This window comes from Nocardia sp. NPDC060249, from assembly GCF_042728755.1.
In the GTDB taxonomy this organism is placed as follows: Bacteria; Actinomycetota; Actinomycetes; order Mycobacteriales; family Mycobacteriaceae; genus Nocardia.
The window spans coordinates 1-115,343 of record NZ_JBHXAQ010000007.1; the positions used below are offsets into that span (position 1 = coordinate 1).

Here is a 115,343-nt window from a genome sequence, read left to right on the forward strand (position 1 = left end):
CCGGTCAGGCGCCGGTGCGTAGGCGACGAAGGAGCAAGCACCGGTGCCTGACCGGCGGCCCCTCAGGGCCGCGGACACGCGCGCGCCAGCGCGCCAAAAACACAGCGTCAAACCGTCTGGGACTACTCCACCCCAGGTCATCCAGGAGGTCAACGATGACGAACACCCACTCCACCACCGGCGCCCGCGCCCACGCCCGCGCCCAAGCCGCAGCAGCAACCATCACCACCCCCGAGACACCCCCTGACATAGATCCCACAACCATCGTTGCCGCACACCGCATCCCCGCAGGCGGCTACGCGAACATCGTGCTCGGCCGCGGCACTCGAGTGCGCCTCGCAGACCCCTCCGGCACCACCTGCGCCCACCTGTTCCTCCTGCGAACCGAATCCCCCTGGGAGCGGCTGAATGTCGCCGACACCGTGAAAGTCCCGTGGCAGGCTTACCTCAGCGCAGGCCACCCGCTGCTCTCCGACCAAGGCCGGGTCCTGGCCACTGTCCTCACCGACTCCGACGGCCACCACGACACCCTGTGCGGCCCCACCACCGACGGCCGCCACCAGCTCCATCTCGCCGCCGCCAAACAGGGCCTCGAACCTCGCGACGTCGGCCCCTCCATCGCCCTGTTCCGTGGCGCTCGCGTAGCACCGAACGGTGCGATCGAGTCGACCGGCAACGGCGACGCGGGCGCCACCATCGACCTGATCGTCCATCTCCCGGTGACCCTCCTGGTCGCCAACGCCCCGCACCCCCTCGACGACCGCCCCACCGGCGACCTCGACCTTCTCGCCTGGCCCTCCCCCGCGGATCTGGACACCCGCAACGACGACCCCGAATACCGACGGGCCGTGGAGAACACCGAAGCCGCCTGGACGGCCGCACTGAACACGGAGGTTCCGGCATGACCGTCACCCGCACCGTCGTCCTCGACGAAACCGTTCCCGCCCAGGCGCCGTGGTCGGCCATCGTCCGCGCGGGCGATCACCTCGACATCATCGACCTGCACGGCAACCAGGCCGTCGACTGCCTGCTCTATTCCGCCGCCGACCGCACCGACCGCTACAGCGCCCAGGCCACCGTCGCCGCCCAGCGCAATATCTTCCTGACCACCGGCAGCGTCCTGCGCACCGAAGGCGGCACCCCGTTGATGACGGTGGTCGACGACGAGGTCGGCAACCACGACACCATCGCGGGCGCCTGCTCCCAGGAGTCCAACACCCTGCGCTACGGGCACCACACCCGCCACCAGCACGCCTGCGTGGAGAACTTCCTCACCGCCGCCCTCGAATGGGGCTTGGGCAAACGCGACCTGGTCTCCAATATCAACTGGTTCATGAACGTCCCCGTGGAGCCGGACGGCACATTGGGCATCGTCGACGGACTCTCCGCCCCCGGCAAGAAGCTCACCCTGCGCGCCGAGATCGACACCCTGGTCCTCGTCTCCAACTGCCCCCAGATCAACAACCCCTGCAACGGTTTCGACCCGACCCCGGTCCGCATGGTGGTGACCCGATGAGCCTCACCGGCACCCGCGTCGATGACGCCCCATCCGTCACCTCGGACGCGGCGGCCGCGACGATCTCGGGAGTGCAGTCGCCTACCGCAGCGCCTTCTCCTTCGCAGCGGCACATCGAGGTCGTTCGCCCCGGAATGCAGACCACCATCCAGGACTGGCCGGGCCGAATCGGCTACTGGCACATCGGAGTTCCGCCGTCCGGCCCGATGGACGACCTGTCGTTCCGCCTCGGCAACCGAGTGCTCGGCAATCCCGAAGGCGCGGCCGGGCTGGAGTGCACGCTGGGCGGGCCCGCATTGCGGTTCTCGGCTCCCACGTGGGTGTGTGTGACCGGCGCGGTGGCCGATGTCCGGGTGGACGGCGTCCCGGTCGAGCAGTGGCGCACCGTCGAGATCCCGGCGGGCGGCGTGCTCGACGTCGGCGCGATCCGCGGACCCGGCATGCGGACCTACATCCTGCTCTCGGGCGGCATCGAGATCGACGAATTCCTCGGCAGCGCGGCGACATTCACGCTCGGCAAGTTCGGCGGCGGCACCGGTGCCGCCCTTCGCGCCGACGAATCACTCACGCTGGGCGCGCCGTCGGCCTGTCTCGCGCCCGCCATCCCGATGGCCGACCAGCCGGCCTTCGCTCACCGCTGGGAACTCGCGGTCACCGAAGGCCCCCACGGCGCACCGGAGTTCTTCACCCGCCACGACTTCGACACCATTGTCGGCACCGATTACGAAGTCCACTTCAACTCCGATCGCACCGGCGTCCGCCTCATCGGCCCCAAGCCCGAATGGGCCCGCACCGACGGTGGCGAAGCGGGCCTTCACCCGTCGAACATCCACGACAACGCCTACACCATCGGCGCCCTCGACTTCACCGGCGACACCCCGATCCTGCTCGGCCCGGACGGCCCCAGCCTCGGCGGCTTCGTCTGCCCGGTGACCGTAGTCGCCGCCGACCGCTGGAAGCTCGGCCAGCTCACCCCCGGCGACAAGGTTCGCTTCGTGCCCATCCGCTCCGAACACGCCGCTCCCGTGGCAGAACTCGGCGCCCGCCGACGGGCGGCGTTCGGCACCGTCCTCTCAGCGGGCCGCGACGGCGACGACGGCATCCTGCGCCGGACCGAAGTCGACGACGAAACCGGCGTGACCTACCGACGACAGGGCGACGACGGCGTCCTCGTCGAATACGGCACGCTCACTTTGGATCTCGGCCTTCGCGCCCGCGTCCACGCCCTGCACCAGCACCTCATCGCGATCGGCCTGCGCGGTGTCATCGAGCTCACTCCGGGAATCCGTTCCCTCCAGATCAGGGTGGACCCGGCCGTGCTGCCGATTCCCCGGCTCCTCGACCTCCTCGCCGAAGCCGAAGCGCAACTGCCGAATTCCGGCCAACTGGTGGTCCCGAGCCGTACGGTTCACCTCCCGCTGTCCTGGGACGACCCCGCCACGAGGGAAGCGATCACCCGCTACATGCACGGTGTCCGCGCCGATGCCCCGTGGTGCCCGTGGAACATCGAGTTCATCCGCCGCATGAACGGTCTTTCTTCCGTCGATGACGTCTACAAGACCGTTTTCGACGCCGAGTACCTGGTCCTCGGCCTCGGCGACGTCTATCTGGGCGCCCCGGTAGCCACCCCCACCGATCCCCGCCACCGCCTCGTCACCACCAAGTACAACCCGGCCCGCACCTGGACACCCGAGAACGCGGTCGGCATCGGCGGCGCCTACCTCTGCATCTACGGGATGGAAGGCCCCGGCGGTTACCAATTCGTCGGTCGCACCACCCAGGTCTGGAACCACCGCGCCCGTCCCACCGGCACCGCAGGCCCTGGCGTGGATCGCTTCGCCACCGATCCCGAAACCCCCTGGCTTCTACGCTATTTCGACCGCATTCGCTGGCACCCGGTGGAGGCGGCGGAATTGCTCGACCTGCGCGCGGATTTCGCCGCGGGCAAGGTGGACATCACCACCGAGGACGGCGACTTCCGCCTCGCCGACTACCGCAAGTTCCTGGCGGACAACGACGACTCCATCACCGGCTTCCGCGCACTCCAAGCCGAGGCCTTCGCCCAGGAGCGCCAATCCTGGCGCACCGCCGGAGAACTCACCGACTGACGGCAACCGGGTCGCTCAGGCGACGAGAACGGTCTTTCCCGACGCGTGCCCTTGCTCGAACGCCGCGACGGCCTGTGCCGTGTCGGACAGCGGGAACCGTCGCTCGATCACCGGCCGCAAGCCGGCGCCGACAGCCAACCCGGCCAGGTATTCCAGGTCGGCGGCGGCGGGTCGCATGAGCAGAGCCTTCAGAGTCTGCCGCGCGAACAGGTCGGTGAGCGCCACCTGTCCCAGCCATCGGATCGGGCCGAACCAGTTGTTGCCCGGCGCGGCCGCGGAGGAGATGAAGACGCCGTCCGCGGCCAGTACGCGGCGGATCTCCCGCAGCGTGCGGTTGCCCGCCAGGTCGAAGATCACGTCGTAGGGCGCCTGCGCGCGAGTGAAATCGTCGGTGGTGTAGTCGATGACGACGTCCGCGCCGATGTCGCGCACCATCTCGATGTGCCGGGTGCTGCACACGGCCGTCACGTGCGCGCCCAGCACTTTCGCGATCTGCACCGCGAAACTGCCGACCCCACCGGACGCGCCGTTGATCAGCACCCGGTCCCCTGGCCCGACCTTGCCGATGTCGCGCAGGCCCTGCAATGCCGTCATGCCCGAATCAGGTATCGCCGCGGCCTCCTCCATGCTCAACGCGGCGGGAACAACGGCGAACGCACCCGCGTCGGCGCGGACGTACTCCGCGAACGCGCCGCTGGGGACCTCACCGAAGACCCGATCCCCGACCCTGAAATCCGTCACCGAGCCACCGACGCCGACCACTTCGCCCGCCAAGTTCTGCCCGATCATCCGATGCTTGGGCCTGCGCAATCCGAAGCCGAGACGCAGCAGATACGGCGTCCCGGTGAGCAGATGCAGATCGCCACTGCACAGCGACGCCGCCCGCACCCGGACCACCACCTCCCGGTCCCCGGGCGTCGGCCGCGGCACGATCTCGGTCCGCAGCACCTCACCCCCGCCGTACCGGGGGGCAATCCAGGCGGTCATCGAAGCCGTTTCCACATCGGTCATGAGCACTGTCCCTCGTCTCGCACTTACAGCGTAAGCCTCTCCCGTGAGACGCTACGCTTACGCCGTAAGTAGGTCAAGGAAACAGTCAGGAGCCCCCATGCCGCCACGCACCCCACTCACCAGGGAACGAGTCCTGCGTGCGGCCATCGACCTGGCCGACCGGCAGGGCCTGGCCGCCCTGTCGATGCGCAACCTCGCCAAGACCGTCGGCGTGGAAGCGATGTCGCTGTACAACCACGTCGCCAACAAGGACGACCTCTACGACGGCATCATCGACCTGGTGGTCGCGGAGATCTATGTCCCCCGATCGGGCGGCGACTGGCGGGCCGAACTCCGCCACCGCGCCACCTCCGCCCACGAGGTCCTGCTGAACCACCGCTGGGCCACCGGCCTACTCGGCTCCCGCGTCAATGTCGGCCCCGCCATGCTCCGCTACATCGACGCCACCCTCGGCTGCCTGATCACCGCGGGCTTCACCTACGAACAGGCCGACCGAGCCTGGAACGCCCTGGACAGCCACATCTACGGCTTCACCGTCCAGGCCATCAACTTCCCCCTCGACCCCTCCGAATACGCCGCGGCCGCGCAGCGATTCCTACCGCTCATCCCCACCGAGACCCATCCCCACATGCACGCGCTGGCCGCGCTCGTCAGCACCGGAGCTCACTCCGGCGCGGCGGATTTCACCTTCGGCCTCGATCTGCTTCTCGAAGGATTGGCCGACCTGCTCCCCCACTGACAAGGCGGGACAGAACCATGATCATCACGGTTCTGTCCCGCCAGGAGAACAGTGGACGGACGACGGTGCGATCAGATACAGATCTCCACGCTGCCCAGCGGGAAGCACAACGCCACCGATCCGACTTCCGATGCGGTGGGGGTGGCAGCCTGCGGCGCAGGCACGGCAGCCGAGGCCGCGGGAGCGGCGACAGCGCCGAGAGCCAGAACGATGGCGGCCGCCGCGGCTGCCTTACTGATCTTCGCGGACATGGGGGAATCCTTCCCTCGGGTTGATTCGATTGGTTCCAAGCTGCTGATTCCTAGCTGCGCGCTCTTTCAGTGTTCGCTGGGGCGGGGGCAAATTCCAGACAAAAATCCATCACGTCGGACGCAGTGGTGTCGCGGAAGTGTCACTTTCGGGACCGACGGTGACCCCCGCGATGCCCGCGTGCCGCAGCAGCCGACGAATTTCCCGGCGTGACGCCCGGAAATGCCGAGCGTTACCGCCTGGTGACCTTCGCCCACCGCGGTTACCGTCCCGGTATGTGGCCAGAGGCCGTCCACCGATCGAAGTTCGACCGGTCGATGCTGCCGTTGGCATCGGCCTCCCGACCAGCAGTGACGGCAAGCGAAATCGCTTGGTACTGATCGCCGTTGCCAGCGCGCGCCATCCGTGGCGGGCCATTGCCGGCTGGTTCGTCTTCGTCGCGCTGTGCGTCGGAATCGGCGGGAACCCCGCAGCCACCGAGGACTTCTGGATCGTGAGGCGGGCCGCGGTGAGGCGATCGCGAGCGCATCGGGGCCGATCAACCAGGAACCAGGTCCGCGCTCCTGCGTACGGCACCGGGGAACTGACCGTCCGAGTGTGGTGCGACCTCCATGACCGCTTCCGCGACGGCGAGGCAGGCGCCCAGGCGCGGGGGCTGCCGCAAACCTGAATCTCCTTGCAGCAGTAGCCGAACCGCGGCCCAGGGCAGGTTCACGTCGGCGAACGAAGTGTGGAACAACCCCGCCGAGGGTCGTGGGTTCGCCTCGAGCAGCACCGGTTGCCCACCGCGATAGCGCAATTGGATATTCGTCAGATAGGCCAGTTCGAAGTGGCGTACGAGTCGGCGGGCGATGTCGACCAGGGCCGGATCGTCGAGCAGCATGCGAAAGCGCCCCTGCTTGGCTCGCGGAATACCCATCAGCAGTTCGCCGCCCGCGGCGGAGAGGCAGTCGATGCTGATCTCCGGGCCTTCGAGGAACGGCATCACGAGCAGCGGTGGCACCGCTTCGCCCTCCTCCGCCGCCCGGCGCATCGCCCCCGCGACCGCCTCGACCGAGGCCACCGGCCGGGGCGCGACCCGCAGGTTCGCCATGGTCAGCGGACGGTCGTCGAGGATGCGGAAACCGAACGCCGAGTACTCTCCGCTCGGCTTGATGCACAGCGTCTCCCCCGTGAGCGAGAGCTCGTCGACAGCAGCGTAGAACTCGTCGACGTCGGACACCTCGCGCCATGGCGGCACCGGAATTCCCGCGGCACCGGCTATCTCGTAGGTGAGAACCTTGCTGGTCAGCGCCGTCACCGCGGACAGCGGCGAACACATCAGACTGGTACCGACCGCGGCGAAGTCCGCCGTGCGGCCCGCGAGCGCGTCGAGCCGGCGCGGCGGGATGAGCACATCGATCCGGTGCGTTCGGCAGTAGTCGAGCGCGAACTGCGCATACTGCTCGTTGCTGACGTACCGAGGCTCGATCACCGACACATCACACGCCGAGAGAGCTGCCGCGCTCGGATCCACATTGCTGGCATGAATACTGATTGCCACCCCGTCAGGATTCTCCCGCAGCAACCGCATGACCTGCACGGTTGCCGCCCCCGCACTGCTCAGCCAAACCCGAAGCGTAATACCAACCGCTCCCTTCTTGTTCTCGGAGAGAACCGGACCCTATCTCGGTTCTGCTTCGAGCACATTTCGAGCAGAAGGAACCCACGTCACATCCATCCCGCCGAGTCGGACTCCGTTCCGTGGGCACGCCGGAACAGTGAATGAACGGCCGACCTAGCGGGGGAGGAGCGCGCCCGGATCGAAGGTGACTTCATAGGGCGAACGTAGAGTCACCGGATTACCCGCCGACGCACGGTGTGTCTGCTCGTACTCACCATCGGTGCCGAGGGCGTAGGCGAACAGCACCGGCAACTCCTCGTCGGCGAGACAGCCTTTGAACGGGTTGATTTCGAATCGCCAGTACGTCGGAATCCTGGCCTGCGCATACAGAACCGGCTTCACCAATCGGTCCTGCAATGTCGTCGACTTCGACACGACCTCCACGGCGAGCGCGACCTGGCCCACCGGAACCCCGCGTCCATTCCAGTCGATCGATCCGGCGACCACCATCAGATCGGGGATCGGCTCGTCGTCCCCGATGAGTACGCCGACACCGTCCAGGACCAGGTGATCGACGGGAACGCACGCGTCAAGGACCTGGGTCAGCCGTTTGATCAACCACTGATGCTTCGGCTTGGGTGCGGCGTTCGCGACAAGCTGGCCATTCAATACCTCGTAACGCAGTCCGCCATCGGGTAGTTGATCCAGATCAGCAGCGGTCCACTCGGCCGAATGCGGCACCGGCATCGCCACGGAACCCACCTCCTACCTTGCTGAGCTCGTCAGATGAACGCACTGGTAACGCTCAGTTCTAGTTCAGCCATCGTGCTGAACCAGCTCATCACTCGGCCGAACGTGCAACCTACTCAGCGACGATCACCGTGACCTCACTGTCGGCCACGTCGGTCGGGTCGCCCGCGACTACGAACCAGTGAGTGACCTCGCCGTCTGTCAGGTCGTCTTCCACCGAGGCATCGGGGAGCACCGACAGTGCCCCGGCGGTGGACGAGGCCAGGAATTCCTGGACGGCGGCCGGACCGGAGGCGTGGGTGGTGTAGGTGGTGCCTTCGTAGTCGATGCCGTGGTCGTCGCGCAGGCGTTCGGCGAGGGCCACCGCTTCGGACTGGGCGAGGACGGTGGCGTGCTCGCCGGAGACCAGCACGAAGGCCGGATGGTCCTCGGTCAGGGGGCGGACTCGGTCGGCGTAGGAGACGGGATGGGCCGCGGTGGCGGCGATCTCGTCTTCGACGTCGGCCAGGACCAGCCACTGACCCGCCACCCCGGCGACCGGCGTAGCGCTGATGCCGAAAACAGCTCCGGCGGCGGCGATTTCGACGCCGGAGAGTTCACCGGCGAACAGCACCGCGGCGCCTGCCTTGTGCACCGCCCAGGCGGCGAGGACCGAATCCACGCTGCGCGGCAGCGAGATCGCGACCACGTCGCCTGGGCCCGCACCACGCGCGATGAGCACGCGGGCCAGCTGTGAGGACTTGCGATCCAGTGCGCTGTAGGCGATTTCGCTGTCACCGCGCAACAACGCCGGAGCCTGCGGATCGGCTTCGACGACCTCGGCGAGCACCTTGGCCACCGTCTGCGCGCCGACACCGGCAGCGACCGGGGCCGAAACAGCGGCTGTCACACCGGAATCGGCGAGCAGCTGGGCGCGTTCGCCCGCATCGAGGATGTCGATGTCGCCGACCAGGCCGGACGGGTTGTCGAGCAGCTCGTCGAGCACCCGCAGCAGGCGCTGCGACAGCGTGCGGACCTCGTCGGCGGTGAAGGTGCTGGTCAGGTACTTCATCGTGATCTCGATGGTCGACTCGGCCATCACCACCAGCGTGAGCGGGTAGTGGGTCGCGTCGTCGAGGCCGACACCGGTGACCTGCATGCCGTCGATCGAGCTCGCCGCGGTGACGGCGTCCTTGTCCATCGGGTAGGACTCGAACACCACCAGCGTGTCGAACTGCGAGCCCATGCCCGCCACCCGCTGGATGTCGGACAGACCGACGAAGTGGTGGCTGAGCAGCTCGGCCTGCTCGGACTGCACCCGCTGGGTGAGCTTCTCCGCGGTCATCCGATCGTCGATCTGGATGCGCACGGGCAGGGTGTTGATGAACAGGCCGACCATCGACTCGACGCCGGGCAGCTCCGCCGGGCGACCGGAGACGGTCGCGCCGAACACCACGTCGTCGCGGCCGGTGAGGCGGCCGACGACGATGCCCCACGCGGTCTGCAGCATCGTGTTCACGGTGACACCGAGCTCGCCGGCGAACTTGCCGAGCTTCCTGGTGCGGTCGTTGTCGATCTCGACGATGACCTTGCCGAGTTCGTAGCGTTCGTCGGTGCGCGGCGCGGGCGCGAGCTGGGTGGGGCCTTCGACCCCGGCGAGCGCGTCCGCCCACACCTGTAGCGACACTTCCCGATCCCAGCCCGAGAGCCAGGACAGGAAGTTGCGGTAGGACGCCACCCGCGGGAGCGCGGTGAGGTCACCGTGCACCGCGTAGAGCACGAGCAGGTCGCGCATGAGCAGCGGCATGGACCAGCCGTCGACCAGGATGTGGTGCACGGTGATCGCCAGGTGCGAATGCTCCTCGTCGATCTTGTAGAGACCGAAGCGGATCAGCGGCGCGGTGGCCATGTCGAACTGGTTCGCCTGGTCGGCGCGCAGCAGTTGCCGCATCCGCGGCATCCGCTCGTCCTCGGGCAGGTCGGTGAGGTCGACCTCGCGCCACGGCACCTCGAGCTCGGAGAGCACCACCTGTGCCGGCTGACCGGCCGAATCGGTGACGAACGCCGTCCGCAGGTTCGGGTACCGGTCGAGCACGGCCTGGGCCGCGCCGCGCAGACGCTCGGTGTCGAGGGTGCCGGTCAGGTCGAGGACGGCCTGCACGGTGTAGACGTCGACGGTCGCCGAGCTGAGCATGGCGTGGAACATCAGGCCCGCCTGCAGCGGCGAGAGCGGCCACACCTCCGACAGCGCCGGGTAGTCGCGCTCCCACAGCTCCAGATCGGACTGGCCGACCCGGATCAGGGACATGTCGGACGGGGTGAAGCCACCCGCGTCGGCCCGCTGGGCGTGCGTGGCGAGCGCGGTGAGCGCGGCCACGAACAGGTCGGCGAACTCCTGCGCCTGGTCGGCGGTGAGCAGACCCTTCGGGAACGCGATGTTCGCGCCGAGCTGCGGGCCCTCGTCGCCGTCGTTGACGATGGCGTTGATGTCCAGGGTCGCGTTGGCGGGCATGTCGAGGTCCATCTCGGCGTCGAGCTGACCCAGATCCGCCACCGGCACCCAGCCGAGTTCGGCGAGCTCGGCCGGGATCTCACCGGCGGTCGCGCGACCGAGGTAGTTGAAGCTGATCTGGCCGACGCTCGGCAGGTCGGCACCGTCGAGGTACTTCAGCATGCCGAAGCCGATGCCCTTGTCCGGCACCGCGAGCATCTGCTCCTTGACCGACTTGATGACGTCACCGAGCACGGCGCCACCGGCGAACGCGTCGTCGAGGTCGGCACCGCCCAGGTCCAAACGGACCGGGAAGGCAGTGGTGAACCAGCCGACGGTGCGCGACAGATCCGCACCGGCCACGATCTCTTCCTGGCGGCCGTGGCCTTCCAGCTTGATCAGGGCCGCGGTGCCGGATTCGTCACCACGCCACCGGGATACGGCCAGCGCGAGTGCGGTGAGCAGACCGTCGTTGACGCCGCCGTGGTAGAGGCCGGGGATGGCGGTGAGGACCGCGTCGGTGACCTCGGGCGACAGGGTGACCTGTACCCGGTCGACGGTGGCGAAGGTGTCGACCTGCGGGTCGAACGCCCGCGAGCCCAGCTGCGGATCGGCGGTGGCCGAAACCTCGCGCCAGAACGGCAGTTCCGCACGGCGATCCGCCGACTGCTCGACCAGGCTGTGCGCCCAGCGACGCATCGAGGTGCCGTTGACCGGCAGCGTGACCTGCTGGCCCGCCGCGATCTGACCCCAGGCCATGCCGAGGTCCGGGATCAGGATGCGCCAGGAGACGCCGTCGATCACGAAGTGGTGGCCGACGATGAGCAGTACGTCGCGGCGGCGCGGTCCCTCGGCGTTGTCGCCGAAGGCGAACCAGACGAACTGCACCATGGCGGCGTTCGCGGGGTCGAGACGGCCCATGGCCTCGTCGTATTCGACGCTTGCCAGCTTGGACAGCTGATCGTCGGCGATGTCACCGGCGACCTCGACCCGGCGCACGAGCGTGGTCACGTCGACCTCGCCCGGTGCCAGAGCCTCGAAGATCCACCCGTTCGCGGCATCCTTGGCCACCCGCGAACGCAGCACATCGTGGTGGTCGAAGACCGCGCCGATGGTGGCGTGCAGGACATCGGCGGTGATGTTGTCGGGCAGGCGAAGCACCATCGACTGGGAGAACCGGTCGTAGGTGGAACCGCTCGCCAGGATCTGACGCATGATCGGCAGCATCGGGATTTCGCCGACACCGCCGCCCGGCAGTTCCTCGAGCACGATCTGTTCGGCGTCGCTCGCGAGCACGGCGATCTCGGCGAGCCCGGCCACGCTGCGCTTGTCGAACACATCGCGCGGCTTGAAGAGCACGCCGCGGTCCTTGGCGCGCGAGACCAGCTGGATGGACAGGATCGAGTCGCCGCCGAGGGCGAAGAACGAATCGTCCAGGCCCACGGCGTCCACGCCGAGCACCTCGGCGAAGACGGTGGCGATGATCGCCTCGAGGTCGCTGGTCGGCGTGCGGAACTCGCGCGGGGCGAGGACCGGCTCGGGCAGTGCGCGCCGGTCCAGCTTGCCCGCGGGGGTCAGCGGGATCTCGTCGAGGACCATCACGGCGGCGGGCACCATGTGCGCGGGCAGGTGCTGCGCCGCGTACTCGACCAGGGCGGCCGGGTCGACGGTGCCGCGCACGTAGGACACCAGGATGGTGGCGCCCGCGTCGGTCTCGCGGCCGATGGTGGCCGCGAACTCGACGGCGTCGTGCGCGGTGAGGACCGCGTCGATCTCGCCCAGTTCGATGCGGAAACCGCGGATCTTCACCTGGAAGTCGTTGCGGCCCACGTATTCCACGACCGGCTTGCCGTGCACCGTGCGCCAGGCCACGACGTCACCGGTGCGGTAGAGGCGCTCGCCCGCCACGTACGGGCTGGCCACGAAACGCTCGGCGGTGAGGCCGTGGCGCGCGTGGTAGCCGCGGGCCAGCGGGACGCCGCCGAGGTACAGCTCACCGGCCACGCCCTCGGGGACCGGGCGCAGGCGGCTGTCGAGCACGTACACGGTGGCGCCCGCGATCGGGCCACCGATGTTCATGGTGTCGCCCGGCAGCAGCGGATCGGACAGGTTGGTGGCGATGGTCGCCTCGGTCGGGCCGTAGGCGTTGTAGAACCGGTGGTGCGCCGGGTCGGTACCCGCGCTGTGCCAGTTCGCGACCAGGTCGACGGGGGCCTTGTCGCCACCGACGATCAGCGCTTCGAGCCCGGCCAGTGCCGCGGGTTCCATCGACGCCGCGACCAGCGGGGTGAGGAACACATGGGTGAGCCGCTGGCCCGCGATGATGTCGGCCAGCTCCTCGCCGCCGACCACACCGACCGGTGTGATGACGAGCGTGCCCGCCGAGCCGACGGCCAGGAGGAACTCGAGGATCGACGCGTCGAACGACGGTGACGCGAACGCCAGAGTCCGCGCGTTCTCGTCGAGACCGAACTGCGCGACCTGGGCGGCGGCGAAATTGGGCACACCGGCGTGGGTGACGACGACGCCCTTGGGCAGACCCGTCGAACCCGAGGTGTAGATCATGTAGGCCGTGTTGCCGGGGCGGACCGCGCCACGGCGATCGGCCTCGGTGATCGGGGCGTCGGACTGTGCGGCGATCTGCGCCGCGGCGGCGTCGTCGTCGAGGACCAGCCAGTCACCCTGCGTGGGCGCGGGCAGGTGGCCGACCTCGGAGGAAACCGTGATACCCAGCGCCGCACCGGAATCCGACATCATGTGGGCGATGCGCTCGGCCGGGTACTTCGGGTCGACCGGGAGGAAGGCCGCGCCGGTCTTGCTGACGGCCCAGATGGCCAGGGTCGTGTCGAGCGAACGCTGCATGGCGATGGCGACGACCGTTTCCGGTGCCGCACCACGCTCGATCAGCACGCGAGCCAGACGCGAGGACGCCGCGTCGAGCTCGGCGTAGGTCAGCGATGCGATCGACGACGTCGACGCACCTTCGGCCGATGTGAGCGCCCCGACCAGACCGCTGCCCGCCGACTCGCCCGGCGCGACGATGGCCTGACCGGTCGGGTTGGTCGCCACGGCCTGGGCCAGCAGCTCCGGAAGGGTGCTCACCGCAGCGGCGGGACCGCCTGTGCGGGTGAGCAGTTCGGTGCGCTCGGTCTCGTCGAGGAGTTCGAGATCGCCGACCGGGGTGGTGGTGTCGGCGACGACCTCGGCGAGCAGACGCTGGAAGCGCTGCGCGAACTTCTCCACCGTCGACTGGTCGAACAACGCACTGGCGTAGGAGAACTCGGCGTAGGCGCCTGCCTCATCTCCTGCTGCCGCTTCCCGCACGGTGAGCAGCAGGTCGAACTTGGCGGTGTCGACGTCGAAGTCGACGGCCGAGACCGACAGGCCGGGCAGCTCGAAGCCGGCGTCGGGCAGGTTCTCGAACGACAGCGCCACCTGGAACAGCGGGTGCCGCGCCGTGGAGCGCTCGGGGTTGAGCAGTTCCACCAGTCGTTCGAACGGGATGTCGGCGTGGGCGAAGGCGGCCAGGTCGGCGTCCTTGGCCTGGGTCAGCAGCTCCGCGAAGCTGAGCTGTCCGCCGACCTGCGTGCGCAGGGCGAGGGTGTTGACGAACATGCCGATCACATCGTCGAGTTCGGCTTCACCACGGCCCGCGATCGGGGTGCCGATGACGATGTCCTCGGTGCCCGACATGCGTGCCAGGAAGACCGCCAGCGCGGTGTGCACGACCATGAACAGCGTCGCGTTCTGCTCGCGGGCGATGGCGGACAGTCCGGCGTGGATGTCGCCACCGATCGGGAACAGCACCCGGCCACCGGCGAAGGACTGTGTGCTCGGACGCGGCCGATCCAGGGGCAGGTTCAGCTCGTCGGGAACACCGGCGAGTGCGCGCTTCCAGTAGTCGGCCTGCTGGGCGATGAGGCTGGTCTCGTCGGCCTCGGAGCCGAGCACCTCGCGCTGCCAGACGCTGAAGTCGGCGTACTGCACCGGCATCGGCGCCCAGCCCGGGGCCGCACCGGTGGCACGGGCGGCGTAGGCGATCATCACGTCGCGGGTCAGCGGGCCCATGGACCAGCCGTCGGCGCTGATGTGGTGAGCGACGAACACGAGCACGAACTCCTCGTCGCCGACCTGCATCAGGCGAGCGCGCAACGGAACTTCGTCGATCACATCGAAGCCGGTGGTGATCAGCTCGGCGATCTTGTCGCGCACCTGTTCGGGGGCAACGGTTTCCGGCGTCAGGTCCGGCACATTGCCCTCGACCGGCAGGATCACCTGGTGCGGCGTGCCGTCGGTCGACGGGTACACCGTGCGCAGGGTCTCGTGCCGGGCGAGCACATCGGCGACGGCCAGTTGCAGCGCGTCCACGTCCAGCGCGCCCGACAGGCGGACGGCGACGGGGATGTTGTTCACCGAGGAAGCCGTGTCGAACTGGTTCAGGAACCACATGCGCTGCTGCGCGAGCGACAGCGGCACCTGATCCGGGCGCGGCCCGGCGACCAGCGCGCGACGCCCACCGGCGCCCGCACCCTGCTCGACCTTCACCGCGAGTCCGGCCACCGTCGAGGCCTCGAACAGCAGGCGCACGGGCACCCGGCTGTCCAGGGCGGCGCCGAGGCGGGCCGCGACCTGGGTGGCCAGCAGCGAGTTGCCGCCGAGAGCGAAGAAGTCGTCGTCGGCACCGACCCGCTCGGCGCCGAGGACATCGGCGAACACGCCGGCCACGATCTCCTCGATCGGCGTCGACGGCGCGCGGAAGACCTGCGCCTCGAACTCCGGCTCCGGCAGCGCCTTGCGGTCGAGCTTGCCGTTGACATTGAGCGGCAGCGCGTCCAGCACGACGAACGCGGCGGGCACCATGTACGACGGCAAGCCGTCGGCCAGCGTCGACTTGATCTGTGCCACATCGATATCCGAGCCGACCAGGTAGGCGACCAGGCGGTCACCGGTGCGCGGATCGGACTTGGCGATCACCGCGGTCTGGGCGATCTCGGGCAGCGCGAGCAGCGCGGCCTCGATCTCGCCGAGCTCGATGCGGAAGCCGCGGATCTTCACCTGGAAGTCGGTGCGGCCACGGTAGTCGAGTTCGCGGTTGTTCCAGGCCACCAGGTCACCGGTGCGGTACATGCGAGTACCCGGGGTGAACGGGTTGGCCACGAAGCGATCGGCGGTCAGATCCGCGCGACCGTAGTAGCCGCGAGCCAGCTGCGCGCCCGCCAGGTACAGCTCACCGGCGACACCGTCGGGCACCGGGCGCAGACGCGCGTCGAGCACGTAGACCTGGCTGTTCCACTCGGGCGAACCGATGGAGACCGACACCTGGTCGGCGGCGTTCACCCGGTGCGAGGTGATCGAGACCGCGGCCTCGGTCGGGCCGTACAGGTTGAACAGCTCGGTGCGGCTGAACTCGGTGCGGAAACGCTGGGCCAGCGAACCCGGCAGCGCCTCACCGATGGCGAGCACCCGCCACAGCGAATCGGGGATCCCCGAGGCGAGCAGCGCGTCGAGCATCGACGGCACCACGTGCAGGGTGGTGACCCATTCGCGGGCCATCAGCTCGTTGAGGTAGGCCGGGTCGCGATGGCCGTCGGCCGAGGCGATCACCAGGCGGCCACCGCAGACCGCGGCCGACCAGAACTCCCAGACCGAGAGGTCGAAGGTGGCGGCGGTCTTGAGCAGCACCGCGTCGGCGGCGTCCATGCCGAACTCGATCAGCTTCCACTGCAGCTGGTTGGCGATGGCACCGTGCGAGACGGCCACACCCTTCGGGCGGCCGGTGGAGCCGGACGTGAAGATCACGTACGCGGTGTTCTCCGGTCGCAGCGGCTCGGTGCGCTCGGTATCGGAAATCGGTGCGGCACTCAGCGATTCGAGGTCGAGCTCGTCGACGCGGACCACGGGCGCGGCATCGGTGGCGAACTCGGCGGCGGTCAGCACGCAGACCGGTGCCGCCGTCTCGAGGATGTAGTCGGTGCGCTCGGCCGCCTGATCGGGGTCGACCGGCACGTACGCGCCACCGGACTTGGCCACCGCGTACATCGCGACGACCAGGTCGACGGACCGGCGCATCGCCAGCGCGACCCGGGACTCCGGACCCACACCCAGCGAGATCAGGTGCCGGGCGAGGCGGTTCACCTTCGCGTCGAGTTCGGCGTAGGTGAGCTGCGCGCCGTCGTCGGTGACCAGCGCGGTCGACTTCGGATCGGCGGCCACCGACGCGTCGAGCAGCGAGACCAGGGTGGCCTCGGTGTCGACCGGGTAGGTGGTGGCGTTGCGTGCGTCGAGGATCTGGGCGCGTTCGGCCGTGGCCAGCAGTTCGATATCGCCGACCGCGGTGCGCGGGGTGGCGACGATCGCGCCGAGCAGGCGGACGAACCGCTCCACGAAACCTTCGACCGTGGCGTGGTCGAACAGGTCGGTGGCGTAGGTGAACAGACCCGAGATACCTTCGGGCTCACCGGCATCGCTGTAGCGGTCGGTGGCGATCAGGTGCAGATCGAACTGTGACAGCTCGGTGGCGATGTCGAGGCCGGAGACCGTCAGGCCCGGCAGTTCCAGAGTGGCGCGGCTGAGGTTCTGGAACGACAGGCCCACCTGGAACAGCGGATGACGCGCGGTGGAGCGAACCGGGTTGAGCACCTCGACGAGACGCTCGAACGGCACGTCGGCGTTGGCGAACGCCGCGATGTCGTCTTCACGCTGGCGGGCCAGCAGTTCGGTGAACGCCTCGCCGCCGTCGACCCTGGTGCGGAAGACCAGGGTGTTGACGAACATGCCGATCATGTCGTCGAGCGCGGCTTCGCCACGACCGGCCATCGGGGTGCCGATGGCGATGTCGTCGGTGCCCGACAGGCGGGCGAGCAGCACCGCGAGGGCGGTGTGCACGACCATGAACAGCGTCGCGCCCTCGGCACGGGCCAGTTCGACCAGCGCGCGGTGGGTGTCGGCGTCGATCTGGACGTCGACCTTGCTACCGGCGAAGGTCTGCACCGCGGGACGCGGCCGGTCGGCGGGCAGGTCGAGCTGATCGGGCAGGTCCGCCAGCGCCTGCTTCCAGTGCGCGACCTGCTTGGACGCCATCGAGTCGGCGTCGTCCTCGCTGCCGAGCAGGTCACGCTGCCAGATGCTGTAGTCCGCGTACTGCACGGCCAGCGGGGCCCAACCGGGCTCGGAGCCCATGGAGCGGGCCGCGTAGGCGGTCATCAGGTCGCGGGTCAGCGGGGCGACGGAGGAACCGTCACCGGAGATGTGGTGCACGACCAGAGCCAGGACGAACTCGTCGGTGTTCTCGACCCGGAACAGGGCGACCTTGAGCGGGACCTCGACGGTGACGTCGAACATCGTCGACATCAGTTCGGCCACCGCCGATTCCACCTGGTCGGCGGCGACGGTGCGTTCGATCAGGTCCGGCGCGGCCTGCGCGGGCGACAGGATCACCTGGGCCGCACCGGCGGCTGTCTGCGGGTAGATCGTGCGCAGGATCTCGTGGCGGGTCACCAGGTCGGTGACCGCCGCGCGCAGCGCGCGCACGTCGAGGTCGCCGGTCAGGCGAACCGCGACGGGCACGTTGTACGCGGCCGACTGGGTGTCGAAGCGGTTGAGGAACCACATCCGCTGCTGCGCGAGCGAGAGCGGGATGTGCTCGGGGCGCGGACCCGCGGTCAGCGCCTTGCGATCGCCGGTCTCGGCATGCTGCTCGACCCGCTGAGCCAGCGCGGCCACCGTGGACGCCTCGAACAGCAGGCGCACGGGGATCCGGGTGTCGAGCGCCGCGCCGAGGCGGGCGGCGACCTGCGTGGCCAGCAGCGAGTTGCCGCCCCAGGCGAAGAAGTCGTCGTCGAGGCCGAAACGCTTGTCGGCATCGAGGCGAAGGACCTCGGCGAAGGTGGCCGCGACGAGCTGTTCGCTCGGGCTCACCGGCGCGCGGAACACGGCCTTCTCGACCTCGGGCTCCGGGAGAGCCTTGCGGTCGAGCTTGCCGTTGGCGTTCAGCGGCAGCGCGTCGAGCTGCAGGAACACGGTCGGAACCATGTAGGAGGGCAGTTCGGCCGCGAGCGCGGTACGCAGGGCGCGCTTGTCGAGCTCGCCACCGTCGGCGGCGGAGCGAGACCGCGCGGCGTCGGTGGTCGCGGCGTCGGTACCGGCGACGACATAGGCGACCAGGCGGTCGCCGACGACGGGGTCGGTGTGCGCGAGAACGGCGGCGGAGGTGATGCCCGGCTGCCGTAGCAGCGCGGCTTCGATCTCGCCGAGTTCGATGCGGAAGCCACGGATCTTCACCTGGAAGTCAGTGCGGCCCCGGTAGTCCAGCTCGCCGTTGGCATTCCAGGCCACCAGGTCACCGGTGCGGTACATGCGGGCGCCGAGTTCCGGGCGACCGGCGGATGCGGCGAACGGGTCGGCGACGAAGCGGTCGGCGGTCAGATCCGCGCGACCGTAGTAGCCGCGGGCCAGCTGGGCACCGGCCAGGTAGAGCTCACCGGAGACGCCCACCGGCACCGGGCGTAGGCGCGAATCCAGCACGTAGACACGGCTGTTCCACTCCGGTGCGCCGATCGACACCGACACCGTGTCCGCGTCGGTGACCGCGTGGCTGGTGATCGAGACCGCGGCCTCGGTCGGGCCGTACAGGTTGAACAGCGCGGCGGTGTTGGCCGTGCGGAAACGCTGCGCGGTCGCGGCGGGCAGCGCCTCACCGATGGCGAGGACGCGGCGCAACGTACGCGGCAGTGCGGCACCGGATTCGGTGAGCAGCGCGTCGAGCATCGACGGCACCACATGCAGCGTGGTGACGGCGGTGGCCCGCATCAGGTCGTTGAGGTAGGCCGGGTCACGGTGGCCGTCGGCGGTGGCGACCACCAGGCGGGCGCCCGCGACGGCGGCGGTCCAGAATTCCCAGACCGAGAGGTCGAAGGTGGCGGCGGTCTTGAGCAGCACCGCGTCATCGGCGCCGATCCCGAATTCGGCCATCTCCCACAGCAACTGGTTGACGATCGCGCCGTGCGAGACCGCGACGCCCTTGGGCTTGCCGGTCGAGCCGGACGTGAAGATCACGTACGCGGTGTTCGCCGGGACCAGGGTGCGCCCGGTGATCGCGGCATCGCTGACATCGCTGAGGTCGAGGTCGTCGAGCACCACCACTTCGGCTGCCGCGGTACTGAATTCGGCGCTCGCCGTGGTCAGCACGACAGCGGGTGCGGCTGTCTCGAGGATGTAGTCGGTGCGCTCGGCAGGCTGATCCGGGTCGATCGGCACATACGCCGCCCCCGTGCGGGCCACCGCGTACATCGCGATGATCAGCTCGGCGGAACGACGGATGGCCAGTGCCACCCGGTCCTCGGTGCCGATACCGAGCGAGATCAGGTGCCTGGCAAGACGGTTCACTTCCGCGTCGAGCTCGGCATAGGTCAGCTCGATACGACCGGCGGTTTCGATCGCTACCACGCTGCTGCGAGCAGCACCGCCGTCAGCCGCCGGGGCGAGGCCGACTGGGGTGCGGCCCTCGGCATCGTCCACGATCAGCGCGATCGCGTCCGGGGTGGCAGCCACGGTGGCGTCGAGCAGCGACACCAGGGTGGCGTCGGTGTCGACAGCGTGCGCGGTGTCGTTCCACGCGGTGACGATCCGCTCGGATTCCGGCGTGGTGAGCAGATCGATATCGCCGACCGGGAGAGTGGCGTCGGCGGCGACCGCGTCCAGCACCAGCAGGAAACGGTCCGCGAAGCTCTGGACCGTCGCCTCGTCGAACAGGTCGATGGCGTAGCCGAATTCGGTGACCAGCTGGGCCGGCGCGCCGTCGTCGGTGTAGCGGTCGTAGAGGGTGACGTGCAGGTCGGTCTTGGCCAGCTGGGAGTCGTAGTCGACGGCGCTGACGGTGAGGCCGGGCAGTTCGAAGGTGGTGTCGGCCAGGTTCTGGAACGACAGGCCCACCTGGAACAGCGGGTTGCGGGCGGTGGAGCGGACCGGGTTGAGCACCTCGACGAGCCGCTCGAACGGCACGTCGGCGTTCGCGAAGGCTTCCAGGTCGCGGTTGCGCACGTCGGCGAGCAGTTCAGCGAAGGAGGCGCCGGGGTCGACGGCGGTGCGGAACACCAGGGTGTTGACGAACATGCCGATCAGGTCGTCGAGTTCGCGCTCACCACGGCCGGCGATGGGGGTGCCGACGGCGATGTCGTCGGTGCCCGACAGGCGGGCGAGCAGCACCGCGAGCGCGGCGTGCACGACCATGAACAGCGAGGCGTTGTTCGCCCTGGCCAGTTCGTGCAGGGCCGCGTGACGTTCCGGGTCGATCTCGAAGCGGATGGCCTGGCCCTGGAACGACTGCGCGGGCGGGCGCGGCCGGTCGGCGGGCAGTTCGAGCTGGTCGGGCAGCCCGGCGAGCGCTTCGCTCCAGTAGGCGACCTGCTTGGCGGCGAGGGATTCGGGATCGGTCTCGTCGCCGAGGACCTCGCGCTGCCACAGCGCGTAGTCGGCGTACTGCACGGGCAGCGGCGCCCACTGCGGCGCCTCGCCCTGCACGCGGGCCACGTAGGCGGCCATGATGTCGCGGGCCAGCGGGCCCATCGAGGAACCGTCGGCGGAGACGTGGTGCACGGTGAACGCGAGCACGTGGTCGGTCTCGGTGAGTTCGAACAGCGCGACCTTGAGCGGCACCTCGTGGGTGACGTCGAAGGTGGTCATCGCGAATTCGATGACGCTGCCGAGCAGTTCGGCCTCGGTGACGGTGATGTGGTGCACCACGGCGCGGCTCTGCGACACGGGCAGGATCACCTGGTGCGGGCCGTCCGGCGAGCCCGGGTAGGTGGTGCGCAGCATTTCGTGGCGGGCGAACACGTCGCCGATGGCCTGCTCGAGCGCGGGCACGTCGAGGTCGCCGGTGAGGCGCACGGCCAGGGGGATGTTGTCGACCGCGGAGGTGGACGTGTCGAACTGGTTGAGGAACCAGTAGCGCTGCTGGGCGGGCGAGAGCGGGATGACGGCGGGCCGCTCCCCCGCGGTCAGGCGCGGACGGGCCCGGCCGGAGCCCGCGTTGTGCTCGGCGCGGGCGGCCAGTGCGGAGACCGTCGAGGCCTCGAACAGATCGCGGACCGAGAGCTGGGTGTCCAGGGCCGCACCGATGCGGGCGGTGACCTGGGTGGCCAGCAGCGAGTTGCCGCCGAGTTCGAAGAAGTCGTCGTCGGCGCCGACCCGGGTCACGCCGAGCACGTCACCGAAGGTGCCCGCCACGATCTCTTCGATCGGGGTGGACGCCGCGCGGAACACCTTGGCCTCGAACACCGGCGCGGGCAGCGCCTTGCGGTCGAGCTTGCCCGAGGCGTTGAGCGGGAAGGCGTCCAGGATCACGAAGGCGGTGGGGACCATGTAGGCCGGCAGCGCGCCACCGAGGTCGGTACGCACGGCGTCGAGGTCGATGCTCGAACCGGCCGCCGGGATCAGGTAGCCGACCAGCTGGTCGCCGAGACGCTCGTCGGAGCGGACCACGACCACGGACTGGGCGATCGAGGGCAGCGCGGTGAGCGCGGACTCGATCTCGCCGAGTTCGATGCGCAGACCACGCAGCTTCACCTGGAAGTCGGTGCGGCCCAGGTACTCCAGCTCGCCGTCGGCGGTCCAGGCGACGAGGTCGCCGGTGCGGTACATGCGAGCGCCGTGTTCGCCGAACGAATCGGCGACGAAGCGGTCGGCGGTGAGATCGGGACGGTTGACGTAACCGCGCGCCAGCTGGACACCGGCCAGGTAGAGCTCGCCGGGAACGCCGACGGGCGCGGGGTGCAGGCGCGAATCCAGCACGTACACCTGGGTGTTGAAGACCGGCGCACCGATCGGCACCGAGGTGGTGTCGGCATCGGTGACCTCGTGGAAGGTCACGTCGACGGCGGCCTCGGTGGGGCCGTACAGGTTGTGCAGGGCCGCGCCGGTGAGGGCGCGCATCCGCTGGGCGGTCGGCGCGGGCAGCGCCTCACCCGAGGCGAACACCAGTCGCAGGCTGCTCGAGACCTCGGCACCGTCGGCGAGCGCCACGGCAGCGGATTCGGCCAGTTCGGCGACGAAGACCGACATCATCGACGGCACGAAGTGCGCGGTGGTGACGCCTTCGGTGGCAATGATCTCGGCGAGGTAGGCGGGATCGCGGTGACCATCGGGCTTGGCGACAACGAGTCGCGCGCCGATCTGCAAGGGCCAGAAGAACTCCCACACCGACACGTCGAAGGTCGCCGGGGTCTTCTGCAAGACCACATCGGCCTCGGTCAGACCGTAGGCCTGCTGCATCCACACCAAGCGGTTGACGATCGCACCATGGCTGACCGCCACCCCCTTCGGACGACCCGTCGAACCCGACGTGAAGATCACATACGCCGTGTTCTCCGGACGCAACGGCGCGATCCGCTCGGCATCGGTGACCGGCGCATCCGAGTAGCCCGAGAGATCCAGGCGATCGATGTTGAGCGCCGTGGCCGAACCCGCGTCGAATTCGTCACGGACAGTGGTCAGGACACACACCGGCGCCGCGGTCTCGAGCACGTAGTGGGTGCGCTCGGCCGGGTGATCGGGGTCCAGCGGCACGTAGGCGCCACCGGCCACGCTCACCGCGTACATGCCGATCACCAGGTCGAGCGAACGGCGCATGCCGAGCGCGACCATGGTGTCCGGGCCGACGCCCTCGGCGATCAGGTGACGGGCCAGGCGGTTCACCCGCGCGGTGAACTCGCGGTAGGACAGACTCGTCCCCTCGAACGTCACGGCGGTCGCATTCGGGCTGGTCGCGGCCTGTGTCTCGAACATCGACACCAGCGTGGCGGCCCGGTCGACCGGATGCTCGGTGGCGTTCCAGTCGGTGATCACCTGGCGGTATTCGGCCGGGGCCAGCAGGTCGACCTCGCCGATCGCGCGGGCCGGCTTGGCCACGACCGCAGTCAGCATCCGCACCAGGCGCTGCGCGAGGGCGGCGACGGTGCCGGCGTCGAACATGTCGGTGGCGTAGGCGAATTCGGCGGTCATGCCGTCGGCGGAACCGTCGGCACGGTGACGATCAGCCAGGTTCAGGTGCAGATCGAACTTGGCGGTGACCACGTCGAGAGGCACGCCCGCGACCTCGAGGCCGGGCAGTTCGAAGGACGCCTCACCGGTGTTCTGGAAGGACAGCATCACCTGGAACAGCGGGTGGCGGGCCTGCGAACGGGCCGGGTTGAGGATCTCCACGAGCCGCTCGAACGGCAGGTCGGCGTGGCCGAAGGCGGCGAGGTCGTTCTCCCTGGTCCGGTCGAGCAGCTCGGTGAACGGCTGGGCCGGGTCGACGGCGCTGCGCAGGACCAGGGTGTTGACGAACATGCCGATGGCGTCGTCGAGCACCGCTTCACCACGACCGGCGACGGCGGTGCCGATGGCGATGTCGTCGCTACCCGACAGGCGGGCCAGCAGGGCGGCGAACGCGGCGTGCACGACCATGAACAGGCTGGCGCCGTGTTCGCGGGCCAGCGCGTTGAGTCCGGCAGCCAGGGCCGGATCGATCGAGAACTCGTGCACGCCACCGCGATTGGACGCCACAGCGGGACGGGCCCGGTCGGCGGGCAGGTCGAGCTGGTCGGGCAGCCCGGCCAGGTTCTGCGACCAGTAGGCCACCTGCTGGGCGATCATCGAGGCCGAATCCGCTTCGGAGCCCAGTGTTTCGCGCTGCCACAGGGCGAAGTCGGCGTACTGCACGGGCAGTGGCGCCCAGCCAGGTGCTTCACCGCGCGAGCGGGCGGCGTAGGCGATCATCACGTCGCGGGCCAGCGGGCGCACCGACCAGCCGTCACCGGAGATGTGGTGCACGACGAAGACCAGCACGTGGGTGTCGGGATGGGAGCCGTCCATCGAGCCCGCGATACGCAACAGTTCGGCGCGCACCGGGACCTCGGCGGTCACGTCGAATCCGGCGAGCACGAGTTCGCTGATGCGATCGCGGATCTCGTCCTCGCCGACGGTGATCGGGTGCAGCGAGATCGGCATCTGCCCGGCGGGCAGCACGACCTGCACGCCCTGGCCCTCGGCGGTCTCCGGGTAGACGGTGCGCAGCACCTCGTGCCGGTCGACCACATCGGCGACGGCCTGGCGCAGGGCATCGATGTCGAGGTCACCGGTCAGGCGGACCGCGAGCGGGATGTTGTTGACGCCGGTCGCGCTGTCGAAGCGGTTGAGGAACCACATGCGCTGCTGGGCGAGCGAGAGCGGGATCTGGTCCGGGCGCGCACCGGCGACGAGCTCGCGGCGGCTGCCGCTGCCCGCGTGGACCTCGACCTTGGCGGCCAGCGCGGCCACCGAGGGCGCCTCGAACAGGGCGCGCACGGGGACGCGGGTGTCGAGGGCGGCACCGAGGCGGGCGACCACCTGGGTGGCGATGAGCGAGTTGCCGCCCAGGTCGAAGAAGTCGTCGTCGAGGCCGACCGCGCGGTCACCGGTCAGGCCGAGCACCTCGGCGAAGGTGGCGGCCACGATCTCCTCGATCGGCGTCCGCGGCGCACGGAACTCGCGCGCCTCGAACACCGGCTCGGGCAGGGCGCGCCGGTCGAGCTTGCCGTTGGCGCTCAGCGGCATCTCGTCGATGACGACGAACGCGGCCGGAACCATATAGGACGGCAGCTGCGCCGCGAGATGCGCGCGCACAGCGTCGACGTCGACGCTCTCGCCCGCGGTGGGGACGACATAGCCGACGAGCTGGTCACCGGTGCGCGCATCCGAACGCACGACCACCACGGCCTGGGCGACGGTGCTGTGCGCGGTGAGCGCGGCTTCGATCTCGCCGAGTTCGATGCGCAGACCACGCAGCTTCACCTGGAAGTCGGTGCGGCCGAGGTAGGTGATGACGCCGTTCTCGTCGCGGCGGACGAGGTCACCGGTGCGGTACATCCTGGCGCCGCCTGCCGCGAACGGGTCGGCGACGAAGCGGTCGGCGGTGAGGTCCGGTCGGCCGAAGTAGCCGCGGGCCAGCTGCGCGCCCGCCAGGTACAGCTCACCGGAGACACCGGCGGCCACGGGGTGCAGACGGGAATCCAGGACGTAGGCCTGCGCGTTCCAGACCGGCGCACCGATCGGGACGGCGCCGTCGACCTGGTCGGCGACCGGGCCGTGCGTCGCGTGGACGGTGAACTCGGTGGGGCCGTACAGGTTGAACAGCGCCGCGTCGCTCACCTTGCGGAAGGCGACGACCGTGTCGGCGGTGAAGGCCTCGCCGGCGATCAGCAGGGCGCGCAGCGAGGACAGAGCTCCGCCCTCGACAGCGGCCTGATCGATGCTGCCCGCGAACACGGTGAGCATCGACGGCACGAACGAGGTCATCGTGACCCGTTGCGCGGCAATGACATCCGCGAGGTACTGCGGGTCGCGGTGGCCGTCGGGGCTCGCCACGACGATCCGGCCGCCGGTGCTCAGCGGGCCGAACAGCTCCCATACCGACACGTCGAAGGTGGCGGGCGTCTTGAACAGCACCACATCGTCGGCGTCGATGCCGTATTCGCCGGTGATCCAGCGGATCTGGTTGACCACGGCCGAGTGCGGCACGGCCACACCCTTGGGACGGCCGGTCGAGCCGGAGGTGAAGATGACGTAGGCCGGGTGCTGCGGGAGCAGCGGCACGATCCGCTCGGAATCGGTGACCTGAGTCTGCGGGTAATCCGAGAGATCGAGCGAGTCGATGACCAGCGTTATCGGGTCACCCGCCGCCTCGGCGCCGACAGCCGAGCCGACATTGTCCACGGCCGCACTGTCGTCGAGTCCGAACCCGTCGCGGGTGGTGGTGAGGACGGCGACCGGGGCGGCCGTCTCCAGCACATAGGCGATGCGGTCGGCGGGCTGGTCCAGGTCCAGCGGCACATAGCCACCGCCCGCTTCCTGCACCGCGTAGGCCGCGACGACCAGGTCGATGCTGCGGCGCAGGCCGAGCGCGACCAGGGATTCCGGTCCGACGCCCGCTTCGATCAGGCGATGCGCCAAACGGTGCACGCGAGAGGCGAAGTCGGCATAGGTCAGGGTTTCGCCGGTGGCGGGGTCGACCATCGCGACCGCGTCGGGCGTGGCCGCGGCCTGGCGGGCGAACTCGTCCACCAGCGTGCCCGTGTCGGGCAGCTCACGGGTGGTGTCGTTCCACCCGCGCACGGCCAGCGCGGTTTCCGCCGAGTCGAGCAGTGCGAGATCGCCGACGGCGCGGTTCGGCGCCGCCGCGATGCCGGCCAGCAGGCGGGTGAAACGGGCGCCGAAGCGGTCCATCGTCGCCGCGTCGAACAGATCGGTGGCGTAGATCAGCTCGGCGACGATCCCCGATGCGTCGCCCGGCTTCTCGGTGAGCACGACCTGCAGGTCGAACTTGGCCACGTCGATCGGCAGGTCGACACCGCTGACGGTGAGGCCGGGCAGTTCCAGGCTGGTCTGGCCGGTGTTCTGGAAGGCCAGCATGACCTGGAACAGCGGGTGGCGGGCCTGCGAGCGGGCGGGGTTGAGGATCTCGACGAGGCGCTCGAACGGCAGGTCGGCGTGGCCGAAAGCCGCGATATCGCTCGCGCGGACCTCGCCGAGCAGGTCGGTGAAGCTCGCGTCGCCGTCGATCTCGGTGCGCAGCACCAGGGTGTTGACGAACATGCCGATCAGGTCGTCGAGCGCGCGCTCACCACGGCCCGCGATGGGGGTGCCGATGGCGATGTCGTTCTCGCCGGACAGGCGCGAGAGCAGCAGTGCCAGCGCCGCGTGGGTGACCATGAACAGCGTCGCGCCGCGGGTGCGGGCCAGCTCGGTCAGGGCCGCATGGGTTTTCGCGTCGATCTCGAAGGTGTGGGTGGCGCCGCGCCCGCTGGCGAGGGCGGGGCGCGGCCGGTCGGCGGGCAGATCGAGCTGCTCGGGCAGGCCGCGCAGGGTCGAACCCCAGTACGAGATCTGCTGGGCGATCACCGATTTCGTGTCGTCCTCGTCACCGAGTACGGCGCGCTGCCACAGCGCGAAGTCGGCGTATTGGACTTCCAGCGGACGCCAGGCCGGTTCGGCGCCTTCCACGCGGGCGCTGTAGGCGGTCATCACGTCGCGGGTCAGCGGGCCCATGGAGAAGCCGTCGGCCGAGATGTGGTGCACGACCAGGGCGAGCACGTGTTCGGTGGGGCTCACCTCGAACAGGGCCGCGCGGAACGGCACCTGGGCGGTGACGTCGAACGCGGTGAGTACCAGCTCCGAAAGCCGTTGCGGCAGTTCGGCGGCGGTGGTCTCGATCGGCGCGAGGTCGGGGATGACCTTGCCGGTCGGCACGATCACCTGGTAGCCGGCGCCGGAAACCTCCGGATAGTAGCTGCGCAGGGATTCGTGGCGGGCGAGCACGTCGGCCACGGCCACCTGCAGTGCCTGGCGGTCGAGCAGGCCCGACAGCCGGACGGCGGCGGGGATGTTGTCCACCGCCGACTCGGGGTCGAAGCGGTTGAGGAACCACATGCGCTGCTGTGCCAGCGACAGCGGCACCCGCTCGGGGCGCTGCTGCGGCACCAGCGGCGCGCGGCGTTCGGCACCGGAGTGCGTCTCGGCGCGCGCGGCCAGCCCGGCCACGGTGGAGGACTCGAACAGTTCGCGCACGCCGATATCGGTGTCGAGCGCGGCCGACAGGCGGGCGGCGACCTGGGTGGCGGTCAGCGAGTTGCCGCCGAGGGCGAAGAAGTCGTCGTCCAGGCCGACCCGGTCCAGGCCGAGCACACCGGCGAAGGTGGCGGCGACGATCTCCTCGACCGGGGTGGTCGGGGCGCGGAACACCGCGGCCTCGAACACCGGCGCGGGCAGCGCCTTACGGTCGAGCTTGCCGGAGGCGTTGAGCGGGAACTCGTCGAGGACGATGATCACCGCGGGCACCATGTAGGCGGGCAGGTTGTTGCCCAGTTCCTCGCGGGCGTCCTCGATGTCGACGGTGCGGCCGGTCGCGGGGATCACGTAGGCGACCAGCTGATCACCGGTGTGCTGATCGCCGCGGACCACGACCACCGACTGCGCGACCTCGTCGAGGCCGGTCAGCGCGGACTCGATCTCGCCGAGCTCGATGCGCAGACCACGCAGCTTCACCTGGAAGTCGGTGCGGCCCAGGTATTCCAGCTCGCCCTGTTCGGTCCAGGCGACGAGGTCACCGGTGCGGTACATCCGCTCGCCGTCCTCGCCGAACGGGTCGGCGACGAAGCGATCGGAGGTCAGATCCGGGCGGGCGACGTAGCCGCGCGCCAACTGGACACCGGCGAGGTAGAGCTCACCCGCGACACCGACCGGGACGGGGCGCAGGCGCGCGTCGAGGACGTAGACCTGGGTGTTGAAGACCGGGGCGCCGATCGGCACCGTGTCCACGTCGGTGTCAACGACCTCGTGGAAGGTGACGTCGACCGCGGCCTCGGTGGGGCCGTACAGGTTGTGCAGCGCGGCACCGGTCAGCTCACGCAAACGGTGAGCGGGCTTGGGCGGCAGGGCTTCACCGGAGGCGAACACCATCCGCAGCGACTCGCAGCGCGCGGCCGCGGCGTCGGCGACGAACACGGCGAGCATCGACGGCACGAAGTGGGTGACCGTGACGCCCTCGGCGCGGATGATCTCGGCGAGGTACGCCGGATCGCGATGGCCGTCCGGCTTCGCGACAACCAGCTTCGCACCGATCTGCAAGGGCCAGAAGAACTCCCACACCGACACGTCGAACGTGGCAGGCGTCTTCTGCAGAACGACGTCGGCCTCGGTCAGACCGTAAGCCTCCTGCATCCACACCAAACGGTTGACGATCGCACCATGGCTGACCGCCACACCCTTCGGACGACCCGTCGAACCCGACGTGAAGATCACATACGCCGTGTTCTCCGGACGCAACGGCGCGATGCGCTGGGCGTCGGTGACGCGGGTGTCGGCGTAGCCGTCCAGGTCGAGCAGGTCGATGCGGACCTGGGCGGTGTCGATCTCCAGATCGGTGCCCGAGGTGAGCACACACACCGGATCCGCCGTCGCCAGGATGTACTCCGTGCGCTCGGCCGGATGATCGGGGTCCAGCGGCACGTAGGCGCCACCGGCCACGCTCACCGCGTACATGCCGATCACCAGGTCGAGCGAGCGGCGCATGCCCAGTGCCACATAGGTTTCCGGGCCCACACCGCGGTCGATCAGCCAGCGCGACAGACGGTAGACCTGCTGGGCGAACTCGGCGTAGGTAAGACTCGTGCCCTCGAAGGACAGCGCGGTGGCCTGCGGTGTGCGGGCCAGCTGTGCCTCGAACATCGAGACGAGGGTGGCCCGCTGGTCGACCTCGTGCGCGGTGGCGTTCCACTCGCGCACGACGAGTTCGCGTTCGGCGGCATCGAGCAGTTCGATATCGCCCACGGCGACAGCCGGTTCCGTGGTGATCGCGGTGAGCACCCGGAGCAGGCGCTCGGCGATGCGGTGCACGGTGGCCGCGTCGAACAGCTCGCTCAGATAGCCGGCGCGGATGCGCAGCTGGGTGTCGAGCTGGGCGATCAGCGACAGCGGGTAGTGCGTGGCGTCGGCGGCGTCGAGGCCGGTGACGGCCATCCCGTCGATGTCGGCGGCCTGGGCCTTGATGCCCTCGGCGTCGACGGGGTAGGACTCGAAGACCACCAGCGAGTCGAACAGGCCACCGATTCCGGCCGCCGACTGGATCTCGGCCAGGCCGATGTAATGGTGGTCGAGCAGGTCGGCTTGCTCACCCTGGGTGCGGGTGAGCACAGCGCGCACCGATTCGGCGGCGTCGAAGCGCACGCGCACCGGGACGGTGTTGATGAACAGGCCGACCATGGATTCCACGCCGGACAGCTGCGCGGGACGACCCGAGACGGTGGTGCCGAAGAGCACGTCGTCGCGGCCGGTCATCCGGCCGAGCACGATCGACCAGGCCACCTGCAGGACGGTGTTCGGGGTGACGCCGAGATCGGCGGCCAGCGCCACGAGCCGCGCCGTGGTGGGCTCGTCGAGGTCGAACAGGTACTCGTCGGACAGGGCGGCGATCTCGCGGCTCGCGTCGGGGCGGGCCAGCATGGTCGGCTCGGTGACGCCGCGCAGCGCGTGCGACCAGGCCTCGACCGAGACCGAGTGATCCTGGCGGGCAACCCATTCCAGGAAGTGCCGGTAGGAGCGGACGGCGGGCAGCGCGCTCGCGTCGCCGTGCAGGGCGTAGAGGGCGAGCAGGTCGCGCATGACCAGCGGCGTCGACCAGCCGTCCAGCAGGATGTGGTGGTTGGACACCACGAAGCGCCATTCGTGCTCGGCGATCCGGATCAGGGTGAAGCGGATCAGCGGCGGGTTCGCGAGGTCGAAGCGTGCGGTGCGGTCGGCCTCGACGAGGTCGTCGTACTCGCCCGATTCCGTGCGGTCGTGTTCGGTCCAGGCCACCTGGGTGGTGTCGAGGACGACCTGCACGGCATTGCCGTCGTGGTCGGTGACGAACGCGGTGCGCAGGGTTTCGTGGCGGTCGAGCAGCGCCTGGGCGGCGGCGCGCAGACGGGTGGCGTCGACGCGACCGGTGAGCGTGAGGACGGCCTGGGCGGTGTAGACGTCGACCGAGGTGGCGGCGAGGCGGGCGTGGAAGAACAGACCTGCCTGGAGCGCCGCGAGCGGCCACACCTGGGTCAGCTCGGGGTAGCGCTTCTCCCAGGTGTCGATATCGCGCTGGGTGGCGCGCACGAGGGCGAAGTCGGACGGCGTGTGACCGCCCGCGTCGGCCGAATTGGCGTGCCGGGCAACGGCTTCCAGCGCGGTGATCCACAGGTCGGCGAATTCGCGGACCTCGGCTTCGGCGAGCAGGGTGCTCGGGTAGCCGATATTGGCGCTGAGCTTGTCGCCGACGACGATCGCGTTGACGTCGAGGGGCGCCATCGCCGGCATGTCGGCGTCGTAGGCGCCGCCGAGGGCCGCCAGCTCGGGTGCCGGGATCCAGCCGAAGCCGCGCAGGGCGTCGGGGACGTCGCTGTCGGCGACGCGACCGAGGTAGTTGAAGCTGATCTGGCCGGGGAGCTGTGTGGGCAGTTCGACGGCGGTCTCGGCGTTCATGTACCGCAACAGGCCGTAACCGATGCCCTTGTCCGGCACCGCGAGCAGCTGTTCCTTGACCGCCTTGACGGCCTGGCCCAGCGCCGGACCACCGGCGAGCGCGGCGTCGATGTCGATGCCTGCCAGGTCGAGGCGGACCGGGAAGATGGCGGTGAACCAGCCGACGGTGCGCGACAGGTCGGCGCCGGGCGCGACCTCTTCCTCGCGACCGTGGCCTTCCAGACGCACGAGCAGCGCGTCGCCGCTCGGGTCGGCGCGGTGGCCGTTGCCGAGCGCGCCGGGACCGGTACGGGTGGAGCGCCACTTGGCGGCGGCCAGCGCCAGCGCGGTGAGCAGGCCGTCGTTGACGCCACCGTGGAACAGCGCGGGGACAGTGGTGAGCAGGGCCTTGGTGACCTCGGCGGACACCTCGACCGGCAGCTTCTCGACGACACCGGAAACGTCGACCGCCGGGTCCATCGGCCGCTCGGTGAGCAGCGGATCCGGGGTCTCGACCACCGCACGCCAGAAGTCGAGCTCGGCGGCGCGTTCGGTGGTGCGCGCCTCGTCGGCCAGCGCGTGCGCCCAGGCCCGCATGGACGTGGCGGGGGCGACGAGTTCGGGCTGCTGACCCGCGGACAGCTGTCCCCAGGCCGCGACGAAGTCGGGCACGAGGATGCGCCACGAGACGCCGTCGACCACGAGGTGGTGAGCGACAACGATCAGGCGACCTGCGCGACGGGCATTCGACGCACCGGCGCCCTCGACCTTGTCGGCGGCACCGGCGCCGGCGTTCAGGTCCGGCTCGAGCCAGACGAAGCGCACGACGACGCCCTCGGCCGGATCGAGGCGGTCGAGGCTGGCATCCAGTGCGGCGGCGGCGATGTCGACCAGCTCGGCATCGGAGACGGCGGGGTCGAACGTGGTGTGGTCGATGAGCGCGGCGGCGTCGACGGTGCCCGAGGGGGCGGTGTCGACGACCCAGCGGCCGTCGACCTGGTGCAGGCGCGAACGCAGCATGTCGTGGCGGTCGATGACCGCTCCGACGGTGGCGGCGATGCCCGCGCGGTCGATGCCGACCGGCAGTTCCAGCGCCATGGTCTGGTTGAACCGATTGAACGAACCGGGCCGCTCGGCCATGAACCGCACGACCGGGGTGAGCGGCATCTCGCCGACGCCGCCGCCCGGCAGCTCGGCCAGGGTGATCGCGGAAGCCGCCGCGACATCGGCGGTTTCGGCGACCGAGGCCAGGCCGGCGACGGTCCGCTGTTCGAAGACATTGCGCGGGGAGAACAGCACGCCGCGAGCCTTGGCCCGGGAGACGAGCTGGATGGAGACGATCGAGTCGCCGCCGAGGGCGAAGAACGAATCGTCCACGCCCACGCGTTCCACACCGAGCACCTCGGCGAAGACCTCGGCGATGGTCTGCTCGATCGGGTTGCGCGCGGCCCGGAAGGTGACCTCGGTGGCGAACACCGGCTCCGGCAACGCCTTTCGGTCGAGCTTGCCGACCGGGGTGAGCGGCACGTGATCGATCACCATGATCGACGACGGCACCATGTACGCGGGCAGACGATCCTCGACGTGCGCGGTCAGCGCGGCGACATCGATCGAATGACCCGGCGCGGCAACCACATACGCGACCAGCGAGACGGCGCCCGCGGTGCTCTTGTGGCCGACGGTGGTGGCGAAGTCGACGGCCGGGTGCGCGGCGAGGGCGGAGTCGATCTCGCCCAGTTCGATCCGGAAGCCGCGGATCTTGACCTGGAAGTCGGAGCGGCCGACGTACTCGACGGTGCGCTCGGCGGTCCAGCGCACCACGTCGCCGGTGCGGTACATCCGCTCGCCCGGGATGAACGGGTCGGCGACGAACCGGTCGGCGGTGAGGCCGGCGCGGGCGTGGTAGCCACGGGCCAGCTGGATGCCCGACAGATACAGCTCACCCGCGACACCCACCGGAACAGGCTGGAGCTGGGCGTCCAGGATCAGCGAACGCATGCCGCGAGTCGGCCCACCGATGGTGACCAGTTCGCCCGGCACCAGCGCGGCGCTGATGTTGGTCATGATCGTGGTCTCGGTGGGACCGTAACCGTTGTGGAAGGCGCGAGTCGTGCCGTCCGCCAGGGGAACTGCCCACTTCGACACCAGGTCGGCGGGCACCGCTTCGCCACCGGCGACCAGGACGCGCAGCGAGTCGAGACCGCTGGGGTCGAAGGTCGCCAGGGCGGCGGGGGTGATGAAGGCGTGCGTGACCCGCTCGGCGCGGATCAGTTCGGACAACTCGTCGCCGCCGTAGACGCCGGGCGGCACGACGACCAGCGCACCGCCGCGGGCCAGCGCCAGCAGCAGTTCGAGGATCGACGCGTCGAACGAGGGTGAGGCGAAATGCAGTGCGCGCGTGCCGGAATCGAGGGCGTAGCGCTCGGCCTGCTCCTCGCCGAAGTTGGCGAGACCGGCGTGGGTGACAACGACGCCCTTGGGCACGCCGGTGGAGCCGGAGGTGTAGATGACGTAGGCGGGCTGCTCGGGGGTGGTTGCCCGTACGAGCTCGGAGTCTGTGATCGGACCGCCGTCGAAACGAGCCAGGTCGAGCTCATCGAGCACGAGCCAACCTGCCGCAGGAGCATCCGCGGCCGAGCCGCCAGGGCTTGTTTCCGATTCGGCTCCACCCGACGCGCGACCGGCCGCGGCACGCGGTGCGATGTCGGGCAGTCCGCCCAGCACAGAGGCGACAGTGATGCCCAGCGGCGAACCGGAGTCGGTGACCATGTGGGCGATGCGGTCGGCGGGGTAGGTCGGGTCGACCGGGACGAAAGCCGCGCCGGTCTTGGCGACGGCCCACGCTGCCAGCACCGAGTCGGCCGATCGCGGAACGCCGATCGCGACGAGATCCTCGGCGCCGATGCCCTCGGCGATCAGCAAGCGCGCCAAGCGGTTCGAGCGTTCGTCGAGCTCGGCGTAGGAAACACCGGCCCCCTGGAACACGACGGCGGTACCGGTCGGGTTCTGGGCGACAGCGTCGGCCATGAGGTTGCGCAGGGTGCGCGCGGGCACCGGCGGTTCGCCGACCCGGAACACCAGGTCGGCCCGCTCGGCGGCATCGAGCACATCGATCGCGCTGACAGTCACCGACGCATCGGCGGCCACCGCTTCGAGCACTCGTTCCCAGCGGGTCGCGATGGTGGCGACGGTGTCCTCGTCGAACAGTTCGGTGGCGTAGTTCAGTGCCAGCGCCATCCCGCCGTGGCCGGGTTCGCCCAGCTCGGAGAGGGTGAACTGCAGGTCGAAACGGGCAACGCTCTCGTCGAGATCGAGGGCGGAGACGGCCAGGCCGGGCAGTTCGAGGGTGGTGCGGTCCAGGTTCTGGAAGGCCAGCATCACCTGGAACAGCGGGTTGCGCGACTGCGAACGCTCGGGCGCCAGCAGTTCCACCAGGCGTTCGAAGGGCACATCGGCATTGCCGTAGGCGTCGAGGTCGGTCTTGCGGGCCTGCTCGAGCAGGTCGGTGAACGACTCGGCCGGGCGCACACCGGTGCGCAGCACGAGGGTGTTGACGAACATGCCGACCAGGTCGTCGAGGGCCTGCTCACCGCGGCCTGCGATGGGGGTGCCGATGGCGACGTCATCGGAGCCGGACAGGCGCGCCAGCAGCACCGCGAGGGCGGTGTGCATGACCATGAACAGCGACGCGCCCTGGCGACGGGCCACCTCGTCGAGCTCGGCGATCAGCTCGGGCGAGAGCTCGCGGTGCACGGTGGCGCCGCGCAGCGAGGCGATGGCCGGACGCGGCCGGTCGAACGGGAGGGTCAGCTCGTCGGGGACACCGGCGAGCTGCTGCTGCCAATACCCGACCTGGCGCGACATCAGCGAATCGGCGTCATCCTCGGTGCCGAGCACCGCACGCTGCCAGATCGCGAAATCGGCGTACTGCACCGGCAGCGGCGTCCAGCCGGGGGCGGTGCCCTGTGCGCGGGCGGTGTAGGCACGCATCACGTCGCGGGTCAGCGGTGCGATCGAGAAACCGTCGGCGGCGATGTGGTGCACGACCACGACCAAGACGTGTTCGGCGGCGCCACCATCGACGTGCCCGGCACCTGCACCACGACCGGCCTGATCCGTGTCGGTCTTACGACCGGCGGACTCGGACTCGCTCCCGGAGCGCACACCGTGGACCCCGTTGTCAGCGGAGGCGACCCGGAACAGCCGCGCGCGCATCGGAACCTGTTCGGCCACATCGAAACCGGCGGAGACGAACTCGGTGACGGTCTCGAACAGGTCGTCCTGCGAGACCGCGATCGGACGCAGGTCCAGTGAAATGCGTTCCGCCGCAACGATCTGCTGCACCGGGGTGCCGCCGTGTTCGGGGTAGCGGGTGCGCAGCGACTCGTGCCTGCGGACCAGGTCGGCCAGCGCCAAAGACAGCGCCTCGGTGTCGAGTTCACCGGTGAGGCGGATCGCGACGGGCAGGTTGTAGGCGGCCGAGGTGGTGTCGTACTTGTTGAGGAACCACATGCGCTGCTGCGCGAACGACAGCGGAACCAGTTCCCCGTCGGCGCGCTCACGGGCGACCAGCGCCGCGCGGGCGGTGCCGCCGGTGTGCGATTCCACCCGTGTCGCCAGGGCTTCCACGGTGGAGGCTTCGAACAGCGCGCGCACCGGCACCGTCGCGCCCAGCGCCGCACCGATGCGGGCGACCACGCGGGTGGCGATGAGCGAGTTGCCGCCGAGGTCGAAGAAGTCGTCGTCGACGCCGACCCGGTCCAGGCCGAGCACATCGGCGAAGACCGCGGCCACGGCTTCCTGCACCGGCGTGACGGGTGCGCGGAAAGCCCGCGCCTGCACCGCGGGAGCGGGCAGCGCGCGGCGATCCAGCTTGCCGTTGACGGTCAGCGGGATCCACTCGAGGCGCACCAGCGCCACCGGAACCATGTAGGCGGGCAGCTGTTCGGCCGCGCCGCTGCGAATGGTCTCGAGGTCGGGTTCGAAATCGCCCTCGGCGACCACGTAGGCGACGATCCGCTGGTCACCCGGCTGGTCCTCGCGCACGATGACCGCGGCCTGGGCGATACCCGGCTGCGCGAGCACGGCGGCTTCGATCTCACCGAGCTCGATCCGGAAGCCACGAACCTTCACCTGATCGTCGGCGCGCCCGAGGTATTCGAGTTCGCCGAAGCGGTTCCAGCGCGCGAGGTCGCCCGAGCGGTACAGGCGCGAGCCACCCTGGTTCGGGCCCGCGAGCGGGTTGGCGACGAAGCGGGTGGCGGTCAGGTCGGGGCGACCGAGGTAGCCGCGCGCCAACTGCGGTCCGGCGACATACATTTCGCCCGCCACACCCACCGGCACGGGACGCAACCGGTTGTCCAGGACGTACACGCCCAGACCCGCGATGGCCCGGCCGACCACCGAACCAGCCGCGGCGGCAATGGTTTTCGCGTCGAGCGCACGGAACGACACGTGCACCGTGGTCTCGGTGATGCCGTACATGTTGACCAGCGTCGGCGAGCTGTCACCGTGGCGCGCGACCCACTCCGAGAGGCGGCGCAGCTCGAGCGCCTCGCCACCGAACACGACATAGCGCAGCGCGAGCGGTTCCAGACCCGGTCCGGCGTTGCGGTCGGCCTCGGCCAGCTGGTAGAACGCCGACGGTGTCTGGTTGAGCACCGTCACCTGTTCCACGCGCAGCAGTTCCAGGAACTGTTCGGGCGAACGCGAGGTGTAGTAGTCGACGACGATCAGCGAGCCGCCGAACAGCAGCGGGCCCCACAGTTCCCACACCGAGAAGTCGAAGGCGTAGGAGTGGAACAGCGTCCACACATCGCGGGGGCCGAAGCCGAAGTCGCGATCGGTGTTGGCGAACAGGCGCACCACATTGCGGTGCGCGACCGCCACACCCTTGGGCCGGCCGGTCGAGCCGGAGGTGTAGATGACGTAGGCGACATTGTCCGGCGAGAGCGGGGCGAGCCGGTCGGCGTCGGTGACCGGAGCGTCGTCGGCGTCTTCGATATTGCCGGTTTCCACGGCGAATCCGTCGAGCACCACCGAGGGCAGGTGCTCGGGCACCGTCACCTGGACGGTGGAGTCGAGGACCACGCTGGTGGGGCGCGAGTCTTCGAGCACGTAGGCGATGCGCTCGGCCGGGTAGGTCGGGTCGACGGGCACGTAGCCCGCGCCGGTCTTGACGACGGCGAGCAGCGCGACCACGAGATCGAGCGAACGCGGCAGGATCACCGCGACCAGCGATTCCGGGCACGCGCCATCGTCGATCAGCCTGCGTGCCAGCACATTCGCACGGCGATCGAGTTCGCCGTAGGTCAGCGATTCCATGCCGAACTTGGCGGCGATGCGGTCGGGGTAGGCGGCGGCCGCGGCGTCGAACAGGTCGACCAGGGTCGTGTGCTTGTTGCCGAACAGGCCGCGCCGGTAGCCGGCGGGGGTGCTGGCGTCGTGGATGACCGGCAGGCCGATGGCGTCGACGCCCGAGGACACCCAGCGCTGCGCGACATCACGCTGTTCGGCCTCGCCGAGCAGGTCGATATCGCCGACGATCACGTCGGGGTTCTCGGCGACGCTGCGCAGGATGCGGACCAGGCGGTCGCCGAAGGCGACGACGGTTTCGGCGTCGAACAGATCGGTGGCGTAGTTCCACGACAATGCCAGCGAGCCGTCGGCGGCTTCGCCCACGGTGAGCTGCACGTCGAATTTCGCTGTGCCCGGATCGAAGTCGACGACCTCGAGATCGAGACCGGGCAGTGCGATGGTGCCCGCGTCGGCGGCGGTGGCCGCTTCGAAGGTGAGCGCCACCTGGAACAGCGGGTGATGCGCCTGCGAACGGGCGGGGCTGAGCACGTCGACGAGGCGCTCGAACGGCACATCGGCGTTGGCGAACGCCGACAGGTCGACCTTGCGGACCTGATCCAGCAGATCGCTGAAACTCGTGCTCGAGTCGACCTCGCTGCGCAGCACCAGGGTGTTGACGAACATGCCGACCAGGTCGTCGAGCGTGCGCTCGCCGCGACCGGCGATGGGGGTGCCGATGGCGATGTCGGTGCTGTTGGACAGGCGCGCGGCCCAGGTGGCCAGTGCCGCGTGCATCACCATGAACAGGGTGACGCCGTGGGCGCGGGCGATCTCGGTCAGCGCGTGGTGCAGGTGCGCGTCGACCGAGAAGCGGTGCAGGTCACCAGCATTGGTGGCGACCTCGGGCCGCGGCCGATCGGCGGGCAGCTCCAGCTGATCGGGCAGGTCACGCAGCTGCTCGGTCCAGTAGGTGAGCTGGCTCGCGGCGACCGATTCGGGATCGGACTCCGCGCCGAGGACCTCGCGCTGCCACAGCGTGTAGTCGGCGTACTGGACTTCCAGCGGGGTCCAGGCGGGATTCTCGCCGCGGGTGCGCTCGGTGTAGGCGATGACGACATCGCGCAGCAGCGGACGCAGCGAGAACCCGTCACCGCTGATGTGGTGCACGACCAGCACGGCCACGTGGTTCCGGTCGTCGACGCGCAGCAGGCTCGCGCGGAACGGGACCTCACGGGTCACGTCGAAGTGCACGCTCGCCAGTTCGACCACCCTGGCCACCACGTCGCTCGCGGCGACCGGCTGGGCGGCCAGCGCGAAACGGACCTCGTCGGCGGACAGGATCTGCTGGTAGCCGGCGCCTTCCTCGACCGCGCCCGCGGCGACATCGGCTGCCGGGTAGAAGGTGCGCAGGGACTCGTGCCGGGCGACCACGTCGGCGATGGCCGACTCGAGCGCGGCGACATCGAGGTCGCCGGTGAGACGGATCGCGACGGGGATGTTGTTGACCGCGGTGCGGTTGTCGAAGCGGTTGAGGAACCACATCCGCTGCTGCGCCTGCGACAGCGGCACCAGCTCGGGCCGCGGGCGCGCGGCCAACGGGACGCGGTTACCACGACCGGTGTGCGTTTCGACGCGAGCCGCCAGCGCGGCCACCGTCGACGCCTCGAACAGCGCGCGCAGCGGCACCTGGATGTCGAGCGCCTCGGACAGCCGGGCCGCGACCCTGGTGGCGACCAGCGAGTTGCCGCCGAGTTCGAAGAAGTCGTCGTCGAGGCCGACCTGACCGGCGCCGAGCACCTCGGCGAAGGTGGCGGCGACGATCTGCTGCACCGGGGTGACCGGCGCCTGGAAGGTACGCGTGGCGAACACCGGCGACGGCAGCGCCTTGCGATCGAGCTTGCCGGAAGCGTTGAGCGGGAACGCGTTCAGCACCACGTACGCGGCGGGCACCATGTAGACGGGCAGCTCGGTGCCGAGTGCGTCCTTCACCGCGTCGGTGTCGACGGTGGCGTCGTTCTGCGCGACGAGGTAGGCGACCAGCTGATCGCCGGTGTGTTCGTCGGCCCGGACCACGACCACCGACTGGGCGATCTCCGGCAGCGCCGTGAGCGCCGACTCGATCTCGCCGAGTTCGATCCGCAGACCGCGCAGCTTCACCTGGAAGTCGGTGCGGCCCAGGTACTCCAGCTCGCCGTCGGCGGTCCAGGTGACGAGGTCGCCGGTGCGGTACATGCGCTCGCCACCCGCGAACGGGTCGGCGACGAAGCGGTCCATCGTCAGGTCGGCGCGACCGACATACCCGTGGGCCAGCTGCACGCCCGCGAGGTAGAGCTCACCCGCGACACCCACCGGAACCGGTCGCAGTCGCGAATCCAGCACGTACAGACGGGTGTTGAACACCGGAGCGCCGATCGGCACCGTCTCGATGTCGGCATCGGTGACCTCGTGATAGGTCACGTCGACCGCGGCCTCGGTGGGCCCGTAGAGGTTGTGCAACGCGGCGCCGGTCAGTTCGCGCAGACGCTGCGCGGTCGGCGCGGGCAGCCCCTCGCCGGAGGCGAACACATTGCGCAGCGAGACGCACTCGGCGGCCAGCGGTTCGGTGACGAACACGGCCATCATCGACGGCACGAAGTGCACGGTGGTGACCTGTTCGGCCACGATCAGCCGGGCCAGGTAGGCCGGGTCGCGATGCCCGTCCGGCTTGGCGACGACCAGGCGCGCGCCGACCTGCAAGGGCCAGAAGAACTCCCACACCGACACGTCGAAGGTGGCGGGGGTCTTCTGCAGCACCACATCGTCGGCGGCGAGACCGTAGGCGGCGTGCATCCACACCAGGCGGTTGACGATCGCCGCGTGGCTGACCGCGACGCCCTTGGGGCGACCGGTCGAACCGGAGGTGAAGATGACGTAGGCGGTGTTGTCCGAGCGCAGCGGGCGGTGCCGGTCGGCGTCGGTGACCGGCTCGGTGGAGTGCCCGGACAGGTCGAGCTGGTCGATGCGCACCTCGCGACCGGCGGCCGCGGGCAGGCTCTCGCCGGAGGTGAGCACGCAGACCGGTTGCGCGGTCTCGAGGATGTGCTCGATGCGCTCGGCCGGGTGATCGGGGTCGAGCGGTACGTACGCGCCACCGGCGGCCGACACGGCGTACATGCCGACCAGCAGGTCGATCGAGCGCCGCATACCCAGTGCGACATACGATTCCGGGCCGACGCCGGCGTCCTTGAGCCAGCGCGCCAGCTGACGTACGCGGCCCGCGAACTCGGCGTAGGACAGACTCGTCCCCTCGAAGGTGAGCGCGATCGCGTCGGGGGTGCGGGCGACCTGAGCCTCGAACAGCGCGTGGAGAGTGGCCGGTTCGTCGTCGCTCGGCGTGCTCAGCGCGGCGTCGACGGCGAACTCGGTGTCGTTCCAGCGATCGAGCACCAGGGCGCGCTCGGCGGAGTCGAGCAGTTCGATGTCACCGACGGGAGCCGAGGGGTCGACCACGACGGCGGTGAGCACGCGCAGCAGGCGGGCGCCGAAGGTCGCGGCGAAGCCGGCGTCGAAAAGGTCTGTCGCGTAGACGAGTTCGGCATCCATGTGGCTGTCGTCATCGGCGGGGACCTCGCTGAGCGCGAGCTGCAGATCGAACTTCGCCATGTGCTGGTCGATGCCCAGCTCGGAGACCGTGAGGCCGGGCAGTTCCAGGGTGGTGCGGCCCAGGTTCTGGAACGAGAGCATCACTTGGAACAGCGGGTGGCGCGACTGCGAGCGCGCCGGGTTGAGCACCTCGACGAGGCGCTCGAACGGCACGTCGGCGTGCGCGAAGGCGGCCAGGTCGTGTTCGCGGACCTGCCCGAGCAACTCGGTGAAGGTGGCGCCCGGGTCGACCTGCGCGCGCAACACGAGGGTGTTGACGAACATGCCGACCAGGTCGTCGAGGGCCTGCTGACCGCGGCCCGCGACCGGGGTGCCGATGGCGATGTCGGGGGTGCCCGACAGGCGCGACAGCAGCACGGCGAAAGCGCTGTGCACCACCATGAACAGGGTGGTGCTGTGCTCGTGGGCGACCCGGTTCAATGCCTCGACGAGCTCGCCCGGCACTTCGAAGCGGTGCGTGCCCGCCTGATAGCTGGCCTGCGCGGGCCGCGACTTGTGGCCCAGGCGCAGTTCGTCGGGCAGGTCGGCGAGCGCGCCGCGCCAGTGCTCGAGCTGCTCGGAGATCAGCGAGGTGGGATCGGTTTCGTCGCCGAGGATCTCGCGCTGCCACAGCGCGTAGTCGACGTACTGGATGTTCAGGGGCGGCCAGCCGGGTTCGGTGTTCGCGGTGCGGGCCACGTAGGCGGTCATCAGGTCGCGCACCAGCGGGCGCAGCGAGAACCCGTCGGCGGCGATGTGGTGGACCAACATCACCAGCACGTGCTCGCGCTCGCCGAGTTCGTAGACCCGAAGGCGCACCGGCGCGTTCGCGGTGACGTCGAAACCGCGGCGGGCGAACTCGTAGAGCGAGGCCGCCATATCGGTCTCGTCGGCCTCGATCAGCTCGAGCTCCGGGATCGAGCCCGCGGCGGCGAGCACCTTCTGGTAGGCGGTGCCGTCGGCCATGGCGGCGCGCCCCGACTCGGGGGTCACGTACACCGGGTAGACCGTGCGCAGGGTCTCGTGGCGGGCGACCACGTCGGCGACCGCGCCGCGCAGCGCGGGCAGGTCGAGCAGACCCTGCAGGCGGACCGCGACCGGGATGTTGTAGGTGCCGGTGTCGGCGACGTCGAAGCGGTTCAGGAACCACATGCGCTGCTGCGCGAGCGACAGCGGCGGGTACTCGGGGCGCTGGCGGGCCGTGAGCTCGGCGCGCAGACCGGTGCCCGCGTGCGATTCCACGCGGGCGGCCAACGCGCCGACGGTGGGCGCCTCGAACAGGGTGCGCACGCCGACCTCGGCGTCGAGCGCCGCGCTCAGGCGCGCCGCGACCTGGGTGGCCACGAGCGAGTTGCCGCCGAGGGCGAAGAAGTCGTCGTCCACGCCGACGCGTTCGGCGCCGAGCAGATCGGCGAAGATCTCGGCGACGATCTCCTCGATCGGGGTCGAGGGCGCACGGAACACCTTCGCCTCGAACACGGGCGCGGGCAACGCTTTCCGGTCGAGTTTGCCGGACGCGTTGAGCGGGAAGGCATCCAGCACGACCAGGGCCGACGGCACCATGTAGGTGGGCAGTTCGGTGGTGATGCCCGCCTTCACGGCGGCCACGTCGAGGGCCGTCTCCGCCTCTGGCACAAGGTAGCCCACGAGCTGGTCACCGGCGTGCGCGTCGGAACGCACGACGACGACCGACTGCGCGACACCCGGCTGAGCCAGCAGGGACGCCTCGATCTCACCGAGTTCGATCCGCAGACCACGCAGCTTCACCTGGAAGTCGGTGCGGCCCAGGTAGTTCAGTTCGCCGTAGGTCAGACCGTTCTCGCCGGACACCGCCGTCCAGGTGACGAGGTCGCCGGTGCGGTACATGCGCGAGCCCGCCGCCCCGTACGGGTTGGCGACGAAGCGATCGGAGGTCAGGTCGGCCCGGTTGAGGTAGCCGACAGCCAGCTGATCGCCCGCCAGATAGAGCTCTCCCGCGACACCGGGAGCTACGGGGTGCAGGCGCGAATCCAGCACGAACACCCGGGTGTTCCACACCGGGCGGCCGATCGGCACCGACTCCACATCGGCGTCGACGACCTCGTGATAGGTGACGTCGACCGCGGCCTCGGTGGGCCCGTACAGGTTGTGCAGGCGGGCGCCGGTCAGCTCGCGCAGGCGCTGCGCGGTGGGCGCGGGCAGCGCCTCACCGGAGGCGAACACCTGACGCAGGCGCACCGCGTCACCGTTGCCGTTGCTGCCCAGGGTCGAGACGAACACCGACAGCATCGAGGGCACGAAGTGCGCGGTGCTGATGTCGCGTTCGGCGATGATCTGGGCCAGGTACACCGGGTCGCGGTGGCCGTCGGGCTTGGCGACGACCAGGCGGGCGCCGGTCTGCAAGGGCCAGAAGAACTCCCACACCGACACGTCGAAGGTGGCCGGTGTCTTCTGCAGAACCGCGTCGGCGGCGTCGATCGGGTACTCGTGCTGCATCCACAGCAGGCGGTTGACGATCGCCGCGTGATCGACCGCGACGCCCTTGGGACGGCCGGTCGAGCCGGACGTGAAGATCACATAGGCGGTATTGGTGGCCCGAATCGGTTGCACGCGTTCGGCATCGGTGATCGGCGCACCGCTGAAGTCGGCGGGCGAGAAGATGTTCTCGACCGCGTGCACGGTGACGCCGTCGGCCTCGAACGCGTCGCGGCGGCTGGTGAGCACCAGTCGCGGCTGCGCGGTCTCGAGGATGTGGCCGATGCGGTCGGCGGGCTGATCCGGGTCGAGCGGCACGTAGGTGGCGCCGGTCTGCAGCACCGCGTACATGGCGACGACCAGCTCGGTGGAGCGCCGGATCGCCAGTGCCACCTGGTCGCCGGGCCCGACACCGTCGGAGATCAAGCGGCGGGCGATGCGGTTGGCCCGCTCCTGCAGCTCGCGGTAGGACAGTTCTTCCTGCTCGAAGACCAGGGCGAGGGCGTCCGGGGTCCGCTCCACCTGTGCGTCGAACAGCGACATCAGCGTCGCGTGCGGGACAGCGTGCGCGGTGTCGTTCCAGTCGACGAGGACCTGCGCGTGCTCCTCGGGCGCGAGCAGATCGATGTCGCCGACGAACACCTCCGGATCGGCGACGACCGCGGCGAAGATGTTGTCGAGCCTGCGGGCGAACGCGGCGACCGTCGATTCGTCGAAAAGATCGAGCGCGTAGGAGAACTCGGCCGCCATGCCGCCGACGTCACCGTCGGTGTCCTGGACCTCGGTGAGGGTGAGTTGCAGGTCGAACTTGGCCAGCTGCGGGTCGTAGTCGATTCCGCTCACCGCGAGGCCGGGCAGCTGCAGCGTGGCCTGCTTGTTGTTCTGGAACGACAGCATCACCTGGAACAGCGGGTGGCGTGCCTGCGAACGGGCCGGGTTGAGCACCTCGACCAGGCGCTCGAACGGCACATCGGCGTGCGCGAAGGCCTGCAGATCGGTCTCGCGGGCCTGGGCGAGCAGGGTGGCGAACGGGGTGGCGCCGTCGACCTGCGAGCGCAGCACCAGGGTGTTGACGAACATGCCGACCAGGTCGTCGAGCGCCTGGTCGCCACGGCCCGCGACCGGGGTACCGATCGCGATATCGCTGGTGCCGCTGGCACGGGCCAGCAGCACCGCGAGGGCGCTGTGCATGACCATGAAGAGCGAGGCGTTGTAGCGGCGGCCCAATTCGACCAGGGCGCGCTGGGTTTCGCTCGCGATGACGAAGGAGTACGTGCCGCCCCGGTAGGACGCGGCGGGCGGGCGCGGGTGATCGGCCGGGAGCACCAGCTCGTCGGGCAGGTCCGCGAGCTCCTTTGCCCAGTAGGCGATCTCGGAGGAGATCAGCGACTGGGGATCGTCCTCGGAGCCGAGGACCTCACGCTGCCAGAGCGAGTAATCGGCGTACTGGACCGGCAATTCGGCCCAGGTCGGCGCCTCCCACGAGGTGCGGGCCGCGTACGCCATGATCACATCGCGCGAGAGCGGCGCCATCGACCAACCGTCGGCGGAGATGTGGTGCACCACCATGCCGAGCACGTACTCGGATTCCGACACCTCGAAAAGCCGTGCGTGCAGCGGCACTTCGCTGGTCACGTCGAAGGCCATCGACGCCAGATCGATCAGATGATCGATGAGGTTGTCCTCGGTCACCCGGTACGGGGTGAGGTCGGGCACGATCTGCGCGGCGTCGAGGACCACCTGCACGGGGCCGGTGCCGGAGTCGGGGAACACGGTGCGCAGCGACTCGTGGCGGTCGATCACGTCGATGACCGCGACCTGCAGGGCGGCCACGTCGAGGTCGCCGGACAGCCGGATCGCGACGGGGATGTTGTTGACCGCCGACGCGGTGTCGAAGCGGTTGAGGAACCACATGCGCTGCTGCGCCAGCGACAGCGGCACCCGGTCGGGACGTTCGCGGGCGACCAGCGCCTTGCGCGCGCCGTCACCGGCCTGGGACTCCACGCGAGCGGCCAGCGCCGCCACCGTGGGCGCCTCGAACAGCATGCGGACCGGGACCCGGGTGTCGAGGGCGATGCCGATGCGGGACGCGACCTGGGTGGCGATCAGCGAGTTGCCGCCCAGTTCGAAGAAGTCGTCCTCGACGCCGACCCGGCCCAGTTCGAGCACGTCGGCGAAGATCTGCGCGACGATCTGCTCGATCGGAGTGGTCGGGGCGCGGAACTCGCGCACCTCGAACACCGGCGCGGGCAGCGCGCGCCGGTCGAGCTTGCCGTTGACGGTCAGCGGGACCGCGGCGAGCACCATGATCGACGAGGGCACCATGTACGCGGGCAGACGCTGCGCGACATGATCGGTCAGTTCGGCGATATCGATCGAACTGCCCGGCACCGCCACGACATAGGACACCAGCGAGGTGCTGCCGCCCTTGTTCTTGTGTCCGATGCTGACCGCGAAGTCGACGGTGTCGTGCGAGGCGAGCGCGGAATCGATCTCGCCTAGTTCGATACGGAAACCGCGGACCTTCACCTGGAAGTCGGAGCGGCCGACGTACTCCACATTGCGGTCGGCGGTCCAGCGCACCACGTCACCGGTGCGGTACATCCGCTCACCGGGGCCGTAGGGGTTGGCGACGAAACGGTCCGAGGTCAGCGAGGCGCGCGCGTGGTATCCACGCGCCATGCCGACGCCGCCGATGTAGAGCTCACCCGCGACACCGACCGGCACGGGGCGCAGGCGGTCGTCGAGGATCAGCGTGTGGACGCCGCGGATGGGGCCGCCGATCACGACCCGCTCCCCCGGGATCAGCCCTTCGCTGAGGTTGGACGCGATGGTGGTCTCGGTGGGGCCGTAGACGTTGCCCAGCATGCGCCGAGTTCCGTCGGGCAGGCGCACGGCCCACTTGGCGACCAGTTCCGGCGGGACCGCTTCGCCGCCGGCGGCGAGCACCCGCAGGTGATCGAGGCCGCGGGCGTCGAAGGTGGCCAGCGCGGCCGGGGTCACGAACGCGTGCGTCACCTGTTCGGTGATGAGGATGTCGCGCAGTTCCTCACCGCCGTACACCCCCGGCGGGACGACGACGAGCGTGCCGCCGCGACCGATGGCGAGCAGCATTTCCAGCACCGACGCGTCGAACGAGGGCGAGGCGAAGTGCAGTGCGCGCGTGGTGGAGTCGAGCGAGTAGAGGTCGATCTGCTCGGCGCAGAAGTTGGCGACGGAGGCATGGGTGACCACGACGCCCTTGGGCACACCGGTGGAACCGGAGGTGTAGATCAGGTACGCGGGCTGCGCGGGATCGGTCTGGCGGACCAGTTCACGCGGGGCCAGCGGGGCATCGGAGATGCCGGTGAGGTCGATGTCGTCGACCACCAGCCAGCGCACCGAATCGGGCAGCTCATCGGCTTCACCGGTGACCGTGATACCCACGGACACACCGGCATCGGTGATCATGTGGGCGATGCGGTCGGCCGGGTAGTTCGGGTCGACGGGCACGAACGCGGCACCGGTCTTGGCGACCGACCACACCGCGAGTACCGACTCCAGCGAACGCGGCACGGCGACGGCGACGAAGTCCTCGGCGCCGAGACCCTGCTCGATCAGCAAGCGCGCCAACTGGTTCGAGCGACGATCGAGTTCGCCGTAGGACACCGCGGTCCCCTCGAACACCACGGCGGTCGCCTCGGTGTCGCGGGCGGCCTGGGCGATCAGCTGCGGCAGGGTGCGGGCCACCGCGGCGGGGGCGCCGAAGCGGGTGACCAGGTCGGTGCGTTCGGCATCGTCGAGCACGTCGATCGCGCCGACGGTGACAGCCGGGTCGGCCAGGATCGCGTCGAGCACGCGGCGCCAGCGCAGCAGCAGCTCTTCGACGGTCGACTGATCGAACAGGTCGATGGCGTAGGTGAGCACGCCGGTCATGCCCGAGAGCGAGCCGGTGCCGGTGCGTTCCTCGGTGAGGGTCCACTGCAGGTCGAACTTGGCCATGTCGACCTCGACCTCGTCGGCCGTGACCGTGAGACCGGGCAGCTCCAGGGTGCCGTGCGACATCTCCTGGAACGACAGCACCACCTGGAACAGCGGGTGGCGAGCCTGCGAGCGCGACGGGTTGAGCACGTCGACGAGCCGCTCGAACGGCACATCCGCGTTCGCGAACGCGCTCAGGTCGGTTTCGCGGGTGCGGGTGAGGAATTCGGTGAACGGCTGCGTGGGGTCGACGTCGGAACGCAACACCAGGGTGTTGACGAACATACCGATCAGGTCATCGAGGGCCTGCTCACCGCGACCGGCGATGGGCGTGCCGACGGCGATGTCGGTGGTGCCCGACAGGCGCGCGAGCAGCACCGCGAGGGAGGCGTGCACCACCATGAACAGGGTGACGCCGTTGGCGCGGGCCACGGCGGCGAGCTGTTCGTGGGTGCGCGCGTCGATCTCGAAACCGACGCGCGCGCCGCGGAAACTCTGCTGCTGCGGGCGCGGGCGGTCGCTGGGCAGGTCGAGCTGGTCGGGCAGGCCCTCCAGGGCGCTCTTCCAGTAGTCGAGCTGACGCGCGGCCATCGAGGCCGGGTCGGATTCGGCGCCGAGCAGTTCGTGCTGCCACAGGGTGTAGTCGCGGTACTGGACCGGCAGCGGCAGCCAGGCCGGAGCCTGGCCCGCGGCGCGAGCCAGGTAGGCGGTGGCGACGTCGCGGGCCAGCGGGCCGAAGGAGAAACCGTCGGCCGCGATGTGGTGCACGACGAATGCGACCGCGAATTCCGGTGTGCCGTTGGTTGTTCCGCCGACCACTTTGAAGATCTGCACGCGGATCGGCAGTTCCAGGGTGACGTCGAAGCCGGTGGAGGCGAAGTCGATCAGTTCCTCGCGCAGCCGCGACTGGTCGATCGGAGTCACCGCGATGCCGAGGTCGAATTCGTCGGCGCCGAGTACGTGCTGGAAGCCGCCGTCGGCGTCGGGGAAGATCGTGCGCAGCGATTCCTGGCGCACCACAACATCATTGAGCGCGGCGATCAGCGCGTCGACGTCGACGCGGCCCTTCATCTGCACCACGAACGGCAGGTTGTAGGTCGGCGCGGTGGGGTCGAACTGGTTGATGAACCACATCCGCTGCTGGGCCAGCGACAGCGGCACCTGCTCGGGATGGGGCTGGGCGACCAGCGGCGGACGCGCGGAGACCTCGGCGGGGGTGACGGCTTCGGCCCGCGCGGCGAGTCCGGCCACCGTCGGGGTCTCGAACAGCGCGCGCACACCGAGCTGGATGCCGAAGGCGGCGCCGATGCGGGCGACGACCTGCGTGGCGACCAGGGAGTTGCCGCCGAGTTCGAAGAAGTTGTCGTCGGCGCCGACGCGCTCCTGGCTCAGCACATCGCCGAAGATGCCCGCCACGATCTGCTCGGCCGGGGTCCGCGGTGCGCGGAAATCGCCTGCGGCAGCGGTGAAGACGGGTTCGGGCAGCGCCTTGCGGTCCAGCTTGCCCGAGGTGTTGAGCGGGAACGCGGCGAGCACCATGATCGACGCGGGCACCATGTAGGCGGGCAGCTTCTCGGACACGAAACGCGTCAGCGTCGCCGGGTCGGCGGACTGGCCCGGCGCGGGCACGATGTAGGCCACGAGCTGCTGACCGGTCGCGGTATCGACCACGAGCACCGCGGCCTGGCTGACGCTCGGGTGCGCGAGCAGGTCGGTCTCGATCTCGCCGAGCTCGATGCGCTGACCGCGGAACTTCACCTGGAAGTCGGTGCGGCCGATGTACTCCAGCACGCCGTCGGCGTTCCAGCGCACCAGGTCACCGGTGCGGTACATGCGCTCGCCGGGGGCGCCGACGGGGTTGGCGACGAAGCGGTCCGAGGTCAGGTCGGGGCGGCCACGGTAGCAGCGGGCCAGCTGCCGACCGGCCAGGTACAGCTCACCGGGGGCGCCGATCGCGGCCGGGCGCAGGCGCGAATCCAGGACGTAGACTTCGACATTCCACTCGGGGATACCGATCGGCACCTGCGTGGTGTCGGCTTCGGTGGCCTCCCAGTAGGTGACCGAGACCGCGGCCTCCGTCGGGCCGTACAGGTTGTGCAGGCCGGCGTCGGAGATCGCGCGCAGACCCGCGGCGGTCTCCGGGGGCAGCGCTTCACCGATGACGAACACCGCACGCAGCGAAGCACATTGAGCCCGCGTGGCGTGTGAGACGAAGACGGTGAGCATCGACGGGACGAAGTCCGTCACGGTCACGCCGTGACGTTCGATCATGTCCGCGACATACAGCGGGTCGCGGTGGCCGTCGGGGCTCGCGATGACCAGTTTCGCGCCGACCATCAGCGGCAGGAAGTAGCCCCACAGCGACACGTCGAAGGTGGTGGCGGTCTTCTGCAGGTACACGTCGTCGGCGGTCAACCGGTACTCGTCGAGCATCCACAGCTCTTGGTTGACGATCGCGTGGTGGGTCACCGCGACGCCCTTGGGGCGACCGGTGGAACCCGAGGTGTAGATGACGTAGGCGGTGTTGTCCGGGCGCAGCGGGGACAGGCGATCGGCGTCGGTGAGAGCTGTGGCGTCGAAACCGGTCGTGTCGAGTCGATCGATCTCGACGCGGGCGACGGTATCGGGCAGGTCGAGGTCGTCGCCGGAGGTCGTCAGGACACAGACCGGTGCCGCGGACTCGAGGATGTAGGCGGTGCGGTCGGCCGGATGATCCGGGTCGATCGGCACGTACGCGCCACCGGCCCGCAGCACCGCGTGCATGCCGATGACGAGATCGAGCGAGCGGCGCATGCCGAGCGCTACGAGAGATTCCGGGCCGACGCCGTCGGCGATCAGGAAACGGGCCAGCCGGTTCACCTTCGCGCCGAATTCGGCGTAGGTGAGGGTCTCGCCGTCGAAGTCGAGGGCGATGCTGTCCGGGGTCAGCGGGATCTGCGCGTCGAGCAGCGCGGGCAGGGTGGTCGCGGGGACCTCGTGCGCCGCGTCGTTCCACTCGGTGAGCGAGCGTTCCAGCTCGGCCGCGCCGGTGACCGGCAGGTTCCACACCGGCAGCTCGGCGTCGGCGGCCAGGAACCGGTCGAAGAACTCCAGGAACCGGCCGTGATGGGTTGCCGCGTCGGCGGCCGAGTACAGGTTCGGGTTGGTCTCGAAGTCGATGTGGGAACGGGTGCCACCGTGCGACTGATAGAAGTTGACGCCCAGGTCCTCGATGCTGCCCGTGGACAGCACGTTGAGCGTGCCCTCCATGTCACCGAAGCTCAGGTGATTGTCGAACAGCATGATGTTGACCCACGGACCGAAGAACTCCGTGGCGACCATGCCCTCACCCGCCGAATCACGGCGGATGTCCTCGTGCCGGTAGCGCTGGTGACGCAGGGCGCCGGAGACCTCGGTGGTCACCGAACGCAGCAGCTGCGCGACCGTGGTGTCGTGGCCGACGCGCAGGCGCAGCGGGACGATGTTGGAGGTCACGCCGCCGGAGCGACGCATCACCGCGGTGGTTCGGGCGGTGACCGGGAGGCTGAGGATGACGTCGGAGGTGCCGGTGATCTGGGCCAGGTACGCCGCGAAACCGGCGATCAGCAGCGGCGCGGCGGTGCTGTCGTGGCGGGCGATCGCCGCGGTGAGCAGCTCGTCCTGGGCGGTGCTCAGCGCCGCGCTGGTGACGTCGTTGACCGGCGAGGGCGGGGCCGAGCGGCCGGTGAGGCTGCTGCCCTCTTCCAGGCCCGCTACGCGCTGGGCCCAGTGCTGCTTGTCGGACTGGAAACGGGTGCTGTCGCGGTAGACGAGCTCGGACTCGTAGAGCGCGCGCAGATCGGTGGCTTTGTTCGGCGGGGCCGGAGTGCCCGTGACCTCGGCGGTATACAGCTGTGCCGTGCGGTTGACGAAATTGTTGGCGCCGAACCCGTCGAGCACGATGTGGTGAACGCGGGCATACCAGTACCAGCGGTCGTCGCTGAGCTGGATCGCGGCGGCCTGGACGAGGCGATCACGAACGATGTCGAGCGGGCGGCTGTACTCCGCGCGCATCCACGCGGCGGCGGCCGCTTCGGGGTCGGCCTCCCCGCGCAGATCGACATAGATCAGCGTCGCGTCCTGAGTGGGGTCGATGGTCTGCATCGGCTCACCGTCGACCTCGACGATGCGCAACCAGCCCGATTCGAGGTCGGTGGCCGCGTCGGCGCTCGCGCGCTCGAGCACGGCGACATCGAGGCGTCCACGCAGGTCGACGTACTGGGCGATATTGATCGGCACCTGAGGGTCGACGTGCTGCGCGTACCAGATACCCAGCTGTGCGGGCGAAAGCGGGAAGTACTCCGAGGAGCCTCCACGTCCGTCACCAGTTTCGCCGTTTCCGCCGAAATCCAGCCGGTCCAACCCAAACCTCGCTTCCGGAACACCCGGTCAGGCGCTCCCCGACGACACCGGAACGCGAGCGCCCACCTGAATAAGCGTGGCGCCCGCGTCTCGGGTTCAGTTCTCGAATCAATCAGGCAAAAATGTCCATTGGCACTATCTGTCACCCAGGCTGGTCTCGTTACACGGCCGAGACCATGCACCTGACCCTCCGGCCGCCAGCGCCGGTCTACTCGTCGCAAACCATCGCACCAATCTACCGGTGCGCTCGCCCCGCAACCAACCACCTCCATAGCCGCCGAGCATCGGCCCAGGTAAAGCCTGCCACCCACGTTTGCTGACGCTTGTCTGCGTTCTCAGATCCCCGCTGGATGACCTGTGCACCGCGGCAACTGAGTGATGGATCACACCGATTGGTCTGCTGTGCTGGAGTGGGTGTTACCGGGCCCTGGCCGGGTCGTAGAGGTGCGACTGGGCGCAGTCGATGGACGTGGCCAGCGCGCGGCCCACCAGGATCACCGCGGCTTGACGCAGGCCGGCCGCCGCCACCTGCTCGGCGATGTCGGACAGAGTGCCGCGCAGAACGAGTTGTTCGGGTTGGCTGGCGCGATAGACGACAGCGACGGGGCAGTCCGCGCCGTACTCGGCGACCAGCTCCTGCGCCAGCACTCCGATCCGGGTGATCGCGAGATGCAGGACGAGCGTCGCGCCGGTGGCGGCGAAGTTCGCCAGTGCCTCGCCCTGCGGCATCGCGGTGGAGCGGGCCTGGGTGCGGGTGAGCACTACCGACTGGACGACCTCGGGGACGGTCAGTTCGGTACCGAGGGCGGCAGCCGCGGCCGCGTAAGCGGGGACGCCGGGGGTGATGTCCCATGCCACGTTGTGGGCGTCGAGTCTGCGGGTCTGCTCGGTGAGGGCCGAATAGATCGACGGGTCTCCGGAACACAGCCGCGCCACGTCCTTTCCCGCCTCGGTGGCGCGCACGAGGTGGTCGATGATCTGGTCCAGGTTCAGGTGCTGGGTGTCGATCAGTTCGGCGCCGGGCGCGCAGTGGGCCAGCACCTCGGGGTCGAGGTAGGTGCCCGCGTAGAGGCAGACCGGACTGTCACGCAGGAGGGTGACCGCTCGCACCGTGAGCAGGTCGGCGGCGCCGGGGCCTGCCCCGATGAAGTGCACAGTCATAGTCGGGAGTCTAGGAGTGCCGCCGAGACCGGGAGACAAGTAGGTTCTGTGTCGGATGGCAAGCGGCGGCGACGAGGAAACGGGGGTCCGCGATGCGGGTTTCGAGTAGGTCCGGTGGAGTGCGCGGCGCGGGCGCGTGCGCGGTGGTAGTCATGGCCGCCACGCTGGCGACAGGGTGCTCGGGTGCGAAGATCGTCGGCCAGGCCACCGCCACCGCGGACAGTTTCGCCCCGTCCGCGGACAACCGCGACCCCTCGCTACAGATTCGCGGCGTCGTCGTCACCGAGATCGCGCCGGGCCAGCAGCACGTGCGGCCGAACCAGCGAGTCGCCTACCCGGCGATTCCCCCGGTGGGCGGACCACACGACGCGCAATGGGCCGCCTGCACCGGCGTCGTCTATTCGAAGGCCCTGCGCACCGAGAACGCGGTCCACTCGCTCGAACACGGCGCGGTGTGGATCGCCTACGACCCCGCGAAGGTGAGCGCGCAGGATCAGGCGGCACTGAGCGCCAGGGTCACCGACCGCCAGTACACCCTCATGTCGCCCATCCCCGACATGAGCCACCCGATCTCACTGCAGTCGTGGGGCCACCAGCTCACCGTCGACTCGGCCACCGACGAACGCATCGACCAGTTCATCGTCGCCCTCCGCGAAAACCCGTACACCACCCCGGAAGTCGGCGCGACCTGCTCATCCCCCCTCTTCGACCGCACCGACCCCCCGCCCTACGACCCCTCCCCACCGGGCCCCGACGCGGTCCCGATGTCGGGTACCCGGTAGCCGAACGGAGGCCGACCATGGAGTTGACAAGGGCGCGAACACGTCGATCCCCGCGAGCGAAGTGCGGGTGACGGTCACTGCGTCGACAACAGTGGATATCGCCGCGCTACTGCTCACCGCTGCCGGACAAGTGCGCTCTGACAGCGATTTCGTCTTCTACAACCAACCGGTAGCGTCCGGCGTCGAGGTCGTGGCGCCCGACGCGATTCGAGTGGTTCTCGGGTCGGTGCGTCACTGCTCCGGTGCGTTCGCATCGAAGGTGGCGATCCCGAGCGCCTTCCACGCGGTGAGCAGTTTCCCGTCACCGGATGCGGCAACCAGGTCAGGGTCCTCGAGTTGCGCGGCAGCAGCGCAATGAACAGCGTCATAGCCGCGCAACGCATACCGCTCGGCGAAGACGGCGGCCGACTGGGCCAGCTTCTCGTCCACCTCTGTGATGTTGATCTGTTGCCAGAACTCGCCCCGCAGCCGCGAGGCCGCACGGAACTGACCTTCGTCGAGTCGGCCCATCCGGTGCGCCTGGGCCAGCGCCGCAGCCGATTCGACGTAGAGCAGCCGACACGAGACGACATCATCGGATAGGTCCCAGAATCGTTGACACGCGGCGCTACTGGGTTCGGCGACCAGTAGCGGGATGAACGCCGAAGTGTCGAGGTAGCCGATCACCGGCGCTGATCATCGATCAGGTCGGACACGATCCCGCTGCCCTGAACAGGCTTTCCTGCAGGCTGCTTACGCTGCCGGGCCGGTTGCACACGGCCCTCGGCACGCAGCTGCTCCAAAGCGGTCAGACGATCGACAGGGACGATGCGTGCGATCGGCTTCCCGTGATCGGTCACCGTCACAGTCCGTCCCGCGCGGACCTCAGCCAAATGGCTACTGAGACGGTCTCGCAGTTCCCGCACACCGATCTCCATGACGCTCCTTTTTGTGGCCACAAACGCTTCCTTCATTGTAGCCACATAGGAGGATCTTCGACAGGATCCGTGCCGACAGCGCCCGCTAGCCCGTCATGTCGAACTGCGCGATGATCTTCGTCGGCCGCACACGCACCACGAGTTCGCCCGCGACCCCATTGCGCTGACCGAATTCGTCCGCCTTGTCCGGACCCATATACCGGGCGGCGATGGCGGTGGCGGTTCGCACGAGCTCATCGAGATCTTCGGACAGCGCGACCGTCCCCTGCACCTCGACCAGCCCGTACGGCGGCTCCTCGAGGTCGACACACACCGCCACCCGCGGATCACGCGCGAAAGCCCGCCCCTTGGCCGAATTCTTACCCGTATTGAAAACCAGCTCGTCACCTTCGACGATGAACCACACCGGCGTCACCAGCGGACGCCCATCCGCCGCCGCGAACGCCACCTTGCCCGTTCGCGTTCCGTAGGAAAGAAATTCGCGCACCTTGGGATCAGACAGAGAGGCCATGCGCTCAGGGTAAGTCACCACAACGAACCCCCGCGGTACCTGCGGGCGGCCTGTCAACTGCCACGCTGGAACCACTCACGCCGCACGAACACTCATCTCTACGTGCATCCCCGCCGCGACAACCATATTCACCAGCGCGTCCAAACTGAACAGACTGATCTTTCCTCGCATCAGATCCGAAACTCGAGGCTGAGTCACGCCGAGCCGCTCAGCAGCCGACACCTGCGTCCAGCCGGAACTCTCGATGTGCTCGGTCAACGCAATCATCAGCCGCGACCGCAGCCGCATGTTCTCCGCTTCCTGTGGGGTGTCCTCGATCGCATCCCACACGCTGTCGAACGTCTCGTCCGCCATCAGCGCTCTCCCTTTCCGCTTGCAACACCGGCCCTTGCGTATCGCTTCGTCGCCAGCGCCAGATCAGAATCCGATGTCTTCTGAGTCTTCTTCTGAAAGCAGTGCAGCACAAGGATGCGGTCAGCGAGTTTCGCGACATATATGGCCGCACTCGCGGCGGGCGCCGAGAGGGAACTCGCGCAGGTCATCAAGTGCTGTGCCAACGAACTCGAGTCGCTTCACCAGTCTCAGTATACAAATAATTGTATAAGTTGCACAGCCGAGTTCGGCAGCAAGGCGAGTCGGCCCGGCGATGGGTTCAGATCGCGCCGCTTTCGCGGGCTGTGGCGACGGCGGAGGTGCGGGACTTCACGCCGAGTTTGGCGTAGATGTGGACGAGGTGGGACTTCACGGTGGTTTCGCTGAGGAAGAGTTGTTTGGCTATGTCGCGGTTGGAAAGGCCGGCGGCTACCAGGCGGAGGACTTCTACTTCGCGGGGGCTGAGGGTGGTGTCGGCTCGGCGGACTCGGGTCATCAGGCGGGAGGCGACGGTTGGGGAGAGGACGCTTTCGCCTGCCGAGGCGGCGCGGACCGCGGTCAGGAGTTCGGTGGGTGGAGTGTCTTTGAGGAGGTAGCCGACGGCGCCTGCTTCGATGGCGCCGAGGATGTCGGCGTCGGTGTCGTAGTTGGTGACGACGAGGACGTTCGGCGGGGTGGGCAGGGCACGCAGGTCGGCGGTGGCGGAGGCGCCGGAGCGGCCGTCGCCGAAGCGCAGGTCCATCAAGACCAAGTCGACGGGGGTGGCGGCGCAAAAGGACACTGCCGCATCGGCATCCGCGACATCACCGACGACGGTGATGTCGGCGGCGGCGTCGAGGAGCGCGCGCAGGCCCGCACGGACGATGGCGTGATCGTCGGCGAGGAGAAGGCGGATCACGAGGCCGCTCCGAGCGGGAAGGTCACCGTCACGGCGGTGTGGCCGGGTTCGGATTCGACTGTCACCGCACCGCCCTGTTGCTCGGCGCGGCTGCGCATGGCGGCGAGGCCGAACGCGCCGGATCGGGGGTGGCGCACCATATCCGGTTCGATGCCGATGCCGTCGTCGACGATGTCCAAGTGCGCGTCGGTGTCGCCGTAGGTGAGCGTGACCCGCATGCGCTCGGCCCGCGCGTGCTGCACCACATTGGCCACCGCGCTCTGCGCGATCCGCACCAGCGCCGCCTCGACCGGCATCGGCAGTCGTTCCGGTTCACCCTCGACGAGCAGCTGTGTGGTCAGCGCCGGCGACTGTGCGCGAAGGCAGATACGCTCCAGCGCTTCGGCCAGTGACTGCCCGTCCAGCGCGGCGGGCGACAATTCGTCGATGAGCCTGCGCGTTTCGGCCAGATCTTCGGCGGCCGTCTCCCGCGCGAGCCGAATGCGATCCAGCGCGGGATGATCCGGCGCGGCCTGCTCGGCGGCGTGCAGGAGCAGCTGGATGCTGCTCAGGCCCTGGGCGACGGTGTCGTGGATTTCCTTGGCGAGGCGTTCCCGCTCGGCGAGCTTGCCCGCAGTGCGTTCCTGCTCCGCGAGAACCGCTCTGGTACCGATCAATTCGTCGATCAAACGCTCCCGCTCGACCGCCTCGCGGCGCAGTGCCTGGTAGCCGAGCCCGATTCCGATCGCCACCAACGCGCCGAGCATCGGCCCGACCACCGCACCCGCCGACCAACCGCGATGCGCCGCGAAACCCACCACCCCGACCCCGGTCGCGAGTACCACCGCGATCAGATTCCACGGTCGAGGCAGCAGATGCAGATAGACGAAGAACAACCCGAACGCGAGATACACAGCGTCGGGCGTGAGGGCCAGCAATGCCAGCCACAGCACGGTGAGCACGGCCAGCCACACCCAGACTGCGCTCGACCGGCGAGGGATGGTTGCCGGGAGCTCGGTGCCTGCGAAGTACACGAGCAACCACACCGCCGTCAGCGCGACCACCGCGACACCGTGGCCGCCACCGCCGGGCAGCAGCGCACGCACAGCGACCACCACCGCCAGCGCCGTCACCAGCACGTGCAGGCCGAGCCGCAGCGTGGTGACCACCGGGGTCAACGGGGAGGAGTGCACGCCGACCAGCTTATGTGCGGCAACCAAGCGAGCATCCATCGAAAGAAGTAATCCCCGGCAGACCTTGGATGGACGGCGGTTCGTGCGCCGGTGCGATGGCACCGGCAGCCGAGACGGACACAGTGGAGTCATGTTCGTCGCACTCCGTGATCTGCGGGCCGCCCGTGGCCGCTTCCTGCTCATCACCACCGTCGTGCTCCTGGTGGCGGTGCTGGTGAGTTTCCTCAGCGGCCTCACCGCCGGGCTCGCGCACCAGAACATCTCCGCGGTCCAGGGTATCGACGCCGACCGGGTGGTTTTCGCCGAGACCGGCGCCGATCCGTCCTTCGACTCGTCGGTTCTCACCGAGCAGCAGATCGCGCGGTGGGAATCGGCGGACGCGACCCCGATCGGCATCTCGCGCACCAGGGCCGAGCACGCCGGTGCGAGTCCGACGCAGGTCGCGTTGTTCGGCGGCGACCCGTCGGCATTCAGCAATCGCCCTGCTACCGCTCCCGGCGCCGTGGTGCTGAGTTCGGCGGCGGCTCGCGAGCTGTCGGCGGGCACCGGCGACGTCGTGCTGCTGGCAGGGCACGAGTTCACCGTCGCCGACGTCGCCGGCGACGAGTGGTACAGCCACACCCCCGTGATCTGGACGAGCATGCGGGACTGGCAGGCGGCCGGCCCGCGCGGCGGTGCCGCGACCGTCCTCGCGGTGACCGGCGAGGCCCCCGGCGGCCTCGACGTCGAAGCAGGCACGCACTCGCTGCCCGCGCAGGATGCCGTCCGAGCTATCGGCTCCTACCAGGCCGAGAACAGCTCACTCACCCTGATGACCGTGCTCCTGTTCGCCATCTCGGCCCTGGTGATCGGCGCCTTCTTCACGGTCTGGACCGTGCAGCGCCAACCCGATATCGCCACCTTGAAGGCGCTCGGCGCGACCACCGGCTCCCTGGTCCGTGATGCCCTCGCCCAAGCCGCGATCGTCCTGACCGCGGGCGTCACGGCGGGCCTGGCGATCACCGTCCTCGCCTCACTGTTCCTCGGCGAGGCGATGCCTTTCGTGCTCAGCCCCGCGACAACCCTGGTCCCCGCGCTGGCCCTGATCATCCTCGGGCTGGTCGGCGCCGCTGTCGCCCTGCGCTTCCTGTTCACCACCGACCCACTGACCGCGCTCGGCGCGACCCGCTGACGGCCGTCGCCCGCACCGAGGCCGCGGTGGCGCTGCCGATCCAGCCCACCGCGCGACCAACCGAAGGATCCACTGTGGCACTCACTCTCACGGACGTGACCCTCACCTACCCCGACGGCGCCGACCGTCTCACCGCCCTCGATCGGGTGAATCTGCACGTGCCCGGCGGCACCATCGCCGCGGTGACCGGCGCGTCCGGTTCGGGAAAGTCGAGCCTGCTCGCCGTCGCCGCTACCCTGATCCGACCTGATTCGGGCACGGTCGTGCTCGACACCGAGTCCGGCACCACAGATCTCGCCACGCTGAGCCGACGCGCCGCGGCGACCGCCCGCCGGAACTCGATGGGCATCGTCTTCCAGCAGCCGAACCTCATCCCCTCGCTGACCGCGATCGAGCAACTGGAAGTCACCGCCCACCTCGGCGGCCCGAAACGCGCATCACGCCACGTGACCAGTACCCGCGCGAGAGAACTTCTCGACGCGGTCGGCCTGACCGAACACGCTCACAAACGTCCCGCCCAGCTATCCGGCGGCCAGCGCCAGCGCGCCAACATCGCCCGCGCCCTGATGAACAACCCGGCCCTGCTCGTCGTCGACGAACCGACCAGCGCCCTCGACTCCGAACGCGGCGCCGCCATCATCGACCTCATCACCACCATCGCCCGCGACCACCACGCGGCCACCATCCTCGTCACCCACGACCCCACCCACCTCCACCGCATGGACGCCGTCTACCGCATGACCGACGGCACGCTGATGACGCTGGAAGTGCCGAGCGAGGTCAGCTGACGGTTCCCGGTGGCGCGATCCACTGGGTGGACTGACCGGTTGCTTCGGCGACTGTCTCGAAATCATGGTCGTAATGCAGAATCGTGATGCGATTCGCCTCCGCGGTGGCCGCGATCACCAGATCCGCGGCACCGGCACTGCGATGCTGACCCTGTTCGGTGAGCAACTGCTGAACCTCGTGTGTCCGCGTCCACACACCATCGGGCGTGGGTGCCCAGCCGAACAGTTCACCGAGCAGCTTCTTCTTTCGCAATCGATCGGCGAGTGACGTTGCGCCGTAGAGGAGTTCAAGCCCCACGACATCGCACACCGCGACCGCACCCGCCGTCACTGTCTCCTGCCACGCCTGTTTGACAGCCTGATTCGCGATGAATCTGACGGCAGCGGAGGTATCGATCAATAGCTGATCACGCTCGGTAGTTGGACTTGTCGAGCAGCACGTCGAAGTCGCCCTGCTCCGCCATCTCGGCAAGGCTGTTCAACGCCCGCACGCGCTTGAGCCGCTTGGCGACCTCGGCGAGAGCCACGTTGACGGTTTCCTTCTTCGTCGATGTTCCGAGAAGTTGCTGCGCCTCCGCGAGCGCTTCGTCATCCACGTCGATCAGTAGCTTGGACATTGCCCCACCTGACATTGATGTTTATATACGACCTATATAGATCACATATCAAGGTAACTGCCCCGGCGCACAATCGCGCCTGCGGCAGTACGCGAGGCAGACTGGGTCGATGAGCGATCCGAGGCATCTCATCGTGGTGGATGCGGCCAATGTGATCGGGTCGCGCGCCAACGGATGGTGGAAGGACAGGGCGGGTGCTGCTCGGCGATTTCTCGCCGACGTGGCGGACCTGACTACCCGGCTTCCTGACAACACCGAAGTCACGGTCGTCCTCGAAGGCGCGGCCAAGGCCGCTGCCGACGGTGCCGCGCCCGCCGCACCGCGGATGGAGGTGGTCCTCGCCGAGCGCTCGGGCGACGACAAGATCGTGGACGTGGTCGCCGAGGCCGACTCCTTCGCACGGATCACGGTCGTCACCGCCGACCGCGAGCTCCGCACCCGTGTCGAAGCCAACGGCGCCGAATCCGTCGGCCCCGGCTGGCTCTGGAACCAGCTCGACCGACCCGGCGCCGAAGCGAACTAGCCGGCCGTCAACGCCGCCAGGGCCATCTGCCGCAGCACCGGCCGGGCCCTCGACGCACTCGCCGCCGACGCGCTGTGCGGGGTGGAGTTGATCAGGCCGAATGCAGCGTGGGCCTGTATGCGGGCGGCTTCCTCGGGAAGATCGACGTTCAGTTCGCGCAGGACGCCCACCCAGATCTCGACGTACTGGCGCTGCGTGCGACGCAGGACGCGGCGGTCGTTGGCGGGGACGTTGTCGAGGTCGCGGTCCTGGATGCGGATCAGCTCGGGGTTGCCGAAGGCGAAGTCGAGGTGGAAGTCGACCAGCGCGGTCAGCGCGGTCGCGGCCGACGGTGATTCGTCGACGACGGCGCGGCCGCCCGAGAGCAGGCGCTCACTGATTCCGACCAGGAGTTCGACCAGCAGTGCCTCTTTGTTCGCGAAGTGCCGGTAGACGGCGGGGCCGCTGATGCCGACTGCCGCGCCGAGGTCGTCGAGCCGCACGCCGAAGAAGCCACGGTCGGCGATGAGGCGGGCGCCCGCGGCCAGCAACTGCTCGCGGCGCTGGGCCTTGAGCTGCTCGCGCCGGGTCACCTGGACAGGCTCGGTAGTCGACATTCTGGCCGCCCCCTCTGGACAACTTGGTTAGTCAAGATTAACCTGAATTTCAGTTATTAGCGATTAACCGAATGGGAAGAGTGGCGTGATGACGGTGACGCACGAGACCGACGACGGCACCGTGGCCGCGACGAGCAACCGGGACACGCACGCCGCCCTGGTCGCGGATCTGCGGCACCGGCTGGCCACGGCCGCCCTCGGTGGTCCGCAGAAGTCCCGCGAACGGCATGTGGCCAGGGGCAAGCTGCTCCCCCGCGAACGCGTCGACCAGTTGCTCGACCCCGGCAGCCCGTTCCTCGAGCTGTCCCCGCTGGCGGCCACCGGCATCTACGGCGACGAGTGCCCCGGCGCGGGCGTGATCGCCGGCATCGGCCGCGTCGCGGGCCGCGAGTGCCTGATCCTGGCCAACGACGCGACGGTCAAGGGCGGCACCTACTACCCGATCTCGGTGAAGAAGCACCTGCGCGCGCAGGAGGTGGCCGCCCAGAACAACCTGCCGTGCGTGTACCTCGTCGACTCCGGCGGCGCCTTCCTGCCGCACCAGGACGAGGTGTTCCCCGACCGCGAGCACTTCGGCCGCATCTTCTTCAACCAGGCGAACATGAGCGCCAAGGGCATCGCCCAGATCGCGGCGGTGATGGGTTCGTGCACCGCCGGTGGCGCGTACGTGCCCGCGATGGCCGACGAGGCCGTGATCGTGCGCGACCAGGGCACCATCTTCCTCGGTGGCCCGCCGCTGGTGAAGGCGGCGACCGGCGAGATCGTCACCGCCGAGGACCTCGGCGGCGGCCTGCTGCATTCGCGCACCTCCGGCGTCACCGATCATCTGGCCGACGACGACCGCGACGCGCTGCGGATCGTCCGCAATATCGTCGCCACCCTGGGCCCGCGCCCCGAAGCGCCGTGGGAGGTCCTGCCGAGCACCCCGCCCGCCAAGGCCGAGGACGAGCTCTACGACGTGGTCCCCGTCGACCCGCGCACGCCCTACGACGTGCACGAGGTGATCGACCGCATCATCGACGGCGCGAACGGCTTCCAGGAGTTCAAGGCCGAATACGGCAAGACCCTGATCACCGGATTCGCCCGCATCCACGGCCATCCGGTCGGCATCGTCGCCAACAACGGCGTGCTGTTCGCCGAATCCGCCATGAAAGGCGCGCATTTCATCGAACTGTGTGACAAGCGCAAGATCCCGCTGCTGTTCCTGCAGAACATCACCGGCTTCATGGTCGGGCGCGACTACGAGGCGGGCGGCATCGCCAAGCACGGCGCGAAGATGGTCACCGCGGTGGCGTGCGCGCGGGTACCGAAGCTCACGGTCGTGATCGGCGGCTCCTACGGCGCCGGTAACTACTCCATGTGCGGGCGCGCGTATTCGCCGCGCTTCCTGTGGATGTGGCCCAACGCCCGCATCTCGGTGATGGGTGGCGAACAGGCCGCGTCGGTGCTGGCGACGGTGCGCGGCGATCAGCTCGACAACGCGGGCAAGCCGTGGTCCGAGGCGGATCAGGAGGCGTTCAAGGCGCCGATCCGCGAGCAGTACGAGACCCAGGGCAACCCCTACTACGCGACCGCGCGCATCTGGGACGACGGCGTGATCGCGCCGACCGACACCAGAACCGTGCTCGGCCTTGCCCTGTCGGTGTGCGCGCAAGCGCCGCTCGAACCCGTTTCCTACGGCGTCTTCCGGATGTGAGAGACATGCTGAACAAGAACCACCTCGTCGAATTCGACACCGTGCTGGTCGCCAACCGCGGCGAGATCGCGGTGCGGGTGATCAAGACGCTGCGCGCCATGGGCATTCGCTCGGTCGCGGTGTACAGCGACGCCGATGCCGACGCGCGCCACGTGCGCGAGGCCGACGTCGCGGTGCGGCTCGGACCCGCGCCCGCGCGCGAGAGCTACCTGTCGATCGAGAAGGTCGTCGACGCCGCCGTTCGTTCGGGCGCGCAGGCGGTGCACCCGGGTTATGGCTTCCTGTCGGAGAATTCGGCCTTCGCGTCGGCACTGGCCGACGCGGGCATCGTGTTCCTCGGTCCGCCCGCCAAGGCCATCGAGGTGATGGGCGACAAGATCACCGCGAAGAAGACGGTGACGGCGTTCGGGGTTCCGGTGGTGCCCGGCATCGCCGAACCCGGCCTGACCGATGACCAATTGATCGCCGCCGCGACAGACATCGGTTACCCGGTGCTGGTGAAACCGTCCGCCGGTGGCGGCGGCAAGGGCATGCGCCGGGTCACCGATCCCGCCGACCTGCCCGCCGCGCTGGTGAGTGCCCGGCGCGAAGCCGGGGCGGCGTTCGGCGACGACACCCTGTTCCTGGAACGATTCGTCAACCGGCCCCGCCACATCGAGGTGCAGATCCTGGCCGACAAGTTCGGCAATGTGGTGCACCTGGGTGAGCGCGAATGCAGCTTGCAGCGCAGGCACCAGAAGGTGATCGAGGAGGCTCCGTCGCCGCTGCTGGACGCGCAGACCAGAGCGCGGATCGGCACCGCCGCCTGCAACACCGCCCGCAGCGTGGACTACGTGGGCGCCGGCACCGTGGAGTTCATCGTCTCGGCCGACCAGCCCGACGAGTTCTTCTTCATGGAGATGAACACCCGACTGCAGGTGGAACATCCGGTGACCGAGATGGTCACCGGCGTCGACCTGGTGGAATGCCAGGTGCGCGTCGCCGCGGGGCAGAAACTGGCGCGCACCCAGGACGAGATCCACCTCGTCGGGCACGCGATCGAAGCACGCGTCTATGCCGAGGATCCGGGCCGCGGGTTCCTGCCCACCGGCGGCGCCGTGCTCGCGCTGTCGGAGCCGGAAGGCGCTGGTGTGCGGGTGGATTCGGGGCTCTCGGTGGGCACCGTGGTCGGCAGCGACTACGACCCGATGCTGTCGAAGGTGATCGCGCGGGGCAACACTCGCGCCGACGCGCTCGCCGCGCTGGACCGCGCGTTGGAACAGACCGTGCTGCTCGGCGTGACGAGCAATATCGAATTCCTGCGTTTCCTGCTCGCCGACGACGATGTGCGGGCGGGTCGTCTCGACACCGCGCTGCTGGATCGCCGCGTCGCCGACTTCGTCCCCGCCGAGGCGACCGACGACGAATTCATCGCCGCCGCGACACATCACTGGCTGCGACGCTGGCCCGCCACCGGCGGCGATCCGTGGTCGACCCCGTCGGGTTGGCGTCTCGGCGAGCCCGCCCCGACGGCGATCAGACTGGCCGCGGGCGACCAGGTGCGCCACGTTTTCATCACCGGCACACCGGCTTCGGCGACAGTGTGGCTCGACGAGCCGGGGCCCAGCGCACCGACGTCGAGTCCCGAACCCCGCACGCTCACCGCGACTGTTTCGCCCGACGGTCTCGCGTCGACACTCGACGGGCTGCGACGCGACTACCGCATCGCCGAGGCCGACGGTCAGCTGTGGGTGAGCCACGACGGCGGGCTCGCCGTCCTGCGCGAGGTCGCCGAGGCGAGCGTGCGTGGCGACGCCGCCCACGTGGGCGACGCCGAGATCCGCAGTCCCATGCCGGGTTCGGTGATCGCCGCACCGGTCGAGAACGGCGCGACGGTCGCCGTCGGCGATCCGGTGATCGTGATCGAGGCCATGAAGATGGAGCACGCGCTCACCGCGCCGGTGGCGGGCACGGTCGAGGTGCTCGTCGTCCCCGGCGCCCAGGTGAAGCTGGACCAGGTGCTGGTGCGCGTCGTCGCCCACCCCGCCGAAACCGTCGCAGCGGGAGCCGCGACAGAACCCGCCGTCGCCGATCCGGCCGCGGCACAGACCGAGCGCGAAGGAACCCCCGCATGACCGACTACCTGTCCACCGGTTCGCTGCCGGAGGAATACCGCCAGCTGGCACTCACCGTGCGTGATTTCGCCGACCAGGTCGTCGCGCCGGTGTCGGCGAAACACGATGCCGAACACAGTTTTCCCTATGAGGTCGTGGCGGGCATGGCCGAGATGGGCCTGTTCGGCCTGCCGTTCCCCGAGGAGTTCGGCGGCATGGGCGGCGACTACTTCGCCCTGTGCCTGGCGCTCGAGGAACTCGGCAAGGTCGACCAGAGCGTGGCCATCACCCTCGAGGCGGGTGTGTCGCTGGGCGCCATGCCGATCTACCGCTTCGGCAACGACAAGCAGCGCGCCGAATGGCTGCCCCAGCTCACCAGCGGACAGGCGCTGGCCGGCTTCGGTCTCACCGAACCCGACGCGGGCAGCGACGCGGGCGGCACCAGGACCACCGCCGTGCAGGACGGCGAGAGCTGGGTGATCAACGGCAGCAAGCAGTTCATCACCAACTCCGGCACCGACATCACCCGCCTGGTCACCGTCACCGCGGTCACCGGACAGTCCGGCGGCAAGAAGGAGATCTCCACCATTCTGGTGCCGACTTCCACGCCGGGTTTCGTGGCCGAGCCCGCCTACAACAAGGTCGGCTGGAACGCCTCCGACACCCACCCGCTGAGCTTCACCGATGTGCGGGTGCCGCAGGAGAACCTGCTCGGCGAGCGCGGTCGCGGCTACGCCAACTTCCTGCGCATCCTCGACGAGGGCCGCATCGCCATCGCCGCACTCGCCGTCGGCGCCGCGCAGGGCTGTGTGGACGAGAGCGTGCGCTACGCGGGTGAACGCCAGGCCTTCGGACAGGCGATCGGGCGCAATCAGGCCATCGCGTTCAAGATCGCCCGGATGGAGGCGCGGGCCCACGTCGCGCGCACCGCCTACTACGACGCCGCCGCGCTGATGCTGGCGGGCAAGCCGTTCAAGAAAGCCGCGTCGATCGCGAAGATGGTCGCCAGCGAGGCCGCGATGGACAACGCCCGCGACGCCACCCAGATCTTCGGCGGCAACGGCTTCATGAACGAATACCCGGTGTCGAGGCACTACCGTGACAGCAAGATCCTGGAAATCGGCGAGGGCACCACGGAGGTACAGCTGATGCTGATCGCACGGGAGCTGGGTCTGTGAGCGAAGGTAGGCGGGTCGTTCAGCGCGGACTGTGGTTCGAGGAGTTCGAGATCGGCACGATCTACGAGCACCGGCCCGGCCGCACCATCACCGAGGCCGACAATGTCCTGTTCACCACGCTGACCATGAACACCCAGGCCCTGCACCTGGACGCGGCCTTCGCCGACGCGCAGCCGCCGTTCAATCAGCGCCTGGTGAACTCGATGTTCACGCTGTCGACGCTGGTCGGGCTCTCCGTCGCCCAGCTCACGCAGGGCACGCTGGTCGGCAACCTCGGTTTCTCCGAGATGACCACGCCCGCACCGCTGTTCCACGGCGACACCATGTACGCGGAAACGCTGGTCACCGACAAGCGCGAGTCCAAGAGCCGTCCCGGCGAGGGCATCGTCAGCCTGGCGCACACCGCGCGCAACCAGCACGGCGTGATCGTGGCGACCGCGATACGCAAGACCCTGGTCCGCAAGGCACCGCGGGCATGAGCGGCCACCACCACGCCACCGGGCACCCGTCGAAAGGACGCAGTATGAGCTGGCAGCCGAGTGGGCCCGCGTGGCTGTTCTGCCCGGCCGACCGCCCCGAACGCTTCGCCAAGGCCGCCGTGGTGGCCGATGTGGTGATCCTCGATCTCGAGGACGGTGTCGCGGCGGGCGACAAGGCCGCGGCCAGGCAGGCGCTGATCGACACCCCGCTCGACCCCGCGCACACCGTGATCCGGGTCAACGCGGCCGACACCGACGACTACACGGCCGATCTGGCAGCGCTCGCGCAGACCGCCTACCGCCGGGTCATGCTGCCCAAATGCGAGTCGGCCGATCAGGTCAGCGGCCTCGACGGCTACGAGGTGATTCTGCTGGTCGAATCGCCGCTCGGCGCGGTGCGGATCACCGAGTCGGTGCAGGCGGGCAATGCCGTCGGCGTGATGTGGGGGGCCGAGGATCTGGTCGCCGGGCTCGGTGGCAACTCGAGCCGGAATGCCGACGGCAGCTACCGCGATGTCGCCCGTCAGGTGCGTTCGTCGACCCTGCTGGCGGCCAAGGCCTTCGGTCTCTTCGCGCTGGACTCGGTGTACCTGGACATCAAGGACCTCGACGGCCTCGCCGCGGAGACCAGCGACGCGGTCGCCGTCGGATTCGACGCCAAGGTCGCCATCCATCCGAGTCAGGTCGCGGTGATCCGCCACGGCTACGCACCCGACCCCGCCGAGCTCGACTGGGCGCATCGGGTATTGGCGCAGGTGCCCCACCATCGCGGCGTCTTCGCGTTCGAGGGCCGTATGGTCGACGCGCCGGTGCTCCGGCATGCCGAACAGATCGTCCGGCGCGCGGGCGTGCCCAGCTGATCATCGGGTAACCCACCCCCGATACACGAGTAGTCCAGTTCGAGGAGGACATCGGAGTGCAACCACAATGGGTCCCGAGCGCGCACGACATCGCGTCGGCCCGAATCACCGACTTCGCCGCCTTCGTCACCACGCGAACCGGCGACCAGTACCCCGGCTACCAGGCACTGTGGCAGTGGTCGGTGGACGACATCGCCGGCTTCTGGCAGGCCGTGTGGGACTACTTCGAGCTCGGCGAGACCGCCGGTGAGGTGCTCGGCTCGCGGGAGATGCCGGGCGCTCAATGGTTTCCCGGCACCCGGCTGAACTATGTCGACCAGATCATCCGGATGGCCCAGTTCGGCCGCCCCGCGGTGATCGCGCTGCACGAGGACGCCGAGCCGCGGGAGGTGTCCTGGGCCGAATTGATCGAGCAGGTCACGGTTTTCGCGCGCACTCTGCGCGAGCAGGGCGTCGAGGCGGGTGACCGGGTGGTCGGCTACCTGCCCAATATCGCGGAGGCGATCGTCGCCTTCCTCGCCACCGCGAGTATCGGCGCGGTGTGGAGCGCGTGCGGTCAGGACTACTCCGCCAAGGCCGCGCTGGACCGGCTCGGCCAGCTCGACCCGACGGTGCTGGTCACCGCCGACGGCTACCGGTTCGGTGGCAAGGCGCACGACAAGCGCGCCGACATCGCGGCACTGCGCGACGGACTGCCCGGCCTGCGCGCAACCGTCGTCGTCGCGCAACTCGGACTCGACGTACCCGACACGCTGTCCTGGACGGACGCGGTCGCCGATGCCGGACTCGGCGTCATCGAAACCGTCCCCGTCGATTTCGATCATCCGTTGTGGATCGTGTTCTCCTCCGGCACCACCGGGCTGCCCAAGGGCATCGTCCACGGCCACGGCGGCGTGCTGCTCGAGCACCTGAAAGCCGTAGCGCTGCAATCGAACATGGGCCCCGAAGATACGTTCTTCTGGTACACCAGCCCGAGCTGGATGATGTGGAACTTCCAGGTAGCGGGTCTGCTGACCGGCACCACCGTCGTCACCTACGACGGCAGCCCGACCGCAGGCGGACCGGACGCGCTGTGGCGCATCGCCGCCGAGGTGGGCGCCACCGTCTTCGGGACCAGTCCCGGCTATGTTCTCGGCTGCGTCAAAGCGGGGTCGGTACCCCGCGCCGAGCACGACCTGTCGGCCCTGCGCTCGGTGGGCATCACCGGCTCGTCGCTGCCGGTGTCGAGCGCGCTGTGGTTGAACGAGAATGCCGGAGAGCACGTTCAGGTGAACTCGATCAGCGGCGGCACCGATGTGGTGTCGGCGTTCGTCGGCGGCGCCCCGACCGTGCCGGTATGGCCCGGTGAGCTGTCGGCGCCCTATCTCGGCGTCGCCCTCGATGCCTTCGACGAGCAGGGCAACCCCGTGCGCGGCGAGGTCGGCGAGCTGGTGGTCACCGCGCCGATGCCGTCGATGCCGGTGCGCTTCTGGCGGGACGACGACGGAAAGCGCTACCACGCGGCCTATTTCGACACCTATCCCGGTGTATGGCGCCACGGCGACTGGATCACCCTCACCGAGCACGGCAGCATCGTCGTACACGGTCGCTCCGATTCGACGCTCAACCGCCACGGCATCCGCATGGGCAGCGCCGACATCTACCAGGTCGTCGAACAGTTCCCGGAGATCGCCGAGGCCCTGGTGATCGGCGCCGAACAACCCGACGGCGGCTACTGGATGCCTTTGTTCGTCGTGCTCGCCCCCGGCGCGGAACTCACCGAAGACCTCAAAACCCGTCTCGCCGCGGCGATCCGCACCGAGGTCTCGCCCCGCCACGTCCCCGACGAGATCCGCGAGGCCCCCGGCGTCCCCCACACCCGGACCGGCAAGAAACTGGAAGTCCCCATCAAAAAGCTCTTCCAGGGCGCCGATCCCGCCCGCGTCGTCGAACGCAGCGCCGTCGACGACCCCGCACTGCTCGACTGGTATGCCCGGATAAGCCCGCCCGACAAGGGCTAATACACTTGAACTATGAATGTCAGCGAGTCTCGTGGGGCGCGTGGGGTAGCTGGGACCGAAGTTCGGCGGCGGCCGAAGAATCGCCGGGCGCAGATCGCGGCGTCGTCGGCGGTGGCGTTCGGCGCCGCCGGGTATCACGGGGTGAGTATGGAGGACATCGCATCCGGGCTGGGAATCAGTTCGGCCGCGCTGTATCGGCACTACCCCAGTAAGTACGCGTTGTTCCGGGAGGAGTTACTTCGGGTCGGGCAGGCGTTCACAGCATCGATCGTGGTGTCGGCCGAGGACGCACTGCCCGCGGCGCAACGGTTGCGGCACATGCTGACCGGGCTGATCGGCGCGACCGTGGAGAATCGGGCGACGGTGCGGCTGGTGCGATGGGAGGGCCGCTACCTCGAGCCGGCGGATCGGGTGGTGCTCGACGAGCAGCAGGGTTCGGTGCTGGTCGCACTCGACGAACAACTGGCGATCCTGCGCCCCGAATTGACCACGGCGGAGCTGCGCATGGTCTCCACGGCGATTCTCGGGGTGGTCACCAGCATCGCCGATCATCACGCCGCGCTGCCCCTTCGCACGCTGAACAAGTTGCTCGGTTCGGCGTGTATGGCGCTCACCGATACCGCATTGCCCCCTGCCGCAACCGTTTCCGAGCAGGGTGCCCGCGTCCAGATTCCCGATTCGTTCAAACACGAACTGCTGCTACGCAAAGCGGTGGAGCTGTTCCACCGACACGGCTATCCGAATGTGAGCGTGGAGGACATCGCGTCGGCGGCGGGATTGTCGGCGGCGTCGGCGGTGTACCGGTTCTATCGCGGCAAGAGCGACATCCTCGCCGCGGCGTTTCGGCGCGCGGCGGACCGGGTGTCGGGGGCGATCGGGCCCGCGGTGGCGAGCACGCCCCACAGCGGGGCGGCGCTGGGCGTGCTGGTCGAGCAGTTCGTCGCCGACACGTTCGACGAGCGGGCGCTGGCCGTCGTCTACTACGCCGAATTCGGGCACGTGCCCGCCGAGGAACGAGCCGTCCTGCGCAACATCCAGCGGTTGAGCGTGCAGGAGTGGGCACGGCTGGTGCGCGATATGCGGCCGGAACTCTCCGCGGCCGAGGCGCGTTTCCTGGTGCACGCGGCGTTCGCGATGGTCATCGACCTCGGTCAGCGTTTCGGCGACGACCCGATCGCCGGCCGGGCCAGGGTGGGATTCCTGATGCGGCGGGTGCTGCTCGGCTGAGGCAATTCACCCGTTGCGTATGAGGCGGACCGTTCCTGACTCGTCATACGCTCAGCGATCAGGCCGTCGAACGGAGCTGCATGGATTCTCGCGCGAGCGCGCTGACCAGGCGATCGTTGCTGGGGCTCGCCGCGGCGGCCGCCGCCGCGGCGACGTTGCCCGGATGCGGTGACGGATCGATACCCGAGCCGATCCGCACCACCGGTCGCCCGGATGTGCTCGCCCGGGCGATCGACGCCTACATCTACGGCTATCCGATGATCCTGCTGGACATGATGCGGGCGGCGAGCGGGCCGATCAACAGCTTCGATCACAGCGTCCTGCCCGATCCCTACGATCGCGGGGTGGCCCGGCTCAGCCACGACATGGTGTATTCGCAGGCGTGGCTCGACCTCACCGAAGAGCCGATCGTGCTCCAGATCCCCGGGATGGAGCCCGACCGGTTCTGGCTGTTCCAGCTGGTCGGCGGGTGGGCGAACACCGTGCACGACCTGACCAGCAAAACCCCGCGGACCACCGTGGACGCCGACGGCCCGCCCTTCACCTACGTCCTCACCGGGCCGCAGTGGACCGGTACGCTGCCCGCGAAAATGACCCGCCTGCATATGCCCTCGACGATGTCCACGATCGTCGCCCGGGTCCAGATCAACGGCGCCGAGGACGCGCCGAGGGTCAACCAGTGGCAGGAGAAGATGAAGCTGATCCCGCTGAGCGCCTGGAATCACGGTGAACTCGACAGGACGGTCAGCCGCGTTCACCAGATCGACCGTGGACCGGAGCCGCCGACGAAGCGGATCGCCGCGTTGGACGGCCGCACCTATCTCAACCGCCTGTGCCGGCTGATGCTCGGCGATCCCCCCGCTGCCGCCGACGCGCCACTGATGACGCAACTGGCCGCGATCGGTGTCCAGCCCGGTGGGGTCGTCGACAACCAACCCGCCGAAATCCTCGACGAGGCGGTGCGCCAGGCCCAGCGCCGCATCGCCGACTGGACAGACCCGACCGCACGCTCCGTCAACGGCTGGGAGATCCCCATCGACCTCGGCACCTTCGGGACCGACTACCTCCGTCGCGCGGCCACCACCAAGCGCTCCCCCGCCCTCGCCCCCATCCGTGACGTCTTCTACGCGAACCGCGACGCCCCCACCACCGACGACCAGGGCGACCCCCTGCGCTACCGAATCCGCTTCGAACCGGGCCAATGGCCTCCGGTCCACGCCTTCGCCTCGATCACCGCCTACGACACGCAAGGCTTCCTGGTCCCCAACCCCGACGCGATCTACTCGGTAGGCCACTTCCCCGCCGTCGTCCCCGCCCCCGACGGCTCCGTGGAACTGGCCGTCCAACACCAGGATCCCCGCCCCGCCGTCCCCCCCGGCAACTGGCTCCCCATCCCCGCCACCGGCGACTTCTCCCTCACCCTCCGCCTCTACGCACCACGCGAGAACGCCCTCGACGGACAGTGGGAGCCACCACCGATGACCCGCATCGACTGAGCTCTCCTCGGTCGGACTGCAGGAGCGAGACCTTCCTTCTCACACCACCTGGTCGGCACGGAAGGAATCGACCGAGAAGATTGACGCCGTGCGCGACGTCACCGCGAACTCCACGCGAGATACGAAGTACCCCCGGCGATGCAGAGGTATCAGTTCACGGATCCGTTCACCGCCCCAGATGACGGTGAACGGCTGCCTCAGTTCGACGGCTGCCAGGATCTCCTCCGAGCGATCACGGATGGCCTCCGTGATCTCAGGCGGTGGTTGCATTTTCGCAGCGTAGGACAAATGTGGTGCCCTCGCCACGCTGTGGGACCTGGCAGGTGCTGCGAAGCGACAGAGGATCGAGAAGACGCCGAAGGCTCACGACTGCCGACAGTCAAGCGGTGGCGGTGGAAGATAGCGCACGAGCAGGCTCCGCAGCTGTCGATGACTCCGAACTCTCGAGGGCAAGGAAACATGCAAGACAAACCGGGTGAACCTGGCGAACCTCTCAGCTCTACACGCCGCGAAAGTTCGGGACAGATTTCCCAACGTGGAGGAATAGTGCCTCATTCAGTCCGATCGGATTCGCTCGTGTCGCGCAGGGTGATTCACCCGAACTCGATGACGGTGCCGTTCTCGATCGACACCCTCGCGGCTTCGAAGAGCAGCAGCCAGGTGATCAACTCCCGGTCGAATGGGTGCGATGCGTTGGCATCGCTGCCCAGCATCGTCCGGATCCGGCTGATCTCGGCGTCGGAGAGTTCTCCGTCGACCAGCGCGATGCCCAAATATGGCGCGACATAGACGAGTTCGCGTACCAGCGCTTGACTGGAGCCAACCATGCCGCCGGCGATGTCGACGTCCTCGCCGACGAAAAGAACTTCGTCGAATTCGACCGGGACGTAGAACCCTTCGCAATCCGAATGGCAGATGAGGTGAGAGTCGAAGGTGGATCCGACCAGGTTGATAGTTGGGTCATCCGAAGCGCGGTCTCCGTCGGCTACGGGCGTCAGCGGCTGCTCGGGGTACTCGCGCGCTCGGGCATACGCACGACGGAGGTAGTGCACGAAAGAGTAGGGCACGCTCCCTATTCGAGCGCGGTCCACTGCCGGACCCGCAGTCCTCGGTTCGTTGTGCGGAGTGAGCCCCTCCTGCACCAGTAGTTCGCTGAGCGCGCGCAGTTGATCGGTCAGCGCATCGAGATATTCCGGATCGCTGCCGTCTTTCACGGCGAAGGCCAGGCCCCCGGTTCCTACTGAAAGTCCCATGGGCGCAAAGCTAGCTGGACCCTCTGACAGGTCTCCGGGCGTCGCGGGTCAGGGTTTGCTGGACATGGCGGCGATGAGGGAGTTGGGGCGCATGTCGAGCCAGTGGGATTCCACGTAGTGCAGACAGGAGGTTCGGGGGGCGGCGCCGAAGGCGACCGACCAGCCGCCGGGGACGGCGGCGAAGGTGGGCCAGAGGGAGTGTTCGCCTTCGGTGTTGACCAGGACGTAGAACTGGGCGTTGTCGTCGTCGAACGGGTTGGTCATGGGGTGGCCTTTCCGAGGAGGGTGCCCAGATGGGCTAATGCTGCTGCGGTGCCTTCGATTTCGTGGTGGGCGAGCTCGCTCGTGCGGAACAGGCGGTCGCGGTGGCTGGTACGGGCGGGCGCGAAGTGAGGGGTGAAGTCGGTGGTGGTGATGCCGTAGGCGGCGATGAGGGCGGCTAACCGGGTGGGGTCGGGCGGCTCGGTGAGGACCACGGTCGCCCCGACCCGGAGAGGGAGCAGGTAGCCGTGCCACGCGGTGGCGTCCCCGGTGCGGGATTGGTGCAGATAGACATCGCGAGTGGTGAGGCTGTGGCGGGCCTGCATGGCGGTGACCCGGTGCACGGCCGCGGCATGGCTGATGGTGACGCTGTGCGTGGTGCCAGGGGGGAACAGCACGAAGGCGGGATGCTGGGGCAGGATCGGGACGCGATGTTCGCCGCGGCCGATGGGTTCGCTCGAGTAGTGCGACAGCGATGCCCGGTCGATCGTCACCGTCGGGATGTCGTAGGTGCCGAGGTGTTCGCGGGCGGCGACGGTCAGGGCCAGTGCCGGGTTGACGATCGGTGGGAGCCGGGGGTTCGCGGTGTCGATCGGCACCACGGTCCCGCCGGCTTTGAGGACGGCATAGGTCGCCACCACGAACTCGATGGAACGTGGGACATCCACGAGCACAGCCGATTCCGGGCCGATACCGAGCGCGGTCAGATGCCGGGCGAGTTGATTGGTGCGCCGGTCGAGGTCACCGTAGGTGATGATCGAGGTCGGGCCGTCGGTCGGCGCATGGACGACGGCCGGGTCGAAAGGGGTTGCGGCGGCTTGGGCTTCGAACTCGTCGAGTAGCAGTTCGTCGGCGAGCCCCGTCGCGCGGGCGTAGGGCCCGTCGTCGATGCGGCCGACGAATTCGATCTCGGCCGTCCAGGCATCGCCCGGCGGCCTGCGGCGCACGAGGTCGCCGGTGGCGAACATGCGGTCGTCCACCGGACCGATGGGGTTGGCGAGGAAGGTCGCCGCGGTGGCCTGTCTGCCGACGTACCCCCGCGCCAATTGCACACCGGAGACGTAGAGTTCGCCGATCTCGCCGTCGGCGACCGGGATCAGGTGCTCGTCGAGGATCAGCAGTTCGACGTCGTCGGCGGCCGATCCGAACGGGACCACCTCCAGGTCGGCGCCGGTCACCTCGTGCGCGACGAACTCGCCCGCGGTCTCGGGCCTGCCGTAGACGTGCCACAGGGTCGCGCCGCTCACCGCGCGCAGGGCGGCGGCGGTCTTCGCGAGCAGTGGCCCACCCGAGCCGAGCACCACGCGCAGCGAGTCGAGACGCTCCTCGGCATCGGGCAGCGCCGCCAGTTCGGCGAGCTCGGCGTGGTCGAAACACGCTGCGGTCACCTGCGTTTCGGCAATCGCGTCGGCGAGCACCGCCGACGGTGAGACCACCAGCGTTGCCCCGTTCTGCAGCGCGAGCAGCATCTCCCCCACCGCAGCCTGTCCGGCCAGCGGTGCGTGCCAGAGCACGGAGTCGCCGATGCCGATACCGCAGAGACGCTGGCGCCAGCTCGAATTGGCTTGCGCCGCGCGATGTCCGACGACGACGGCGGTCGCGGCAACCACATCGACGACCAGGTAGGCGGGGTTGTCCGCGCTCGGCCCTGGTAGCTCATCGGGTGTGACTTCGGCGGTGGCATCGGTGTGCAGGACCGGGAACCCGGCGGGGTGCGGTATTCCGTCGCGGGTGAGGATCAACGCGGGTGCGGCCAGCGCGGCATGCAGGTCAGCGGGGCCTGCGGGGTCGAGCAGCACGAACGCACCGCCCGCGGCGAGCACCGCGTGCACGGCGACCACCAACTCGGCCGAACGCGGAAGCGACACCGCGACGGTGGTTTCGGGGCCGACGCCGTGCTCGAGGAGCGCGGCGGCCAACGCGTCGACGCGCTCGGCCAGCTGGCCGTAGGTGAGAGCGATGTCGCCGTCGCGCACGGCGAGGATGTCGGGTTCGCGGTCGGCGTAGGTGGAGAAGGCGGCGAGCAAGGTCGCCGGGTCACGTGGTCGATCGCCGTCCAGGTCACGCAGGAGCGCGGCGAGGGTGGCGGCGGTCGTGACCGAATCCGTGTGCGACATCAGAGTTGTCCTTCCGAGTCGTCAACCGACCCTGTCCCGGCGATTACCGCGGCAGCATCGGTCACCAGTGTTTGCAGAGTCGAAGTGAGACCGGCCGCGCCGAGTGCGGCGAGCACGCCGGGCACGAGGCCGGCCAGCGCGACGTTCACCAGCGCTTCAGGTTTCATCTTCGCGCCCATCGCCCTGCGCACCGCGGTGAGCTTGGCGTCGAGTGCTCCGTAGGAGATGGCGTGCTCGCCGTGGGTGAAGGCCACGGTCGCCGGCGCGAGCCGAGCTGCCGAGCCGACGAGGCCCGGAAGATCGGCGATTGTGTGGGTGGTCGGGGTCTTTTCGGCATCGGTGCGCAGGTCGATCGCGCGCACCGCCACGGTGGGGTCGGCGGCGACGGTGGTGAGCACCGTGCGGAATCGCTCGGCCATGGTGCGGACCGTCGACGCGTCGAACAGGTCTGTGGCATAGCCGAAGTGGATGTCGAGGCCGTCCAGCGCGCCGCCGTCGGTATAGCGCTGCAGGGCGGTGAGGTGCAGGTCGAATTTGGCTTCGGTGAGTCCGGGGTCCAAGGTCTGCACGTGTAAGCCGGGTAGCTCGATACCGCCGGGCGGCATGTTCTGGAAGGTCAACATCACCTGGAACAGCGGGGTGTAGGCGCCGGTACGGGCGCGACCCACGGCATCGACCACCTGCTCGAAAGGGACGTCGGCGTGGGACAGCGCGGCCAGGTCGCGGCGCTTGGCCTGGGCGAGCAGGTCGGTGAACGGTGCGCGGGCGTCGATCTCGGTGCGCAGCGCGACGGTGTTGACGAACATGCCGACGAGGTCGTCGAGTTCGCGGGCGCCGCGACCGGACACCGGTGCGCCGATGGTGATGTCGGCGCTGCCGGACTGTTTGGCCAGCAGGACCGCCAGCGCACTGTGGATCAGCGTGAACAGGGTGGTTCCGTGGGCGCGGGCCACGTCGTCGAGGCGGGTGGTGAGTGCGGCATCGAGGTCGAATTCGATCGTCGCACCGCGCATTTCACGACGGGCCGCGCGCGGGCGGTCTGTCGGCAGCGCCAGTAGTTCGGGTGCGCCCGCCAGCTCGCGGGTCCAGTAGGTGAGCTGCTGGGTGAGCACGCTGGCGGGGTCGGAATCGGAGCCGAGCAGGTCGCGCTGCCAGGCACTGAAATCGCCGTACTGGATCGTCAGCGGGGCCCAGCCCGGTTCGCGACCCTGGCTGCGATCTACATAGGCGCGCACCAGATCCCGGGTGAGCGGGTCGATCGAGTATCCGTCCGCGCTGATGTGGTGCACCACGACGACGAGGACGTGATCGTTGTCGCCGAGGCGGTAGAGGGCGACCCGGATCGGTGGCGCGGCGGTGATGTCGAAGGGCTGCGCGACGAGTGCCGCGATCCGGGTTTCGACATCGGCGGGCGCGACCGGGAGGGGGGCGAGATCGACGGCGGCGGACCAGGCGGGCATCACCTGCTGGACCGGGCCGCCTGCGGTGTCCGGGTAGCGGGTGCGCAGGGTGTCGTGGCGGCCCAGCAGGTCGGCGACGGCCGCCTGCAGGGCGGGTAGGTCGAGCTCGCCGGTCAGGCGGATGGCGGCCGGGATGTGATAGGCCGAGGACTGGGGCGAGAGCTGGTGCAGCACCCACATGCGCTGCTGCGCGGGCGAGAGGACCGCGGGACCTTCGCCGGTGCGCTTGGTCAGCGGCGGACGGGCGATGGCGTGATCGGCGGTGGCGAGATGTGCGGCCAGTGCGCCGACTGTCGGTGCGTCGAAGACCGCGGCCACCGCGACGTGGACGCCGAGCGCGGCGCCGAGACGCGCGGCCAGCCGGGTTGCCATCAGCGAGTTGCCGCCGAGGGCGAAGAAGTCGTCGTCGAGCCCGGCGCTCGCGCAGCCGATCACCTCGGTGAACGTCCGGGCGACGAGCTGTTCGACGGCGGTGACCGGGGCACGGAAGACGGCTTCGGCGAACTGCGGTTCGGGCAGCGCCGAGCGGTCGACTTTGCCGTTGGCGTTGAGGGGTAGCGCGTCGAGCACCACCAGCGCGGACGGCACCATGTACGTGGGCAGGTCGGCGGCGAGTTCACCGCGCAGGCGGGCGGCGATCGCGGGCTCGTCGCCCGGGGTCAGGTCGGCGACCGCCGCGTAGGCGATCAGGCGGGCACCCGCGCGCTCGTCGGTGACGGCGACCGCGACGGCCGCGCGGACGCCGGCGCTGCGCAGCAGGGCTGTTTCCACCTCACCGAGTTCGATGCGGAAGCCGCCGATCTTGACCTGGAAGTCGGCGCGCTCCAGGTATTCGAGGGTGCCGTCGGCGTGCCAGCGGACGATGTCGCCGGTGCGGTACATCCGCGAGCCGATGCCGTGGCGACCTGTGCCTGCGGTGCGATCCAGGGCCGGCATCGCGTCGGCCGCACCCGGGTAGGTCTCGCCCGTCGCAGCGGTACCGACCCCGGCCGAGAGTCGAGGGGCGAGCGGCGCGAAGGGGTTGGCGACGAAGCGGTCGGCCGTCAAGGACCGGCGACCGTGATAGCCGCGGGCCAGCTGGTCGCCGGACAGGTAGAGCTCGCCGGCGACGCCGATCGGGACCGGGCGAAGTCGGTCGTCGAGGACGTACACCGCGCTGTTCCAGGCCGGCGTGCCGATCGGCAGGTACGTCGAGTCCTCGGCCACTTCGTATTCGGTGATCGAGACGGCCGCCTCGGTGGGGCCGTACAGGTTGTGCAAGGTGGCCTCGGTGCCACTGGCCCGGAACGCGGTGGCCGTGGCGGTGGGCAGCGCTTCGCCGATGGCGAGGACGGCACGGAGCGAATCGGGCAGTGCCGGTGTGGCATCGGCGGTCAGGAGCATGGCGATGAGAGAGGGCACCGCGTGCAAGACCGTGACGTGATGCCGGGACATGGCGGCGCGCAGACGATCCGGATCACGCTCGTCGCCGGGGCGGGTGACGATCAGCGCTCCGCCGGAGGTCAACGGCGACCAGAACTCCCAGACCGACAGATCGAAGGTAGCGGGGGTTTTCAGGAGGACGCGATCGGTGGTGGTCATGGTGAAGCGGTCGCGCAGCCAAGCGATCTGGTTGACGATCGCGGCGTGGGTGACGCTGACGCCCTTGGGGCGGCCGGTGGATCCGGAGGTGAAGATGATGTACGCCGGGTGCTCGGGCCGCAGCGGGGCGACGCGCTCCGCATCGGTCACCGGCTCGGTCGAAAGCTCCTGCAGTGCGCGATGATCCAGCTCGAAGACGGGCACGTCCACCGGGATCGGCAGCCCGTCGGCCGCTGTGGTGAGCACGCACAGCGGCGCCGAGGCGGCGACGATGTAGGAGATGCGGTCGACGGGGTGATCGGGGTCGATCGGCACATACGCGCCGCCTGCCCGGACCACAGCGTGCATGGCGATCACGAGGTCGATCCCCCGGCGCATGGCCAGCACGACGGTGCGTTCCGGGCCGACGCCCTCGGCGATCAGGAGCCGGGCGACGCGGTTGACCTGCGCGTCGAAGGTGGCGTAGTCCAATGATTCGCCGGACGCGTCGTCTACCAGCGCCGGCGCGCTCGGAGTCCGGTTCGCCTGGCGGGCGACCAGTTCGGTGAGCGTGGTCGGCTCGACCGGATGAGCGGTGTCGTTCCACGTGTCGAGCACGAGCGCGCGGTCGGCGCCGAGCAGGTCCAGGTCGCCGACGACGGCATCCGCAGTGGTGGCGACCGATTCCAGTACGCGACGCAGCTGACCGGCGAAACGTTCGGCGGTGCCGGCGTCGAACAGGTCGGTGGCGTAACCGAGAGCCATCTCGATCCCGGCCGGGGCGCCCTCGGCGGTGTAGTTGTCGAGCGCGAACAGGTGCAGGTCGAACTGCGCTACGCCGGAGTCGAATTCGATACCGGAGACGGTCAGGCCGGGAAGCTCCAGCTGAGCGCGGTCGTGGTTCTGGAACGAGTAGCCGACCTGGAACAGCGGGTGCCGCGCGGTGGAGCGGGCGGGGTTGAGCACCTCCACCAACCGCTCGAACGGCACATCGGCGTGCGAGAACGCGGCGATATCGGCGGTGCGCGCGGTGGCGAGTAGCTCGGTGAACGGCGCGTCGCTCCTGACCTGGGTGCGCAACACCAGCGTATTGACGAACATGCCGACGACCTCGTCGAGCTCGGCTTCGCCGCGGCCCGCGTTCGGGGTGCCGACGGCGATGTCGGCGGTGCCGGAGATGCGGGCCAGCAGGGCCGCGAACGCCGCGTGCACCACCATGAACAGGGTGGCGCCGTTGTCGCGGCCGAGGGCCGACAGCGCGGCGTGCAGGTCGGCGTCGAGGGTGAAGCGCACCGTGTCGCCGCGCAGGGTCTGGCGGGCGGGTCGGGGACGGTCGGTCGGCAGGGCCAGCTGATCGGGCAGCCCGGCCAGCTGGTCGCGCCAGTAGCCGACTTGCTGGGCGGCGAGGGAAGCCGGGTCGGCTTCGTCGCCGAGCAGGTCACGCTGCCACAGCGCGTAGTCGGCGAACTGCACGGCGGGCGGCGCCCAGCCGGGGGCGGTGTCGGCGAGCCGGGCGGTGTAGGCCCGCATGAGGTCGGCGACGAAGGGGGCGATCGACGAACCGTCGGCGGCGATGTGGTGCAGGACACCGGCGAGCACGAATTCGGTTGCGGACAACTGGAACAGCCGCAGGCGCACCGGAATCTCGGTGGTGACGTCGAAGGTGATCTCGGCCAGATCGCGAATCGCGGCGGCGAGCGTGGCCTCGCCGATCGCTACCGGCGTGAGCGCCGATCCGAGGGCGGGCGGCGAGCTGGTTTCGCGCGGTGACGCTTCGGCGCGCGCGGGCGCGGCCAGGGTCGACATCGCCTCGGCCGGGGCGACGATCGACTGCACGGGTGTGCCGTCGACCTCGGGGTATACGGTGCGCAGCGATTCGTGCCGGGCGACCACATCGGCCATCGCGGCCTGGAGCGCACCCGTATCGAGCGCACCGCTCAGGCGCAGCGCGAACGGGATGTTGTAGGCCACCGAGGCGCGGTCGAAGCGGTTGAGGAACCACATCCGCTGCTGGGCCGGGGAGAGCGGGAGCAGGTCGGGGCGAGCCCGGCCGACCAGTGCGGGACGATCGACCTTCGACTGGGCGTCGATCGCGGCGGCCAGTGCGGCGACGCTCGGCGCCTCGAACAGGGTCCGCACACCCACGCGCCGGTCCAGGGCCGCGCCGATGCGGGCCACAGCCTTGGCTGCCAGCAGCGAGCTGCCGCCGAGGGCGAAGAAGTCGTCGTCGGCACCGATCGGCCGGTCGTCGGCACGGCCGAGCACCTCGGTGTACACGGCGGCGATGATCTGCTCGGTGACGGTGGCCGGCCTGCGGTAGGTGGTGGTCTCGAAGACGGGCGCGGGCAGGGCCGCGCGATCGAGCTTGCCGTTGACCGTGAGCGGAATGCGCTCGACCGGCACGACGGCCGCCGGGAGCATGTGCTCGGGCAGCGTGCGCGCCAGCTCCTTGCGCAGGGCAGCTGTGTCGAGGTGGGCGGACTCCCCGACCACGTAGGCCACGATGCGCGGCTCGTCGACGAGGTCGGTCCGCACCAGCACCGCGACTTCGCGGGGCGCGATCGAGCTGTGCAGCAGCGCCGCTTCGATCTCGCCGAGTTCGACACGGAAGCCACGGAGGTTGACCTGCTGGTCGGCGCGGCCGAGGTATTCGAGGTCGACGTGCGTGCTGGGCGACGACGTGAGTGCCCCGGTGGCCTCGTCGGGCACAACCGTCCAGCGGGCGAGGTCACCGGACCGGTAGGCGACAGATCCGGGAGGGCCATAGGGGTCGGCGACGAAGCGGCTCGCGGTCAGGTCGGGTCGACCCAGGTAGCCGCGCGCCGATTGTGGTCCGGAGACGTAGATTTCGCCGGGAACGCCGAGCGGGACGGGGCGCAGTCGTGAATCGAGCACCCGCACCGCGAGTCCCGCGATGGCACCGCCGATCACGCTGGCGGAGCCGGTGTTCGGGGTGATCTCCCGGTAGGAGGCGTGGACGGTGGTCTCGGTGATGCCGTACATGTTCACCAGGCGGGGCGAGTCCGGGTAGCGGGCGAACCAGCCTGCGAGGCGTTGCGGTTCGAGGGCCTCGCCACCGAAGATCACTGTGCGCAAGGCGTATTCGGTGGGTGCGGGCGCGGCCAGGTCGGCGGCGATGAGCTGGTAGAACGCGGACGGCGTCTGGTTGAGGACGGTGACGCGTTCGGTGCGGAGCAGTTCCCGGAACTGCTCGGGCGAGCGGGAGGTGAAGTAGTCGACGAGCACGATCGAGCCGCCGTGCAGCAGCGCGCCCCACAGTTCCCACACCGAGAAGTCGAAGGCGTAGGAGTGGAACATCGTCCACACGTCCGACGGGCCGAAGCCGAACCGCTGCGCGGTGTTGTCCAGCAGCGCCACGACATTCGTGTGTGGGACCACCACACCCTTGGGGCGGCCGGTCGAGCCGGAGGTGTAGATGACGTAGGCGGCGTTGGCGGGGTCGAGCGGCGTACGCCGGTCGGCGTCGGTCAGTGGTGCGGCGGCGAAATCGGACAGGTTGGCCCCGGCGGGATCAATGACCGGGCCACCGAACCAGTCGTGTGCCAGGCCGGTGTCGTCGTTGGTGATCGCGCACTGCGGGCGGGCGTCGTCGAGGACGTATTCGATGCGATCGGCGGGGTAGTTGGGGTCGATCGGCAGGTAGCCACCGCCGGCCTTCAGCACGGCGAGCAGGGCGACCGGCAGCTCCACCGAACGCGGCAGCGCCACCGCTACCAGCGATTCCGGGCCGACGCCCGCGGCGACGAGCCGGCGGGCGAGACGGTTGGACCAGGCGTCGAGCTCACCGTAGGTCAGCGTGCGCTCGCCCGCCTTCACGGCGACGGCGGTGGGGTCGAGGGCGGCGACGCGGGCGAACCGGTCGACCATGGTGTCGGCGGCGGCCACCGACCCACCGGTGGACGACCAGTCGCGCAGGGTGCGCTGCTGTTCTTCGGCGCTGAGCACTTGGATGTCGCCCACCACGACGGTCGGGTCGGCGACGACGGCGGCCAGCACCTGGGTGAAGCGACGGGCCAGCACCGCGACGCTGTCCTCGTCGAACAGGTCGGTGGCGTAGGCGATTTCGATAGCGAGGCCGTTCGCGCGGCCGTCGATGTCGTCGGATTCGCCGAGGGTGAACTGCAGGTCGAACTTCGCCACGGCGGCATCGATATCGACGGGTTCCACGCGCAGGCCGGCGGCCTCGAGCGCGGGGACGGTGAAGTTCTGCAGCACCAGCGCCACCTGGAACAGCGGGTGGCGGTTGCGGGCTCGCGCCGGGTCGAGAGCATCGACGACCTGCTCGAACGGGACGTCGGCGTGCGAGAGGGCGTCGAGGTCGCCCGCACGGACGGCGTCGAGGGTGGTTTCGAATTCGGCGCGCGGGTCGATCTGGGTGCGCAGGACCAGGGTGTTGACGAACATACCGATCAGCCCGTCGAGGGCGGCCTCGCCGCGGCCCGCGACCGGAGTGCCGATGGCGATGTCGCTGCCGCCGGACAGGCGGGCCAGCAGCACCGCGAGTGCGGCGTGCACCGTGCTGAACAGGGTGGCCTCGTGCTTGCGGGCCAGTTCGCGCAGCTCACTGTGCAGATCGGAGTCGATCTGGAAGCGGTGGACGGCGCCGCGGAAGGTGGACTCGGCGGGGCGGGGACGGTCGGTGGGTAGGTCGAGCTGCTCGGGGAGACCGGCGAGGCCATGGCGCCAGAAGGCCAGCTGGGTGTGCGCGAGCGACGCGGGATCGGTTGTCTCGCCCAGGTTTTCGTGCTGCCAGAGGGCGTAGTCGGCGTACTGGACGGGCAGCGGTGTCCAGTTGGGGGTGGCGCCGTCACGGCGGGCGGCGTAGGCGGCCATCAGGTCGGCGGCCAGCGGGCCGAGTGAGAAGCCGTCGGCGGCGATGTGGTGGACCACCAGGACCAGCACGTGGCCGGTGTTCAGCGCGAACAGGGTCGCGCGCAGCGGGATCTCGGCGGTGAGGTCGAAACGGACCGCGGCGCAGGACAACAGGCGTTCGGGCAGTTCCGGCTCGGTGATCGCCTCGGGCCGCAGCGTGATTTCCGTGGCGTCCGAGATCAGCTGTTCGGCGCCCTCCGGCCCCTCCGGGTAGCTGGTTCGCAAGGTTTCGTGCCGGGCGACCACATCGGCGAGGGCCGCTTCCAGGGCAGCGAGGTCGAGGTCGCCGGTGAGCCGCAGCGCGACGGGGATGTTGTCGACGGCGTCGCCGATGCCGTCGACGTCGGCGAGGTAGCGATTGAGGAACCACATCCGGCGCTGCGCCGCGGACAGCGGAATCCGCTGTGGTCGTTCACGAGTGGTGAGTTCGAGCCGCCCGCCGATGCCGCGCAGGGCGGTGCACCGGTCGGCCAGGTCGGCCACCGTCGGTGCGTCGAACAGCAGCCGGACCGGGATCTGGGTGTCGAGGGCGGCGCCGAGGCGGGCCGCGACCTGGGTGGCGTTGAGGGAGTTGCCGCCGAGAGCGAAGAAGTCGTCGTCGAGACCGACTGCGCGATCGGCGGGGAAACCGAGCACCGTGGCGAAGGTGGCCGCGACGATGCGAGCGACCTCGGTGGTCGGCGCGCGGAAGACTGCCGCCTCGAAACTCGGTGCGGGGAGCGCCTTTCGATCGAGCTTGCCCGAGGAGTTGAGCGGGAACTCGTCGAGGACGACGAACGCCGCGGGGACCATGTAGGCGGGCAGGGTCCGCAGGAGCGTGGACTTCACCGCGTCCACGTCGACATGTTGTGCGGCGACGAGATACGCGACCAGGGTCTCGTCGCGGACGATCACCGCGGCCTGGGTGATCTCGGAAAGCCCGGAGAGCACGGCTTCGATCTCGCCGAGCTCGATCCGCAGACCGCGCAACTTCACCTGGAAGTCGGTGCGGCCCAAGTACTCCAGCTCGCCGGCCGATGTCCAGGTGACGAGGTCGCCGGTGCGGTACATGCGCTCGGCGGAGGTGAACGGGTTGGCGACGAAACGATCGGCGGTGAGGTCGACGCGGCCCGCGTAGCCGCGAGCGAGCTGGATGCCTGCCAGGTACAGCTCGCCGGGGACGCCGGCAGGGACCGGGCGCAGACGGCTGTCGAGGACGTAGACCTGGGTGTTGTGCACCGGCGCGCCGATCGGCACGGTGACGGTGTCGGCGTCGATCACCTCGTGGAAGGTCACGTCAACTGCGGCCTCGGTGGGGCCGTACAGGTTGTGCACAGCCGTCCCGGTGAGCCGGCGCAGCAGCTGGGCGGGCGCGGGCGCCAGCGCCTCGCCGGAGGCGAACACCAGACGCAGCGATGCGCACCGCGTGGTCGCTTCGTCGGCGGGTGCGCTGTCGAGCACGGCGACGAAGACCGACAGCATCGACGGGACGAAGTGGGCGACGGTGATCTGCTCGTCGGTGATCAGCCGGGTCAAATAGGCGGGGTCGCGGTGACCGTCCGGGCGGGCGAGCACGAGCCGGGCACCGATCTGCAGGGGCCAGAAGAACTCCCAGACCGAGACGTCGAAGGTGGCCGGGGTCTTCTGCAGCACGGCGTCGCCGGGGGTGAGCCGGTAGGCGTCCTGCATCCACACCAGACGGTTGACGATCGCGGCGTGGGAGACCACGACGCCCTTGGGCGCGCCGGTGGAGCCGGAGGTGAAGATCAGGTAGGCGGCGTTGTCCCGGGTGAGCGTGGCCAGTCGGTCGGCGTCGGTGATCGGCTCGGCCGAGTAGTCGGTGGTGTCGACCTGCTCGAGATCGAGAACCGCGCGGTGCTCGCCCGCCGACTCCACGCCGGTGAGGTCGAGGTCGTCGCTCAGGCGGGTCAGGACGCAGACCGGGTCGGCGGCGGCGATCACCTGGGCGATGCGCTCGGCCGGGTGATCCGGGTCCAGGGGGACGTAGGCGCCACCGGCGGCGATGACGGCGTACATGGCGACGACCGAGTCGATCGAGCGCCGCATGCCGAGAGCCACGGTGCGGTCGGGGCGAACACCGATCGAGATCAGCAGGCGGGCCAGGCGATTCACCGCGCCGGCGAACGCGGAATAGCTCAGCGATTCGCCCTCGAGGGTCAGCGCGATCGCGTCCGGGGTGCGCTCGGCCTGCGCCGCGAACAGCGAGGCCAGCGTCATGCGCTCGTCGATCGGGTAGTCGGTGGCGTTCCAGGTGTCGAGCACGCGAACGCGCTCGTCGGTGTCGAGGAGGTCGATATCGCCGATCACGACGTCGGGATCGGCGGTCACCGTGTCCAGCGTCCGCAGGAAGCGGGTGCCGAAATCTGTGATGGTCGGCGCGTCGAAGAGGTCGGTCGCGTACTCGAAGCGGGCGAGCAGGCCGTCGGCGGTCTCGCGCAGCGTGAGGTGCAGGTCGAATTTGGCTGTGTGGGTGTCGATCTCGATCTCTGAGGCGGTCAGGCCCGCGAGTTCGAGTTCGGTTCGGGAGTTGTTCTGGAAGTCGAGCATCACCTGGAACAGCGGGTGCCTGGCGGTCGAGCGCTCGGGGTTGAGCACCTCGACGAGCCGGTCGAAGGTGACGTCGGCGTTGGCGAGGGCACGCAGGTCGCTGTCGCGAACCGTGCCGAGTAGTTCGGCGAAGGTGGCGTCGGGGCGGATCCGGGTGCGCAGCACGAGGGTGTTGACGAACATGCCGACCAGGTCGTCGAGCGCCTGGTCACCGCGACCGGCGACCGGGGTGCCGATCGAAATGTCCTGCTGGCCCGACAGTTCGGCGAGAGTAATGGCGAAGGCGGTGTGCAACACCATGAACAGCGAGGCATTGGCCCGTGCGCCGAGGCCGCGCAGTCGTTCGGTGAGCTCGGCGGGCACCGTGAACGACTGGCGCGCACCACGTCCCGAGGCCACGGCCGGGCGCGGTCGATCACTCGGCAGCGCGAGCAGGTCGGGCAGGTCGGCCAGTTCCGTCGTCCAGAACGCGAGCTGGCGCGACAGGGCGGAATCGGCGTCGTCCTCGGCGCCGAGCGCGTCGCGCTGCCAGAGGGCGAAGTCGGCGTACTGCACCGGCAGTGGCGTCCACTGGGGCGCGGATCCGGCCAGGTGGGCGGCGTAGGCGACCATCACATCGCGGGTCAGTGGTGCGACGGACCAGCCGTCGGCGGCGATGTGGTGCAGCACGAGGACGAGGACGTGCTCGTCGGTGGCAGTGTGCAGCAGGTGCAGGCGGACCGGGGGTTCGGAGTCCACCGCGAACGGGACGGCGGCCAGCGCGCGGATCCGGCTGTCGAGGTCGACCGGGGCGATCGCGCGCGGTTCGAGGGTGATCGTCAGCTGGTCGGCGGCGAGTACCTGCTGGAACGGAATGCCGTCGACGGCGGGGTAACGGGTCCGCAGCGCCTCGTGCCTGGCGAAGACCGCCGCGACGGCCGCGTTCATCGCGGCGTAGTCCAGGACGCCGGTGAGGCGGATGGCGGCGGCGATATTGTCGGCGACCGATCCGGCGTCGAACTGATTGAGGAACCACATGCGCTGCTGGGCGTAGGACAGCGGAATCCGTTGCGGCCGTTCGCTTGCCACCAGCACGGGCCTCGGCTCGACCGCGTCGGCCGTGCCGAGCAGGGCGGCGAGCGCGGCGACGGCCGGCGCCTCGAACAGCGACTTCAGCGAGACCGTGCGGCCGAGCGCGGTGCCCAGACGCGATACCACCTGGGTGGCGACCAGCGAGTTGCCGCCGAGCGCGAAGAAATCGTCGTCGGCGCCGATCCGCGCGACCCCGAGCACTTCGCCGAACACCTGGGCCACGACGGACTCGGTGCCGACGGCGGGCGCGCGGAAGGAACGCGCGGCGAACACCGGCTCCGGCATGGCCTTGCGGTCGAGCTTGCCGTTGGGGGTGAGCGGCAGGGCCTCGATCACCACGAACGCGGACGGCACCATGTGCGCGGCGAGAGCGCCTCGCAGGGCGGCGGCGATCGCATCGACATCGATCAGGTCGCCGGTCTCGGTGGCGGGCACGACATAAGCGATGAGCTGATCGCCGCGGTGCGGGTCGGCGCGCACCAGCACCACGGCTTGGCGAACCGAGGGCTGGGCGAGCAGCGCGGATTCGACCTCGCCGAGTTCGATCCGGAAGCCCCGGAGTTTGACCTGGTCGTCGTTGCGGCCCAGGTAGTCGAGGGTGCCCTCGGGAGTCCAGCGGACCAGGTCTCCGGTGCGGTACATGCGCTCGGACGACGCCCACGGGCAAGCGATGAAGCGAGTCGCGGTGAGCGCGGCCCGGGCGCGATAGCCGCGCGCGACCTGGGCACCCGCGACGTACAGCTCGCCCGCGACACCGACCGGGACCGGGCGCAGCCGGGCGTCGAGGACCCACTGGGTGATGCCGCGCAGCGGCGTCCCGAGGGTCAGCGGGGAATCGGCGGTGAGCGGGGCGCTGATGTTGGTGGCGACCGTGGTCTCGGAAGGGCCGTAGGCGTTCACGAACGCGCGGGGCACGGGTCCGGCGGTCCAGCGGGCGATCAGGTCGGGCGGGCAGGCCTCGCCGCCGACCATCACCAGGCGAAGGGCGTCGAGCGGGGCGGGGTCGAGCACGGCCAGACCGGACGGGGTCATCAGGGCATGGGTGACTCGCTGCTCCGAAAGCAGTTGGGCCAGTTCGGCTCCCACATGGCGGCCGTTCGGGGCGATCACCAGGGTCGCGGCGGAATTCACCGCGAGCAGCAATTCCATCACCGAGATGTCGAAGGACGGCGAGCCGACCTGCAGGACGCGGGCGTCGGCGGTGCCGAACATGCGCGCCGTCTCCTCGGCGGCGAAACCGGCGATACCCGCCTGAGTGACGAGCACGCCCTTGGGCAGGCCGGTCGAGCCGGAGGTGTAGATGACGTAGGCGAGGTGCTGGGCGCGCAGGGGGCGCACCCGGTCGAAGTCGGTGACGGGATCGCTGGAACGCCCGGCGCATTCGGCCATCAGCTTCAGCTCGTCGAGGACCAGCCAGTCGATCGGGCCGGGCAGCGCGGACTGGGACTCGGACACTGTAAGACCCAGTCGCGCACCGGAGTCGGTCACCATATGGGTGATCCGATCGAGGGGGTAGCTCGGATCGACGGGCAACCAGGCGGCACCGGACTTGGCGATCGCCCACACCGCGAGCACCGACTCGATGGAGCGGGGGATGCCGACGGCGATCACGTCGTCGGGGCCGGCGCCGCTGTCGATGAGGACCCTGGCCAGGCGCGACGACGCCCGGTCGAGTTCGCGGTAGGTGAGGGTGCGATCGCCGTCGGTGACGGCGTCGCGTTCCGGGTCGGCGGCGACGGCCGTGGCCAGGAGATCGGGTATCAGACCGGTGGCGGTGACCGGTGCGCCGCGCATGCCGGTGAGCTGGGAGTGTTCGGGCGCCGACAGCAGCGGTAGGTCGCCGACCGCGGTATCCGGTGCGGCGACGGCCGCGGCGAGTAGTCGCACGAAACGCGCGCCGAGAGCCCGTATCCCGGACTCGTCGAACAGGTCGGCGGCGTACAGGGTGACGGCGTCGATACCCGCGGGTTCGCCTGCGGCACCGCGTCGTTCGGCGAGGGTGAGCTGGAGGTCGAACTTGGTGATGTCGAGCTCGATCTCGCGCACCGTCACCGCCGAGCCCGCCAGTTCGAAGGTGGTGTCGAGGTCGGCCTGGAAGTTCAGCGCCACCTGGAACAGCGGGTGCCGGGATCGCGAGCGGGCCGGGTTGACGACGTCGACCAGGCGATCGAAGGGAATGGTGGCGTGCGCGAACGCGGCCAGGTCGGTTTCGCGGGTGTGCTCGAGCGCGGCGATGAAGCTCGCGGCGGGGTCGACCTCGGTGCGCAGTACGAGGGTGTTGACGAACATGCCGATCAGATCGTCGATGGCGCGGTCGCCGCGGCCCGCGACGCCGGTGCCGATGGCGATGTCGGTGGTGCCGGACAGGCGCGCGAGAAGCACCGACAGCGCGGTGTGCACAACCATGAACAGCGAGGCGCCTGCCCGCTGGGCCAGATCGGCGAGCTGACGATGCAGCTCGGCGTCGATGGTGAAGGCGGAGCGGGCACCGCGCAGGCTCGGCTCGATCGGCCGCTGCCGGGCCGAGGGCAGCTCGAGCTGATCGGGCAGGCCGGCGAGAGTTCGCTCCCAGAAGGCGATTTCGCGCGATGCCAGTGACTGCGGATCGGTTTCGGCACCGAGGAGCTCGTGCTGCCAGAGGGCGTAGTCGGCGTACTGCACGCTCAGCGGCGACCAGTCAGGGTCGGTGCCGTCGGTGGCGGCGCGGTAGGCGGTGAGCACGTCGCGGACGAGCACCTGCAGCGAAACACCGTCCGCCGCAATATGATGCAGCACGACAGCGAGGACACACTCGCCCGCCGCGTCGCTCGATCGCCGGGGTGCCGAGTTGTCCACAGTTGTGTCGGCGGCCTCCGCAACAACGAAGATGCCCGCACGCAACGGTGCTTCGCGTTCGAGATCGAACCCGGCCCGCGCGAATCGGGTCAGCGCCGCATCGAGATCGGCGGCCGGCACTTCGACCGGGTCGCCGACGCGCACCAGCCCGGCGTCGCGCACGACCTGTTCGGCCACCGCGCCACCGGCGGTGTCGACCGCGGGGAACACGGTGCGCAGCGCCTCGTGGCGGTCGACCACCGCGGTCAGGGCCGCGACCAGGGCGGGGAGATCGGCGGTGCCGCGCAGGCGGATGGCGAAGGGCATGTTGTAGCCGGGCGCCGAGGGATCGAAGCGGTTGAGGAACCAGATCCGTTGCTGCGCGGGCGACAGCGGGATCAGCGCCGGGCGGGTGCCCGCGGTGAGCACCGGGAGCTGGGCCGAGACGCCGGTGTCGTCGCGATCGGCGACGGTGGCGGCGAGACGGGCGACGGTGGTGGCGCCGAACAGATCGCGCACGCCGAGGCGGCAGCCGAGGTCGGCGCCGAGCCGGGCCGCGACCTGGGTGGCGACCAGGCTGTTGCCGCCGAGGGCGAAGAAGTCGTCGTCGCGGCCTACCCGGTCGAGGCCGAGGACCTCGCCGAACACCCTCGCCACCGCCTGCTCCACCGGGCCGACCGGTTCGGCGTAGGTGACGACGGTGCGGGTGGGAGCGGGCAGGGCCTTGCGATCCAGCTTGCCCGACGCGTTCACCGGGAGGGCCTCGAGCAGCACGAACGCGGCGGGCACCATGTAGGCGGGCAGCGCGCGCAGCGCGGTCTCGCGCAGATCGTCGATCGAGACCGAGCCCGGCTCGGCTTCCACGACATAGGCGACCAACTGCTCGCCGACGCCCGCGTCGTCACGGACCGTCACCACGGCGCGCGCCGCGGCGTCCACGCTCTCCAACACGGCCTCGATCTCGCCGAGCTCGATCCGCAGCCCACGCACTTTCACCTGGAAGTCGGTGCGCCCCAAATATTCCAGCTCGCCGTTGGTGGTCCAGCGGACCAGGTCACCGGTGCGGTACATCCGCTCACCGGGCAGCGGAGGCGTGGTAGTGCCGACGGACCCACCCTCGGACGTCACGCGCCCGGAGTCGGCGACCACCGCGGGTGCGGCGACGAAACGTCCGGCGGTGAGCTCGGGCCGTCCTACATAACCCCGGGCGAGCTGTACCCCCGACAGATACAGCTCACCCGGAGCCCCGACCGGAACTGGCCGCAGCCGTGAGTCGAGAACATGGAGCCGGGTGTTGAACACCGGCGCACCGATCGGCACCGTGACCCGGTCGCTGTCGTTCACCTCGTGGAAGGTGACGTCGACGGCGGCCTCGGTCGGGCCGTAGAGATTGTGCAGGCGGGCACCGGTCAGCAGTCGCAGCCGCTGGGCGGGCGCCGCGGGCAGTGCCTCACCGGAGGCGAAGACCAGCCGCAGCGAGGTGCGTTCGGCGATTTCCTGATGGGCCAGGAAGACTTCGAGCATCGACGGCACGAAATGCGCCACGGTGACGCCGTATTCGGCGATCACGTGACGCAGGTAGCCGGGATCGCGGTGGCCGTCGGGCTCGGCGAGCAGCAGCGTCGCACCGATCTGCAAGGGCCAGAAGAACTCCCACACCGAGACGTCGAAGGTCATCGGCGTCTTCTGCAGCACCACGTCGACACCGTGCAGGCGGTAGGTGTGCTGCATCCAGACGAGGCGGTTCACGATCGCGGCGTGCTCGACCGCGACGCCCTTGGGCAGACCGGTGGAGCCGGAGGTGAAGATGACGTAGGCGGGATGACCGGGGCGCAGCGGCGCGGTGCGGTCGGCGTCGGTCAGCGGGGCGTCGTCGTAGTCGCTCAGCTCGAGCGCGTCGACAGCCAGCACCGGCAGCCCGTCGACGGGCACACCGTCGCGGGTGGTGGTGAGCACGGCCGCCGGGGCGGCGGTGGCGAGGATGTGCGCGATGCGCTCGGCCGGATGATCCGGGTCGATCGGCACGTAGGCCGCTCCGGCCGCGAGCACCGCGTACATCGCCACCACGAGCTCGGGCGACCGCCGAATGCTCAGCGCCACCAGCGATTCCGGTCCGATACCGTCCGCGCGCAGCCGCCGGGCCAGCCGGTTGACGCGCTGCGCCAGCTCGCGATAGGTGAGCGTCGCATCCCCGGAACCCACGTCGGCGACGTCCCGTACAGCGTCGGCGCGCGAGGACATCGCCATCCGCACGGCCACGTCATCGGGGGTGCGCGCGACCTGGGCGTCGAACAGGGCGGGCAGCGTGGCGGCCCGCACCGACCGCTCGGCCAGCGCGGCGTCGACGTCGAACCGGGTGGAGTTCCAGATCCGGGTGCTGACCTGCAGTTCCAGCTCGGTCGCGACCTCGATCGCGCCGAGCGCGGTGTCGAGGTCGGTAGCCGCCAGGCGCTCGAGGAAACCGAGGAAGCGGGCGTGGTGCCTGGCCAGGGTGTCGGCGTCGTAGAGGTGCGGGTTGGCCTCGAAATCGACGTGCACCCGGTCGCGGTCGCCGTAGTAGACGTTGAGGCTCAGGTCCTCGATCGGACCGGTGGACAGCACCCGGTAGCGACCGGTGGTGGTACCGAGGGTGAGATCACTGCGGAAGAGCATGAAGTTGGCGAGCGGGCCGAACAGCGCGCGCCGGGCGGGACGGCCGTCGTCCTCGGCGTCGCGGCGGATGTCCTCGGCACGGTAGCGCTGATGACGCAGCGCACCCGCCACCTCGACCCGGGCCGCGCGCAGCAGTTCACCCCAGGTGGCGGCAGAGCCTGCCGCGCCCGTGGGCAGTCGCAGCGGCACGATATTGGACAGCATCCCCGCCGAGCGGCGCATGACCGCGGTGGTGCGGGCGGTGACGGGCAGGCTCAGTACCGCGTCGGGCCGGTCGGTGAGGCGGCCGAGATAGGCGGCGAAGGCGGCCAGGAGTACCGCGGAGATGGTCGAATCATCGCTGGCGGCAATGGTTTCCAGCCGGTCGACCAATTTCTCCGACAGGCGCCCGCCGGTCACCAGGTTGATCGCCGAACGCGGCGCGGTGCGGCCGTCGAGCGCGGTGGGGCTGTCCAGGCCCGCGATCCGCTGGGCCCAGTGTTCACGATCGCCGACGAACCGGGTGCTCTCGCGGTAACGCTGTTCGCCCTCGACCAGTTCCGGCAGCTCCCCCGGCACCACCTCGCGCGCCGGGGTACCGAGCATCCGCGCGGTGTAGAGCTCGGCGATGCGCTGGGAGTTGGTGAACGCGCCGTACCCGTCGAGCACGATGTGATGGCCGCGCAGGTACCAGAACCAGCGGGCGTCACCGACGCGCAGCACCGCGCCTGCCACCAGCCGATCGGTGAGCAGGTCGATGGGGGCGCCGAACTCCGCGCGCATCCATTCCTGGGCGGCGGCCACGGGATCGTCGTGGTGGCGCAGATCGATCAGCGGCAGCTCCCGCTCGACCGCGATGGTGTGGTCGACGTACTGGTGCGGGACACCGTCGAACTCGCCGATGCGCACCAGCGGCGAGCCGTAGGCGTGCGCCGCCTCAGCCGTAACCTGCTGCAGCACAGCGGCATCGAGCTCGCCGTCGATATCGACGTACTGGGCGATCGTGATCGGGACATCGGGGTCGAGCAGCTGTGCGTACCAGACACCCAGCTGGGCGGGGGTCAGTGGAAACGGTAGACCGGCGACCCGTGCTTCCTGTGGTCGCGCACTGAACCCACCCAACTCCGTACCGTGCACCAGAGCCTCCTCGTATCGCGAAAGAACAGCAGATCGAATGTTTTCGGGCAGCACGAATACACCTCGCGCAGCGAAAGATTCGATATGAACGCGGTGGGCGTACCGCCACACTCGCGCAAGATCCCCGACAGATCATGTGGACGAGATCGACGACCGAGGGGTCGCCGAGGCAACGGACGATGTATCCGTCGCGGGTGCCTAGCTGTTGATCGTTCCTCCAACGGCTTTGTCAGTTACATCACATGGGCGCCTGTCCATGCAGTGCCGACAGTAGGCCCTCAGTTAATAAAAAGAAACTTTTTCCGCTAAAAAAATCGGTCAGTCGTCCAGTCTGTACCGATGGGTACCCACGACAAGGGCATGAGTGTGTGCTCCAACACATCGGCCATCCGTATGTGAGCCACCACACCTTCAGACCGGGACACTATGAGCCGAAACGTTGCATCTGCGTTGCATCGGCGCCGATGCGCCGGTCGAGCACCCGGATCTTGGCTTCTATCTGCGCATACAGCGGCGAATCACGATCGACGGTCGACCGATAGGCGGCCCACGCTGCGGCATCGTCGCGACCTTCCGGGCACGACGTCCATCGGCGCAGCACGGCGGCGTCGGGGGCGGCGAGCACGGCGGTCCGCAATCGGACTCGCAGCTCGTCGCGGATGTCGCAAATGCCGGGAGCCGAGGAGCGCGGCAGTACCGGACCCGCGTACAAGTTCAATGCGGATGCGGTATCACCGGAGTCGAGTGCGGCCCGCAGCTCCTCCACATCGGTTGCGACATGGACGCGTAGACGGTATGGGCGCGAACCGACGACCGAGGCCCCGATCACCGACCGCAGCCGCGACATCGCCGCGCGGATCGTGCCGTTGTCCAGATCGGTGTCGTCGAGCAGCAGCGCCAGGTGATCGGCGCCGAGACCTTCGGGATGCTCGGTGAGCAAGAGCAGAATCTCGGCATGGCGCTGCGAGAGCGACATCCGCTCCCCCGCGATGCTCAACTGAGGTTGACCCAGACCCAAGACGTCCAGGCCGAGCTTGGCCTGGCCCGGGTCGTCGCGGTTCGCCGCGGCCGGCACCTTGATGCCGTGACTCGCGCGCATGGCCCGTAGTACCAGGTCCATCTCGGCCGCGGTCGCGGCGGCTTTGACCAAGGCGAGAATTTCAGGCTTGGCCACCCGCATCCCGCCGGCAATCATCAGAACGCCGATCAGACGGCCGTCCGGATCGTGCACGGGGGCCGCGGCGCCGGTGATCTGGTGCATCCGATGCAGGAAATGTTCGGGTCCGTGGATCCAGGTGGCGCGCCCGGTGCGCACCACGAGGCCGACGGCATTGGTGCCGATCCGGCGCTCGCTGAGATCGTCGCCCTCGCGTACGCCGATCTCGGCAGCCGCGGCGACCTGCTCCGGATGCCCGTGCACCGACAGCACCCGACCGAACTGGTCGGCCACGGTCACGATCAATCCGGCCTGCGACGCGTCCTGGACCAGCAGTTTGTCGATCAGCGGCATGAGCGCGGCGATAGGGTGGGCGTCGCGATAACGCTCCAGATCGGCGCCGCGCAGTCCGCGACCGTCGATGACGTCCGTCGGGTCGACACCACCGCGCACACTGCGCAGCCATGATTCGAGAACGAGCGGACGTAGAAGACCGGCCAGCTGGGTAAGCTGTTCACCACCGGCACTGAGAAATCCATGGGCCTGTGCGGCATAGGCTTCCAGAGCTCCGAGCTGAGCGCCCGACTCCGATGCCTGCCGTGGGGGCCTCCCACCTGCAAGATTGCTGACCATTTGCCTTTCTTTCCCGCTACAAACTGTACCGGGCAGATATCGGGCCAACCGCCAGAAGTCTGGGTTTGTCCCGCAGGTCACATCGTGGTATCAATCGCCACTTCGTCACACGACCATGTGGTCTGCTATGGACGCGGCGAGCATCACGGTGGCGGCCTGTGGACCGCGCCGCAACGGGACCGGGACGACCGACAGATCGGCGACCGTCAGTGCCTCGATGCCGTGCACGCGACCCTGTTCGTCGACCACCGCACGCTCGTCGCGCGCGGGGCCCATCCGGCAGGTACCGGAAAGATGTTGCGAAGTCCCCAGGTTGGCGTGCAGCCAGGCGTCGTCGACGGGGCCGATTCGCCGACCGAACAGATCCGCGGTGAGCGCTACTCCGTCGCGAAGGCGGGCGCGGTCTCGTTCGCCGCGCAGATAGCGCTGGTCCACGCGCGCCGGGACGGTGGGATCGGTCGAGACGAGTGTCAGCTCGCCGGACGACTCGGGGTGCATCAGGGCGACCCCCACCCGGCGCAGACCCGGCGTGAACATCTGGGTGTACGGGCGTAGTTCGAGGTCGCCGATTTCGAGAACGTATTCGAGCGGAACCGAGGGCTCGTCAGGCTCACCGTCGGGGAATTCGACGCCGATCTCGGGGTGATCGGAGCACCACGCGCCGACCGGAGCGGGCCGCACGATCGGCACACCGAGTGAGCGCAGCAGCGGTTCGGGGCCGATCCCGGATCTGATCAACAGGGCGGCCGACTCCACCGCACCCGCGCACAACACCGTGTGATCAGCGTAGGTTCGCCCGCGCTCGCGACCACGCGCCCACTCCACACCGATCACCCGGGTACCGCGCAGCAGTAGCCGGGTCACCATGGTGTCGCTGGTGACCGTCAGATTGGGCCGGTCCATCGCTGGATAAAGATGAGTGAAAGCGGGCCCCGATCGGAGGCCGGCCGACACCGTCAACGGCACTCGGCCGAAACCATCGGCGGGGTTCGCACCTGACCGCGTGACGATGTCGGCGAAGTTCGCCGGGTCGACGTCGGGCACTCCGGGGGATCCGAGGATCGGGGGGCGTCGCTGTGGTAAGCAGCCGCGGCTTGTGGCAGGCCTGGATCGCGGCTGTTCGAATCCGTTCGGCGTATTGAGGTCGGGAATTTCGGCGAATCCCGCGACCTCGCACCGTTCCGCGAATTCGGCGCTGAATTCGGTGAAGTCGCGGGTTCGCGAAATCGGGATGGGGCCGCCGGCGCCGTGGCCGGGCGCCCAGCCGAAATCCTTGTCGTCTTCGAGGTCGCAGAAGACGGGAAGGATCGAGTCGAACGACCAGCGTGGACCGGCGACCGCACTCCAGGCGGCGAAGTCGGCGGCGGGTGGGCGGACGAAGTAGCTTCCATTGATCGCACCGGAGCCGCCGATCAGCTTGCCCCGCACCAGGTTTCCCGGGTACCGCCACACCAGCCGGGACTCGGGACCGACCGGAAGATGCCCCGGGTCGAGCAAGGCGAAGGGCAGTTCTCCCACTGTCGGGAACGCCGGTCCGGCTTCGAAGACGCGCACCGAACGCGCCGGATCGGCGCTGAGCCGGGCGGCGAGCACGCAGCCCGCCGACCCGGCTCCGACGATGAGAGTGCTCGTCACGCAGTCGTATTCAGCGGGGCGGCACGCTCGGCTTGAGCGCCTCGAAACTGCGCGCCCGGAGGACGCCGAGCCACAGACCCGTGCCGTAGGCCACGTCGTCGAGACGCTTGTAGGCCACATAACGGACCGGGTCGAGCCCGCCCGAGTCGCGATGGGTGAACCAGTCGGCGAGACCGTCGGCGAGTGCCATCGTGATGGCGATCTTGCGGATCCGGCTCGAGGCGATCACCGCGAGCAGCGTCACCGGCCAATAGTCCCGGCACATCGCCGAAGCCAGTCGCCACATCCCGGCGAAATAGCCGCGCGCGAGGTAGACCGCCGCGATCCGGGTCGGGTTGTCCAGTTCGGTGAAGACCCGGCGCAGGCGAACCAGGGCCATCGCGAGGGTGACGAGTCCGCCGAGCAGACCCCATTTCGACAACGTCGCGAACAGCAGACTGGCCAGCACGGTCCAGGTCGGTACCGACAGCGGCGACACCAGGCCGGAGTGCCGTTTTCCGAGCGGTGCCGCTCCGGTGCCGTAGAACAACTTTCGCCCGAACCAGGCGCGGAAGGCCACCCGGTGATCGTGGGCGACGTGCGCGGCGGGCTCGTAGCGCAGCCGCCAGCCCGCGCGTTCGAGCCGCCAGCACAGGTCGACGTCCTCGGCCACCTGCATCGATTCGTCGAATCCGCCCTCGCCGAGCAGCGCCGCGCGCCTGGCCAGCAGGGCCGCGCTCGGCACATACGACACGATGCCGCGCGCGTGCACCGCCGATTCGCGCCGGCCGAGGTCGAGTGAGGAGCGGGTGTGTTCGTAGCGGGCGAGCGCGTTGGATTCGGAATCGAGGGCCACGATGCGCGGCGCGACCAGCGCGACCTGCGGATCGCTGAAATGTCCGAGCATGACCTCGAGCCACCCGCTGCGCGGCACCACATCGGAGTCGAGGAACGCGACGAAGCCCGTTGTCGCCGCCCGCAATCCGGCATTGCGGGCGGCCGCGGGGCCGAGCGGGCTCTCGTGCCGCAGCACCGTCACCTGACCGCGGCCCGGTCGCGGCGGGATGCGGACCGGCTCGTCGGAGCCGTCGTCGACGACGATCACGTTGTGCCCACGCAGCACCGCCAGCAGACGTAACAGCCCGTCCGCGTTGTTGTAGAGCGGGATGACGACGGTGACGTCGTCGAGGGACGGTTCGAGCCGCGGGCGCGGGTTGGCCACGCCGGAATCGAGCAGTCGGCGGGCGACGATCGCGGACTTGGTGTCGGTCACCTCCAGGTATCCGTCGCCGATCAACTCGGCGGCCTCCGGGGCCAAGCGCAGCATCCGTGCGGGCGATCCTCCGATCAGGATCCGACCCCCGGAAAATGCGCGTACCCGTGGATCGATCCGTACCCCGAAGCCGTCGGGCAGACGATCATGGCGCATTCCTCGCATGCTATGCGCAGTTGGCCCCGCAGACATCATCACCCCACAAAAAAGGACCAAAGTCTGTTCGAAATACCGCTGTGACCGGTTGCCGGACGCGTCAACAAGATCGGCAGCGCACTTCCGGCAACCGGAATCGACTCAACCGAGCGGACTCTCGTTGCACGCCTTGGCCGGTGGCCGCTTCACGGTCAGCGGCAGCGACACCCGGGTTCGGCTGCGAACCGGGCGCGAGTGGTCGACGGCGGGACGCGGAATGGTGCGACCCGGCGCTGTCAATGCCGCTTCACCGTAGCCCTGCACGCATTCGGGATCGGGTCCGTTGGCGGGCAGGCCGGTGAAGAATTTCGCCGCCATGCAGCCACCACGGCAGGAGTCGTAGTGCGAGCACTTCGTGCACGCGCCACCGTCGACCGGTTCGCGCAGTTCGGCGAAGAGCCCCGAGTCGGTCCAGACCGCCTCGAAACCACCGTCGGCGACGATGTTTCCGGCCTTGAAGCGGTCGTGGATGGCGAACGGGCAGGCGTAGACGTCGCCGACCGGATCGACCAGACAGACCACCCGGCCCGCACCGCACATGTTCAAACCCGGTAGGGCCGAGCCGAACGCGGACAGGTGGAAGAACGAGTCGCCGGTGAGGACACCCTCGCCGTTGGCCACGAGCCAGTCGTAGAGCTCGCGCTGCTGCTCGGGCAGCGGGTGCAGGTCGTCCCACACGTCCGCGCCACGGCCCGAGGGGCGAAGGCGGGTGAGTCGCAAGGTGGCGCCGTATTTGTCGGCGATGGCCTTGAACTCGTCGAGCTGGGAGATGTTGTGCCGGGTGGCCACGACCGAGAGCTTCGCGTCCTTGAAACCGGCCGCGGCCAGGTTCGACAGCGCCTTGATCGCGGTGTCGTAGGAGCCGGGGCCGCGCACGGCATCGTTGACCTCGGCATCGGCGCCGTCGAGAGAGATCTGCACGTCGACGTAGTCGCTGGCCGCCAGGCGCGCGGCGACCTCTTCGTTGATGCGAACGCCGTTGGTGGAGAACTTGACCCCCACATTGTGCGCGGTGGCGTAGTCGACCAGTTCCCAGAAGTCCGGGCGCACAGTCGGTTCACCGCCGCCGATGTTGACGTAGAAGATCTGCATGCGCTCGAACTCGTCGATCAGCGCCTTGCACTGCTCGGTGCTCAGTTCGTTCGGGTCGCGGCGGCCCGACGAGGACAGGCAGTGCACGCACGACAGATTGCAGGCGTAGGTGAGTTCCCAGGTGAGACAGATCGGTGCGGCGAGGCCCGATTCGAAACGATCGATCAGCCTGCCGCCCTGGGTGGCGTCACCCGCCGCCAAGGCTGCCGGCGCGGCGGTGACCGGGCCGGGCGATGCCACGATCATGTCGGTGTCGGCCAGCTGCGCGAGTGCCTTGACGTGCGCGTCGGAGGCGTCGATGCCCTTGGCGCGCAGTGCGTCGCGCACGGAGGAGTGCGCGGGCAGCGACCGGACCACGTCGACGAGATCGCGGCTCTTGAGGAACGAGAGCTTGCGGGTCCCGAAGTGGTACAGCAGCGCGCCGAAGGATTCCGGGCGCAACGAGACCCGAGGGTGCAGCGTCCAACGGGTGTCGAGATCGAGCATGGTCAGTACACGCCGCACATGCCGTCGATGCTGACCTCTTCGATCAGCGTCTCGGTGACCAGGTCCTCGTCGGATTCGACGGTCGCAGGCGTGGTGTTCTCAGGCATGACTACCTCCATTGTGTTGCCGGTCACCTCGACCTTAACGTCAGTGACTGCCATAAAGGGCGAAATCGGAAAATCTTTCTCTGAGCACACCCCACCCCCCTCAGCTTCGAACCCCTCTAGACTTCCGGAGGCAGGGACGGGAAAAGGGCCGATGGCCCGGAGGAGGAAGCTTGCGTAACCACGGAGGGGCGGGCAGTGGCGCGAGTTCAACTCTGTCCGAAGCGGAGATCGTCGACGCGGCACTCAAGGTGGTGCGCGAGGACGGGGTCGAAAAGCTCTCGATGCGGCGGCTCTCGCGCGAGCTCGGGGTGTCACCGATGGCGCCGTACTACTACGTGGCCGACAAGCGCGAGCTACTCGATCTGGTCGCCAGCGCCGCGCTGGTCGGGGTGCGCAAGCCCTCGCCCGAGTCCGGTCCGTGGCAGGAGCGCCTGCGCGATCTGATCGATCAGATAGACGATAAACTGCGCACGCATCCCGGCCTGGGCGACATCCTGCTCGAGCAGATGCTCGGCAAGCAGCTCGACCTGATCGAGGCCGTGATGGAGATCCTGTTCGACGCGGGCTTCAGCGACCGCAACGTGCTGGCCGCCTACGCGACCATCCACACCTACCTGTTCGGCCGCAGCAGAGTGAACCCGCGCGACCGTTCCGCGCCGGCCGACGTGCTGCTGCCCGAGGCGGTGGCCCGAGCCACGAAGTACATGCCCGACCTGCGCGGCAAGTACTCCTACGACTTCGGGATGGAGGTGCTGGTCGCCGGACTCGAGGCGCAGCTTGCCCTGCAGGCGCGTCGCGGCCTAGCATGAAACTGAAACACGTTCTAGTTTTGCCCGAGAGGACGACATGACCACAGTCGAGGTTCCGCACGGCTCGCGCTCAGTGGTGCTGCGAGTAGCCGCGGTGATCGCCGAAACGGCCGACACCCACTCCGTGGTCTTCGAGGTGCCCGCCGAACTCCGCGAGCGCTTCGCCTACTCCCCCGGCCAGTTCCTGACGCTGCGCATCCCGAGCGAGCGAACCGGATCGGTCGCCCGCTGCTATTCGCTGGCCAGCTCACCGTTCACCGACGACCTGCCGAAGGTGACCGTCAAGCGCACCGTGGACGGATACGGCTCGAACTGGCTGTGCGACAACCTCGCCGCGGGCGACGAGGTCGAGGTGCTGCCGCCCTCCGGCGTGTTCACGCCCAAGGACCTCGACGAGGACATGCTGCTGTTCGGCGCGGGTAGCGGGATCACGCCGGTGATGTCGATCCTGAAGTCGGCGCTGTCGCAGGGTTCGGGCAAGGTCGTGCTGGTCTACGCCAACCGCGACGCGAACTCGGTGATCTTCGCGGACGAACTCCGCGATCTCGTCGGCAAGCATCCCCAGCGACTCACCGTCATCCACTGGCTCGAACCGCTGCTCGGCCTGCCGACCGCCGACATGCTGGCCACCCTGGTCCGGCCCTACACCGCCTACGAGGCGTTCATGTGCGGGCCGAAGCCGTTCATGGACCTGGTGCACGACGCGCTGGCCTCGCTGGAGATACCGCGGAACCGGACCCATGCCGAGGTGTTCAACTCCCTCGCGGGCGATCCGTTCGCCGACCACGCGCCCGTCGAGGTGTCCGAGGCCGACGCGGCCGACGCGGCGACGGTCGAGGTGGAGCTCGACGGCCAGGTGCACGAGATGTCGTGGCCGCGCAAGCAGACGCTGGTCGACATCATGCTCGACAAGGGCCTCGACGTGCCCTACTCCTGCCAGGAGGGCGAGTGCGGGTCGTGTGCCTGCACCGTGCTGGAAGGCAAAGTGGAGATGGCCAATGCGGAGATCCTGGATCCCGAGGACATCGAGAACGGGTACATCCTCGGCTGCCAGGCGCGGCCGGTGACCGATCGGTTGCGGATCCAGTTCTAGCGCATGGCGCGATAGGTGGCGCGTTGCTCGGGGTCGAGGTGTTCGGTCGCGTAGCTCAACGCGGTGCGGCCCAGTTCGGGTGCGTTCCTGTTCAGGAAATCGGTGAGTGCGGTCTGGTCGACGCGCTTGCCGATTTCGCGCAACATCCACCCCAGCGCCTTCTGGATCAGATCTCGGCGGTCGGTCCGGAGGATCTCGGCGAGTTCCAAGGTGGTGCTCGGGTCGCCCGCCTTGATGAACGCGAACGTCGACAACAGGGCCACTCGGCGCTCCCAGAGCGAATCCTGTTCGGCCAGTTCGAAAAGCAGCGAACGGTCTCTGTCGAGCAACCAGGGGCCGATGATGTTCTCGGCGGAGGCGTCGACCAGATCCCAGTTGTTGACCCGGCCCCGCCGGAGGGCCGCCAGGTAGAGATCGACCATCGCCCGACGGGCCTCGTCGTCGAGGGCACGCGGTTTCGATGCCGCCGCGAAGCGGGCGTTGAGGATGAACAGGGCGGCCAGGCGTTCCTCGTGGAGGGGGCTGTCGAGGAGTTCGTCGATCTGCGACAGCGGCAGTGCGGGGAACTGTTTCGCCACTTTCCTGGTGACGGGGACACGGATGCCGAGGAAGATGTCGCCCTCGCCGTATTCGCCGGGGCCGGTCTTGAAGAAGCGTTGCAGGTGATGCGCGTCAGTGGGGTTCGCCAGGTCGGCGAGGGCCTTGCGCACCTGCGCAGCGGTGGGAAGCTCGGACACACGCACCTCCGGGTCGGCGGATTCCCTCCGCATTCAACACCGGTGCGGTGACATGCCGGCGCAGGCTTGCGCCGCCGCATCGCACCGGTTCGATGTCCTCCTCGATCGAACGGCCACGGGGGCCGATCACGCCGGGCGCGCGCCCAGGAGTCGACCGGACTCGAATGTCGCCGCGCCGGCGGGCAATTCGCCCGGCCGCCCGCTCGTTCGGACGGTGACGGTGCCGGTACCGGTGGCGGGGCGACCGAGTTCGTCCATCTTGCGGACGGTTTGGGCGGCGACTGCCTGGGCGCTGTCGAACAGGCGCACACCGTCGGGCAGGGCCGCGACGATGGCATCGATGACCAGCGGGTAGTGGGTGCAGCCGAGGACCACGCCCTCGACGTCGGCCGGGGTGCGCGCGGCGGAATCGGCGATCGACTCGCGGATCGCCGCGATGTCACCGCGGTCGATCGCGTCGGCCAGACCATGGCAGGCCACCCCCACGACCTTCGCGTCACCGCCGAACCGGGCGATCAGATCGGCTTGGTAGCGACTTGCCGTGGTCGCGGCCGTGGCCCACACTGCTACCGAATTACATTGCGCGGCAGCGGGTTTGATAGCGGGAACCGTGCCGATCACCGGCACCGACGCCCCCACCTCGGCCCGAACATGATCCAGCGCGGTGACACTGGCGGTATTGCACGGCAGCACGATCACCTCGGCCCCCGACTCGACCGCCTGCCGCGCCGCGCCGACGACCCGCTCGACCACCCACGGCTCAGGCTTGGGCCCCCACGGCGCGCCATCGGGGTCGAGTAGCAGCAGCAGATCGACATCGGGCCGCAGCTTGCGCAACCACGCGGCCGTAGGCAACAGGCCGAGGCCGGAATCGATGAGCGCGACGATCACCGCTACACCGTATTACAGGGCGGGGAATCGGCCCCTCGCGACCACAGTCGCACCGGATCTGGCCGCCTCGATCTCGTCGGAACCGACGGCCACGGTGCGTCGCCGTTCCCGACCTCGGCGCAGCTTCCCGGAGCTGCGCCGAGGTCGGGCCGATGCCGGGTCAGCCCGCGGCGGTGAGGAGGTCGGCGATCGGGGTCGCGGTGGCGAGTTTGGCGCGCAGTTTCATCACCTGGGCGGTCAGGCCCGCACCGAGGACGGCGGTGAGGATGCCGTCGCGGGAGTAGTAGGCGAGGAACTTGCGGCCGTCGTCGGTGACCACGGTGACGTCGTCGTCGGGCGAGGGGGTGCCGAGGGCCTGGATCTTGATGTCGTACTGGTCGCTCCAGAAATACGGTACCCGGGCCACGGTGGGCGGTGCGCCGCCGAGGAGGGCGGTGACCAGCAGTTTTGCCTGCTCGCCCGCGCTGGTCCAGTGCTCGACGCGCTTGCGGACGCCGGAGTCGTGCTGCCAGGCGGCGACATCGCCGACCGCCCAGACGGCGTCGGCGGAGGTGCGTCCGACCTCGTCGGCGAGCACGCCACCGCCCGCGGACCTGTCGGCCAGCTCGATACCGGACTCGGCCAGCCAGTCGGTGACGGGGACCGAGCCCACGCCGACCACGACCAGGTCGGCGTCGATGTCGGTGCCGTCGGTGAAGACCGCGCCACGCACCCGGCCCGCATCATCGGCACGCAGGGTGTCGACGCCGACGCCGCAGCGCAGGTCGACGCCTTCGTCGCGGTGCAGACGCGCCACCAGGCCGCCGACCCGCTCGCCGAGGACCGAGGCCAGCGGGGTCGGCTGGGGATCGACGAGGGTGACGTCGACACCGGCGGCGCGGAAGCTGGCGGCGAGTTCGCAGCCGATGAAACCGGCGCCGATGATCAGGGCCCGGTTCGCACCGTCGAGTTCGGCGCGCAGGGATTCGGCGTCCTCGTGGGCACGCAGCACATGCACGCCCCCGACCTGGGGTAGACCGGGCAGCCTGCGGGGACGCAGACCCGTCGCGATGATCAGCTGGTCGTAGGCGATGGTGACGCCGTCGGCCAGGGCGATGGTGCGCGCGGCGGTGTCGACACCGGTGACGGCGGTGCCGAGGCGCAGCTCGATGTTCTTGTCCGCGAAGAACTCCGGCGGGCGAAGGGTGGTGTCGTCGGTCTCGCCGCGCACGAACTGCTTCGACAGCGGCGGACGGTCGTAGGGCGGGCGCGTCTCGTCACCGAGCAGCAGCACCCCGCCCTCGTACCCCGCCCGACGCAGTTCCTCGGCCGTGCGCAAGCCTGCCAGACCCGCTCCGACGATCACGATGGGCGCGCTCATATTGTGTCCTCTCGGCATGCTCGGTCGCTGACCGCTCGTGCCATGTTTCTGCTGTGTCGCGGACCACTACGGCCCCCAGATGTTTGTACCAGTGCGCCCGGTCACCTGTGACACCCACGTCGCAACACAACCGTGCCGCTTCCGATGTCGACCGGGCGGTCAATCAGGAGTAGACCGAGGTCAGAGGTATTTTTCGGCTCAACGAGGAGGCGTTTCCCCATGTTCACCAACAGTCGCGCACAGGACTTTCTCGCCGTTGTGCTCGGCGCATTCACCGCACTGTCGCCCCTGTGGCTCGACACCAACGACAACGCCCGCTGGACGCTCATCGTGCTCGGCGTACTCATCGCCGCGACCGGGCTGATCCAGATGGCCAGGGACGACCTGATCGTCGCGGACTACGCGATGGGCGTATTCGGCGTGCTGCTGTTCATCTCGCCGTGGGCCATGGACTTCACCGCGTACGGCGGCGCGGCCTGGACCGCATGGGTGGTCGGCGTGGTGACGGCGGTGGTGGCGGTCGCCGCGCTGCCTGCCATGAACCAGCGCCTGCACAACATGGCTCCACATCACTGATGCCGGGCCGACGAGTCGGGCGCCGCAACGCGAAACGCGATGGCGACGCCCGGCAACTCATCCTGGATGCCGCCGAAACCCTGTTCGCCGCGCAGGGCTTCGACGCGACACCGACCGCGGCCGTCGCCGCGGCCGCCGACGTGCCGAAAGGACTGGTCTTCTACTACTTCCCCACCAAGAACGCGATCCTGTCCGCGCTCATGCGCGAACGCGTCCCCGAGCACCCGATCGACGACCTCGCCACCGTGGTGAGCCCCGGCGATCCGGCCGCCAGCCTGATCAACCTCGACACCGCGATCAACCTGCGCGACCATCACTCGTCGGTCCTGCGGGTGATCATGTGGCGCGAAGCCGACACCCATCCCGACGTGCGCCGCACCCTGCGCGCCCTGCGCGATCAGCTCCTCGACGTGACCGCTCACGTCCTGCAAGCCAGCACCCCCGCCCCTGTTCGCCCCGCCACCCTGCACGCCTGCGCCGCCGCCTGGGTCTCCGCCATGTTCGCCATCGCCAGCACCGACCGCCTGCACGCCCTCGACGGCCTGCCCGTGCCCACGACCGACGACCTGATGAATGTCGCCCAGGTGGTCGCGGCGGGCATGACCCACCTCGGCTGAAGGCCGGGTCGGTCCGTCAGCCTCGGCTGTCCACCGGGCGTCGTCGACGAGAGGGCGATCCGGTCGGCGCCGCCTCCGCCGCGGTGAGCGCCCCGCCACGGAGAACGCGCAGGGCCACCGAACCGAGGACGCCGTGCAGGACGGCCGCGGTGGCGGCGACGACGTGCAGTCCGCTGACGAAGGCGCTGCGGGCGTCGTCGAGTACGGCGGGGGTGAGTCCGGGCAGGTGCACAGTTTCGCCGAGGGTCGGGGCGAGGCCCGGACCGTGGACGCGGAACAGGACAGCGGCCAGCGAACCGAACAGGGCGATACCGAGCGCGTTGCCGAGTTCGTTGCCGGTCTCGGCCAGCGCGGCCGCCGCGCCCGCCCGTTCGGCCGGCACCGCGGCGACCGCGATCTCGGCGACCACGCTGAACGAGATGCCGTAGCCGATGCCCGCCACCGCCGTCGCGGCGACATACCAGCCGACCCCGCCGCCGGTGCTGGTCGGCAACAGCAGCGACAGCCCGATCGCGATCGTGAAGTGGGCGGTGATCAACGCTGCCGAGCGGCCGATACGGGCCACAACTGCCGGGGTGACGACGGCGGCGACGGTGAGCACGAGCGCGCCGGGAACCGCGAGCAGCGCGGCGTCGGCGATGGACCTGCCGAGCACGGATTGCAGGTAGGTCGCCGCCAGATACGCGGTCGCCGACCAAGCCGCCAGGGGCAGGAATCCGGTGACGATCGCGATGGTGAAGACCCGGTTGCGGAACAGGCTGAAGTCGACGAGCGGGTTGCCGATGAGCCCCTGCCTGCGGGCGAACCATCCGAGCAGCGCCACCCCGATCAGCCCGACAGCCACCGACGAAGTCGCAATACCCTGCGCCGCACCATGTTTCACCGCGTACATGGCTGCCAGCAATCCGGCCGCCGAGGTGATCACGCTCGCCACGTCGATGCGGCCGAGGCCGGTCGCGCGCACCTCACCGAGCAGGATCGGCGCCAGCACCAGGAACACCAGCACCACGGGCACATTGATCAGCAGCACCGACCCCCACCAGAACCGGGTCAGCAGCTGACCGGCGACGATCGGGCCGATCGCGAAACCCGCGGCGAAGGTCGCGGCGAAGATGCCGATGGCCTGCGCGCGGCGGCGCGGGTCGGTGAACAGCGTGCCGAGTACGGCGAGCGCCGACGGCAACAGCGTCGCACCGGCCACGCCCATCAGCACGCGGAAGGCGATCAGCAGTTCGGGGCTCGTGGCGAAGGCCGCCCCCACCGAGCCGAGGCCGAACATCGCCGCGCCGATCATCAGCAGGCGTTTGCGGCCGTACCGGTCGCCGAGGGTGCCGAACGCGATCAGCAGGGAGCCGACCGCGAAGCCATAACTGTCCAGGATCCAGAGAGATTCGTCGGCCGAGGGCGACAGCGCGTCGGTGATGGCCGGCATGGCCAGGAACAGCACCGAGCCGTCCATGGCGACGAGCAGTACGGGGCCGAGCACCACCAGCAGACCCAGCCACGACCGCAGCTCGATATCGATTCGATTCATGTCCCCCACCCTGCGATCGCGGGCGAGCGGCAACCAGACCCCTGACGTGGGTACACCCGGCCGGGATAGGCAGGACAACCCGGTGGTGCCTACGATCGGAACGATGGAGTTGGAAAGCCTCGGAACGTTCCTCAAGTCCCGCCGCGACCGAACCACCCCCGAACGGATCGGCCTACGCACCTTCGGCGTCACCCGCCGCGTCCCCGGCCTGCGCCGCGAAGAACTCGCTCAGCTCGCCGGAGTCAGCGCCGGTTACTACACGCGCCTCGAACAAGATCAGGCCGGGACCGTTTCCGCGCAGGTCATCGACGCCATCGCCCGGGTACTGCGGCTCGACCCCGCCGAAACCGCCCACCTGCACAACCTCGCAGGCCAACCGGCCGTCCCGCACCTGGTCCGGGCCGAACCGGAACAACCACACCCGCGGGTTCTCACGCTGCTCGCCTCACTCGGCGACACCATGCCCGCTGTCGTGCTCGGACGCCGTGGCGATGTGCTCGCCTGGAATCACGCCGGGCACGCGCTCGTCGGCGAGCACCTCGACTTCACCGCGCCCGGCGACCCCGCCCGGCGTCCGTCGATTCCGCGACTGTTCTTCCTCGATCCGCTTTCCAGGGATCTGTACCGCAACTGGGACGAGCTCGCCCGCATTCACGTGGGCTACCTGCGGCTGACCGCGGGACGGTATCCCACCGACGCGCGTCTGGCCGAACTGATCGGCGAACTCGCCATGCGCAGTACGACTTTCGCGACACTGTGGGCCGGGGCGGAGGTCGCCGACTGCACCGTCGGGCCGATGGATCTGCGTCATCCGACGGTGGGGCGCGTGGATGTCGACTATCAGGTGTGGTTGCAGCCCGACAGTCCCGACCACCGGCTCGAGGTCTACACCGCGCGCGATGAGAGTTCGGCGGACGCGCTGCGCCTGCTGACTACCGGATCCAGCAGGGCGCGCGAACTTCCGGCGATGGCCGACTCCGAGACCTCGGGCGAAACCCGCACCTAGGCCGGCGAACCGGTGACGCCGCACCCGCGACGCCACCGGTTTCGATCAGCTACCCGCGATGATCGACTCGGCCGCACCCGGCGGGACCGGGGCGTAGGAGTCGAACACCATCGAGTAGTTCGCTCGGCCACGGGTTTTCGAGCGTAGGTCCCCGATGTAGCCGAACATCTCCTGGAGCGGGGTCAGCGCGCGGATGATGTGCGCGCCGCCCCGTTCCGTGAGGTCGGTGACCCGGCCACGACGGGCATTGAGGTCACCGATCACCTCGCCGACGTACTCCTCCGGCGTCACGACCTCCACGGCCATCACCGGTTCGAGCAGGACCGGCTTCGCTCGCGCGAGCGCCGCGCGTACCGCCGCCGCTCCCGCGAGACGGAACGCCAGTTCCGAGGAATCCTGCACGTGGGCGGCGCCGTCGAGCAGCGTCACCTTCACGTTCACCAGGGGGAAGCCGGCGAGTGTGCCGACGCGCAGCGCGTCCTGCGCGCCCGCGTCGACCGCGGGGATGTACTCCCGCGGTACGCGCCCGCCGGTGACCCGGCTCTCGAATTCGTAGATCGCGTCGTCCTCGGCCACGTGTGGTTCCAGTGCGATCACCACCTTGGCGAACTGCCCGTGCCCACCCTGTTGCTTGCGGTGGGTGTATTCGAACAGATCGACTGCCGCGGTGATGGTTTCGCGATAGGCCACCCGTGGGGCGCCGATGTCGGCGTCGACCCGGAACTCCCGTTTCATCCGGTCGACCAGGATCTCCAGGTGCAACTCACCCATGCCGCCGATGACCGTTTGACCGGTCTCGGTGTCGACGTGCACGGTGAACGTCGGGTCCTCGTCGGCCAGACGAGCCAGGGCGGTGCCCAGCTTGTCCTGGTCGGCGCGGGTCCTCGGTTCGATCGAGACGGCGAGTACCGGGTCGGGGAAGGTCATCGACTCCAGGACGACCGGGGCTGCCCGATCGCACAGGGTGTCGCCGGTTCCCGTCGCCTTCAGGCCGATCACGGCACAGATCTGCCCGGCCTGCACTCGCTCGACGGCGATCTCGGTGCTCGAATGCATCTGGAACAGCTTGCCGAGACGCTCCTTTCGTCCATTGGTCGAATTCAGCACGGTCGCACCGGGTTCGGCGGTACCGGAGTACACCCGCAGGTAGACGAGCTTGCCGAAGAACGGGTGCAGCGCGACCTTGAACGCCAGGGCCGCGAACGGCTCGGCGACATCGGGCGCGCGGTGGATGTGCTCACCCTCCGGGGAGAATCCGTGCACCGCAACGACATCCAGTGGCGACGGCAGGTAGTCGACGACGGCGTCCAGCAGCGGCTGCACGCCGATGTTGGCCAGCGCCGAGCCGCACAGGACCGGGTAGGCCTGTCCGTCGATCGTCAGCCGCCGGATGGCGGCCTTCAGGACGTCGACGGTGATCGGCTTGCCCGCGAGGTAGCGCTCCAGCACGTCCTCGTCGGCCTCGGCGACCGCCGCCTCCAGCGCATCACGATGCTGGAACGCTGTGGTACGCAAGTCTTCCGGAATCGCGACCGTCTCGAAGCGAGCACCGCTGTCGGTGTCTCCACGCCACACCTCGGCGGTCATCTCGACCAGGTCGATGATGCCTTCGAACTCGCGTTCGGAGCCGATCGGCAACTGAATCACCAACGGGCGCACCCGCAGTCGCTGCGCGATGGTCCGCACGGTGAACGCGAAATCGGCACCGAGCTTGTCCATCTTGTTCACGAAACAGATCCGCGGGACGCCGTACTTGTCGGCCTGCCGCCACACCTGCTCCGACTGCGGTTCCACGCCCTCCTTGGCGTCGAACACCGCGATCGCACCGTCGAGCACCCGCAGCGAACGCTCCACCTCGACGGTGAAATCGACGTGGCCGGGGGTGTCGAGGATGGTGATCTGGTGCTCGTTCCACCAGCAGGTGGTCGCCGCCGCCGCGATCGTGATGCCGTGTTCGCGCTCCTGGATCATCCGGTCCATCACCGCGGTGCCGTCGTGCACCTCGCCGAGCGTCCGGGTGACACCGGTGTAGAACAGCACCCGTTCGGTGGTCGTGGTCTTACCCGCGTCGATGTGGGCGGCGATGCCGATATTGCGTAGTCGGGCGAGATCGATTCTGGTCATGGGAATCCCCCAGGCTGGTTCGGTCGATGAGTCGACGCTCGCCAGTTGTGCGTTCCTGGGACGGCACGGGCGTCGGATCACGCGGCGCCGCACCGGCGCCGAAGGACCCGATGCGAGCTAGAACCGCGACTGCGGACGTGCTGTAACCATGCGACAAGTTCTACGCGCCCGATCGCGCGCTGTCGACGGGATTTCGGCCGTCGGGCATAAACGCGCGGCCACCACGGTTCGTCACAACGAGCAGCCCCGCCACCCCCAAGGAGCCAACCGGTGCCCGAACTCGACCTGCACGCCCTCATCGCCGACTCCCGCATCGGCATCCTCGCCACCATCAAATCCGACGGCCGCCCCCAGCTCTCCCCCGTCACCCCGTACTACGACCGTGCCGCGAGCATCATCTACGTCTCCATGACCGAGGGCCGCGCCAAAACGATCAACCTCCGTCGCGATCCGCGCGCCGCGCTCGAGGTCACCAGCGCCGACGGCTGGTCGTGGGCCACCGCCGAGGGCACCGCCACCTTGACCGGACCAGGCACGGACCCGAACGGCCCGGAAGTGGAGGCCTTGGTCGACTACTACCGCGCGGCCGCAGGCGAACACCCCGACTGGACCGAGTACCGCGAGGTCATGGTCTCGGACCGCCGCGTACTCATGGCCCTGTCCGTCGAGCACGTCTACGGCGCCAAGATTCGCTGAGTCAGCTTGTTGCCGACAGGAATTCGGTGACGTCCGGAGCGAACCGGGCGTGTTTGATCGCCCCGAGGTGGTCGGTCGCGGGGTAGACGATCAAGCGGGAATCAGGAATGCCGTCCGCGGTGTAGCGGAAAGAGGATTGGTCGTAGAACTCGTCGCGGTCGCCCGCGACGACCAGCGTGGGGTTCGTGATGTCGGCGAGACGGCCGGTGAGATCGAAGGCATCCTCGGCGTGCACGAAGGCGAGGGTGTCGGCTGGGTTCTTCGGGCGCAACAGCGGGTCCGCCAGCCAGGCCGCGGCACCGACGAGCCGGGCCTTCAGCGGCGATTCGATGCCCTGGGTCACCATGTGGTGCAGCGACCGTTTGCCCGCCGCGGCGGCCTCCGCGTACTTCATCTGCGACGCCCGCGCGGACTGATCGAGACGGTAGGCGGAGGAAGCGATCACCAATCGGCGCACCACCGAGGGGTGGTCGGCGGCGAGTTGCAGCGCCACCGAGCCGCCCGACGAAATGCCGAGAACGTCTACGGGAGCACCGAATTCGGCGTGCAGGGCTTGCGCGTGCTCCCGCGCGATATCGCCCATCGAGGTACCGGCCGCCATCCCCGGCGCGCGATTGACCGCGTACACCCGAAAGTTCCTGGCCAGCGGCGCCATTGTCTTGATCTCACTCGACCGCAGCCAGCCACGCGGATTGGCGTGGTCGGGCATGAACCACCGCAAGAACACCAGCGGACGCCCCGACCCGAACGCGAGATAAGGCATCCCGTGCTCGAGCACTCCCTCGCTGACAGCCAATTCCCGTTCCAGTGCGGCACTACCCACGACGTCTCCGATCCTCCCGAATGCGACAGCTTCCCGAACGCTACCGAGCACCCCCGACAACCGCGATGACCTGCGAGGTCATTCCGAACACCGGCTCGGCGAGCCACACCCCGCCGGAACCGACCGTACGCTGGTGACGGATATACCACTACTGGGTAGGGAGTACCGATGGCACAAGAATCGTTGGCACGCAGAGGCGTTCGTGGTTTCAACACCGCCGTGGTGGCTCTGACCGAGGTCCCCGTGCTCGGCAAGCTACTGGGTAAGTCGTTCGCACAGATCAGCTACGTGGGCCGCCGATCCGGCCGCACCTTCAGCACCCCGGGAACTACCGCCGCTCCGGAACCGACTACGTCATCGGCGTAGCCCTGCCGGACAAGAAGCAGTGGTGGCGCAACTTCCTCGGCGAGGGAGCCCCCGTCACCCTTCGCATCGACGGCACCGACCACCCCGGTCACGCCGTAGCCCACCGCGACGAGCGCGGCCGGGTAACCGTCCGCGTCACTCCGGCATGATCGGCGGAAACGCCGAACGGCGCCGCTCCGGGGGAGCGACGCCGTTCAGGTTGTGCAGTGGGTCTTACCGACTCACTTGATGATCTTCGTGACGCGACCGGCACCGACGGTGCGGCCACCCTCGCGGATCGCGAAGCGCAGGCCTTCGTCCATGGCGACCGGCTGGATCAGCTTGACCAGCATCTCGGTGTTGTCGCCGGGCATGACCATCTCGGTGCCCTCGGGGAGGGTAACGACGCCGGTCACGTCCGTGGTACGGAAGTAGAACTGCGGGCGGTAGTTGTTGAAGAACGGGGTGTGGCGGCCGCCCTCGTCCTTCGACAGGATGTACGCCTGGCCCTCGAACTCCGTGTGGGGAGTCGTGGTGCCCGGCTTGACGACAACCTGGCCACGCTCGACATCTTCGCGCTTGATGCCACGAACCAGCAGGCCGACGTTGTCGCCCGCCTGGCCCTGGTCGAGCAGCTTGCGGAACATCTCGATGCCGGTGACGGTGGTCTTGGTCGACTTCTCCTTGATGCCGACGATTTCCACCTCCTCGTTCACGTTGACGATGCCGCGCTCGACGCGACCGGTGACGACGGTGCCACGACCGGTGATCGTGAAGACGTCCTCAACGGGCATCAGGAACGGGAGCTCGGTCTCGCGGACCGGGTCCGGGATCGAGTCGTCGACGGCCTGCATGAGCTCGACGATGGCCTCGGCCCACTTCTCGTCGCCCTCGAGGGCCTTCAGACCGGAGACACGCACGACCGGCGCGTCCTCGTCGAATTCCTGCGAGGCCAGCAGTTCGCGGACCTCCATCTCGACGAGCTCGAGGATTTCCTCATCGTCGACCATGTCCGACTTGTTCAGCGCGACCAGGATGTAGGGCACGCCGACCTGACGGGCGAGCAGCACGTGCTCGCGAGTCTGCGGCATCGGGCCATCGGTGGCCGCGACCACGAGGATGGCGCCGTCCATCTGCGCCGCACCGGTGATCATGTTCTTGATGTAGTCCGCGTGGCCCGGGGCGTCGACGTGCGCGTAGTGGCGCTTATCGGTCTGGTACTCGACGTGGGAGATGTTGATCGTGATACCACGAGCCTTCTCCTCCGGCGCCTTGTCGATCTGATCGAACGCGAACGCGTCGTTCAGATCCGGGAACTTGTCAGCCAGCACCTTGGTGATCGCTGCAGTCAGCGTGGTCTTGCCGTGGTCGACGTGACCGATGGTGCCGATGTTGACGTGCGGCTTCGTCCGCTCGAACTTCGCCTTCGCCACTTTTGGGTCCTCCTGGACTTGTTGGTGCGTGCATTTGCAGCAGTGCGTGTGTCATCCCCGCTGGAGGCGGGGACCGGGGGTATTACTTGACGCCCGGCACTTGCGGTCCAGTGTGCCACTGGACCGCAAGAGGGTTTTATTCGCCGGTCGCCTTGGCGATGATCTCCTTGGACACATTGGCCGGAACCTCTGCGTACTGGGCGAACACCATGGAGTAGTTCGCGCGACCCTGGGTCTTGGACCGCAGGTCACCGATGTAACCGAACATCTCCGAGAGCGGAACCAGCGCCTTGACGAC

At 69.1% G+C, this 115,343-nt stretch carries 56 protein-coding genes and 2 pseudogenes (1 of these 58 running past the window's edge); 24 read left to right on the forward strand and 34 right to left on the reverse strand.

The genetic code is table 11. From position 1 onward, the window contains the following. Window positions 1-155: 155 nt before the first annotated feature. The 3 genes from ACFWFP_RS23535 (at window position 156) to ACFWFP_RS23545 (ending at window position 3,624) form a co-directional block, all read left to right on the forward strand. The gene (locus ACFWFP_RS23535; protein WP_379298377.1) at window positions 156-905 is read left to right on the forward strand and encodes a DUF1989 domain-containing protein; all 750 of its coding nucleotides are present in this window, start codon (window positions 156-158) and stop codon (window positions 903-905) included. Beyond that, a complete protein-coding gene (locus tag ACFWFP_RS23540) occupies window positions 902-1,516 on the forward strand; it encodes an urea amidolyase associated protein UAAP2 (protein WP_379298379.1) in 615 nt (204 codons plus the stop codon). Before ACFWFP_RS23535 ends, ACFWFP_RS23540 begins: the two co-directional genes overlap by 4 nt. A gap of 134 nt (window positions 1,517-1,650) precedes the next feature. After that, window positions 1,651-3,624: a 5-oxoprolinase/urea amidolyase family protein gene (locus tag ACFWFP_RS23545; RefSeq protein WP_379298885.1), complete on the forward strand. Its 1,974-nt coding sequence runs from the start codon at window positions 1,651-1,653 to the stop codon at window positions 3,622-3,624. Between the two features lie 15 nt (window positions 3,625-3,639). Here ACFWFP_RS23545 and ACFWFP_RS23550 read toward each other — a convergent pair whose 3' ends face one another. Continuing rightward, window positions 3,640-4,635, reverse strand: coding sequence for an NAD(P)-dependent alcohol dehydrogenase (locus ACFWFP_RS23550; protein WP_379298381.1), 996 nt, complete (start codon window positions 4,633-4,635; stop codon window positions 3,640-3,642). A gap of 97 nt (window positions 4,636-4,732) precedes the next feature. Here ACFWFP_RS23550 and ACFWFP_RS23555 point away from each other — a divergent pair, with 97 nt between their 5' ends. Continuing rightward, window positions 4,733-5,374, forward strand: coding sequence for a TetR/AcrR family transcriptional regulator (locus tag ACFWFP_RS23555; protein ID WP_379298383.1), 642 nt, complete (start codon window positions 4,733-4,735; stop codon window positions 5,372-5,374). Between the two features lie 71 nt (window positions 5,375-5,445). Here the strand turns inward: ACFWFP_RS23555 and ACFWFP_RS23560 are convergent, their stop codons facing one another. The 5 genes from ACFWFP_RS23560 to cobM form a co-directional block, all read right to left on the reverse strand. Beyond that, complete coding sequence (locus tag ACFWFP_RS23560) at window positions 5,446-5,625, reverse strand: hypothetical protein (protein ID WP_379298385.1); 180 nt, start codon at window positions 5,623-5,625, stop codon at window positions 5,446-5,448. Window positions 5,626-6,161: 536 nt separating this feature from the next. Next, window positions 6,162-7,247 (reverse strand): ATP-grasp domain-containing protein, encoded by a 1,086-nt coding sequence (locus ACFWFP_RS23565; RefSeq protein ID WP_379298887.1) that lies wholly within the window; start codon window positions 7,245-7,247, stop codon window positions 6,162-6,164. A 153-nt stretch (window positions 7,248-7,400) separates the two neighbouring features. Further along, a complete protein-coding gene (locus ACFWFP_RS23570; protein WP_379298889.1) occupies window positions 7,401-7,973 on the reverse strand; it encodes a Uma2 family endonuclease in 573 nt (190 codons plus the stop codon). 115 nt (window positions 7,974-8,088) lie between these two features. Then, window positions 8,089-52,164, reverse strand: a complete 44,076-nt coding sequence (locus tag ACFWFP_RS23575; RefSeq protein WP_379298387.1) for a non-ribosomal peptide synthase/polyketide synthase — start codon at window positions 52,162-52,164, stop codon at window positions 8,089-8,091. 417 nt (window positions 52,165-52,581) lie between these two features. After that, window positions 52,582-53,325: a precorrin-4 C(11)-methyltransferase gene (cobM, locus tag ACFWFP_RS23580; RefSeq protein ID WP_379298389.1), complete on the reverse strand. Its 744-nt coding sequence runs from the start codon at window positions 53,323-53,325 to the stop codon at window positions 52,582-52,584. A 152-nt stretch (window positions 53,326-53,477) separates the two neighbouring features. Here cobM and ACFWFP_RS23585 point away from each other — a divergent pair, with 152 nt between their 5' ends. Together ACFWFP_RS23585 and ACFWFP_RS23590 are read left to right on the forward strand one after the other, a co-directional pair. Then, the gene (locus tag ACFWFP_RS23585) at window positions 53,478-54,107 is read left to right on the forward strand and encodes a DUF3105 domain-containing protein (protein WP_379298391.1); all 630 of its coding nucleotides are present in this window, start codon (window positions 53,478-53,480) and stop codon (window positions 54,105-54,107) included. A 67-nt stretch (window positions 54,108-54,174) separates the two neighbouring features. Next, a pseudogene (locus tag ACFWFP_RS23590) lies at window positions 54,175-54,279 on the forward strand (TerD family protein); the annotation flags it as partial. Window positions 54,280-54,338: 59 nt separating this feature from the next. Here the strand turns inward: ACFWFP_RS23590 and ACFWFP_RS23595 are convergent. From ACFWFP_RS23595 to ACFWFP_RS23625, 7 genes are all read right to left on the reverse strand, one after another. Further along, window positions 54,339-54,773, reverse strand: coding sequence for a type II toxin-antitoxin system VapC family toxin (locus ACFWFP_RS23595; RefSeq protein ID WP_379298393.1), 435 nt, complete (start codon window positions 54,771-54,773; stop codon window positions 54,339-54,341). Further along, window positions 54,770-55,024 carry a type II toxin-antitoxin system Phd/YefM family antitoxin gene (locus ACFWFP_RS23600; RefSeq protein ID WP_379298395.1) on the reverse strand — a complete coding sequence of 85 codons (255 nt, stop codon included), beginning with the start codon at window positions 55,022-55,024 and terminating at the stop codon, window positions 54,770-54,772. The genes ACFWFP_RS23595 and ACFWFP_RS23600 overlap by 4 nt, the downstream gene beginning before the upstream one ends. Before the next feature lie 85 nt (window positions 55,025-55,109). After that, window positions 55,110-55,535, reverse strand: a complete 426-nt coding sequence (locus ACFWFP_RS23605; protein WP_379298397.1) for a PPOX class F420-dependent oxidoreductase — start codon at window positions 55,533-55,535, stop codon at window positions 55,110-55,112. 75 nt (window positions 55,536-55,610) lie between these two features. Then, window positions 55,611-55,889 (reverse strand): helix-turn-helix domain-containing protein, encoded by a 279-nt coding sequence (locus ACFWFP_RS23610; RefSeq protein ID WP_378913330.1) that lies wholly within the window; start codon window positions 55,887-55,889, stop codon window positions 55,611-55,613. After that, window positions 55,889-56,077: a type II toxin-antitoxin system RelE/ParE family toxin gene (locus ACFWFP_RS23615; protein ID WP_379298891.1), complete on the reverse strand. Its 189-nt coding sequence runs from the start codon at window positions 56,075-56,077 to the stop codon at window positions 55,889-55,891. The genes ACFWFP_RS23610 and ACFWFP_RS23615 overlap by 1 nt, the downstream gene beginning before the upstream one ends. A gap of 110 nt (window positions 56,078-56,187) precedes the next feature. Beyond that, on the reverse strand, window positions 56,188-56,805 hold the full coding sequence (locus ACFWFP_RS23620; protein WP_379298399.1) for a LuxR C-terminal-related transcriptional regulator: 618 nt from the start codon (window positions 56,803-56,805) through the stop codon (window positions 56,188-56,190). Further along, window positions 56,802-57,977 carry a sensor histidine kinase gene (locus ACFWFP_RS23625; RefSeq protein ID WP_379298893.1) on the reverse strand — a complete coding sequence of 392 codons (1,176 nt, stop codon included), beginning with the start codon at window positions 57,975-57,977 and terminating at the stop codon, window positions 56,802-56,804. Before ACFWFP_RS23625 ends, ACFWFP_RS23620 begins: the two co-directional genes overlap by 4 nt. A 130-nt stretch (window positions 57,978-58,107) precedes the next feature. On the opposite strand from ACFWFP_RS23625, the gene ACFWFP_RS23630 reads away from it, so the two are divergent. Both ACFWFP_RS23630 and ACFWFP_RS23635 read left to right on the forward strand, forming a co-directional pair. Further along, the gene (locus ACFWFP_RS23630) at window positions 58,108-59,148 is read left to right on the forward strand and encodes an ABC transporter permease (protein WP_379298401.1); all 1,041 of its coding nucleotides are present in this window, start codon (window positions 58,108-58,110) and stop codon (window positions 59,146-59,148) included. 74 nt (window positions 59,149-59,222) lie between these two features. Further along, complete coding sequence (locus ACFWFP_RS23635) at window positions 59,223-59,936, forward strand: ABC transporter ATP-binding protein (protein WP_379298403.1); 714 nt, start codon at window positions 59,223-59,225, stop codon at window positions 59,934-59,936. Here the strand turns inward: ACFWFP_RS23635 and ACFWFP_RS23640 are convergent. Further along, window positions 59,929-60,336, reverse strand: a complete 408-nt coding sequence (locus ACFWFP_RS23640; RefSeq protein ID WP_379298405.1) for a PIN domain nuclease — start codon at window positions 60,334-60,336, stop codon at window positions 59,929-59,931. The two genes, ACFWFP_RS23635 and ACFWFP_RS23640, sit on opposite strands and share 8 nt — an antisense overlap. Before the next feature lie 7 nt (window positions 60,337-60,343). Further along, complete coding sequence (locus ACFWFP_RS23645) at window positions 60,344-60,553, reverse strand: type II toxin-antitoxin system VapB family antitoxin (RefSeq protein ID WP_379298407.1); 210 nt, start codon at window positions 60,551-60,553, stop codon at window positions 60,344-60,346. Window positions 60,554-60,662: 109 nt separating this feature from the next. On the opposite strand from ACFWFP_RS23645, the gene ACFWFP_RS23650 reads away from it, so the two are divergent. Next, on the forward strand, window positions 60,663-61,076 hold the full coding sequence (locus tag ACFWFP_RS23650) for an NYN domain-containing protein (RefSeq protein WP_379298409.1): 414 nt from the start codon (window positions 60,663-60,665) through the stop codon (window positions 61,074-61,076). On the opposite strand, the gene ACFWFP_RS23655 is transcribed toward ACFWFP_RS23650, so the two are convergent. Further along, window positions 61,073-61,672, reverse strand: a complete 600-nt coding sequence (locus ACFWFP_RS23655; RefSeq protein WP_379298411.1) for a TetR/AcrR family transcriptional regulator — start codon at window positions 61,670-61,672, stop codon at window positions 61,073-61,075. The genes ACFWFP_RS23650 and ACFWFP_RS23655 overlap by 4 nt on opposite strands. 88 nt (window positions 61,673-61,760) lie before the next feature. On the opposite strand from ACFWFP_RS23655, the gene ACFWFP_RS23660 reads away from it, so the two are divergent. The 8 genes from ACFWFP_RS23660 to ACFWFP_RS23695 all read left to right on the forward strand — a co-directional run bounded on the left by ACFWFP_RS23660 (window position 61,761) and on the right by ACFWFP_RS23695 (window position 72,701). After that, the gene (locus ACFWFP_RS23660; protein WP_379298413.1) at window positions 61,761-63,368 is read left to right on the forward strand and encodes a carboxyl transferase domain-containing protein; all 1,608 of its coding nucleotides are present in this window, start codon (window positions 61,761-61,763) and stop codon (window positions 63,366-63,368) included. Window positions 63,369-63,373: 5 nt separating this feature from the next. Then, window positions 63,374-65,482, forward strand: coding sequence for a biotin carboxylase N-terminal domain-containing protein (locus ACFWFP_RS23665; RefSeq protein WP_379298415.1), 2,109 nt, complete (start codon window positions 63,374-63,376; stop codon window positions 65,480-65,482). Next, complete coding sequence (locus ACFWFP_RS23670) at window positions 65,479-66,639, forward strand: acyl-CoA dehydrogenase family protein (protein WP_379298417.1); 1,161 nt, start codon at window positions 65,479-65,481, stop codon at window positions 66,637-66,639. Before ACFWFP_RS23665 ends, ACFWFP_RS23670 begins: the two co-directional genes overlap by 4 nt. Beyond that, window positions 66,636-67,118, forward strand: coding sequence for a MaoC family dehydratase (locus tag ACFWFP_RS23675; protein WP_379298419.1), 483 nt, complete (start codon window positions 66,636-66,638; stop codon window positions 67,116-67,118). The genes ACFWFP_RS23670 and ACFWFP_RS23675 overlap by 4 nt, the downstream gene beginning before the upstream one ends. 44 nt (window positions 67,119-67,162) lie before the next feature. Continuing rightward, the gene (locus ACFWFP_RS23680; protein WP_379298421.1) at window positions 67,163-67,978 is read left to right on the forward strand and encodes an HpcH/HpaI aldolase/citrate lyase family protein; all 816 of its coding nucleotides are present in this window, start codon (window positions 67,163-67,165) and stop codon (window positions 67,976-67,978) included. Between the two features lie 56 nt (window positions 67,979-68,034). Next, complete coding sequence (locus ACFWFP_RS23685) at window positions 68,035-69,978, forward strand: acetoacetate--CoA ligase (protein ID WP_379298423.1); 1,944 nt, start codon at window positions 68,035-68,037, stop codon at window positions 69,976-69,978. A gap of 12 nt (window positions 69,979-69,990) precedes the next feature. Continuing rightward, window positions 69,991-71,205, forward strand: a complete 1,215-nt coding sequence (locus ACFWFP_RS23690; protein WP_379298425.1) for a TetR/AcrR family transcriptional regulator — start codon at window positions 69,991-69,993, stop codon at window positions 71,203-71,205. An 80-nt stretch (window positions 71,206-71,285) separates the two neighbouring features. Further along, window positions 71,286-72,701 carry a DUF1254 domain-containing protein gene (locus tag ACFWFP_RS23695; RefSeq protein WP_379298427.1) on the forward strand — a complete coding sequence of 472 codons (1,416 nt, stop codon included), beginning with the start codon at window positions 71,286-71,288 and terminating at the stop codon, window positions 72,699-72,701. Between the two features lie 39 nt (window positions 72,702-72,740). On the opposite strand, the gene ACFWFP_RS23700 is transcribed toward ACFWFP_RS23695, so the two are convergent. The 10 genes from ACFWFP_RS23700 to mftA all read right to left on the reverse strand — a co-directional run bounded on the left by ACFWFP_RS23700 (window position 72,741) and on the right by mftA (window position 101,001). Continuing rightward, on the reverse strand, window positions 72,741-72,971 hold the full coding sequence (locus ACFWFP_RS23700; protein WP_379298429.1) for a prevent-host-death protein: 231 nt from the start codon (window positions 72,969-72,971) through the stop codon (window positions 72,741-72,743). 323 nt (window positions 72,972-73,294) lie between these two features. After that, complete coding sequence (locus ACFWFP_RS23705; RefSeq protein ID WP_379298431.1) at window positions 73,295-73,915, reverse strand: hypothetical protein; 621 nt, start codon at window positions 73,913-73,915, stop codon at window positions 73,295-73,297. A gap of 87 nt (window positions 73,916-74,002) precedes the next feature. Beyond that, on the reverse strand, window positions 74,003-74,218 hold the full coding sequence (locus ACFWFP_RS23710; RefSeq protein WP_379298433.1) for an MbtH family protein: 216 nt from the start codon (window positions 74,216-74,218) through the stop codon (window positions 74,003-74,005). Then, entirely contained in the window at window positions 74,215-76,332 is a 2,118-nt protein-coding gene (locus ACFWFP_RS23715) for an AMP-binding protein (RefSeq protein ID WP_379298435.1), read from the reverse strand. The genes ACFWFP_RS23710 and ACFWFP_RS23715 overlap by 4 nt, the downstream gene beginning before the upstream one ends. Beyond that, window positions 76,332-94,445: a non-ribosomal peptide synthase/polyketide synthase gene (locus ACFWFP_RS23720; protein ID WP_379298437.1), complete on the reverse strand. Its 18,114-nt coding sequence runs from the start codon at window positions 94,443-94,445 to the stop codon at window positions 76,332-76,334. Before ACFWFP_RS23720 ends, ACFWFP_RS23715 begins: the two co-directional genes overlap by 1 nt. Before the next feature lie 424 nt (window positions 94,446-94,869). Beyond that, the gene (locus ACFWFP_RS23725) at window positions 94,870-96,234 is read right to left on the reverse strand and encodes a GAF domain-containing protein (RefSeq protein ID WP_379298439.1); all 1,365 of its coding nucleotides are present in this window, start codon (window positions 96,232-96,234) and stop codon (window positions 94,870-94,872) included. A 105-nt stretch (window positions 96,235-96,339) separates the two neighbouring features. After that, window positions 96,340-97,869, reverse strand: coding sequence for a GMC family oxidoreductase N-terminal domain-containing protein (locus ACFWFP_RS23730; protein ID WP_379298441.1), 1,530 nt, complete (start codon window positions 97,867-97,869; stop codon window positions 96,340-96,342). Between the two features lie 10 nt (window positions 97,870-97,879). After that, the gene (gene mftF / locus ACFWFP_RS23735) at window positions 97,880-99,277 is read right to left on the reverse strand and encodes a mycofactocin biosynthesis glycosyltransferase MftF (RefSeq protein ID WP_379298443.1); all 1,398 of its coding nucleotides are present in this window, start codon (window positions 99,275-99,277) and stop codon (window positions 97,880-97,882) included. 141 nt (window positions 99,278-99,418) lie between these two features. After that, complete coding sequence (gene mftC, locus ACFWFP_RS23740; RefSeq protein ID WP_379298895.1) at window positions 99,419-100,894, reverse strand: mycofactocin radical SAM maturase; 1,476 nt, start codon at window positions 100,892-100,894, stop codon at window positions 99,419-99,421. A gap of 2 nt (window positions 100,895-100,896) precedes the next feature. Further along, entirely contained in the window at window positions 100,897-101,001 is a 105-nt protein-coding gene (gene mftA, locus ACFWFP_RS23745) for a mycofactocin precursor MftA (protein ID WP_101468422.1), read from the reverse strand. A gap of 170 nt (window positions 101,002-101,171) precedes the next feature. Here mftA and mftR2 point away from each other — a divergent pair, with 170 nt between their 5' ends. Continuing rightward, a complete protein-coding gene (gene mftR2, locus ACFWFP_RS23750) occupies window positions 101,172-101,810 on the forward strand; it encodes a mycofactocin system transcriptional regulator MftR2 (protein WP_379298445.1) in 639 nt (212 codons plus the stop codon). A gap of 37 nt (window positions 101,811-101,847) precedes the next feature. Then, window positions 101,848-102,903, forward strand: coding sequence for a 2Fe-2S iron-sulfur cluster-binding protein (locus tag ACFWFP_RS23755; protein ID WP_379298447.1), 1,056 nt, complete (start codon window positions 101,848-101,850; stop codon window positions 102,901-102,903). Here the strand turns inward: ACFWFP_RS23755 and ACFWFP_RS23760 are convergent. The 3 genes from ACFWFP_RS23760 to ACFWFP_RS23770 form a co-directional block, all read right to left on the reverse strand. After that, window positions 102,900-103,640 (reverse strand): DNA alkylation repair protein, encoded by a 741-nt coding sequence (locus ACFWFP_RS23760; protein WP_379298449.1) that lies wholly within the window; start codon window positions 103,638-103,640, stop codon window positions 102,900-102,902. The genes ACFWFP_RS23755 and ACFWFP_RS23760 overlap by 4 nt on opposite strands. A gap of 126 nt (window positions 103,641-103,766) precedes the next feature. After that, window positions 103,767-104,531 (reverse strand): glutamate racemase, encoded by a 765-nt coding sequence (locus ACFWFP_RS23765; RefSeq protein ID WP_379298451.1) that lies wholly within the window; start codon window positions 104,529-104,531, stop codon window positions 103,767-103,769. Window positions 104,532-104,691: 160 nt separating this feature from the next. Continuing rightward, a complete protein-coding gene (locus tag ACFWFP_RS23770) occupies window positions 104,692-105,891 on the reverse strand; it encodes an NAD(P)/FAD-dependent oxidoreductase (protein ID WP_379298453.1) in 1,200 nt (399 codons plus the stop codon). 219 nt (window positions 105,892-106,110) lie between these two features. On the opposite strand from ACFWFP_RS23770, the gene ACFWFP_RS23775 reads away from it, so the two are divergent. Further along, the gene (locus ACFWFP_RS23775) at window positions 106,111-106,467 is read left to right on the forward strand and encodes an SPW repeat protein (protein ID WP_379298455.1); all 357 of its coding nucleotides are present in this window, start codon (window positions 106,111-106,113) and stop codon (window positions 106,465-106,467) included. Next, window positions 106,467-107,084 (forward strand): TetR/AcrR family transcriptional regulator, encoded by a 618-nt coding sequence (locus ACFWFP_RS23780; RefSeq protein ID WP_379298457.1) that lies wholly within the window; start codon window positions 106,467-106,469, stop codon window positions 107,082-107,084. Before ACFWFP_RS23775 ends, ACFWFP_RS23780 begins: the two co-directional genes overlap by 1 nt. 16 nt (window positions 107,085-107,100) lie before the next feature. Here ACFWFP_RS23780 and ACFWFP_RS23785 read toward each other — a convergent pair whose 3' ends face one another. Continuing rightward, window positions 107,101-108,618 carry an MFS transporter gene (locus ACFWFP_RS23785; protein WP_379298459.1) on the reverse strand — a complete coding sequence of 506 codons (1,518 nt, stop codon included), beginning with the start codon at window positions 108,616-108,618 and terminating at the stop codon, window positions 107,101-107,103. A gap of 103 nt (window positions 108,619-108,721) precedes the next feature. Here ACFWFP_RS23785 and ACFWFP_RS23790 point away from each other — a divergent pair, with 103 nt between their 5' ends. Then, the gene (locus ACFWFP_RS23790; protein ID WP_379298461.1) at window positions 108,722-109,624 is read left to right on the forward strand and encodes a helix-turn-helix transcriptional regulator; all 903 of its coding nucleotides are present in this window, start codon (window positions 108,722-108,724) and stop codon (window positions 109,622-109,624) included. Window positions 109,625-109,669: 45 nt separating this feature from the next. Here ACFWFP_RS23790 and fusA (ACFWFP_RS23795) read toward each other — a convergent pair whose 3' ends face one another. Continuing rightward, complete coding sequence (gene fusA / locus ACFWFP_RS23795; RefSeq protein ID WP_379298463.1) at window positions 109,670-111,748, reverse strand: elongation factor G; 2,079 nt, start codon at window positions 111,746-111,748, stop codon at window positions 109,670-109,672. Window positions 111,749-112,018: 270 nt separating this feature from the next. Between fusA (ACFWFP_RS23795) and ACFWFP_RS23800 the strand changes: the two genes are divergently transcribed. After that, the gene (locus tag ACFWFP_RS23800; protein ID WP_379298465.1) at window positions 112,019-112,444 is read left to right on the forward strand and encodes a PPOX class F420-dependent oxidoreductase; all 426 of its coding nucleotides are present in this window, start codon (window positions 112,019-112,021) and stop codon (window positions 112,442-112,444) included. A 1-nt stretch (window position 112,445) separates the two neighbouring features. On the opposite strand, the gene ACFWFP_RS23805 is transcribed toward ACFWFP_RS23800, so the two are convergent. Beyond that, on the reverse strand, window positions 112,446-113,267 hold the full coding sequence (locus ACFWFP_RS23805; RefSeq protein ID WP_379298467.1) for an alpha/beta fold hydrolase: 822 nt from the start codon (window positions 113,265-113,267) through the stop codon (window positions 112,446-112,448). A 168-nt stretch (window positions 113,268-113,435) separates the two neighbouring features. On the opposite strand from ACFWFP_RS23805, the pseudogene ACFWFP_RS23810 reads away from it, so the two are divergent. Beyond that, window positions 113,436-113,782 (forward strand): annotated as a pseudogene (locus ACFWFP_RS23810) (hypothetical protein). 72 nt (window positions 113,783-113,854) lie between these two features. Here the strand turns inward: ACFWFP_RS23810 and tuf are convergent. Continuing rightward, the gene (tuf, locus tag ACFWFP_RS23815) at window positions 113,855-115,045 is read right to left on the reverse strand and encodes an elongation factor Tu (protein ID WP_358109020.1); all 1,191 of its coding nucleotides are present in this window, start codon (window positions 115,043-115,045) and stop codon (window positions 113,855-113,857) included. Window positions 115,046-115,181: 136 nt separating this feature from the next. Beyond that, a protein-coding gene (gene fusA / locus ACFWFP_RS23820; RefSeq protein ID WP_056814212.1) for an elongation factor G crosses the window boundary here: on the reverse strand, window positions 115,182-115,343 show its final stretch. The gene runs 1,941 nt beyond the window's last position; only the last 162 of its 2,103 coding nucleotides appear in the window; its start codon lies off the right edge, out of view; it ends in the stop codon at window positions 115,182-115,184.

Excerpts from the sequence above, each read along its gene's own strand:
- ACFWFP_RS23755 (WP_379298447.1), top strand. The coding sequence starts at position 101,848 with ATGACCACAGTCGAGGTTCCGCACGGCTCGCGCTCAGTGGTGCTGCGA.
- ACFWFP_RS23790 (WP_379298461.1), top strand. The coding sequence starts at position 108,722 with ATGGAGTTGGAAAGCCTCGGAACGTTCCTCAAGTCCCGCCGCGACCGA.
- ACFWFP_RS23630 (WP_379298401.1), top strand. The coding sequence starts at position 58,108 with ATGTTCGTCGCACTCCGTGATCTGCGGGCCGCCCGTGGCCGCTTCCTG.
- ACFWFP_RS23665 (WP_379298415.1), top strand. The coding sequence starts at position 63,374 with ATGCTGAACAAGAACCACCTCGTCGAATTCGACACCGTGCTGGTCGCC.
- ACFWFP_RS23770 (WP_379298453.1), bottom strand. The coding sequence starts at position 105,891 with ATGAGCGCGCCCATCGTGATCGTCGGAGCGGGTCTGGCAGGCTTGCGC.
- ACFWFP_RS23540 (WP_379298379.1), top strand. The coding sequence starts at position 902 with ATGACCGTCACCCGCACCGTCGTCCTCGACGAAACCGTTCCCGCCCAG.
- ACFWFP_RS23775 (WP_379298455.1), top strand. The coding sequence starts at position 106,111 with ATGTTCACCAACAGTCGCGCACAGGACTTTCTCGCCGTTGTGCTCGGC.
- ACFWFP_RS23600 (WP_379298395.1), bottom strand. The coding sequence starts at position 55,024 with ATGGAGATCGGTGTGCGGGAACTGCGAGACCGTCTCAGTAGCCATTTG.
- mftF (WP_379298443.1), bottom strand. The coding sequence starts at position 99,277 with ATGCGCCATGATCGTCTGCCCGACGGCTTCGGGGTACGGATCGATCCA.
- ACFWFP_RS23645 (WP_379298407.1), bottom strand. The coding sequence starts at position 60,553 with ATGTCCAAGCTACTGATCGACGTGGATGACGAAGCGCTCGCGGAGGCG.
- cobM (WP_379298389.1), bottom strand. The coding sequence starts at position 53,325 with ATGACTGTGCACTTCATCGGGGCAGGCCCCGGCGCCGCCGACCTGCTC.
- ACFWFP_RS23785 (WP_379298459.1), bottom strand. The coding sequence starts at position 108,618 with ATGAATCGAATCGATATCGAGCTGCGGTCGTGGCTGGGTCTGCTGGTG.
- ACFWFP_RS23725 (WP_379298439.1), bottom strand. The coding sequence starts at position 96,234 with ATGGTCAGCAATCTTGCAGGTGGGAGGCCCCCACGGCAGGCATCGGAG.
- ACFWFP_RS23535 (WP_379298377.1), top strand. The coding sequence starts at position 156 with ATGACGAACACCCACTCCACCACCGGCGCCCGCGCCCACGCCCGCGCC.
- ACFWFP_RS23700 (WP_379298429.1), bottom strand. The coding sequence starts at position 72,971 with ATGCAACCACCGCCTGAGATCACGGAGGCCATCCGTGATCGCTCGGAG.
- mftA (WP_101468422.1), bottom strand. The coding sequence starts at position 101,001 with ATGCCTGAGAACACCACGCCTGCGACCGTCGAATCCGACGAGGACCTG.
- ACFWFP_RS23710 (WP_379298433.1), bottom strand. The coding sequence starts at position 74,218 with ATGACCAACCCGTTCGACGACGACAACGCCCAGTTCTACGTCCTGGTC.
- ACFWFP_RS23650 (WP_379298409.1), top strand. The coding sequence starts at position 60,663 with ATGAGCGATCCGAGGCATCTCATCGTGGTGGATGCGGCCAATGTGATC.
- ACFWFP_RS23680 (WP_379298421.1), top strand. The coding sequence starts at position 67,163 with ATGAGCTGGCAGCCGAGTGGGCCCGCGTGGCTGTTCTGCCCGGCCGAC.
- ACFWFP_RS23655 (WP_379298411.1), bottom strand. The coding sequence starts at position 61,672 with ATGTCGACTACCGAGCCTGTCCAGGTGACCCGGCGCGAGCAGCTCAAG.
- ACFWFP_RS23715 (WP_379298435.1), bottom strand. The coding sequence starts at position 76,332 with ATGTCGCACACGGATTCGGTCACGACCGCCGCCACCCTCGCCGCGCTC.
- ACFWFP_RS23570 (WP_379298889.1), bottom strand. The coding sequence starts at position 7,973 with ATGCCGGTGCCGCATTCGGCCGAGTGGACCGCTGCTGATCTGGATCAA.
- ACFWFP_RS23695 (WP_379298427.1), top strand. The coding sequence starts at position 71,286 with ATGGATTCTCGCGCGAGCGCGCTGACCAGGCGATCGTTGCTGGGGCTC.
- ACFWFP_RS23615 (WP_379298891.1), bottom strand. The coding sequence starts at position 56,077 with ATGACCTGCGCGAGTTCCCTCTCGGCGCCCGCCGCGAGTGCGGCCATA.
- ACFWFP_RS23560 (WP_379298385.1), bottom strand. The coding sequence starts at position 5,625 with ATGTCCGCGAAGATCAGTAAGGCAGCCGCGGCGGCCGCCATCGTTCTG.
- ACFWFP_RS23555 (WP_379298383.1), top strand. The coding sequence starts at position 4,733 with ATGCCGCCACGCACCCCACTCACCAGGGAACGAGTCCTGCGTGCGGCC.
- ACFWFP_RS23690 (WP_379298425.1), top strand. The coding sequence starts at position 69,991 with ATGAATGTCAGCGAGTCTCGTGGGGCGCGTGGGGTAGCTGGGACCGAA.
- mftC (WP_379298895.1), bottom strand. The coding sequence starts at position 100,894 with ATGCTCGATCTCGACACCCGTTGGACGCTGCACCCTCGGGTCTCGTTG.
- ACFWFP_RS23605 (WP_379298397.1), bottom strand. The coding sequence starts at position 55,535 with ATGGCCTCTCTGTCTGATCCCAAGGTGCGCGAATTTCTTTCCTACGGA.
- ACFWFP_RS23585 (WP_379298391.1), top strand. The coding sequence starts at position 53,478 with ATGGCCGCCACGCTGGCGACAGGGTGCTCGGGTGCGAAGATCGTCGGC.
- fusA (WP_379298463.1), bottom strand. The coding sequence starts at position 111,748 with ATGACCAGAATCGATCTCGCCCGACTACGCAATATCGGCATCGCCGCC.
- ACFWFP_RS23780 (WP_379298457.1), top strand. The coding sequence starts at position 106,467 with ATGCCGGGCCGACGAGTCGGGCGCCGCAACGCGAAACGCGATGGCGAC.
- ACFWFP_RS23660 (WP_379298413.1), top strand. The coding sequence starts at position 61,761 with ATGACGGTGACGCACGAGACCGACGACGGCACCGTGGCCGCGACGAGC.
- ACFWFP_RS23545 (WP_379298885.1), top strand. The coding sequence starts at position 1,651 with ATGCAGACCACCATCCAGGACTGGCCGGGCCGAATCGGCTACTGGCAC.
- ACFWFP_RS23550 (WP_379298381.1), bottom strand. The coding sequence starts at position 4,635 with ATGACCGATGTGGAAACGGCTTCGATGACCGCCTGGATTGCCCCCCGG.
- ACFWFP_RS23670 (WP_379298417.1), top strand. The coding sequence starts at position 65,479 with ATGACCGACTACCTGTCCACCGGTTCGCTGCCGGAGGAATACCGCCAG.
- ACFWFP_RS23610 (WP_378913330.1), bottom strand. The coding sequence starts at position 55,889 with ATGGCGGACGAGACGTTCGACAGCGTGTGGGATGCGATCGAGGACACC.